Annotated in this window: 106 protein-coding genes (2 of these 106 running past the window's edge); 45 read left to right on the top strand and 61 right to left on the bottom strand. The window is 68.8% G+C overall.

All coding sequences use genetic code 11. The features are described from left to right. The 7 genes in view from WFH44_RS02285 to WFH44_RS02255 are tightly spaced (at most 53 nt apart) and all read left to right on the top strand, a layout consistent with a single transcriptional unit that may run on beyond the window. Positions 1-289 carry the 3' portion of a caspase family protein gene (locus tag WFH44_RS02285; RefSeq protein ID WP_336711414.1) on the top strand. 890 nt of this gene lie to the left of the window's left edge, so the window shows 289 of its 1,179 coding nt (coding positions 891-1,179); its start codon lies off the left edge, out of view; the stop codon is at positions 287-289. Then, complete coding sequence (locus tag WFH44_RS02280; RefSeq protein ID WP_336711413.1) at positions 286-1,587, top strand: hypothetical protein; 1,302 nt, start codon at positions 286-288, stop codon at positions 1,585-1,587. The genes WFH44_RS02285 and WFH44_RS02280 overlap by 4 nt, the downstream gene beginning before the upstream one ends. Beyond that, positions 1,580-2,617 carry a ComEC/Rec2 family competence protein gene (locus WFH44_RS02275; protein WP_336711411.1) on the top strand — a complete coding sequence of 346 codons (1,038 nt, stop codon included), beginning with the start codon at positions 1,580-1,582 and terminating at the stop codon, positions 2,615-2,617. The genes WFH44_RS02280 and WFH44_RS02275 overlap by 8 nt, the downstream gene beginning before the upstream one ends. A 53-nt stretch (positions 2,618-2,670) precedes the next feature. Further along, positions 2,671-3,360 (top strand): hypothetical protein, encoded by a 690-nt coding sequence (locus WFH44_RS02270; protein WP_336711410.1) that lies wholly within the window; start codon positions 2,671-2,673, stop codon positions 3,358-3,360. 34 nt (positions 3,361-3,394) lie between these two features. Then, positions 3,395-5,782 (top strand): caspase family protein, encoded by a 2,388-nt coding sequence (locus WFH44_RS02265; protein WP_336711409.1) that lies wholly within the window; start codon positions 3,395-3,397, stop codon positions 5,780-5,782. Continuing rightward, positions 5,775-6,320, top strand: coding sequence for a hypothetical protein (locus tag WFH44_RS02260; protein WP_336711407.1), 546 nt, complete (start codon positions 5,775-5,777; stop codon positions 6,318-6,320). Before WFH44_RS02265 ends, WFH44_RS02260 begins: the two co-directional genes overlap by 8 nt. A 34-nt stretch (positions 6,321-6,354) precedes the next feature. Continuing rightward, positions 6,355-6,804 carry an exodeoxyribonuclease VII small subunit gene (locus WFH44_RS02255; RefSeq protein ID WP_336711406.1) on the top strand — a complete coding sequence of 150 codons (450 nt, stop codon included), beginning with the start codon at positions 6,355-6,357 and terminating at the stop codon, positions 6,802-6,804. Here the strand turns inward: WFH44_RS02255 and WFH44_RS02250 are convergent. Then, complete coding sequence (locus WFH44_RS02250) at positions 6,794-7,924, bottom strand: PKD domain-containing protein (protein ID WP_336711405.1); 1,131 nt, start codon at positions 7,922-7,924, stop codon at positions 6,794-6,796. The two genes, WFH44_RS02255 and WFH44_RS02250, sit on opposite strands and share 11 nt — an antisense overlap. A 66-nt stretch (positions 7,925-7,990) precedes the next feature. Beyond that, positions 7,991-8,422: a hypothetical protein gene (locus tag WFH44_RS02245; RefSeq protein ID WP_336711403.1), complete on the bottom strand. Its 432-nt coding sequence runs from the start codon at positions 8,420-8,422 to the stop codon at positions 7,991-7,993. Positions 8,423-8,686: 264 nt separating this feature from the next. Between WFH44_RS02245 and WFH44_RS02240 the strand changes: the two genes are divergently transcribed. Then, on the top strand, positions 8,687-9,205 hold the full coding sequence (locus WFH44_RS02240) for a hypothetical protein (RefSeq protein ID WP_336711401.1): 519 nt from the start codon (positions 8,687-8,689) through the stop codon (positions 9,203-9,205). Between the two features lie 65 nt (positions 9,206-9,270). Here the strand turns inward: WFH44_RS02240 and WFH44_RS02235 are convergent, their stop codons facing one another. The 5 genes from WFH44_RS02235 to WFH44_RS02215 form a co-directional block, all read right to left on the bottom strand. Beyond that, on the bottom strand, positions 9,271-9,972 hold the full coding sequence (locus tag WFH44_RS02235) for a response regulator transcription factor (protein WP_336711399.1): 702 nt from the start codon (positions 9,970-9,972) through the stop codon (positions 9,271-9,273). Next, entirely contained in the window at positions 9,972-11,186 is a 1,215-nt protein-coding gene (locus tag WFH44_RS02230) for a sensor histidine kinase (protein WP_336711397.1), read from the bottom strand. Before WFH44_RS02230 ends, WFH44_RS02235 begins: the two co-directional genes overlap by 1 nt. A 6-nt stretch (positions 11,187-11,192) precedes the next feature. Beyond that, on the bottom strand, positions 11,193-11,912 hold the full coding sequence (locus WFH44_RS02225) for a hypothetical protein (protein ID WP_336711396.1): 720 nt from the start codon (positions 11,910-11,912) through the stop codon (positions 11,193-11,195). An 86-nt stretch (positions 11,913-11,998) separates the two neighbouring features. Next, positions 11,999-12,805: an alpha/beta fold hydrolase gene (locus WFH44_RS02220; RefSeq protein ID WP_336711395.1), complete on the bottom strand. Its 807-nt coding sequence runs from the start codon at positions 12,803-12,805 to the stop codon at positions 11,999-12,001. 123 nt (positions 12,806-12,928) lie between these two features. Beyond that, entirely contained in the window at positions 12,929-13,060 is a 132-nt protein-coding gene (locus tag WFH44_RS02215) for a hypothetical protein (protein ID WP_336711394.1), read from the bottom strand. A gap of 672 nt (positions 13,061-13,732) precedes the next feature. Between WFH44_RS02215 and WFH44_RS02210 the strand changes: the two genes are divergently transcribed. Beyond that, positions 13,733-14,923 carry an acyltransferase family protein gene (locus WFH44_RS02210; protein ID WP_336711392.1) on the top strand — a complete coding sequence of 397 codons (1,191 nt, stop codon included), beginning with the start codon at positions 13,733-13,735 and terminating at the stop codon, positions 14,921-14,923. Between the two features lie 44 nt (positions 14,924-14,967). On the opposite strand, the gene WFH44_RS02205 is transcribed toward WFH44_RS02210, so the two are convergent. Next, positions 14,968-16,086 carry a zinc-binding dehydrogenase gene (locus WFH44_RS02205; protein ID WP_336711390.1) on the bottom strand — a complete coding sequence of 373 codons (1,119 nt, stop codon included), beginning with the start codon at positions 16,084-16,086 and terminating at the stop codon, positions 14,968-14,970. 2 nt (positions 16,087-16,088) lie between these two features. Further along, on the bottom strand, positions 16,089-16,916 hold the full coding sequence (locus tag WFH44_RS02200; RefSeq protein WP_336711388.1) for an alpha/beta fold hydrolase: 828 nt from the start codon (positions 16,914-16,916) through the stop codon (positions 16,089-16,091). Positions 16,917-17,173: 257 nt separating this feature from the next. Between WFH44_RS02200 and WFH44_RS02195 the strand changes: the two genes are divergently transcribed. Both WFH44_RS02195 and WFH44_RS02190 read left to right on the top strand, forming a co-directional pair. Further along, a complete protein-coding gene (locus WFH44_RS02195; protein WP_336711386.1) occupies positions 17,174-18,148 on the top strand; it encodes a glycosyltransferase family 2 protein in 975 nt (324 codons plus the stop codon). Beyond that, on the top strand, positions 18,145-19,572 hold the full coding sequence (locus WFH44_RS02190; protein WP_336711385.1) for a polysialyltransferase family glycosyltransferase: 1,428 nt from the start codon (positions 18,145-18,147) through the stop codon (positions 19,570-19,572). The genes WFH44_RS02195 and WFH44_RS02190 overlap by 4 nt, the downstream gene beginning before the upstream one ends. Here the strand turns inward: WFH44_RS02190 and WFH44_RS02185 are convergent. Then, positions 19,569-20,861, bottom strand: coding sequence for an alanine racemase (locus WFH44_RS02185; protein WP_336711384.1), 1,293 nt, complete (start codon positions 20,859-20,861; stop codon positions 19,569-19,571). The genes WFH44_RS02190 and WFH44_RS02185 overlap by 4 nt on opposite strands. A gap of 8 nt (positions 20,862-20,869) precedes the next feature. Beyond that, complete coding sequence (locus WFH44_RS02180; RefSeq protein ID WP_336711383.1) at positions 20,870-21,589, bottom strand: hypothetical protein; 720 nt, start codon at positions 21,587-21,589, stop codon at positions 20,870-20,872. A 126-nt stretch (positions 21,590-21,715) separates the two neighbouring features. Between WFH44_RS02180 and WFH44_RS02175 the strand changes: the two genes are divergently transcribed. Beyond that, positions 21,716-21,952 carry a DUF6480 family protein gene (locus tag WFH44_RS02175; RefSeq protein ID WP_336711381.1) on the top strand — a complete coding sequence of 79 codons (237 nt, stop codon included), beginning with the start codon at positions 21,716-21,718 and terminating at the stop codon, positions 21,950-21,952. A 39-nt stretch (positions 21,953-21,991) separates the two neighbouring features. Here WFH44_RS02175 and WFH44_RS02170 read toward each other — a convergent pair whose 3' ends face one another. From WFH44_RS02170 to WFH44_RS02145, 6 genes are all read right to left on the bottom strand, one after another. After that, positions 21,992-23,620 (bottom strand): molybdopterin-dependent oxidoreductase, encoded by a 1,629-nt coding sequence (locus WFH44_RS02170; RefSeq protein WP_336711380.1) that lies wholly within the window; start codon positions 23,618-23,620, stop codon positions 21,992-21,994. A 189-nt stretch (positions 23,621-23,809) separates the two neighbouring features. Beyond that, on the bottom strand, positions 23,810-24,253 hold the full coding sequence (locus WFH44_RS02165; protein ID WP_336711378.1) for a DUF4383 domain-containing protein: 444 nt from the start codon (positions 24,251-24,253) through the stop codon (positions 23,810-23,812). Between the two features lie 365 nt (positions 24,254-24,618). Beyond that, complete coding sequence (locus WFH44_RS02160) at positions 24,619-25,587, bottom strand: anti-sigma factor domain-containing protein (RefSeq protein ID WP_336711377.1); 969 nt, start codon at positions 25,585-25,587, stop codon at positions 24,619-24,621. Then, a complete protein-coding gene (sigK, locus tag WFH44_RS02155) occupies positions 25,587-26,165 on the bottom strand; it encodes an ECF RNA polymerase sigma factor SigK (RefSeq protein WP_336711375.1) in 579 nt (192 codons plus the stop codon). Before sigK ends, WFH44_RS02160 begins: the two co-directional genes overlap by 1 nt. Before the next feature lie 176 nt (positions 26,166-26,341). Beyond that, positions 26,342-27,013, bottom strand: a complete 672-nt coding sequence (locus WFH44_RS02150) for a fasciclin domain-containing protein (RefSeq protein WP_336711373.1) — start codon at positions 27,011-27,013, stop codon at positions 26,342-26,344. Positions 27,014-27,113: 100 nt separating this feature from the next. Continuing rightward, entirely contained in the window at positions 27,114-28,142 is a 1,029-nt protein-coding gene (locus WFH44_RS02145; protein ID WP_336711371.1) for a LacI family DNA-binding transcriptional regulator, read from the bottom strand. Between the two features lie 218 nt (positions 28,143-28,360). On the opposite strand from WFH44_RS02145, the gene WFH44_RS02140 reads away from it, so the two are divergent. Further along, positions 28,361-29,464 carry a Gfo/Idh/MocA family oxidoreductase gene (locus tag WFH44_RS02140; protein WP_336711369.1) on the top strand — a complete coding sequence of 368 codons (1,104 nt, stop codon included), beginning with the start codon at positions 28,361-28,363 and terminating at the stop codon, positions 29,462-29,464. Beyond that, positions 29,461-30,255, top strand: coding sequence for a TIM barrel protein (locus WFH44_RS02135; protein WP_336711368.1), 795 nt, complete (start codon positions 29,461-29,463; stop codon positions 30,253-30,255). Before WFH44_RS02140 ends, WFH44_RS02135 begins: the two co-directional genes overlap by 4 nt. 4 nt (positions 30,256-30,259) lie before the next feature. Here the strand turns inward: WFH44_RS02135 and WFH44_RS02130 are convergent, their stop codons facing one another. The 6 genes from WFH44_RS02130 to WFH44_RS02105 all read right to left on the bottom strand — a co-directional run bounded on the left by WFH44_RS02130 (position 30,260) and on the right by WFH44_RS02105 (position 36,465). Continuing rightward, positions 30,260-31,282 (bottom strand): Gfo/Idh/MocA family oxidoreductase, encoded by a 1,023-nt coding sequence (locus tag WFH44_RS02130; protein ID WP_336711367.1) that lies wholly within the window; start codon positions 31,280-31,282, stop codon positions 30,260-30,262. An 8-nt stretch (positions 31,283-31,290) separates the two neighbouring features. Continuing rightward, on the bottom strand, positions 31,291-32,397 hold the full coding sequence (locus WFH44_RS02125; RefSeq protein WP_336711366.1) for a Gfo/Idh/MocA family protein: 1,107 nt from the start codon (positions 32,395-32,397) through the stop codon (positions 31,291-31,293). After that, positions 32,394-33,398, bottom strand: coding sequence for a Gfo/Idh/MocA family protein (locus WFH44_RS02120; protein WP_336711364.1), 1,005 nt, complete (start codon positions 33,396-33,398; stop codon positions 32,394-32,396). Before WFH44_RS02120 ends, WFH44_RS02125 begins: the two co-directional genes overlap by 4 nt. A 30-nt stretch (positions 33,399-33,428) precedes the next feature. After that, the gene (locus WFH44_RS02115) at positions 33,429-34,334 is read right to left on the bottom strand and encodes an ATP-binding cassette domain-containing protein (protein WP_336711803.1); all 906 of its coding nucleotides are present in this window, start codon (positions 34,332-34,334) and stop codon (positions 33,429-33,431) included. 29 nt (positions 34,335-34,363) lie between these two features. Continuing rightward, entirely contained in the window at positions 34,364-35,404 is a 1,041-nt protein-coding gene (locus WFH44_RS02110; RefSeq protein ID WP_336711363.1) for an ABC transporter permease, read from the bottom strand. Between the two features lie 62 nt (positions 35,405-35,466). Then, the gene (locus WFH44_RS02105; protein WP_336711362.1) at positions 35,467-36,465 is read right to left on the bottom strand and encodes a substrate-binding domain-containing protein; all 999 of its coding nucleotides are present in this window, start codon (positions 36,463-36,465) and stop codon (positions 35,467-35,469) included. 295 nt (positions 36,466-36,760) lie between these two features. On the opposite strand from WFH44_RS02105, the gene WFH44_RS02100 reads away from it, so the two are divergent. The 3 genes from WFH44_RS02100 to WFH44_RS02090 all read left to right on the top strand — a co-directional run bounded on the left by WFH44_RS02100 (position 36,761) and on the right by WFH44_RS02090 (position 40,994). Then, a complete protein-coding gene (locus WFH44_RS02100; RefSeq protein WP_336711361.1) occupies positions 36,761-37,501 on the top strand; it encodes a GntR family transcriptional regulator in 741 nt (246 codons plus the stop codon). Positions 37,502-37,521: 20 nt separating this feature from the next. Beyond that, positions 37,522-38,424 (top strand): 5-deoxy-glucuronate isomerase, encoded by a 903-nt coding sequence (gene iolB, locus WFH44_RS02095; protein ID WP_336711360.1) that lies wholly within the window; start codon positions 37,522-37,524, stop codon positions 38,422-38,424. 845 nt (positions 38,425-39,269) lie between these two features. Then, on the top strand, positions 39,270-40,994 hold the full coding sequence (locus WFH44_RS02090) for an HNH endonuclease signature motif containing protein (RefSeq protein WP_336711358.1): 1,725 nt from the start codon (positions 39,270-39,272) through the stop codon (positions 40,992-40,994). A 96-nt stretch (positions 40,995-41,090) separates the two neighbouring features. Here the strand turns inward: WFH44_RS02090 and WFH44_RS02085 are convergent, their stop codons facing one another. After that, positions 41,091-42,116: a LacI family DNA-binding transcriptional regulator gene (locus WFH44_RS02085; protein WP_336711357.1), complete on the bottom strand. Its 1,026-nt coding sequence runs from the start codon at positions 42,114-42,116 to the stop codon at positions 41,091-41,093. Between the two features lie 257 nt (positions 42,117-42,373). On the opposite strand from WFH44_RS02085, the gene WFH44_RS02080 reads away from it, so the two are divergent. Next, positions 42,374-43,579 (top strand): phytanoyl-CoA dioxygenase family protein, encoded by a 1,206-nt coding sequence (locus tag WFH44_RS02080; RefSeq protein WP_336711355.1) that lies wholly within the window; start codon positions 42,374-42,376, stop codon positions 43,577-43,579. 93 nt (positions 43,580-43,672) lie between these two features. Continuing rightward, positions 43,673-44,461: an SDR family oxidoreductase gene (locus WFH44_RS02075; RefSeq protein WP_336711353.1), complete on the top strand. Its 789-nt coding sequence runs from the start codon at positions 43,673-43,675 to the stop codon at positions 44,459-44,461. A 61-nt stretch (positions 44,462-44,522) separates the two neighbouring features. On the opposite strand, the gene WFH44_RS02070 is transcribed toward WFH44_RS02075, so the two are convergent. Genes WFH44_RS02070 through iolC form a run of 7 tightly spaced genes read right to left on the bottom strand, consistent with a single transcriptional unit; the run spans position 44,523 to position 52,811 of the window. Continuing rightward, a complete protein-coding gene (locus WFH44_RS02070) occupies positions 44,523-45,395 on the bottom strand; it encodes a sugar phosphate isomerase/epimerase family protein (RefSeq protein ID WP_336711352.1) in 873 nt (290 codons plus the stop codon). Positions 45,396-45,432: 37 nt separating this feature from the next. Beyond that, positions 45,433-46,446: a Gfo/Idh/MocA family protein gene (locus WFH44_RS02065; RefSeq protein ID WP_336711351.1), complete on the bottom strand. Its 1,014-nt coding sequence runs from the start codon at positions 46,444-46,446 to the stop codon at positions 45,433-45,435. Positions 46,447-46,459: 13 nt separating this feature from the next. After that, positions 46,460-47,380 carry a sugar phosphate isomerase/epimerase family protein gene (locus tag WFH44_RS02060; protein ID WP_336711350.1) on the bottom strand — a complete coding sequence of 307 codons (921 nt, stop codon included), beginning with the start codon at positions 47,378-47,380 and terminating at the stop codon, positions 46,460-46,462. A gap of 41 nt (positions 47,381-47,421) precedes the next feature. Next, positions 47,422-48,918 carry a CoA-acylating methylmalonate-semialdehyde dehydrogenase gene (locus tag WFH44_RS02055; protein ID WP_336711348.1) on the bottom strand — a complete coding sequence of 499 codons (1,497 nt, stop codon included), beginning with the start codon at positions 48,916-48,918 and terminating at the stop codon, positions 47,422-47,424. 25 nt (positions 48,919-48,943) lie between these two features. After that, the gene (iolD, locus tag WFH44_RS02050; RefSeq protein ID WP_336711801.1) at positions 48,944-50,890 is read right to left on the bottom strand and encodes a 3D-(3,5/4)-trihydroxycyclohexane-1,2-dione acylhydrolase (decyclizing); all 1,947 of its coding nucleotides are present in this window, start codon (positions 50,888-50,890) and stop codon (positions 48,944-48,946) included. A gap of 14 nt (positions 50,891-50,904) precedes the next feature. Next, the gene (locus WFH44_RS02045; RefSeq protein WP_264795932.1) at positions 50,905-51,822 is read right to left on the bottom strand and encodes a Cgl0159 family (beta/alpha)8-fold protein; all 918 of its coding nucleotides are present in this window, start codon (positions 51,820-51,822) and stop codon (positions 50,905-50,907) included. Continuing rightward, the gene (gene iolC, locus WFH44_RS02040) at positions 51,819-52,811 is read right to left on the bottom strand and encodes a 5-dehydro-2-deoxygluconokinase (protein ID WP_336711347.1); all 993 of its coding nucleotides are present in this window, start codon (positions 52,809-52,811) and stop codon (positions 51,819-51,821) included. Before iolC ends, WFH44_RS02045 begins: the two co-directional genes overlap by 4 nt. A 191-nt stretch (positions 52,812-53,002) precedes the next feature. Here iolC and WFH44_RS02035 point away from each other — a divergent pair, with 191 nt between their 5' ends. Together WFH44_RS02035 and WFH44_RS02030 are read left to right on the top strand one after the other, a co-directional pair. Next, positions 53,003-54,073 (top strand): ROK family glucokinase, encoded by a 1,071-nt coding sequence (locus tag WFH44_RS02035; protein WP_442892847.1) that lies wholly within the window; start codon positions 53,003-53,005, stop codon positions 54,071-54,073. A 104-nt stretch (positions 54,074-54,177) separates the two neighbouring features. After that, positions 54,178-54,933, top strand: coding sequence for a ZIP family metal transporter (locus WFH44_RS02030; RefSeq protein ID WP_336711346.1), 756 nt, complete (start codon positions 54,178-54,180; stop codon positions 54,931-54,933). A gap of 289 nt (positions 54,934-55,222) precedes the next feature. Here WFH44_RS02030 and WFH44_RS02025 read toward each other — a convergent pair whose 3' ends face one another. Next, a complete protein-coding gene (locus WFH44_RS02025; RefSeq protein WP_336711344.1) occupies positions 55,223-56,749 on the bottom strand; it encodes an HNH endonuclease signature motif containing protein in 1,527 nt (508 codons plus the stop codon). 401 nt (positions 56,750-57,150) lie between these two features. Between WFH44_RS02025 and WFH44_RS02020 the strand changes: the two genes are divergently transcribed. Together WFH44_RS02020 and WFH44_RS02015 are read left to right on the top strand one after the other, a co-directional pair. After that, on the top strand, positions 57,151-57,381 hold the full coding sequence (locus tag WFH44_RS02020; protein ID WP_336711342.1) for a four-helix bundle copper-binding protein: 231 nt from the start codon (positions 57,151-57,153) through the stop codon (positions 57,379-57,381). 92 nt (positions 57,382-57,473) lie between these two features. Further along, positions 57,474-58,661 carry an FAD-dependent monooxygenase gene (locus tag WFH44_RS02015; protein ID WP_336711340.1) on the top strand — a complete coding sequence of 396 codons (1,188 nt, stop codon included), beginning with the start codon at positions 57,474-57,476 and terminating at the stop codon, positions 58,659-58,661. Between the two features lie 13 nt (positions 58,662-58,674). Here WFH44_RS02015 and WFH44_RS02010 read toward each other — a convergent pair whose 3' ends face one another. Next, positions 58,675-60,132, bottom strand: a complete 1,458-nt coding sequence (locus WFH44_RS02010) for an FAD-dependent monooxygenase (RefSeq protein ID WP_336711339.1) — start codon at positions 60,130-60,132, stop codon at positions 58,675-58,677. 234 nt (positions 60,133-60,366) lie between these two features. On the opposite strand from WFH44_RS02010, the gene WFH44_RS02005 reads away from it, so the two are divergent. Then, positions 60,367-60,717, top strand: a complete 351-nt coding sequence (locus tag WFH44_RS02005) for a hypothetical protein (RefSeq protein WP_336711338.1) — start codon at positions 60,367-60,369, stop codon at positions 60,715-60,717. A 12-nt stretch (positions 60,718-60,729) separates the two neighbouring features. On the opposite strand, the gene WFH44_RS02000 is transcribed toward WFH44_RS02005, so the two are convergent. Further along, a complete protein-coding gene (locus WFH44_RS02000; protein WP_336711336.1) occupies positions 60,730-61,647 on the bottom strand; it encodes an alkaline phosphatase family protein in 918 nt (305 codons plus the stop codon). A gap of 250 nt (positions 61,648-61,897) precedes the next feature. Here WFH44_RS02000 and WFH44_RS01995 point away from each other — a divergent pair, with 250 nt between their 5' ends. The 4 genes from WFH44_RS01995 (at position 61,898) to WFH44_RS01980 (ending at position 66,419) form a co-directional block, all read left to right on the top strand. Next, positions 61,898-63,352: an FG-GAP-like repeat-containing protein gene (locus WFH44_RS01995; protein WP_336711335.1), complete on the top strand. Its 1,455-nt coding sequence runs from the start codon at positions 61,898-61,900 to the stop codon at positions 63,350-63,352. 75 nt (positions 63,353-63,427) lie between these two features. Then, positions 63,428-64,213, top strand: a complete 786-nt coding sequence (locus tag WFH44_RS01990; RefSeq protein WP_336711334.1) for a SurA N-terminal domain-containing protein — start codon at positions 63,428-63,430, stop codon at positions 64,211-64,213. A gap of 521 nt (positions 64,214-64,734) precedes the next feature. Continuing rightward, the gene (locus tag WFH44_RS01985; RefSeq protein ID WP_336711333.1) at positions 64,735-65,559 is read left to right on the top strand and encodes a hypothetical protein; all 825 of its coding nucleotides are present in this window, start codon (positions 64,735-64,737) and stop codon (positions 65,557-65,559) included. After that, entirely contained in the window at positions 65,556-66,419 is an 864-nt protein-coding gene (locus WFH44_RS01980; RefSeq protein WP_336711331.1) for a hypothetical protein, read from the top strand. The genes WFH44_RS01985 and WFH44_RS01980 overlap by 4 nt, the downstream gene beginning before the upstream one ends. A gap of 30 nt (positions 66,420-66,449) precedes the next feature. Here the strand turns inward: WFH44_RS01980 and WFH44_RS01975 are convergent, their stop codons facing one another. The 3 genes from WFH44_RS01975 to WFH44_RS01965 form a co-directional block, all read right to left on the bottom strand. Then, a complete protein-coding gene (locus WFH44_RS01975; RefSeq protein ID WP_336711330.1) occupies positions 66,450-67,496 on the bottom strand; it encodes a nuclease-related domain-containing protein in 1,047 nt (348 codons plus the stop codon). 35 nt (positions 67,497-67,531) lie between these two features. After that, positions 67,532-70,222 (bottom strand): hypothetical protein, encoded by a 2,691-nt coding sequence (locus tag WFH44_RS01970; RefSeq protein ID WP_336711328.1) that lies wholly within the window; start codon positions 70,220-70,222, stop codon positions 67,532-67,534. 191 nt (positions 70,223-70,413) lie between these two features. Beyond that, positions 70,414-72,615, bottom strand: a complete 2,202-nt coding sequence (locus WFH44_RS01965; protein ID WP_336711327.1) for a S8 family peptidase — start codon at positions 72,613-72,615, stop codon at positions 70,414-70,416. A 176-nt stretch (positions 72,616-72,791) separates the two neighbouring features. On the opposite strand from WFH44_RS01965, the gene WFH44_RS01960 reads away from it, so the two are divergent. The 3 genes from WFH44_RS01960 (at position 72,792) to WFH44_RS01950 (ending at position 74,386) form a co-directional block, all read left to right on the top strand. After that, positions 72,792-73,241, top strand: coding sequence for a MarR family winged helix-turn-helix transcriptional regulator (locus WFH44_RS01960; protein ID WP_336711325.1), 450 nt, complete (start codon positions 72,792-72,794; stop codon positions 73,239-73,241). Beyond that, positions 73,238-73,660 carry an organic hydroperoxide resistance protein gene (locus tag WFH44_RS01955; RefSeq protein WP_336711323.1) on the top strand — a complete coding sequence of 141 codons (423 nt, stop codon included), beginning with the start codon at positions 73,238-73,240 and terminating at the stop codon, positions 73,658-73,660. Before WFH44_RS01960 ends, WFH44_RS01955 begins: the two co-directional genes overlap by 4 nt. Positions 73,661-73,729: 69 nt before the next feature. Continuing rightward, the gene (locus WFH44_RS01950; protein WP_336711322.1) at positions 73,730-74,386 is read left to right on the top strand and encodes a hypothetical protein; all 657 of its coding nucleotides are present in this window, start codon (positions 73,730-73,732) and stop codon (positions 74,384-74,386) included. Here WFH44_RS01950 and WFH44_RS01945 read toward each other — a convergent pair. Together WFH44_RS01945 and WFH44_RS01940 are read right to left on the bottom strand one after the other, a co-directional pair. Continuing rightward, positions 74,359-75,036, bottom strand: coding sequence for a Rid family hydrolase (locus tag WFH44_RS01945; protein WP_336711320.1), 678 nt, complete (start codon positions 75,034-75,036; stop codon positions 74,359-74,361). The two genes, WFH44_RS01950 and WFH44_RS01945, sit on opposite strands and share 28 nt — an antisense overlap. 53 nt (positions 75,037-75,089) lie before the next feature. Continuing rightward, positions 75,090-76,688, bottom strand: a complete 1,599-nt coding sequence (locus WFH44_RS01940; protein WP_336711318.1) for a flavin monoamine oxidase family protein — start codon at positions 76,686-76,688, stop codon at positions 75,090-75,092. 360 nt (positions 76,689-77,048) lie between these two features. Here WFH44_RS01940 and WFH44_RS01935 point away from each other — a divergent pair, with 360 nt between their 5' ends. Then, a complete protein-coding gene (locus tag WFH44_RS01935; protein WP_336711316.1) occupies positions 77,049-78,455 on the top strand; it encodes an alpha/beta hydrolase family protein in 1,407 nt (468 codons plus the stop codon). 10 nt (positions 78,456-78,465) lie between these two features. Then, on the top strand, positions 78,466-79,050 hold the full coding sequence (locus WFH44_RS01930) for a DUF3237 domain-containing protein (protein ID WP_336711315.1): 585 nt from the start codon (positions 78,466-78,468) through the stop codon (positions 79,048-79,050). A gap of 135 nt (positions 79,051-79,185) precedes the next feature. On the opposite strand, the gene WFH44_RS01925 is transcribed toward WFH44_RS01930, so the two are convergent. Both WFH44_RS01925 and WFH44_RS01920 read right to left on the bottom strand, forming a co-directional pair. After that, positions 79,186-79,554 (bottom strand): DUF1048 domain-containing protein, encoded by a 369-nt coding sequence (locus tag WFH44_RS01925; protein WP_336711314.1) that lies wholly within the window; start codon positions 79,552-79,554, stop codon positions 79,186-79,188. 2 nt (positions 79,555-79,556) lie between these two features. After that, positions 79,557-79,907 (bottom strand): PadR family transcriptional regulator, encoded by a 351-nt coding sequence (locus WFH44_RS01920; protein WP_336711313.1) that lies wholly within the window; start codon positions 79,905-79,907, stop codon positions 79,557-79,559. A 265-nt stretch (positions 79,908-80,172) separates the two neighbouring features. On the opposite strand from WFH44_RS01920, the gene WFH44_RS01915 reads away from it, so the two are divergent. Together WFH44_RS01915 and WFH44_RS01910 are read left to right on the top strand one after the other, a co-directional pair. After that, positions 80,173-81,522 carry an MFS transporter gene (locus WFH44_RS01915; protein WP_336711311.1) on the top strand — a complete coding sequence of 450 codons (1,350 nt, stop codon included), beginning with the start codon at positions 80,173-80,175 and terminating at the stop codon, positions 81,520-81,522. Next, positions 81,519-82,322, top strand: a complete 804-nt coding sequence (locus WFH44_RS01910; protein ID WP_336711310.1) for a 1,6-dihydroxycyclohexa-2,4-diene-1-carboxylate dehydrogenase — start codon at positions 81,519-81,521, stop codon at positions 82,320-82,322. Before WFH44_RS01915 ends, WFH44_RS01910 begins: the two co-directional genes overlap by 4 nt. 95 nt (positions 82,323-82,417) lie before the next feature. On the opposite strand, the gene WFH44_RS01905 is transcribed toward WFH44_RS01910, so the two are convergent. The 3 genes from WFH44_RS01905 to WFH44_RS01895 all read right to left on the bottom strand — a co-directional run bounded on the left by WFH44_RS01905 (position 82,418) and on the right by WFH44_RS01895 (position 84,223). Then, positions 82,418-82,888 (bottom strand): universal stress protein, encoded by a 471-nt coding sequence (locus WFH44_RS01905; protein WP_336711308.1) that lies wholly within the window; start codon positions 82,886-82,888, stop codon positions 82,418-82,420. Positions 82,889-82,981: 93 nt separating this feature from the next. Beyond that, the gene (locus WFH44_RS01900) at positions 82,982-83,941 is read right to left on the bottom strand and encodes a 2-hydroxyacid dehydrogenase (RefSeq protein WP_336711307.1); all 960 of its coding nucleotides are present in this window, start codon (positions 83,939-83,941) and stop codon (positions 82,982-82,984) included. A gap of 54 nt (positions 83,942-83,995) precedes the next feature. Continuing rightward, the gene (locus WFH44_RS01895; RefSeq protein ID WP_336711306.1) at positions 83,996-84,223 is read right to left on the bottom strand and encodes a hypothetical protein; all 228 of its coding nucleotides are present in this window, start codon (positions 84,221-84,223) and stop codon (positions 83,996-83,998) included. 294 nt (positions 84,224-84,517) lie between these two features. Here WFH44_RS01895 and WFH44_RS01890 point away from each other — a divergent pair, with 294 nt between their 5' ends. After that, positions 84,518-86,293 carry a calcineurin-like phosphoesterase family protein gene (locus tag WFH44_RS01890; protein ID WP_336711305.1) on the top strand — a complete coding sequence of 592 codons (1,776 nt, stop codon included), beginning with the start codon at positions 84,518-84,520 and terminating at the stop codon, positions 86,291-86,293. 205 nt (positions 86,294-86,498) lie between these two features. Next, positions 86,499-87,047, top strand: a complete 549-nt coding sequence (locus WFH44_RS01885) for a hypothetical protein (protein ID WP_336711304.1) — start codon at positions 86,499-86,501, stop codon at positions 87,045-87,047. A gap of 128 nt (positions 87,048-87,175) precedes the next feature. Here the strand turns inward: WFH44_RS01885 and WFH44_RS01880 are convergent, their stop codons facing one another. The 3 genes from WFH44_RS01880 to WFH44_RS01870 all read right to left on the bottom strand — a co-directional run bounded on the left by WFH44_RS01880 (position 87,176) and on the right by WFH44_RS01870 (position 90,162). Next, complete coding sequence (locus tag WFH44_RS01880) at positions 87,176-87,472, bottom strand: hypothetical protein (protein WP_336711302.1); 297 nt, start codon at positions 87,470-87,472, stop codon at positions 87,176-87,178. 71 nt (positions 87,473-87,543) lie between these two features. Further along, entirely contained in the window at positions 87,544-87,864 is a 321-nt protein-coding gene (locus WFH44_RS01875; protein WP_336711300.1) for a hypothetical protein, read from the bottom strand. 165 nt (positions 87,865-88,029) lie between these two features. Then, positions 88,030-90,162, bottom strand: a complete 2,133-nt coding sequence (locus WFH44_RS01870) for a M1 family aminopeptidase (RefSeq protein ID WP_336711298.1) — start codon at positions 90,160-90,162, stop codon at positions 88,030-88,032. A 376-nt stretch (positions 90,163-90,538) separates the two neighbouring features. On the opposite strand from WFH44_RS01870, the gene WFH44_RS01865 reads away from it, so the two are divergent. Further along, positions 90,539-91,237, top strand: coding sequence for an AfsR/SARP family transcriptional regulator (locus WFH44_RS01865; RefSeq protein ID WP_336711297.1), 699 nt, complete (start codon positions 90,539-90,541; stop codon positions 91,235-91,237). A gap of 42 nt (positions 91,238-91,279) precedes the next feature. On the opposite strand, the gene WFH44_RS01860 is transcribed toward WFH44_RS01865, so the two are convergent. From WFH44_RS01860 to WFH44_RS01830, 7 genes are read right to left on the bottom strand one after another with little or no spacing between them, the layout of a single operon-like run. Then, entirely contained in the window at positions 91,280-92,245 is a 966-nt protein-coding gene (locus tag WFH44_RS01860) for a LysR family transcriptional regulator (protein ID WP_336711296.1), read from the bottom strand. Between the two features lie 52 nt (positions 92,246-92,297). Continuing rightward, complete coding sequence (locus tag WFH44_RS01855) at positions 92,298-92,954, bottom strand: aspartate/glutamate racemase family protein (protein ID WP_336711294.1); 657 nt, start codon at positions 92,952-92,954, stop codon at positions 92,298-92,300. 3 nt (positions 92,955-92,957) lie between these two features. Then, the gene (locus WFH44_RS01850; protein WP_336711293.1) at positions 92,958-94,469 is read right to left on the bottom strand and encodes a TRAP transporter large permease subunit; all 1,512 of its coding nucleotides are present in this window, start codon (positions 94,467-94,469) and stop codon (positions 92,958-92,960) included. A gap of 27 nt (positions 94,470-94,496) precedes the next feature. Next, a complete protein-coding gene (locus WFH44_RS01845; protein WP_336711291.1) occupies positions 94,497-95,669 on the bottom strand; it encodes an NAD(P)/FAD-dependent oxidoreductase in 1,173 nt (390 codons plus the stop codon). Beyond that, a complete protein-coding gene (locus WFH44_RS01840) occupies positions 95,660-96,880 on the bottom strand; it encodes an NAD(P)/FAD-dependent oxidoreductase (protein WP_336711289.1) in 1,221 nt (406 codons plus the stop codon). Before WFH44_RS01840 ends, WFH44_RS01845 begins: the two co-directional genes overlap by 10 nt. Further along, complete coding sequence (locus tag WFH44_RS01835) at positions 96,877-97,188, bottom strand: (2Fe-2S)-binding protein (protein WP_336711288.1); 312 nt, start codon at positions 97,186-97,188, stop codon at positions 96,877-96,879. The genes WFH44_RS01840 and WFH44_RS01835 overlap by 4 nt, the downstream gene beginning before the upstream one ends. Beyond that, complete coding sequence (locus WFH44_RS01830; RefSeq protein WP_336711287.1) at positions 97,176-97,478, bottom strand: (2Fe-2S)-binding protein; 303 nt, start codon at positions 97,476-97,478, stop codon at positions 97,176-97,178. Before WFH44_RS01830 ends, WFH44_RS01835 begins: the two co-directional genes overlap by 13 nt. Positions 97,479-97,742: 264 nt before the next feature. Here WFH44_RS01830 and WFH44_RS01825 point away from each other — a divergent pair, with 264 nt between their 5' ends. Then, a complete protein-coding gene (locus WFH44_RS01825; protein WP_336711285.1) occupies positions 97,743-98,264 on the top strand; it encodes a flavin reductase family protein in 522 nt (173 codons plus the stop codon). Positions 98,265-98,727: 463 nt separating this feature from the next. Further along, positions 98,728-99,423 carry a LamG domain-containing protein gene (locus WFH44_RS01820; RefSeq protein WP_336711284.1) on the top strand — a complete coding sequence of 232 codons (696 nt, stop codon included), beginning with the start codon at positions 98,728-98,730 and terminating at the stop codon, positions 99,421-99,423. Positions 99,424-99,540: 117 nt separating this feature from the next. On the opposite strand, the gene WFH44_RS01815 is transcribed toward WFH44_RS01820, so the two are convergent. Next, positions 99,541-101,070: an SLC13 family permease gene (locus tag WFH44_RS01815; protein ID WP_336711282.1), complete on the bottom strand. Its 1,530-nt coding sequence runs from the start codon at positions 101,068-101,070 to the stop codon at positions 99,541-99,543. 257 nt (positions 101,071-101,327) lie between these two features. Here WFH44_RS01815 and WFH44_RS01810 point away from each other — a divergent pair, with 257 nt between their 5' ends. After that, a complete protein-coding gene (locus WFH44_RS01810) occupies positions 101,328-101,516 on the top strand; it encodes a hypothetical protein (RefSeq protein WP_336711280.1) in 189 nt (62 codons plus the stop codon). 128 nt (positions 101,517-101,644) lie between these two features. On the opposite strand, the gene WFH44_RS01805 is transcribed toward WFH44_RS01810, so the two are convergent. The 5 genes from WFH44_RS01805 to WFH44_RS01785 all read right to left on the bottom strand — a co-directional run bounded on the left by WFH44_RS01805 (position 101,645) and on the right by WFH44_RS01785 (position 105,571). Further along, positions 101,645-101,851, bottom strand: a complete 207-nt coding sequence (locus tag WFH44_RS01805) for a helix-turn-helix domain-containing protein (protein WP_336711279.1) — start codon at positions 101,849-101,851, stop codon at positions 101,645-101,647. Positions 101,852-101,898: 47 nt separating this feature from the next. Beyond that, positions 101,899-102,858 carry an AfsR/SARP family transcriptional regulator gene (locus tag WFH44_RS01800; RefSeq protein ID WP_336711277.1) on the bottom strand — a complete coding sequence of 320 codons (960 nt, stop codon included), beginning with the start codon at positions 102,856-102,858 and terminating at the stop codon, positions 101,899-101,901. 133 nt (positions 102,859-102,991) lie between these two features. Then, entirely contained in the window at positions 102,992-103,507 is a 516-nt protein-coding gene (locus tag WFH44_RS01795; RefSeq protein ID WP_336711275.1) for a DUF2306 domain-containing protein, read from the bottom strand. A 78-nt stretch (positions 103,508-103,585) separates the two neighbouring features. After that, on the bottom strand, positions 103,586-104,902 hold the full coding sequence (locus WFH44_RS01790) for an ATP-binding protein (protein WP_336711274.1): 1,317 nt from the start codon (positions 104,900-104,902) through the stop codon (positions 103,586-103,588). A gap of 141 nt (positions 104,903-105,043) precedes the next feature. Beyond that, positions 105,044-105,571: a hypothetical protein gene (locus WFH44_RS01785; protein ID WP_336711273.1), complete on the bottom strand. Its 528-nt coding sequence runs from the start codon at positions 105,569-105,571 to the stop codon at positions 105,044-105,046. Between the two features lie 442 nt (positions 105,572-106,013). On the opposite strand from WFH44_RS01785, the gene WFH44_RS01780 reads away from it, so the two are divergent. The 4 genes from WFH44_RS01780 (at position 106,014) to WFH44_RS01765 (ending at position 109,224) form a co-directional block, all read left to right on the top strand. Beyond that, positions 106,014-106,697 carry a hypothetical protein gene (locus WFH44_RS01780; protein WP_336711271.1) on the top strand — a complete coding sequence of 228 codons (684 nt, stop codon included), beginning with the start codon at positions 106,014-106,016 and terminating at the stop codon, positions 106,695-106,697. Positions 106,698-106,830: 133 nt separating this feature from the next. Then, positions 106,831-107,574: a hypothetical protein gene (locus tag WFH44_RS01775; protein WP_336711270.1), complete on the top strand. Its 744-nt coding sequence runs from the start codon at positions 106,831-106,833 to the stop codon at positions 107,572-107,574. Between the two features lie 162 nt (positions 107,575-107,736). Further along, the gene (locus WFH44_RS01770; protein ID WP_336711268.1) at positions 107,737-108,651 is read left to right on the top strand and encodes an aldo/keto reductase; all 915 of its coding nucleotides are present in this window, start codon (positions 107,737-107,739) and stop codon (positions 108,649-108,651) included. Between the two features lie 156 nt (positions 108,652-108,807). After that, positions 108,808-109,224: an ester cyclase gene (locus WFH44_RS01765; RefSeq protein WP_336711267.1), complete on the top strand. Its 417-nt coding sequence runs from the start codon at positions 108,808-108,810 to the stop codon at positions 109,222-109,224. A 284-nt stretch (positions 109,225-109,508) separates the two neighbouring features. Here the strand turns inward: WFH44_RS01765 and WFH44_RS01760 are convergent, their stop codons facing one another. Beyond that, positions 109,509-112,632: the 3' portion of a S8 family serine peptidase gene (locus WFH44_RS01760; RefSeq protein WP_336711265.1), read on the bottom strand. The gene runs 2,624 nt beyond the window's last position; only the last 3,124 of its 5,748 coding nucleotides appear in the window; its start codon lies off the right edge, out of view; the stop codon is at positions 109,509-109,511.

Genomic DNA, 112,632 nt, shown 5'->3' with positions numbered 1-112,632 from the left:
CTTCGATCTCCACCGGCTGCCCGGCGACCCGCTCGTTCCGGTCTACGTCAGCTGCCAGCCGGCGGAGCAGAACGCCGCGGCCGAGTTCGTCTGCCGCCAGGGCAGCGAAGAATGCGGCCGCCGGCCGCGGTCCGAGGTCGACACCGAGGACCCATTCAGCGAGTGGTACCTCGAACTGTCCCTGGGCGACTACTTGTTCGAGGCAGAGGTGGACGGTTCCGTACCGCGCTCGCTCACCAGGGCCGTGCGTCCGCCCTACAGCCCTGTTCGACTGGCGGCCGTGCCATGAGCGGGCTGCTGCGGGTGCGCGTGAATGTTGCCGCGGGCGGCACAGGGCTGGACGAAGGCGTCAAGATTGTCGGCAATATCCACGCCACCGCACCCGGGAGCCGGGGGCTGCGTTCCGTCCTGTTCCCGCTCGGGACCCAGGCGCCGCCGGCCGAATTCAGCGTCGAGGCCGGCGGCTACCTCGTCGAAGCCACCCTGCCCTCCGGGGTACTGCTGGCCGAACAGGTCCACGTTGCCGAGGGCGCATCCGCGACCGTCGAACTGGAGGCGCCGGGCGAGCCGGATGAATCCCGGTCGCTGCAGTACGTCCTGGGCAACGTGCTGCCCGCACCGGCCCCGCCGGTCCGCATCGCGCCACCGCAGGAGGACCTCCCCGGCCGATACGGCATCCCGCTCCCGTCGCCGCGGACGGAACCTCCGAAGCTCGTGCGGCTCCGCACCGAGGCTTCCTCCGCCGCGTCCTACCGCAGTTTAAGCGGGCTGGCCGGCCTTCCGCCCGCCGATGCCGCGTCCGCCGTCCGGGCCGCCATGGCGCCTGCCGGCCCGCCGGAAGATCCGGTGTCCGCCCAGGGGGACGACGCCGTCGCCATCTACCGGGTCCGGGGAGGGGCCGCCCCCGCGAACGGCCCGGTTCCGTCACGGGACTTCCTGCTCGTGGAAGCCGCCGGGCATCGCCTGCTCGCCGTCCTGCCCATCCCGTGGCCGGATGCCCGCGGCCAGGACACCGCGGCCGAAGTCGTTGTCCACCTCCGGCCCCGGCCGGCAGCGAGCCGGGTCTCGGTGACCGTGCGGGACCCGGACCTGACCGCGGGTCTGGCGTACCTGGCCGCGGGCAATCTTGCGAAAGCGGCTGCCGTCTTCGCGGCCGTCGAAGGACTGCTGTACGCCCCGGGCACACCCGGCGCCGTCGCCAATCCCCTGGCAGCCGTTGCCGCCTGCTATCTCTTCCTCGGCACCGGCTCGCCGGGCACCTCGGCAGGCTGGACCGATCGGGTGCCGGACCTGTCCCGGCAGCTTCCGCTGTTCGGCGACGGGCCCATCCTGCAGGCCGCGCTGCGGCTCCGGGAGGCAACCACCGCCCGGGACGAGGAGGCCGCCAGGCAGCTGGCCAAGGCTGCCTTCCGCCGCGGACTGCCGGCGTTCACACTCGGCCTCTCCTGGCTGGTGGACCTGCTCGCGGAGTTCCCCGAAGACGCGGGGTGCGAGGCCATGCTGGCGCAGGTGCGCCGCCTCGCCTGGCGGGCAGAGATGCGGGAAGCGTTCGTTGTCCTCGAACTGGGAGGAAACCGCGATGATTGAGCTGACCATGCTGCCGGCCATGGACGGCGACGGCCTGCTGCTGTCCTACGCCGCGGGCGGCAGCTCCGCCCCGAAGCACCGCATCCTGATCGACGGCGGCCGCACCTCCTCCTATCAGCTGTACGCTCCGCTCCTCGGCCGGGAGGCGATCGATGTCCTGGTCGTCACGCACGTCGACCAGGACCACGTGCTCGGTGTGCTCGCCCTGCTCGACGATCCGGCGCACCCGCCGCTCGGCGATGTGTGGTTCAACGGCTATGACCACCTGGTGGGCGACGGCCTGGAGCACTTTGGTCCCCGCGACGGCGAGCTGCTCACCACTGCCCTGGCTGTGCAGGGCCTTGCCTGGAACGCGGCATTCGGGGGCAGGACCGTCCTCGCGGGCCGCCGCGCCGAGCTGGCGGGCGGGGCCGTGGTTTCCGTGCTCTCTCCGGACCGCACCCAGCTGGACCGGCTCCGTCCGCTCTGGGAAAAGGAATGTGCGCGGCACGGCCTCATCCCGGGCCGGGAGCCGGCGCCGCCGGAACTGCCCGGCCTCGAAAGCCTCGGAGCCGCGGCAGGCATCGAGGAACTGGCCGCCTCGCGGTTCGTCCCCGACGGATCGCTCACCAATGCCACCAGCATCGGCTTCCTCTTCGAGTTCGAAGGCAGGCGGCTGGTCTTCACCGGTGACGGGGCCGACGGCCGGCTGGTTGACTCGCTGCGGCCGCTCGCGGAACAGGAGGGCGGCCGGCTGGGCATCGACGCGCTCAAGGTCTCCCACCACGGCAGCGCCGCCAACCTCTCGAAGGACCTGCTGGCGCTGCTCGACTGCCCGCGCTACCTGTTTTCCACCAGCGGCGACCGGCACCACCATCCCGACGACGAGTGCATGGCACGGATCCTGAAGTTCGGCGGTCCCTCCAAGGACATCGTCTTCAACTATCGGGAGCGTGCCGCCCGGTGGCAGGACGCGGCCCTGCAGAAGGAATACCGCTACCGCGTCCTCGCCCCCGACGCGGCCGACGGCTTCATCACCCTCACGTGGTGAGCCCGGCGCAACCCTGAGGCAAAAGTCCGGCAGTTACCAAGGAAGGAAGACCAATGGCTGACAACACGAACAAGGACCGCTACTGCGTTATCCGGACGGCCACCGCAACGTCCGGCAACACCAAGGCGGCATTGCTCAACGAAGCGCGCTGGGACGTCTCCCGGCTGAAGGTCGGCTTCCTGGAGGGCGACCCCGGACTGCGGCAGCGCGTCCTCGCCGTCGCCCGGGAATGGACCGGCCCTAACATGGCGAACCTGCAGTTCGATGAGGCCGCGGATTCCGACGCAGACATCCGGGTCGCGTTCCAGCAGGGCAACGGCTCGTGGTCCTACCTCGGGACCCAGGCGCAGCATATCGGCGCCGGCGAACCCACCATGAACTACGGCTGGCTGACGCCGGATTCCCCGGACGACGAAGTCAGGCGGGTCGTGCTGCACGAATTCGGGCATGCGGTCGGACTGATCCACGAACACCAGAATCCGCAGAAACCGATCCAATGGAACCGGGCCGCTGTGATTGCCGACCTGTCCGGGCCGCCGAACAACTGGGACGAGGCCACGATCGAGAACAACATCTTCCGCAAGTACGATCCCCAGGACCTGACCGGCACGGACACGGACAGTTCATCCATCATGATGTACCCGATCCCCGCAGCCTGGACCCTGGACGGCTTCTCCGCGGACCTGAACAGCTCGCTCTCCGCAACGGACAAGGACTTCATCCGGTCCGCCTACCCCTGGTAGAACGCCCGGACCCCAGAGCAGGAGGATAAGGCACGTGGCTGACTACGCCGTCGTCGTCGGGATTTCCCGGTACCCGAAGCTCGCCGCACTTGGCGCGAACGCGGACCTGCAGGGGCCGGACACGGATGCGGCCGACATCCGCGACTGGCTCCTGGCGCCCGACGGCGGCGCGCTCAGCCCCGACAATGTCCGGATGGTCCGGTCGGCGGACTTCGATCCCCCGCTGCCGGAGGAACCCCAGCCGGAGGAAGGGAAAATCCGCAGGGTCCTGACCTGGATCGAGGAGGAAACGGCCGGGACGATGGGCGGCCGGCTCTACCTCTACTTCTCCGGCCACGGGTTCGCGCCGGTGCTGGAGGAAGGGGCGCTCTTCACCGCGGAGGCCACGCTGAGCGTCCCCTCGTATGTCTACGCCTACGACTGGATGCGGAATTTCCGGAAGGCCCTGCGGTTCCGCGAATATGTGCTGTGGATGGACTGCTGCATGACCAGCCAGCAGAGCATTCCGGTCAGCAGCGTGCCGATCCGCGCCGGCAGCGGCACCGGCGTGCCCGGCCCGGCGTTCGTCGCCGTGGCGGCGCAGACCAAGAGCGCCCTGGAGCACACCATGCCGGACGGCAAGATCCACGGGGTCTTCAGCTACACGCTGCTGCAGGGGCTGCGGGGCGGCGCGACCGACGAGCACGGCAGGATCACGGGCGAGAGCCTGAAGGCGTTCCTGCATGACACCATGCCGGAGTTCCTGCCCGAGCAGGTTCGCAGTTCCTCGGCGGTGGACCTCCATCCCTTCATCAGGGCCGACGCCGGCATCACGTTCCGGCGCCTGCACAGCCGCCCCACCTACCCCGTCCGCCTTGGCCTGCCGCCGGAAGCGGCCGGGCAGCCGCTGAAGCTCTGGACCGGCAGGCCGCACGCGGCGGTCGTGGACCAGAAAATCACCGGCAGCTTCTGGCAGGGACAGCTGGCCCGGGGACTCTACGTCGCGGAGATGCCCGACGCCGGCATCCGCCAGGGCTTCCAGGTCACCGGCGCCGGCCCCCTGGACGTGGCACTTGGGCGGACCGGCCGGCGGGTGCGGCCGCCGCATCCCACGAACCTGTACGGGATCGACGTCGAGGCTAACAACCCCGCCGCGACCGTCTCGGTGCTGGACCACAACCTGAACCGGATCTTCTCCGACACCGGCGCGCTGCACGAATTCGACGCTCCCGGGGTCTACAAGATCCGGATCGAGCTCGGGCGCGATATATCCTCGGTGACCGAAGACGTGATCCTTCTCGACGATCACCTGGCGGCGGCCTCTCCGGCTCCTGCCGTGCCGTCGCCTGCACCGATTCCGGGCAGCGCGATGGTGCACGAGAGCCATGTCGAACCGTTCGTGAAGGCGGTCGAACGCGCGGGACATGCGGCCGCCGGGCCGGTCGGCTCCACCCTGTCCGTCCTGGCGCGCTACTGGCTGGAGGCGGACAGGCTGCCCGGCCAGCCGGGCCATCCGATGGAAGGCCTGGAGCTCGTTTCCCCCTCCGGCGAGGTTGTCGCCGGCCTGCTGGAGCATTCGCAGCTGCAGCAGGGTTCGTCCGCCGAGCCGGTAGCGGTCTGGGAACGCGACCTGGAACCCGGACCGTACTACCTGCGCCACACCTTCCGCAGCGGCCGGATCGGCGAAGCGACCGTGATGGCCTGCGCCGGCTGGGTGACCCAGGTCGCCCTGCAGCGCTCCCCCGCGCTGCTCATTCCGGGCGTCGGGGAAGACGACATCGTTCCCATTGTCGACGCGGCGGTGTTCATGCGCCAGGCCGGAGGCAGCACCGGGGAGACGGACGCGGCGTCCGAAGCGGACCAGGTGCTGGAGACCGCGCGCCTGGCGCTGGCCCAGGGCCGCGACCTGCTGGGCAAGCCACACGGTTCGGGACTGCAGAAGCTGCTGCTGGAGGAATACGAAGACCCGATCGCCGCGATCATCGGTTCCTACCTGCTGCTGATCGCGATGGAGGGCGCCCAGGGCGGAACCCCGAGCCAGCACGAGCAGCTGGACGCGGCGGTGGTCCGGCTCAGGCAGAAGATCGCGGGCTTCCACCCGGACATCGCGGCCTTGTCGCTGCGCTGCACGGATCCCGCCCTCCGCTGGCGGGAACCGTTCCCCGTCCCGCCGATCTTCAAGTACGGGTGGAAGCTGCTGACGCAGGCGAGCTACGCCGATGCCCGGCTCATACCGGATGAGCTATGGCAGCGTGTGCACGCCGTAACGAACTTCGGCCCGTTCCTGACCTGGGCGGCGGATCCCGGCGCGAAGCTGCTGCATGCCCGCCAGCTCGCCCGCTGGGCCAAGGACAATGCCCCGCAGGACGACGAGGAGGCGACCCGCAGGCTGCTGATCCCGGCGTCCGCTGCCGCGACCATCCTCGGGAACGACAGTGTTTGAGCTGCCCCTGGCGGAGGGGCTGTCCGTCTCCTTCCAGCGCTATCCGCTGCCCGCCTCCGGCCTGATCTCCTCCCTCCCGGCCAGCGCCGGTGCGCTGCCCTGCTGTTCCACAGGGCCTGGCAGCTTCCTGGTCGTGCTGCCCGAGGGCGAGGGCTGCTGGATCGGCATCACGGCCTCCGGCGCCGCGGCGCCCGTGGACGTGGGCGTCCTGGTCCGCACCGCGGACCGCCGGACCCTGGATCCCCTCTCCGGAGGGGAAGCCGACCAGCCTCCCGGTCCGTTCCGTGTCCGGGTACCGCCCTCGGCGCAGGTTCCGGGAATCAGCAGGAACGACGGCGGGTGGTGGTGCCTGCGCCGTCCTCCCGCCCCTGCCGGGTTCCCCGCCGTCTGTTCGTTGGACGTCTATGCCGGCGGATGTGGCAGGGCCGCCTCACTGTGGGCCAGGTTCGTGCCGGCCCCGGTCTTCGAACGCCTCGGCGGCGGAAGCACGCCGCCCCTGCGCCCGAATGCCCGGTACGGAGGCTGGCGGCTGCCCTGAGCACAGCCCGCACACGATGGAAAGGGATGAGGAGATGGACAACGCGCAAGGCCGCCAGGACCTGAGCCGGCAAATCGACGAGCGCCGTGAAAGCATCCGGGCCTACCTGCGCCGGGCGCGGCCGAGACGCAACCTTCTGACCACCACCAGCCTCATCGCAAGCGCCGTGGCCGCCGCCTTGACCGCCGGTCCGGGCTTCGGCCGGGACGGCTTCAATAACGCCGTAGCGGAAATCTTCTCCCTCCCGGACAGCGCCATCGTCTGGCAGGTCATCTGCGCGCTGGCCTCGATCCTTTCGCTGGTTGCCGCCATCACCACCGGGCTGGCGAATTCCCGCAACACCAGCGAGCAGATCTCCACCGCCGAATCCGCCAGCGCGCAGCTCGAGGGCCTGCTGGCCGCGCTCAGGTACGGGCAGCTTCCCCTGGACGAGGCCGTGCGGCTCTACCAGGAGTACAGCTCCAAGGCCGCCTTCATCGACTAGGCGGTGCGGAGGTATTGGAGGCCGGGGCGTGCTTGGGCTTGTACCGCCGCCGTTGCCACCACGCATAGAGCACGCCGATCGCAGTGACCACCACGGGAACGCTCAGGCCGAGCGGCCCCGCCCATTCCTTGACCGCGTTGCCCACGACGTAGCCCAGCCGCACCTGCACGTCGATGGTTTCCCGGTACGTCTCGACCATGATGTTGCTGCCCTCCGGTCCCGGAGCCAGCAGCCGCAGCGTCATCTCCTTCTCCCCGGCTTCGCGCGGCGTGATGTCCCAGCTCCACTCGCCCACGCCTTCCGCGGGAAGCGAGATCAGTCCGTCGGCGCCGCTGGTCGCCGTGATGTCCATGCCGTCTCCGGTCAGTTCGGCCCGCATCAGCTCGCATAGCCGGGGCGTGCGGGTCTCCACGGGCCCTTGGCCCGGCAGGCCCTGTGACGGGTCCTCTTCCGAGCCGTGAAGCGCCACGCGGATCGACCAGGAGGTGGTTTCGCCCTGCTCCATTGGCGACGGCGGCCGGAACACGAGCGTGCCCTCGAAACAACGGTCCAGGATTTCCTGGGCGGCCTGTCCCGGAAGGGGCGGGCTGCTGCCTGCTCCCGGTTCCGTACCGGGGAGCGGCTCCTCGGAATAGGAGTACCAGGTTTCGGTCGGGGGCGGCGGGACAACGACGTCGGGCAACGTGCTTTGCGCAGGCGGGGAACCGGTGGGCAGCTGCAGCGTCACGGTCTGGCTGAAAGCCGAGGACATCCCGGACTGGTCGGTGACGGTCAGCACGATTGTGTAGGTCCCCGGCTCGCCGAATTTCTGTTCCAGCGCGATGCCTTGGCCGCGGGTTCCGTCCCCGAAGTCCCAGTCGTAGGTGGCGATGGTCCCGTCCGGATCGAGGGAAGCGGAGGCATCGAGGAAGCAGGTCAGGTCCTCGCACACGGCTTCGAAGACCGCGATCGGCGGCAGCGGCGGCTGGCCCCGGGTCCCGGCGGCGAGCGGGACCGGGCCGGCGACCCCGGGGAAAGCGCTCCCGGCCAGCCAGGACATGGCGGCCACGAGCACAAGCAGGACCCTGCGGAGCACACGTTGCACTCCGCCCGCCCCCGTCACGGCTGCTGCAGGGAACACGGATCCTCCGCCTGGCCCCGGTTTGCGGTATCCCTCCTCCTAATGTGGCCCCGGCCGGAGCAGCAGTCAACGCGCGGCGGCCCGGGCCCCGCTGGCCGCCACGCCGGCGCCTGCCTGGTCGAGCAGCCACTGGAGCCGCTCCAGCCACCAGCCGAGTTCGCTGCTGAGGTACTTGATGTAGTTCTGCCGGGCCGTCGCGAGGTCCGCGGCGACGAGGTCCGCCAGGCGGCGGACCGCCCCGAGCAGGTCCTCTTCGGTTCCCGCCGCGCCGTCCTGCAGCGCCGCGCGGTATCCCTCGGCGAGCGCGGCGAACGTGCATGCCTCCGCCACCTGGGCGTAGCGCGGCATGTAGACGATCGCTTCGTTCGGCGGCGGGGCGGGAGCCGCCTGCAGGTGCCTGAAACCGCAGCAGAACCGGACTGTGGCGGCGTAGGAATCACGCAGCAGCGCGGGCGATGGATCGTGGCTCCTGTCCGCGCAAAGGGCTTGGACGGACATGAAGGCGTCTATCCGTGAAACTGCTTGCTCGGCCATCCTAAGGTCCTCTCCCATATCGGTGCGATTGCCCTCAGTTTGCCCGCGGGGCCGCTGCGCCCGCGTCGGCCTGCCGCTGCAAATCTCCCGCCGCCGCTACAACCGGGGATGTACGCGCTAAATCAGACCCGGGGTGGACTCGCAGCCTGCCCCCGCGGGCCGAAGCTGTTGGTGTGTTCCCGACGGGAACGCGAACTTCAGCCAAGACCTCTCAGCAGGAGCAAGCACATGGTCACTAAGAAGACGGATTCCGTATCAGGACAGGCGACCCGCAGGTCCAGGTTCGGAAAGGCCGGAGCGGCGGCAGCCGCGCTGGCCCTGGCCGCCGGTGCCGTACCCATGGCGTTGGCCGGCCCGGCGCAGGCCAGCGACGATCACGGCGGGGACGATCACCACGGATGTGAAGTGTGGGCGCTCAAGCCCGTGGTCGACTACAACGACTATGGCACGCACGACGACTCCGTCGACTACCGGATCAAGGTCCATTGCGACGAGGGCTATGGCATCGAGTTGTACGACCAGCAATGGGAGCAGGACCACGGCCCGGACCAGTACCTGGGGGACTGGTCGGCGGACGACTACTTCGAGCACGAAGACACCCGGATCTACCACATCGAGCTGCAGGCTCCGGACACCGAACACGGTGACGAAGAGGTTTACCACCGCGTGACCTACCAGGTCTACGACGGACAATGGAGCGGCTGGCACGGCTGGCACTACAGCCATCTCGCGTACGTCCACCAGTAGGCCGGACGCCTAAACTAGTCCGGGCCGGAAGCCAGGGGACTTCCGGCCCGGACTGCCCGCCGCGGCTACAGCCGGTCCTCGGAACGCACGAGCCCGCTCTTGTAGGCGGCGGCCACTGCCTGCGCCCGGTCGGTGATGCCCAGCTTCAGGAAGATCCGGTGCATATGGGTCTTGACGGTCGCCTCGCTCAGGAAAAGGTGCGTGGCGATCTCGGCGTTGCTGAGCCCGTGCGCCGCCACCGTCAGCACATCCCGCTCCCGCTTGGTCAGCTGGGCCATTTCGACTGAACCCGGGTCCCGCCTGTCGGGCCTGCGCACGAAGTCGGCCAGCAGGCCGCGCGTGATCGCCGGATCAAGCCAGCCGCCCCCGGCCGCCAGCGCGCGGACGGCGTCGCCCAGGGCCCGCGGCGCCGAGCTCTTCAGGATGAAGCCGGAGGCACCCGAGCGCAGCGCGGTCCTGACCGCCTCGTCGTCTCCGAACGTGGTCAGCACCAGCACCGCGGGGACAGTGTCCACCTTGTCCAGGAACGCGTCCGAGCTCAGCTGCCGGGTCGCTTCAACGCCATCGGTTCCGGGCATGCGGATGTCCATCACGACGACGTCCGGCTGGATCCGGACCGCCTGCTCCACCGCTTCGGCCCCGTCGGCGGCCTCCCCGGCCACGGTGATGCCCTGCTCAGCCTCAAGCAGCATAGCCAGTCCTCCCCGGACCAGCGCCTCGTCGTCGGCCAGCAGGACCCGGATGCCTCGTGACTCCGGGGCTTCCATCAGGACCGGCCTCCCACCCGGGCCAGCCGCGGCCGCCAGTGGTGCCGCCGCCTGCGGCCCGCTGCCTGACCCGTCGCCTGGCCCGCCGCGGGGAACGAAGCGGACACCAGGAAGCCGCCGTCCGGCGTCGTACCCGCCTCCAGCGTGCCGCCGACCGATGCCGCCCGCTGCCGCATCCCGCCGATTCCGTGCCCGGTTCCCGCCGGCCGCCCGGTGCCGGCACGGCTGCCGTGGCTCCGCACGGTCAGCCCGAGTCCGCCGTCGCTCCAGGCGAGGCGGACTTCCACCGGACGCTGCGGATCCGCGTACTTCGCCGCATTCGTCAGCGCCTCCTGCGCCACGCGGAACGCGGCTGTGCCGGCGTCGGCCGGCAGCGCTGCCGGTTCGCCATCCACCTCCAGCACGACGTCCCGCCCCGCGGCCCGCAGCTGCTGCAGGAGATCCGGCAGCTCGTCCAGCCGTCGCGCCGCATCCGCCGTTCCTCCGGAATCCGAGGGAACCAGCAGGCCAAGCATCCGGCGCAGCTCCGCGATGGCCTGGCCGCCGAGCTCGTCGACATGGCCCAGCGCCGTCCGGGCGCGCTCCGGATCGCTTTGCAGGAGCCGCGCGGCCCCTGCGGCCTGCAGCAGCATCAGGCTGACCGAGTGCGCCACCACATCGTGGAGCTCGCGGGCAATGCGGCTGCGCTCGTCAGCCGCCGCGAGCTGGGCCTGGATGCGCCGCTGGCGCGCGGCGCTGCGTCCCCAGCGTCCGGCCGCGAAGGCCGCCACGGTCATCATCGTGCCCAGCAGCCCGCTGACCAGGATCAGCTGGCCGGCGTCCTGCGGCGCCACCAGCTCCAGCTGGGCCAGCACGTTCACCACCACCAGCACCAGGGCCATGCCCAGCCCCGCGTAGGCGGGCCGCAGCTTGGTGTACCGGGCCGCCGAATACAGCGCCACGAACGGTCCGAGCATCAGCACCGTGTGCGGAACCAGCAGCGAGACCCCGATGCTCGCCAGCACCGACAACGCCAGCACCAGCAGCGGCCGCTTCCGGCGCCAGAGCAGCGGCACGTAGACCGCCAGGCCCAGCAGGGGCACGGCGCGCGGATCAAGCCAGGCCGGCGTGCTGCTGTAATCCCAGGACACCGCCAGGTCCAGCGCGTACAGCAGCACCAGCCCCAGCACCTCCAGCGCCGGGGTCACCCCGGCCGGGAACCGCAGCGGGCGCATGGCGGCTTACCTGCACTTCTTGAAGAAGCACAGCAGGATCCGGTCAGGCGGTTTCGGCGGCTTCGGCGCCGAACCGGCTTCTCCCCCGGTTCCGGGACCTGCGTTTCCGCCCTGCGGCTCCCCGGGGCTAACGCCCTCGGTAGGCGCAGCGCCGCGCGCCTCCGCACCTTCCGCTTCCGCACTCTCCATCCCGGCGCCGCCCGCTTCGGCCAGCGGGGCGCGCGGATCGAAACTCCGGACGCGCAGCCCCCGGCGATCCGGCTGCCACTTGTCCACCGGTCCCAGCAGCTCGGTAACTGTCCCCTCCGGCCGCACCGCTGGCAGCACCCGCACCGCTTCCAGCGCGGCGCACACATTCCCCTCGGCGCCGAGTGCCCGGTAGAACTCCTCCTCGTCGAAATCATCGAGGACAACGTCGGTGCGCACCTCGTAAGCCGGGGCATGGGCGAGTTTCACCACGGCAACCGTGCCGGACCCACCCGGGCTGCCGAGCACATCGATCTCCCGCATCCGGATGTGCTCCGCCGTGCCCGAGCCGCCAGGCCGGGGCGCAGCCACCAGCACGTCCCACCAGCGGTCGGCCTCCTCCACCCAGCCGAGATCGCGGCAGACCACCATCGTGTCGCTGATCAGCACTCCCCAGCACACGTGGCCGGCATCCGCATCTGCCGCGCCCGGCCGCTGGATGGATACGAACCGCGCGCAGACCGCTTCGTCTGTAGTCATGGGAACACCCCTTCCCGCTACGCCTGATTATCCCGCCGCCGGTCCCCCGCGTCCACGCGTCCCGGGCCTGCGGTGCCGGGTGGCACTCAGGCGTTTTCGTAGCCCGGCTGGTCCCGCCCGTCCAGCAGACCGTCCAGGAATCCCAGCACTTCGGGCAGGGCCGGACCCGCCGGCCCGAGGACGACCTCGTGCACCGCCCCGGGAACCAGGTCCGCCAGCACCTCGTCCACGGCGCGGAAGACCGGCGGCGAATCGGCACTGGAAACGATCAGCACGGGCTTGTGCAGCTGTGCCAGCGCGCCCTCGTCCGGCCGCGAGGGGCCGCCCTTCAGCTCGGCCAGTACCGCGGGCGCGTTGCCCAGCATCGTGCTGCGCAGCTCCTCGGGCAGTTCGTCCCACTCCTCGTCCCGCAGCACCCGGCGGTAGTAGCTCTCGGCTCCCGCTGCGGGCCCGCCGGCCCCGGCCGCGAGAACCACGCCGTCCACCAGCGCGCCTTCCCACGAGTGGGCCTCAGCCGTGAGGGTGAGGATGGCCGGTTCCAGCAGGATCAGCGCGCGGACCAGCCCCGGATAGCGTTCCACCAGGTCGAGGGCGATTTCGGCGCCGTAGCCGCGGCCGATCACGACGGCGTGCGTCGCGTGAAGGCCGCGCAGCAGTCCGGCCGCGTCGTCGGCGTGCTCCTCGACCGAGGTCAGTTCGTACGGCTCGGGCCGCTCGCTGCGGCCGTGGCCGCGCCGGTCATATGCGATGGTCCGCCCGCGCGCGGCCAGCTCGTCCAGCGCGCCGCCCCACCCGCCGGCCGAGCCGCCGGTGCCGTGGATGCACAGGATCGGCGTGCCCGCCCCGTGCTCCTCGTAGTACAGGGTCACGTCCCTCACGCGCAGCTCGCTCATATTCCGACCCTACGCGCCGCGGTTTCGGCGGTCCACGCCAGGGCGTACGACGGCGGAACCGCGACCGGGTGCCGGCCGCCCGCCGTCGTCGTTTCCCCCTAAGGCCTGATGCCGTGCCCGGCGTTACAGCGCGAGGGAATAGGTCCCCGCCGCCAGGACCATGGCACCGAGCACAAACACGACCGCGTTGGCCATATGGCGCTTCTTATCCGGATTCAAACGGCGCCACTTGCGGCGCAGGTTTCGATAACTCATTGCAGTTTCCCCAACTGTTCAGCACTGACCCGATGGGGGCCGCAGCCCTGCTGGGCCGGGCACGTACTGACCCGATTTTTGGGGGATCTGGTACCACGTACGTGCCCGGCATTTCAGGACTGAGAGCCTCCCAGTTCCAGAGCGCACTGAGGCATGGATACAGGAAGAAATTACAACGTTCCCCAACGCCCCAACTTGCCCGCAGCCCGCAGTGGAAGAACGTTCCATTCCGTGCTGTATGCAAAAACATAACCCATCGGCGGCCGGTCTGGGAAGCGCGGCGCGGTGTGATTTTGCCGGGGAGGGCGGCGATGGCCGCTGCTCGCGGCGAATGCCCCTCAAATGCGGAAGACCCCCGCCAGTCTCGGAGCGGGGGTCTTCGCAACGGCACCTCAGCGGATGCAATGGGGGAACGCATCCGCCGGGCCAGGCCAGCGTCTTTGGGGGTAAATCGCGGCCGCTCGTGCCGTCCATCAGTGTGCCATTTATGCATGGACGTCCGAAATTCATTGTTACGAATCCGCGTAACGTACTGGCCGGTCACCTGCGGCCCTGATATCCGACGGGCCCGGGTGCCGAAGACTTCCCGCGTCGAGGTCACATGGCACGGGAATCAGTGCCTTCGGCTAGTAACATCGGACGGAATTCGCCCGCGATGCTTTGGAGACACGCTTGTCGCTGCCCGCCACCGAGCCCACCACGCCCAAACGCCCCGAGTTTCCGTACCTTGACGGCCTCCGCGGCCTCTCGGCGATCCTCGTCGTGCTCTACCACGCCTACCTCTTCACGGGCCTCAGCGGCGAGTCCAGGGCGGAGCTGCCGGCGCTCAAGGAGTTCCTGGGCTGGGGCTACCTCGGCGTCCCGGTGTTCATCGTGCTCTCGGGCTATGTGCTGATGCTGCCCGTCCTCTCGACACCGGGACTGAAGTTCCGGAACGGGGTGTGGTCCTTCATCAAGCGCCGCGGCAAACGCATCCTGCCGCCCTATTACGCCGCCCTCGTCTTCTCGCTCCTGCTGATCGCACTTTTCCCGGTCCTGCAGGAAAAGGGCGATACCCAGTGGGACTCGAAGATCCCCGTCACGTGGGGCAGCACCATCAGCCACTTCCTTTTGGTGCACGATTTCAACCACCAGTGGATCGGCAAGATCAACGGTCCGCTCTGGAGCGTCGCCGTCGAATGGCACATCTATTTCCTGATGCCGCTGCTGCTCCTGCCTCTGTGGCGGCGGATCCATCCGGCAATCATCGTCGGCGCCCTGACCGCGGCGAGCTTCTGGCTGCTGGCCGAGCGCGCCTTCGGCTTCGTGCATCCCTGGCTGGTAGCCCTCTTCGCCGCCGGGATGTGGGCCGCGCAGCTGACCATGCGGAAGAAGACGGTCCGGGCTGCCGGCCCCGTCTTTGTTCTCCTGGCCGCCGCTACCGTCGGCTGCGCCGTGTTCAGATCGGAGATCCCGCTGCCCACCCGCGGCCTGATGGAACTGATGACCGGCCTCGCCATCGCCGCCGGCCTCGTCTGGCTGGGCCGCCGGGCAGTGGCGGGAAGGGTCCCCCGCGGGGCAAGGCTGCTGCAGACGCGCCCGATGCTCTTCCTCGGCCTGATTTCCTACAGCGTCTATCTTTTCCACAGCCCTCTCCTCGGGCTGGCGAACCTGCTGCTGCTGCCGCTCGACCTGAGCCTGGCCACGCACTGGGCCGTCATGACCTTCGCCGTCGTGCCGGCCGTCCTGGTCCTTTGCTGGCTCTTCTTCCTGCTGGTCGAGCGGCACTTCCTCAATACCCGCCAGCGCCACACCGTCGAGGCGCATGCCCCGGCCGGACAGGAAAGCACGGGCCTTGACGAGGCGCCCGCCGTCCGGAACTAGCGGGGCACGGCTTCGGGCCCCGGGTTCCCGCCTTCCTGCTGCCGTCAGGGAGTGAAGAGCCTGCGCACCACGTCGCCGGCGGCCAGCGCATCGAGGCCTTCGTTAATCTCGGCGAGCGGCCGCGTGTCCGTATGCAGCAGCTCCACCGGCAGCCGCCCGGCCCGCCAGTGTTCCAGGTAGAGCGGGATGTCCCGGCCGGGCACCGCGTCGCCCATGTAGGAGCCAAGCAGCCGCTTCCCGGCGCCGGCGAACTGCAGCGCCGGAACCGTCAGTTCCTGGGACGGATGCGGGAGTCCGACGGCGACGGCGGCGCCGCCGCGGTTCGTCACCTCGAGGCAGGCGGCGAGCACGCGGGCGGAGCCGGCGGCCTCGATCGCGACATCGGCACCGTCCTCCCCCGTGGCCTGCCGGATCAGTGCTGCCGCCTCCTCCGGGACGCCCGCATGCGTGGCCCCGGCTTCCAACGCCAGCGGATGCTTCGCGGCATTGGGGTCGATGGCGACTACCGCGGAGGCGCCGGCCAGTTTCGCCGCCATCACGGCTGCCAGGCCGACGGCGCCGAGCCCGAAGACGGCGACCGACTGCCCGGCCTGCACCTGCGCCGTGTTGGCCACCGCGCCCATGCCGGTGAGCACGGCGCAACCGAACATTGCCGCCACCTCGTCGGGCACGTCGTCGTCAATCACCACCACGGACTCCCGCGCCACCACGGCATGGTCGGCGAAGGCCGAGACGCCCAGATGGTGGTTGATCCGCTCCCCCTGCCGCGTGCGCAGCAGCGCCGGCCCGTGCAGCAGGTCGCCGCTGCCGTTGGCCTCGGCGGCCTTGGGGCACAGCGCCGGCCGCCCGGCCCGGCACAGCTTGCAGGCGCCGCAGCTCGGCACGAACACCAGCACCACGTGGTCTCCCACCCGCACATCGGCCACACCCTCGCCGACGGCGGCCACCCGGCCCACGGCCTCGTGGCCCAGAGCCATCGGCAGCGGCCGCACGCGCACCCCGTCCACCACGGAAAGGTCCGAGTGGCACAGGCTCGAGTACGTGATGTCGACGGCGAGCTCGCCGGGCCGAGGGGCGGGTGCGTCCAGCTCCTCCAGCACCAGCGGCTTCGAGTCGGCGTAGGGCCGGGACAGGCCGGCCGAGTAAAGGACAGATGCGCGCATGTTCAGCTCCAAGTCGTACCCGAATGCTTCCTGTCCGCATCCTGCCAGAAGTCATGCACGCGCGCATTCCAGACATCGGGAATCTCCTGGAACGGCTGGTGCGATTCCCCAGCCATCACCTCGAACAGCGCCCCGGGGATCCCGTCCGCCACCGCCCTGCCCAGCTCCGGCCGGCTCATCGGATCGATGCCGCCGGCCAGCACCAGCGTCGGCACGTGGATGCTGCCCAGCCGGCCCGTTGTTTCGTGGCCGGTGAAGGCGTCCAGGAACTTCAGGAAGTCCTCGTCTGACTGCGGGTGCTCGAAGGCCAGGACCTCGTCGATGATCTGCTCCACCCTGCCGCTGTTGTAGGCCCGCGGCGTATAGACGAGCAGGAAGAAATAATCCAGGAACGAACGCGCATCCGGCGCTCGCTCCAGCTGCCAGTGCAGGGCGCCGGTCAACGCCTTCAGGTAGGGGTCCATCGCGGACCAGGTGCTCTGCAGCACCAGGCTGCGCACCTGGCCGGGGTGCCGCAGCGCCAGTTCCTGCGAGATGATGCTCCCGCCGGAAAACCCGGCCACGTGCGCCGACTCGATGCCCAGCGCCCCGAGCACTTCGGCAGCATCGTCGGCCATGGCCTCCACCGTCGGAGGTTCCGCCGGCATCGCCGTCCTGCCGGCGCCCCGGTTGTCGAATGCCGTTAGACGGTAGCGGTCCGCCAGCCCGTCCAGCTGGGGCTGCCATGACTCCACGGTGTCGCCCAGGCCGCCGATCAGCAGCACATCCGGACCCTCGCCAACCTGTTCCGTCCAGACCTGCAGCTGCCCGGCCTGCACATACTTACCCATTCCGACCTCCCCGGCGGCTGCCGTACCCGCCGAACACCCTGAGGGCAGCCCGGCCGGCCCGCCCCCGGCCGGCCGGGCCGCCCACCTCGAAAGCTACCCGGGATCCTTACGTCGCGGATAGGGCACCAAGGCCCGCGCGGAACGGCCCCGCCCCGATGGCGACGGCCGAAACAGCGGACGACGCGCCTGTGAAGCAACCTTTTGGAGCAGCTCCGGAGCGCACCTTAGACTGACCCGGTGACGAGGGGAAAAACGATTTGGTAAGCCAGCCTCTAATAAGTGTCATCGTTCCGGCAAAGGACCAGGCCCCCTTTATCCGTGATTCGATGACGAGCCTGACCCGCCAGTTCGAAGACTCTTCCGTGCTGGAAGTAGTGGTGGTCGACGACGGTTCCACGGACGGTACAGGAGAGCTTGCCCAGGCCTTCGCAAGCCAACTACCCGGACTCAAGATCCTGCGAAACGAGCGGCCCACGGGCCTCGCAGCAGCCCGCAACAAAGCGCTCGACGCGGCGGGCGGGCGCTTCATCACCTTCCTTGATCCGGACGACTGGTATGCGCAGGGCTATCTTCCGAAGATCACGGCCGAAATCGAACGGCTCGGTGTGGACTTCATCCGAACCGACCACATCCGTCATACCAAGGGAAGCCGCACCATCCACCGTGCCCCGCAGGCGCTTCGCGGCGTGGCATTGGATCCGCGCAACGACATCGGCCCGTATCAGGTCTCGACCATGATCGACTACCCATTCGCACCCTTCGGGATCTTCAATGGGTCGCTCAAAGATGACGGAATGCTCCACTTTGTCGACGGACTCCACACGGCCGAAGATCGTCCGTGGATTTGGCGGCTCCACCTCAAAGCCCAGTCTTATGCGGTCTCTGACGAGCTGGGGGCTTTCTACCGACGAGGCATCGCGAGTTCGCTGAGCCAGATCTTCGACCGGCGGCAGCTCGACTTCCTGCGCAGCTACAAAGAGGTCTTCGGATTGGTTGCCGCCGACCGTGAGCCGGAGCGCTTTTGGCCCAAGGCTACCCGGCAGTTTTTGGCCATCGCCTGCCATCACCTCAACCGCTCCGACCAGATGGCACCCGACGTCCTTTCAGACCTGCAGACCGGGATCGCCCAAACCTTCGGGACCCTACCGCCCGACATTGGGTACGAGAACCTTGCCATGCTCGATCCCAAGCGGCGTGCCCTGCTCGAGCCCGTCCTTCGGAGGCCCCTGTGAAAGAGCTTTTCGTCGTCTCTACCCTCTACCAGTGCGTCGCGCTGGCGGCCGCAATCGATGAGGGGGCCATTCCGCCGGCAGCCGGTGAACGGATCCTGGTCCTGTCGAACAACTCCCTGATTGCCGAGGTGTCGGTTCCATTCCACGAGGCACCCGGCTTTGCAGAAGCCGCCTCGCGCTTTGACCGCACCGTGGACCTTAACGCGCTGGTCTGGCCACGTCGTCCAGGGCAGTTCAATCCGCGCGCGGAGGAACTGTACATGTGGCAGCGTGTACTGCGGGCCTTGTGGGACCTCGGGGACGACCGCGTGGAGCTTTACGTCGAGTCGATCCAAGTCAATCCCGCCGTCGCGCTCTGCCGGATCTTCTCCAGCGCCCGTATCTCTGTGCACTCGGACGGCCTGATGAGCTACGGCCCGACGCGCAATCCCGTCTCCCGCGAGATGGCTCAGCGGCTCAAGTCGCTCATCTACGTCGATCTGGTCCCCAGCCTGGTGCCTCAGTTGCTGCGCGAGAACAGTCCCGCGCTGGTCCCCGTCGACCGGGCAGCCCTCCGGCGCGGCATGGAAGAACTGGCCAGGGCACTACCCGAGGAGCACACGACATTGTCGGCCTTCTCCGGGACCCCCGCCGCTGATCGGCAGAAGTCCGGGGCGCGGGCGGAAGCTGCGGGACAGCCGACCGCACTGGTGCTGGGCCAGTACCTGTCCGAGCTGAACATCCTCTCGTCCAACGAGGAAATCGAACTGCATCGGGCCATGCTGCAAAAGGCCCTGGACCGCGGCATCCGTTACTGCGTCTTCAAGCCGCACCCCAGTGCCGGCCCCGGCGCCGTGACCTCCATCCAGGCAGCCGCAGCCGAACTGGGGCTGGAACTTCATGTACTCACCTCCACCAGCCCGGCCGAGGTTGTCATGCAGCGGCTCAAGCCGGACCTGGTGGTCAGCTGCTTCTCCACCGCCCTGATGACGGCGAAGTACTTGTTCAATATCGACGTCGCAGCCGTCGGCACGGACGTTCTCCTGGAGCGGCTGACACCCTATGAAAACAGCAACCGCATCCCCGTCACCATCATCGACGCCCTCCTCGAGCGTAATTACGCTGCACCGGCAGAGATCCCGGGCGGCACCGGAACGGACGCGGCCGGAGCTACGGCTCCGCTGCAGCGACTGGTCGAGACGGTAGCCTATTGCATGCAGCCCAACATCCTGGCAGCGGTCCGGCCCTCCGCCGAGGCGTTCCTCGCGACCGCAGACGGCACGCCGGACATGCGGTACTTCAAGCGGCGCAGGCTTACGAAGCTGGAGCTCCCCGGAGCGCTGCCGCCCCGCGATCCCAAATCACCTAGGTCCCGCCACCCTCTGCACCGTGCCCGCCGCGTGGGGATCCGATGGGCCAAGCGGCTCGCCAGGCGTACCCCCTAGAAGCAGGTCTCGATCAGCCGGGTGATCACGGCGTCCTCGCCCGGAACCAGGTTCTGCACCGCGGGAATGAGCCGCCACTTGTCGAACGTGGTGCAGGGGTGGGACAGGCCGAGCGGGACCAGGTCGCCCACCGTGGGTTCCCACCCGGGGGCGGTCCGCATGAAGGAATGCTGGTCGTTCATGTCGCTGACGACGGCGCCGTGCAGCGCGGTCACTTGCCCGTCCGCGTTGGAGACCGCGAACTGCGGGACGGGCAGTCCGTCGTCGTACGGAAAGTCGCGTTTGCCTCCGTCGAGCAGGGCGAGGCCGGGTTCCGGCTGGGAGAGCACCCGCGCCAGACCGTGAGCGGCCGGCACCAGGCGGTGCTCCTCCCCCGCACGATCCCGGTCGAACGGTGACAGCGCGTGGTACGCGCCGTCGTCGTGCGTGATGTAGGCCCCGGACCGCAGCACGTAGCGCGCTGAATCCGCCTTCCGCGCCTCGGCGAACAGTTCGCCCACGAGTTCCGGGTAATTGCTGCCGCCGCAGGTGACCAGCACGTCCCCGTCGCCGTAGCGGCTGCCGAGCTTGCCGTGCAGTTCGAGCAGGTCCGCGACGTAGCGCCGGATCAGATCCACCGTCGGCTCCGTGCGGTCCTTGCCGAGCGCTCCCTCGTAGCCCGCCACGCCCGCCAGCCGCAGCACCGGCGATGCCGCTACAGCCTCGGCCACTTCCAAAGCCGCCGCGACGCCGCGGGCGCCGGTGCGCCTGCCCGGTACGCCGAGCTCCACCAGCACGGACAGCGGCCTGGCCGGGTAGAGCCCGCACAGCGCCTCTTCGGCGAGCCGCACGGCGTCGGCGCTGTCCACCCAGGACCAGATGGTGCAATTCGCATGCTCCAGCTCGCCTGCCACCCAGCGGATGGCGTTCTGGTCGACTAGCTGGTTCGCCAGCATGAGCGTGTCGAAGCCGTGCGCGCGGGCGACCTTGAGCTGGCTCGGATTCGCCACCGTGATGCCGGTGGCCCCGGCGTCCAGCTGCTGCTGCCAGAGCTGCGGCGCCATCGTGGTCTTGCCGTGCGGCATCAGCTCGAGCCCGCGCTCGCGCAGCCAGCCGGCCATGAACGCGATGTTGTTGGCCATGGCGTCCTCGCTGAGGACCAGCAGGGGCGTCCAGAACTCCGACAGTTCCGGCTTGCTGGCCAGGTACTCTCCTACGGTCAGACCGACGGCCTCGACCGGGAGGCCTTTGTCCTCGCCTCCGATCAGCCGTTCCAGCACGTTCGCTTCCCGTTCCTTGGCGGTGGTCATGGGCGTCCTCATTCCTGGTCGACGGGCCTCTGCGTTTCCTCCTTCACCGGCCTGCGCGCCACAGCGTACGAGGGCTCGCGCAGTGCCTGCGTCCAACTGTAGGTCCCTGCGCCGGGGAGCGGGTGCTGCATGGGGTCGAAGCGCATGGGAGTATCTGCCGCCTCCGCGGAAGGGAGGAGCGTCAGGGTCGCGAAGCGCTGCCAGGGCGCGTCCGGGCGGCCGTGGTACAGCCCCAGCACCCACTCGCGGCCGCCCAGCGCGTCGCGGAACCCGCGCGGATCCGCGGGCAGCCGGCCATGCGGTCGCAGGGTGCGGGCGGCCAGCTGCACCGGGCCGTCCGTTCCTCTGTACGGCATCATGGTGGTCATCGCCGCCGGGTCGACGCTGCGGCGCATGCGGAGCACGTAGCGGCCGGCCCTGGACATGCCGGTCGAGGCCAGCAGGATGTCGACCGGCGCCCCGTCCGCCGTGAGCCGCACGGCCAGGCCGATGATGTCCGGCCAGCCGGGCGGGAACCCGATGGAGCGGGACAGGCGGGCCTCCACCTCGTCATCCCCCGCCGTGTCCAGCCACGCAATCCCGCTTCGGAAGGGGCCGCCCTCGCGTTCCAGCCGGCCGCGCAGGTGCAGGCCAGCGGGATGGATCGGCCGGTCCGGGCGGAGCGTCTTGACCGCTGCGAATGCCCGCGCGAAGGCCCGGCCCGCTACCGCCGCCACGTCCTTCCCCATGCCGCTGCCATCCCTTCCTCGGCCTGCTCCTTAGCGTAGACAGCTTACTGAGCATCTGCCTACGCTTGTCGGGACCGGCTCCGCAAGGGTTGCCCGCAGGATGCCACGACCGTCAGGAGAGCGCGGATGAACAGCCAGAATCCCGATCCCGAGGAGCAGAAGATCACCGGGCTCGAACCGGGCGGCGGCGTCCCTCCGGGCGAGACCCCGCCGGGTGAGGCCTCGACCAGCATGACGCAGGGTCACGACGAGGGCGGCGGGAAGCGCTGGGTGCAGTGGGTCTGGCTGGTGATCATCCTGGGCGGAGCCCTCGTCATCGCCCTGCTGTTCCTCACCTACGCCGGAATCCTCGCCTTCGGCTGAGCCCGCGGCCCGCCAGAGCGCGGGGCGCCTGGGCACAGGTCACTCCACGGTGAACGTGATCGAATGCCAGCCGGTCGCGCCGTCCGGGGCCGGCGGCGCCTCGTCCTGCGTCTGCAGTTCGCCGGCCGTATCGTAGGCCCGCACCCGCACCTCGTGCCGTCCCGCCGGCGCGTCCTCCCAGCGGTAGGACCACTGCCGCCAGGTATCGATGGACGGCACCGCGGCGAGGTCCGCGTCCTGCCAGCCACCGCCGTCGAACTGCACCTGCACCCGTGAAATACCGCGGTGCTGCGCCCACGCCGTACCGCCCACCGCCACCGTCCCGGCGGAGACGCGGTCGAACGCCCGCGGCACATCGATCCGCGAGGCGGTCTTGATCGGGCCCCGTTCCGACCAGCCGCGCGTGGTCCAGTAGGCCGTCTTGTCGGCGAAGCGCGTGACCTCCAGATCCACCACCCACTTCGTCGCCGAGACGTACCCGTAGAGCCCGGGCACCACCATGCGCACGGGATAGCCGTGCTCCAACGGCAGCGGCTCGCCGTTCATTCCGACCGCCAGCAGCGCATCACGCCGGTCCTGCAGCACGGCCAGCGGGGTGGAGGCGGTGAACCCGTCGACGCTGCTGGACAGCACCATGTCCGCCCCGGCCTGCGGCCGCGCCCGCTCCAGCAGCTTGCGCACCGGATAGCCGAGCCACTTCGCGTTGCCGGCCAGGTCGCCACCGACCACGTTGGAGACGCAGGTCAGCGTCACATACGACTCCTCCAGGTCCAGTGCGAGCAGCTCATCGAAGCTGAGGGTGAACTCCTCCTCCACGAGCCCGTGCACCCGCAGGCTCCAGCCCGCCGGGTCGATCTCCGGGACCACCAAGGCGGTGTCGATCCGGTAGAAATCCGGGTTCGGCGTCACGTACGGCGGCATCCCCGGCACCGGCGCGGCGGTTCCCGCGGGCAGCGGCTTGGCCGGCGTCTTCGCGGCCGGCAGCTTCAGCGCCTGCCGGGCCATGCGCGCGGTGTTCCGGGCGGCGGAGAACGTCCGGCCGGCAAGTCCAACGACGACGGCGGCGGCCGCCGTGAGCCCGGCCGCGACCAGGAAACTCCGCCGGCTCCTGGCCTCCGCCGTGGCCGCAGAGCCGTCCTCCGCGACCACCGCTCCAGCCTCCGCTTCCGGCGCGCCGGCCCCCGCCTCCGCTTCCGGCGCGCCGGCCCCCGCCTCCACCGCTTTGCCCGTGAGCCAGCTCAGCGTCAGCAGCCCCGCCAAGGTCCCCAACGCCGTGGGCACCAAGTCCAGGATGCTGTTCACCGCCCGGGTCGCCACGCAAACTCCCATAACGACGGCGAGGGCCGCCACCAGGGACGCCCCGGCCGCGAACCTCCGCACGGCCAGCATCCCGGCAAGCGCTGCCAGCGCCGCGGTCACCAGCGCCATCGAGATGAACAGCACGGTCTTGTCGGCCGTGCCGAACACCGAGATGGCAAAGTCCTTGAGCCACGGCGGGGTGAAGTCGATGAACGCGGCCCCTACCGACACCAGCGGGGACGAGCCGGGTCCGAAGAACGCCGCCGCCAGCTCGGCCACCGCGAACAGCACGGCCGCGGATACGAGCCCGGCGAGCGCCCCGAGCCAGCGCCGCTTCCCGGGCCGCCGCGCACCCCGCCTCGCCGGCATGCCTGCTCCTTCCGGCGCACCCGGCCCGCCCGCTCCTTCCGGCACACCCTGCTTGCCCGACCCGCCCGACGCACCCGGCCCGCCCGCTTCTTCCGGCCGCCGGGGCGTCTCCGAGGACGCGGGCTCCTGCCGCTCATCCATCCGGACCACTTCCTTCCGCCGCGCCATCGCCGCCGCCCGCCCGGACCGCTACGCCGTCGTCCGGCGCCGGCCCAGCACCGTGCCGAGGCCGATCATCGCCACGCCCAGCACGAAGTGCAGCCAATTGTCGGCCGTGTTAACAGGAACGAAGTTCGCGGGAGTACCGTGCCCGATGAGCAGCCCGTACAGCCACAGCACCAGGTACACCGCGCCGCCCCAGACGAGGTAGGACCTGGCAGCCGCGCGGCTCCGGGAGAGCGCAAGCCCGCCCACGCCGAAGAGCAGATGGACGATGTTGTGCAGCACGGACACCTGGAAGAGCCCGAGCAGCAGTGCGCCGGAGTGGTGCCCCGCAAAGCTGAGCTCCGAGAAGTTGGAAGTGACGCCCGGGACGAAGCCGAGCACCCCGACCAGCAGGAACGCAGCGCCGACAACCAGCGCCGCGGCCTGGACAGCGGTACGGCTGTCGGTTCGAGTGGCTGAAACAGACATGGTGTTCCTCCTTGGATCCGTCCGGGCCCGCCGGCTGGCCGGCCCGGTACTCGTCATTCGGAGCGGAGGGGGCCTGCGGATCGGATCCCGGCCCCTGTTGCCTAAACGATTGGCCTGAAACGGCTCGTATAGAGGACCTAAACGTGTCGTTTCGGGCCAATCGTTTCGGATGGAGACCGTCGGCTGGTCAACCGCCGGGCGCGCCCATCAGCGGCGGGCAGGAACAGTGCCGGGGGTCGGCCAGCGGACAAGCGGCAGCCAGGCTACAGCTCCCGCACCATGATCAACCCGGCCGGGCTACAGCTCCCGCACCATGATCAACCCGGCCGGGCTACAGCTCCCGCACCATGATCAACCCGGCCGGGCTACAGCTCCCGCACCATAATCGGCTCGGTGGTCGGCGCCGGGGATCCGCCTTCGGGCTCCACCGTGATGCCAACGGCCGTGGCTCCCGAGAGCTGCCCCTCGAGCAGCGTCATCATGGGCGACCCGGCGGAGGCACCGGACATCAGGCCGGCGGGGACCATGACGTCGTCGTGCTGGAGCCACAGCTCGTAGGTCTTGCCGGCCGGCAGCTCCGGCAGGCCGTGCGCCGTGACCGCGCCCTGGTTCAGCGAGGGCGCGTAGGCAACGGTAACGACGGCGCCGTCCGCCATCCGCGCGGTGGCCACCTTCGCGTCCTCGGACGTGAGGATCCCGAGCATCGCGCCCTGGGTCTGCTGGGCCTGCGCCAACTGCTGTTCGAGCCGGCTGTTTTCGGCCGACTGCCCGAGCGCCCAGCCGGCCAGCCCCGCGCCGGCCAGCAGCAGCAATGCCGCCGCGGCGGCCAGCGCCCGCACCGTGCCCCGCCTCGGTCCGCCCGGCCTCGTCCCGCCCGACCTGGACCCGCCCGAACCGCCGCTTCCGGCCGAACGGCGGCCCCGCCGCCCCGCCAGCTCGTCAGTCCCCGACCCCGCGCCGGCGGCCGGTTGCGCACCGCCCCGCTCCGGGCCGGAGCCCTCCCCCGGCCCGAGCCGAAGGTCCGCCCCGGCACCCGGCCGGACGCCGCCGTCGTACCCCCGCTCCGCGCGATCCGCCGCGCCGTCGGTCGCCACGGCCTCCGCCGGCAGCTGGCGGGTGTTGCGGATAGCGGCCATCACGTTGTCCTTCACGCGCTGCGGCGGACGCACCGGCTCCACGCCGTAGGCGAGCATCGCCGCCGCCGCGCTCAGCCCGCGGACTTCCTCGCGGGTCTGCTCGGCAGCCAGCGCGTGCTGCTCGAAGGACGTGCGCTCGTCTCCCTCCAAGGCGTTCAACGCATAGGAGCCGGTCAGGATGTGCAGCTGCTCGTCCATCACGCCACCCCCAACTTGTCCCTGAGCCTGATCATGCCGTCGCGGATCCGCGTCTTCACCGTGCCCACCGGCACTTTGAGCAGGTTGGCTACTTCCTGCTGCGTGTAACCGCCATAGTAGGCCAGCCGGATTGCCTCCTGCTGCGCCTGGGTGAGGCTCTCGAGCGCCTTGAGCACCCGTTCGCCCTCGATCTTCGCCTCGACGATGTCCTGCACGTCGTCGTAACTCTCCTGGAATTCCTTAATGCCCTGCCGCAGGTCCCGGTCCGCGCTGGCCTGCGCCGCCCGGATCCGGTCCACGGCCCGCCGGTGCGCAATCACGAGGATCCACGAGACGGCCCGGCCCCGGTCGGCGTCGAAACGCGCCGCCTGCTGCCAGACCTCCACGAAGACTTCCTGCGTGACTTCCTCGCTCTGCGCCGGGTCGCGGACCACCCGGCGGATCAGCCCGAACACCTGGGGCGACACCGCGTCGTACAGCTCCTCGAACGCCGCCTCGTCGCCCAGCGCGACCCGGCGGACCAGGTCCTCATGGGTCGGCGGGGAAGGCTCGGCGGAGCGAAGCCACGGCAGTCGCATGGGCTCTAGACTCTCACGCCGGTCGGGCACAGGGCACCTTTCGCAACGATGGGGATTGGTGGTGGAGCGGCCGGATGCGGATGGGCTCCTTGATCCCGCATCCGGCCGCAGTCTCGGGCCGTGGCCTCCGGGCCCGGCTTTGGAGCCGTGGCCTCCGGGCCGCTGCCAAGCCGCCGCTACTTGGCCGGAGGCATCAGCACGGTGTCGACCAGGTAGACCGTGGCGTTGGCCGTCTGGACGCCGCCGCACACTACGCTCGCGTCGTTGACCTTCAGCTCGTCCCCGCTGCCCGCGATCTCGACCGGCTCGCCCTGCACCGTCTCCAGCTCGCCGGTGAGCTCGTCCGGCGCGATCCGGCCGGGCACCACATGGTAGGTGAGGACGCCGGTCAGCGCGTCGGCGTCCGTCTTCAGCGCGTCGATGCTCTTGGCCGGCACCTTCTCGAACGCCGAGTCCACCGGCGCGAACACGGTGAACTCGCCTCCGTTGAGCGTGTCCACCAGGTCGACGTCGGGATTCAGCTTGCCGGACACGGCTGCGGTCAGCGTGGTCAGCAGCGGGTTGTTCGACGCCGCCGTCGCCACCGGATCCTGCGCCATGCCCTCCACGGACCCGGCGCCGTCCGGCACCTGGGCGGCGTAGTCGGCGCAGCCCAGGCCCACAAGGCTTGACGCCGGGTCCATCTCCCCGGCCGCGGGCGCCGACGACTCCATCGGCGTCCCGGTGCTCATATTGTCCTCGGCCGCCTCGCCGCCCGAGCTGCCGGATCCGCCGCCGCACGCGGTCAGTCCCAGGGCCGCCGCAGCCGCCAGACCGACCAGCCCGCTCATCCTCGTGTATGTAGCCATGATGGATCTCCTTCGTCCGGGCAGCCGTGCCACCCTGGGGTCCCGCACTCCGGTGCAGGCTGTCGGGAGGAATTCGGAGCGGCCGGGCGGACGGATTGGATCAGCGCGGAGGAATTTCCGGGGCCGGGCCGGTGGTCGACCGGACGACGAGGGCCGGCTGGAGGACCAGGCCGACGGGCTCCTCCGAGCGGAGCCGCGCCGCCGCGCAGGCAACGGCGGCCTCGGCAAGCCCCGCGGCGTCCTGGCTGACCGAGGTCAGCCGGACGTGGTCGAGCCGCGCGAGCTGGCTGTCGTCATAGCCGACCACGGACAGGTCGTCCGGCACGGTCAACCCGGCCCGCCAGGCAGCCTCGAGGATGCCGAGGGCGCAGCGGTCATTGAAGGCCACGACGGCGGTGGGCGGGCGGCCGGCGAGAAGTTCGCCGGCGGCGGCAATGCCGTCGGCTTCGTGCGCCCCACCGCGGAGGATCCGGATGCACTCTCCGAGCCCGGCCTCCCGCATGCTTCCCTCGTAGGCGGCGCGCCGCTCGGCCGAGGCGACGGCGTCCCCGCCGTCGACGTGCGCGATGTCCCGATGCCCCAGCGAGGCCAGGTGCTGCACGGCTGCCCGTATGCCGGCCGCATCGTCGCTGCGCACGGCGTCGATCCCGGGGGCGGCGGCGCTGAGGAGGCTGATCACCGGCACCTGCCTGGCCAGCGCGGCGAGGTCTGCCTCGCCGGAGGAGGGCGAAATCATCAGCGCCGCCTCCACCCCGGCATCAAGCAGGGTCTCCACCGCCCGGCCCTCGGGCCGCCGCGCGCCGACGGCGCTGAGCAGCACCTCGAAGCCCGCGGCCTCGGCGGCGGCGTAGATGGATTCAACGATCTCCCCGTGGAAGGGCTCCGACACCGTGAACGTGATTCCGAGCAGGCGGGTCCGTCTGCTGCGCAGGAGCCGCGCGCGGGAGTCCGGGCGGTACCCCAGCTGGCGGGCGGTTTCGAGCACCCGTTCCCGCGTTGCCTCGCCGGCACCCTCCGCGCCGCGCATCACGATGGACGCGAGGGCGCGCGAGACCCCGGCCGCCGCCGCCACGTCGGCCAGCGTCGGCCTGCGTCCCGGCCGGCTGTCCGGCTGCTGGCCACGCTCCACGTTCTTCCTCCGCCTCTGCCCCGGATCTGTCGGGCACCCTGCCCGCCTGTCCCGTCTGCCGGCGTCTCCGGCGGCGCCCAAAGGAGCTGCTACTGAGGACGATACTAGATCGATCTAGACAGCGCCGTCCAGCTGTGCCACAGTTATGCCATCCAATCTACTAGATCGATCTAGAACCGCGGCGGCGACGCCCTGCCGCCCTACCGAGGAGACAACCCATGGCATATCTCGAGCGGACTCCTGCCCGGCCGGCACCGGTCCGGCTGGCCCTCATCGGCTCCGGCTGGATCGGGGCCTTCCATGCCGAAAGCGCCGCGACCCGCATCGCCGGCACCCGTCTTGAAGCCATCGCCGATCCGGCCCTCGACGCGGCCACGGTCCTCGCCGACCGGCTCGGAGTGGCCAAGGTGACCGCGGACGCCTCCGACCTATGGAACGATCCGGACATCGACGGCGTCATCATCGCCGCGCCGGCCCGCTTCCATTCGTCCCTGATTGCCCAGGCGGCTGCCGCCGGGAAGCACGTCTTCTGCGAGAAGCCCGCGGCAAGGACCGTAGAAGAACTCGACGCCGCCGTGGCCGCAGCGGAATCGGCCGGCGTCGAACTCCAGATCGGTTTCAACCGCCGCTTCGCCGCCGACTTCGCCTCCGCCAAGCGCGCGGTGGACGCCGGCACCATCGGCGAACCGCGGCTGCTGCGGTCCCTGACCCGCGATCCCGGAACCGCGGAAGGCATCCCGAATGCGGGCCGGATCCCGGCCGGGACGATCTTCCTCGAAACCCTGATCCACGATTTCGACACACTGAACTGGTTCAACCAGGGTGCCGTGCCGGAGCAGGTCCATGTCATGGCGGACGCGCTGGTCGAGCCCGGGCTGAAGGACCAGGGCTTCCTCGACACCGCCGTCGTGACGATCCGGTACAGCAACGGCGCGATCGCCGTCGCCGAGGCCAACTTCAGCGCCCTCTACGGCTACGACGTCCGGGGCGAGGTCTTCGGCTCGGCCGGCATGGTCACCGCGGGATCGCTGCAGGAGACGGCCGCCACGGCCTATACCGAGCAGGGCTTCAGCGGCGGCACGCCCCGGCTGAACGTGGAACTCTTCCACGACGCCTACACCGCCGAGCTCGCGCATTTCGCCGAGCTGGTCCGCAGCCGCCGCGACGGCACGCCGCGGCCACCTGCCGCCGCACCCGGGGGCGCCGACGCACGGGCGGCCCTCGCCGTCGCCCTGGCCTGCATCAAGTCCGTGGAAACCGGCAGCACGGTCAACGTCAGCGACGTTGCCGCCCTCTCGTCCTTTCCGGCGGCCACCCGATGAGCGCCTCGCAGGGCGGCGTCCGCCTGGCGGTCTGCGCGGAGATGGTCTACCTGGACCTGCCCATCGAGGAGCGGGTCCGCCGCATCGCCGACCGCGGCTTCGACGTCGAACTCTGGGACACCCGCCGGCACGACACCGGCAAGCTGGCCGCCACGGGAGCCACGTTCTCCTCGATGACCGGCTACTCCGCCGGCAGCGTGATCGATCCCAATTCGGCCGCCGAGGTCCTGCGGACCGCCGCCGAGCTCATCCCGACGGCGCTCGAGCTCGGCCTAAGCCGCATGGTGGTCCACCCGGCGGAGCTGATCGATGGGCAGGCCGCCCGTCCGGCCTACCGCTCCGACGGCCGGATGTGGCTGACCGGCCTGCGGACCCTCGAGAAGCTCGGCGCGCTCGGCGAGCAGCACGGCATCACCTTCGTCCTGGAGAACCTCAACACGATCGTTGACCATCCCGGCATTCCGCTCGCCCGGGCCAAGGACACGCTGGACCTGGTCGAGGGCGCCGGGCATCCCAACGTCAAGATGATGCTGGATCTCTACCACGCGCAGATCGGCGAGGGGAACCTGATCGAGCTGCTCCGGCGGGCGCGGCCGCATATCGGCGAAGTCCAGGTGGCGGACGTGCCCGGCCGGTGCGAGCCGGGCACCGGGGAGATCAACTATCCGGCTGTGGCCCGCGCCCTGGCGGACATCGGCTACGAAGGCACCGTTGGCCTGGAGGCCTGGGCCGAATCGGACAGCGACCTGGCCCTGGACCGCTTCCGGGCGGCCTTCACCGTCGAGGCCTGAGGGCTCAGACCTCGACTTTGACCGGCACGCCCGTCTCGAGGGAGAGCTGGGCCGCGTCGGCAACCTTCGACGCGGCCACGGCGTCCTCGGGGGTGCACGGATTCCCGCGCTGCCCCTGGACCAGCTCGAGGAAGGCCAGCATTTCGGCCCGGTACGCCGCCTCGAACCGCTCAGCGAACGTGCGGTGCGGCTCCCCCAGCGGGAAGCCGGTATCCGGCTCCGTGGACCGCAGGGCGGTTCTGTCGTCCAGCCCCACCATGACCGAGGCCTTCGAGCCCTGGATTTCCAGCCGCACGTCGTGGCCTGCGCCGTTGTACCGGGTGGCCGAAACCGTCCCCACCGTGCCGTCGTCGAGGGTAACGACGGCGAGCGCCGTGTCCACGTCGCCGACCTGGCCGATCGCGGGGTCGCCGTTGTTGGAGCCGCGCGCGTAGACCTCCACGATCTCCCTGCCGGTCAGCCAGCGCAGGATATCGAAGTCGTGCACGGAGCAGTCGCGGAAGAGCCCGCCCGAGGTCGCCAGGAATTCGACCGGCGGCGGGAACATGTCCCCGGTGACGGCGCGGAGGGAATGGATCCAGCCCAGCTCGCCCGCCCGGTACCTGCGCCTGGCTTCCAGATAGCCGGTGTCGAAGCGGCGCTGGTGCCCGATCTGGACCACGCCGCCGTGCTCGCGGACATGGTCCAGGACGGGCAGCGAGTCGGCCACGTTCCCGGCGACGGGCTTCTCGCAGAAGACCGGCACACCCGCGTCGACGCCGGCCCGGATCAGCTCCGGGTGCGTCGCGGTGCCGGTGGCGACGACCAGGCCGTCGACTCCCCCGTCCAGCATCACGTCCGCCGACGGCACGGCCTCCGCCCCGAGGGCCTCGGCCGCGGAGCGGGCATAGTCGGCGGCCACGTCAGTGACGAGCAGGCGCAGGCGGACCCCGCGTTCCTCCAGCACGGGGCGCAGGCCCATGATGTTGTGCGCGTGCATGCTGCCGATCCGGCCGACGCCGGCCAGCCCGAGGGTCAGGTGCTTCATGGTTTCCTTTACTGGTTGGGCAGGTTCGCGGCCGGAGCCTGGCGTGCTTCATCCGGGAAACGGATTCCCAGCTGCCGGCGCAGCTCGTCGGCCAGCCGCAGGAACCGGATCGAGTCGGCCATCGGCCGCTCCTCGACCTCCCGCCGCCCGGCCGCGATGGCGCGGGCCACGGCGGCCGCCTGGTAGTGCAGCCCTTCGAGATGGCCGCCGGGCTCGCCGTCGTAGCGCAGCTCGCCGCCGTCGTGGCCCTTCACCGTGAATCCGCCGGGGCAGTTGAATGGCCCGTCAATGGTCAACGTGGCCCGGGTTCCGACGACGGTGGCCGCGGTCGGGGTAAAGCCGTACAGGTTCGTGTTGGTCACGGCGTGGGCCCCGCCGGGGAACTGCATCACCGCCGAGATCTGCCCGTTCACGCCCTCCGGGTGCGGAGTCCCGAGCGCGCGGACTTCCTCCGGGTCGCCGAGCAGCGCGGTGATGAACGCGAGCGGATAGGTGCCGAGGTCCAGCAGCGGCCCGCCGGCGAGGTCGGCGTCAAAGATCCGGTGCCCGGGCTCGAAGTGCTCGCCGTACTCCGCCATCACGGACACCACCTGCCCCAGGTGGCTGCCGTCCAGCAGCTGCCGGACGACGTCGAACTTTGGCAGGAAGAACGTCCAGAGCGCCTCGGCGGCGAGCAGTCCCCGTGACCGGGCCAGCGCGGCGACCTCTTCGGCCTGGGCGGCATTGGTGCCGATGGGCTTCTCCACCAGCACGTGCTTGCCGGCGTCGAGCGCCTCCATCGCCACCCGGTAATGGTGGTTGTGCGGCGTTGCCACATAGACGATGTCGACGTCCGGCGCCTGGGCAAGTTCACGGTAGCTGCCGTAGGCCGCCGGGATGCCGAAGCGCTCGGCGAATCCGGCGGAGCGTTCCAGCGACCGCGAGCCCACGGCCGAAAGCTGCTGCCGCGTGTGCTGCTGCAGGGAGGCCGCGAACCGCTCGGCGATCCAGCCGGGTCCGGCGATTCCCCAGCGCAGCGGCGGCGCCTCGCGCGAATCGGGCACCCGGCTCTCGGGCAGGCGGTCAGGCAGACGGTCGGGCACCCTGTCGGGACGGGCGTTGGCCGCGGCGCTCATGCCGCCGCCACCGGAGTGAAGGCGCCGCCGTCGTGCATTGACCGCACCATCGCGTCCGCGGCGAGGGTGGCGCGCAGCCCGTCCTCCGCCGTGGCCAGCGGCGACGGCGTTCCCTCCAGCAGGTGCCGGACCCAGGCTTGCAGCTCGCGGCGGTAGGCCTCGGCGAAGCGCGGCCGCCAGTCCGCCGGGTACTCCACGTAGTTCTTCCTCTCCAGGTTGTAGGCCGCAACCGCTGGCTCCACGACCCGGGCCGTGCCGCGTTCGCCGACCACCTCGCACTGGGTGGAGTAGCCGTGCCCGGCGTTGAGGAACAGCTCCAGCGTCGCCAGCACCCCGGAGCGGAGGCGGACCAGCATAAAGGCCGGGTCCTGCAGGCCGCCGGCGGCCTCGGACGAAGCGAGGAGGCCGGGCACCCAGGACACCTCGGCGATCGGGCTGTCCAGCAGCCAGGGGAACGCGTCCAGCTCGTGGATCGCGGAATTCGTGACGGCGGACTCGCTGGTCGCCCCGGGAGCGGCGGAGACATTGCGGCTGATGCCGTGCAGCAGCAGCGGCCGCCCGAGTTCACCCTCGGCCAGGGCCTGCCGCAGTTCCACATGGCCGGGGTCGAAGCGGCGCATGAAGCCCACGCTGACCAGGGAAACGCCGCGCTCGTCGCGCACCGCGCGCTCGGCTTCGACGATGCGCCGGGCCTCGTCCGCCGTCGAGGCCAGCGGCTTCTCGCAGAGCACCGGCTTGCCGGCGTCCAGGCAGGCCTGCACCAGCTCCGGATGGGTCGAATCGTGCGAGGCGATCACCACCGCGTCCACGCCGTCGTCGTGGATGAGCTCCAGCGGGTCCGTCACGGCCCGCGCCCCTAGGGCCGATGCCGCTGCCTTGGCGCGTTCGCCGTCGATGTCCGCCACGCACGCCAGCGTGCTGCCGCCGATGTTCCTGGCAAGGTTCTCCGCGTGGTCGGCACCCATGATTCCCGCGCCGACCACTCCCGTCCGAATGGTCACATGCCCTCCCTTGCTTGTTCCGCCGGCGGCCTAGGCGCGCCGGCCTTCCGTAGCTTCGACTTCCGCTGCCACTTCCGCCACGACGTCGTTGTGGCCGCCGAGGGCCTCCAGCTCGTGGGCCAGCTCCGCGAGTTCCGCGCCGCCGGCCATCTGCGCGGTGAGCTCCTCGAGCGTGATGTCCTTCTTGTTGTAGTAGCCGATGGACTTGCCGCGCTTCAGCAGCAGGAACCGGTCCCCCACAGGGAAGGCGTGGTGCGGGTTGTGCGTGATGAAGATGACGCCGAGGCCGCGGTCGCGGGCCTGCAGGATGTAGCGCAGCACGACGCCGGACTGCTTGACGCCCAGGGCCGCCGTCGGCTCGTCGAGGATCAGGACCTTGGCGCCGAAGTGCACGGCGCGGGCGATCGCCACGCACTGGCGCTCACCGCCCGAGAGCTGTCCGATCGGCTGCTCCACGTCGCGCAGGTCGATCCCCATGTCCTGCAGTTCCTTCTTGGTGATCTGCTTCATGCGCTCGACATCGAGCCGCTTGAAGGGGCCGAAACCGGTGGTCAGTTCCGAGCCCAGGAAGAAGTTGCGCCAGATCGGCATGAGCGACACGACCGCCAGGTCCTGGTACACGGCGGCGATGCCGGCGTCCAGTGCCTCGCGCGGCGACGACAGCTTGCGGTCCTCGCCGAGGATGGTGAAGGTTCCCTCGTCGTGCTGGTGCAGGCCGGCGATGATCTTGATCAGCGTCGACTTGCCCGCGCCGTTGTCCCCGAGCACGCAGGTCACGCGTCCGGCGTCGACCGCCATGGTGACGTCGCGCAGGGCGATGATGTTGCCGTAGTGCTTGCCCACCTTGTCCAGGTTCAGCAGGTGCACCGGGGTGGAGGTCAGCGGATCGGTTTCGCCCTTGAGCAGCGTGTCCTGGGTGATCTTCTTGTTGTCCATGGTGGTCATTTCCTTGTGCTCCTTGTCCGTTACTTCTGCTCGGCCCGGCGCTTGACCACGAGGTTGACGATCGTGGCCAGCAGGAGCATCAGGCCCAGGAAGAACTTGAACCAGTCCGGGTTCCACTCGGCGTAGACGATGCCCTTGTTGGCCATGCCGAAGATGAAGGCGCCGATCGCGCCGCCGATGGCGGAGCCGTAGCCGCCGGTCAGGAGGCAACCGCCGATCACCGCGGCGATGATGTAGAGGAACTCGTTGCCGATGCCTTCACCGGACTGTACGGTCGCGAAGGCGAAGAGGTTGTGCATGCCGAGCACCCAGGCGCAGAAGCCCACGGCCATGAACAGGCCGATCTTCGTCTTGACGACCGGGACGCCCACGGCGCGGGCAGCGTTGGAGTCGCCGCCGGAAGCGAAGATCCAGTTGCCGACCCGGGTCCGCAGCAGGATCCACGAAGCCACCGCGACCATGGCGATCCAGATGAAGACGGTGATCTTCACGTCGACGCCGGCAATGTTGACCGACGAGGCGAAGATCGCCTTGGCGGAGTCGAAGCCGTCCATGTTGGAGATCGACGGCGTGGAGACGCTGCCGCCGATGGCGCGGGTCAGGCCGAGGTTCAGGCCGGTCAGCATCAGGAAGGTCGCCAGCGTCACGATGAAGGACGGGAGCTGGGTCTTGATCAGGATCCAGCCGTTGATGAAGCCGATGCCGAGCGACATGACCAGGGCCAGGCCCACCCCGACCCAGACGTTCATCGAGAAGTACCAGCTGAAGAGCGACGCCATCAGCGCCGAGCTGATCACGGCAACACCGGTGGAGAGGTCGAATTCGCCGCCGATCATCAGGAGCGAGACGCCCACGGCCATGATGCCGATGGTCGACGCGCCGTAGAGCACGGTGGCAATGGACGCCGGCTGCAGGAAGACAGGCGCGACGGCTGCGAAGAAGATGAAGAGGGCGACCGCCCCCACCAGCGCGCCGATTTCCGGGCGGCCCAGGATCTTGCTCAGAGTACTTTTCTTGCCGACCCGTTCATCGGTCACGGGCGCTGTTGCTGTCATGGTCATGTCATTTGCTCCTTGGAGGCCGTGGCGGAGCCGGAACCGGCCCCGCTACGGCTTTCGTCTGTTTAGCGGACGCCCTGTTCGGCGAACTGGAGGACCTGTTCAGCGCTCTTCTGGTCCACGATGGTCGGTCCGGTCAGCACCGGCTGGCCGCCGCCGATCTCGAACCCGCCGCGCTTGTTCAGCCACAGCGCGTCCACCGCACCGTAGCCCTGCAGCCACGGCTGCTGGTCGACGGTGAAGAGGATGTCGCCGTCGACGATCTTCTGTGCCAGTTCGGCGTTCATGTCGAAGGACGCGACCTTCGCGTCGCTGCTCGAACCCGAGATGGCCTTGAGGATGGTCAGGGTGAAGGGTGCACCCAGGCCAATCACGACGTCGGCGTCCTTGGTGGCCTGCAGCTTCGCCGTCACGGTGGACTCGACCTGCGTCATGTCCGTGCCCTGGACGTACAGGACCTCGGTGTCCGGCACCTTCGCCTTCACGCCCGCACACCGGTTCTCGAGGCCCACGTGGCCCTGCTCCTGGATGACGCAGATGGGGTGCTTGTAGCCCTCCGTGGCGAGGCGGTCGCCGACGGCCTCGCCGGCGAGCTTCTCGTTGGAACCGAAGTGCGTGATGGCGCCCAGTTCGGCCGAGCGGTCCTCGCCGGCGTTGAGGCTCACCACCGGAATGCCGGCATCCTCGGCCTTCTTGAGCGCCCCGGCCAGCGCGTCGGGCTTGGCCAGGGTGACGGCGATGCCGTCGACGCCCTGGTCGACGGCCTGCTCGATCAGCTGCGCCTGCCGGCCGCCCTCGGGATCCGAAAGGTACTGCAGCTCGACGTTGTCCTTGGCCGATGCCTCTTCCGCACCCTTGCGGACGATGTCCCAGAACGTGTCGCCGGGAGCGGCGTGGGTAATCAGGGCGACGTTGATCCGCTCGGTGCTGGCGACGGCACCGCCGCCGCCCTCACTGGCCGCTTCCGGCGCGCGCCCGCCGGAACTGGAGCACGCCGTGAGAGCAAGGGCCGGAACCACGACCGCTGCGGCCGCGAGTTTCCGCCAGGAAAGCTTGTGTGACACGAGAATCTCCTTCGTCTGTGGTCCGGCCTTCCCCGAAGGCCGGCGGCCGCCCGGCTGCAGTTGCCTGCCGCCCGGCTCAGCGCCTTGAACACAAGAATGGGTGACACGCATCACAAAAGTCAATAGAATGTCAGGACATATTCACATTAGGTCGCCAAGGGCGCCGCGCCCGCCGCTTGAAGAGAAGCCCGGGACCCGCGGAACCTCTGGACACGACTGGTACGCTCGTTGAAAGATTTGTCCTGTCAATAGGTCAACGGCGAACGATGAACAGGAAGCAGGTGAACGAGGGATTATGAACACCGAACTCAACATCCCGATCGACCGGTCATCCCCGGTCCCCCTCTACCACCAGGTCGTCCAGGGGATTGAAGCGGCGATCCACAGCGGCGCACTGGAGTCCGGTTCCCGCCTCGACAACGAGATCGAACTTGCCAGCAAGCTGAAGCTCTCCCGGCCCACCATGCGCAAGGCCATGGACGAACTGGTACGGTCCGGCCTGCTGGTGCGCAAGCGGGGCGTCGGGACGCAGGTGGTTTCCAGCCAGGTCCGCCGGCATCTGGAGCTCTCCAGCCTGTTCGATGACCTCAAGCGCACCGGGCAGAAGCCGACCACGGACGTGCTGGAGTTCCGCCACGGCGCCGCCGATCCGGATATCGCCGAGGCCCTGGACCTGCCCGCGGGCGTCAACGTCTACCACTTCACCCGGCTCCGCTGCGTCGGCGGGAAGCCGCTCGCGCTCATGGAGAACTGGGTCCGGGACGACATCACGGAAATCACGGAAGACGGCCTGCGGAAGCTGGGCCTCTACCAGATCCTGCGGGACGCCGGGGTGAACTTCCGCCTGGCCACCCAGCGGATCGGCGCGACCGTCGCGGACAAGCGGCAGGCGGGCCTGCTGGAAACCACTCCGGGCTCCGCGCTGGTCACCATGGAGCGCACGGCCGTGGATGACGCGGGCCGCAACGTGGAAACCGGCCGGCACGTCTACCGCGCCGACTCCTACAGCTTCGAGATGACCCTGGTCCAGCGCTAAACCAAACGAAAGGCCATTCCATGCCCGGGACAACGCAATGGTTCTATCCGCTCGGTTCCGCCAACGACGGCGCCTGGCAAGTATCGCTGGGAGCCTCCGACAGTGCCACCAGGGTCGAGGGCTGGGCCCACACCGGCCTCAAGGTCGCGCGGCTCGGCCCCGGCGAAGCGGTCAAGCTGGGCGCCGAGGCGGAGGAACGCATCGTGGTTCCGCTGGAGGGTGCCTTCACCGCCACGGTGGACGGGACGGACTACGAGCTCCGCGGCCGCGGCTCCGTCTTCGCCGGCCCCTCGGACGTGCTCTACACCGGGATCGAAACCGCCGTCGCCATCTCGTCGAAGGAGGGCGGGCGCGTCGCGGTCGCCCTGGCGCCGGCGAAGGCCAGCTACCCGGTGCGGCTGATCACCGCGGAGGAGACGCCGGTGGAACTGCGCGGTGCGGGCGTCTGCTCCCGCCAGGTGCACAATTTCGGCACGCCCGCCGCGCTGGAGGCGGACCGCTTCATCGTCTGCGAGGTCATCACGCCGGCCGGGAACTGGTCCTCCTATCCCCCGCACAAGCACGATGAGGAGAAGGACGGCGAGACCAGCCTCGAGGAGATCTACTACTTCGAGACCCGGCTGGCGCGAAACGCGCCGGCACCGGCCGCCGCCGACCCGATCGGGTACGCGCGGGTCTACGCCTCGGACGAGCGGCCCATCGATGTCAACGCCGAGGTCCGCAGCGGCGACGTGGTCCTGGTCCCCTACGGCTGGCACGGTCCGGCTATGGCCGCACCGGGTTACGACCTCTACTACCTCAACGTGATGGCCGGTCCCGGCCGGGTCCGCGAGTGGCTGATCAGCGACGACCCGCACCACGGCTGGATCCGCCGGACGTGGGACGGCCAGCAGGTCGACCCGAGGCTGCCCTTCACGGACTGACCAGCGGCGGGCATCTCCTAGCTGCCTTCACCGCACTGGCTGGCCCCGCCGCCGCGCCTCCCCGGGCTGCCCTTCACTGCACGGGCTGGCCCCGCCGCCGCGCCGCTCTCGTCCTCCGGCCTGTTGTCTGTAGCTGTCGTGGGCCATTTTGCACAAGGCGGCAGCCTGCCATCCATTTCCCGAAGGGTACTTCGAATACTGTCGGTGGCGGCTTGTAGCGTGGGGTCATGGAGTTCAAGGAGGAAGGCTCAGCGGAGTGGCGGGACGTTTCGTTCCCATCCGGTCGTAGCCTGTCCCTGCTTGAGTATCGCCTCTATCAGGCGATCGCTGAGGAGTACGGCCGGCTGATGCGCGAGGACGGACGGTCCGGTCCGGCTCCGGGTCTTCGCGGTCAGCGTGCACGCAGAGGCCTCGGTCTCGTGCACTTTGCACCGCCTCCCGTAGACGCTGTTGTCATGGCTCCAGAGCTCCTGTTTTCCGCACTGGCCGCCAGAGAGGATGCTGCATCTGCCGCTGCCCCCGCTCCCGCGGATCCGAAGACTCCTGCTGCTCCCGCACCGGAGAAGGCGCAGGCTGAGCCTGAGGATGCCGGCCCTGCTGCGCCTCAGGCTCTCAAGGGAGCTGACTCCTCGCCACTCCCCGTTCCCTTTCCGCCCCGCGAACAAACCGAAACCCCGGGCCCACAAGTCGCGGAAGAAGCTCCCCATTCTGCGTTCAATACAGCGGAGCCGGTCGCGACTGATCCCGAAGCTGCTTCCGGGCCTGAGGAGCCGGTTTCGGCTGATCCCGAGGCCGTCTTCGGGCCGCCGGCGGATGAGGGCGAGGATGGGATACCGGATTGGGCGTTGTCGCCGGCGCAGCGGGCCAAGCGGGAGCAGGCCAGGGAAGCCGCTAAACCGAAGCCGCCGGCGCTGGTGGAGCACGGGCCGGTGGAATGGTTCCAAGCCTGGCGGGACATCACACCGGCGGACCTGGCCGCCGTGCTCGCCCGGCAGGACCCGGCGAGGTTGGCGGACGGGGTGCTGCTGGAGTACCTGGCCGCGGTGGAGAAGGTGACCGCGTCCTGGCAGGGGCTGCGTGTCCGGGGTTTGGGCGAGTTCGCGTCCCGCCGCACCGAGCCCGGGTCCCCGCTGATGGGTGCGGAGGGCTATGACCGGGGCACGGTGCGGGAACTGGCCGCGCACCTGCACCAGTCGCAGAAATCCCTGGTCCCGGAACTGGCCGACGCGGTCCAGCTCTGCGCGCACTTCCCGGGCACGGTGGCGGCGTTGGGTGAGGGGCGGGTGGACCTGGGCCGGGCGACCGTGATCGTGCGCGGCTCCCGCGACCTGCCCGCCGCGGTATTGGGCGAGTATGAGCAGGCGGTGCTGCCCGGGGCGGAGACCGTGGTGAGGGAGACCGTGCAGGACCGGGCGAGGGCGGCCCGGCACCGGCTGCACCCGCAGACCCTTCAGGAGCGGCATGCGAGGGCGATGGAGCACCGCGGGGTGTGGTTCCGGCCGCAGGAGGACGGGATGGCCGAACTGTGCGTGCAGACCGGTGCGGATACCGCGATGAGTGTCTATAGCCTGGTGCAGGAGCACGCGAAACACCTCAAAACCCTCGACGGGGAAACCCGCACCCTGGCCCAGCTGCGCGCCGACGTCTTCACCGACCTCTGCCTCCAACCCCCGGCCACCGCCGCCACCGGCGGTCCTGCCTTTGGGCCGGCGGCCGGCGGTAGCGCCCGTGGCGGGAACCAGCTGCGTGGTCAGGAAGCCGGCGGGGCCGCCCCGGCAGGCGAAAGCAACCTCGGCGCCCCTGCCGACACCGCCTTTGGGCCCGCCGCCGGCCCTGCCGCCGACGGCGTGAGCCAGCTTGTCGGGCCCATGGCCACCGGAACGGGCGCGGATGGCGACGGGCAGGGCGGGCTCTACGGTCCGGCGGCCGCCGCGAACGGGTCCGCCACCAGCGGTACCGCCGGCACGGCCGACGGGTCCGCCGGAGCGGCCGTGGAACGCAGTGCCGGTGAAGCGTGGGGCGGCGGGAACGTGAAGGCGTTCGTCGCGGTGACGATTCCGCTGGCCACCGCGGCCGGCGGGGACGAGCCGGGCGAGCTGGCCGGGTACGGGCCGATCCCGCCCGGCATGGCCCGCCGGCTGGCCGGCCTGGCGAAATCCTGGCTGCCGGTCATCACCGACAAACACGACCAGGCCGTCATCGTGGCCCGCGAGATGCGCCACCCGCCCGAATGGCTCAAACGCCAAGTCCGGTTACGCGACGAAACCTGCCGCGGGCTCGGCTGCCGCACCCACTGGAAGCACTGCGAACTCGACCACACCCAGGCGTGGGAACACGGCGGCAAAACCGAACTCGATAACCTCGTCCTGCGCTGCAAACCCGACCACCTGGCCAAACACAACGACGGCTGGCACACCACCCAACAGCCCCACGGCATCATCCGCCACCAAACCAAAACCGGGCAGACCTACACCAGCTACCCCGACGGCTCCTGGATCAGCCACGGCATCACCCCGCCGCCACCACCGCCACCAGACCCCTTCAACGACACCACACCACCACCTTTCTAGGCGTGGGCGCCGTTGGAAATCTTAGGACCGGGGGCCCTGCTCACGTGAGGGTGCGTGCACCTGCTGCGTACTTCAGCCCAAATGGGACTTACTCATTCACGGCCCGGCCGGGATGTTGTGCGGCGTGATGATGTCGATCTTCGAGGCCTCTCCGGCGGGATCTTCGGGCAGCGCCCCGTGGTGGTGCAGCAGGATGCGGCAGCAGCGGTTCAGGTCCAGCCGCAGGTCGTGGTGCAGCAAAGCACTGATCCTGCCGGCCCGCAGCAGCTCAAGGTTGTCCGCGTTCAGGTCGTGCCCGATGAACACCTCGGGCTCCCGGCCGGCCGCGTCGAAAGCGGCCAGCAGCCCGCGGTTGCCTCCGCCGGACGAATACACCCCGGCCAGCGTCTTCCCGCCTGCGAGCGCGCGCCCCATGATCTCCCGGGCGCTGTCGTCGAGCCCGTCCGATCCGTCCAGGTAGTGCACCGGCCGCCCAGGGTCCAGCCTGCGCATCGCCGCGCGGAATCCCATCTCCCGTTCCTCCTCGCCGCGGAACGCGTCATTGCTCACCGTCACCGCGATGCCGCCCGGCCGCCCGCGCAGCCACTGCGAGACGAGGTAGGCGGCCGTCGCCCCGGCCGAGCGGTTGTCGATCCCGACATAAGCCAGCCTGCGGCTGAGCGGCACGTCCGTGACCAGCGTGACCACCGGAATGCCGAGGGCCAGCAGGCGGTCGACGGCGGCCGCGACCTCGGGCACGTCGGGCGCCTTGAGCACGACGCCGTGGCTGCCCTGCGAGCCGATGCGGTCCAGCTGGGCGACGCAGGCGGCGGCGTTCCAGAGTTCGTGGAGGTGGAAGCGCGCCCGGAAGACGGCCGGCCGGAGCAGCGGCAGCTCGGCTTCCAGCGCCGTCCGCACGGCGAGGTGGAACCGGGCGGGCGCGTCCGCGACGACGTCGATCATGAACCGGCGGCCGGTCAGTTCCAGCTGCTGCCGCTGCGCCTCGAGCTCCTGGATGGCCTGCTTCACCTGTCCGGCCGTCGCGGCGCGCACGCCCGGGCGGTTGTGCAGCACCCGATCCACCGTCGCGTCGCTGACGCCGGCCTGGCGGGCGATCTCCCGCACGGTAAACGAATGGGCCACGCTTCCTCCGGTGGTCTGGGACTGACGGAATCGTGATGGACCCGGATTGGCTTCGGATTGGACGCGACCAGCATGGCATGGCCTGGAAGGGCACAGCAAGACTGCCAGCATCAGCCACGCGGGCCTCGGGACTGATGGGTTTTTGAGGTACTTGCCCCCTTGCCGCCCCTTCGGCGTGGCGGAAGACTGGTTCCAGTGCAGCCGGCCTGCACGCCGCGGCTTCCCTTACCCCGTCTTCCTCGACAAAGGAGCCCCCTATGTCCACAACAGCCCAGCCCGGAAGCGTCGGCCTCCGCCATGACACCCAGTGGTTCAGCGCGGCCGACTGCCGGCTCGACGACTTCGTGCGCCTCGTTGAGGCGGAAACCCGGCGCGAGGACTACCCCTTCGCCGCGGCGGTCGAGCAGAACGTCCTCGTCTACGGGCCGGACCTGCAGCAGCGGGCCGCGGATCCGGTTGTCCGCCGCGACATCCAGGCGGAGCTGGTGCGGGCCCTGACCGAAGGCCCGGGCATCGTGGTCTTCAAGCGCGCCTTCGCGGACACCGCCGTCGTCGACCGCGCCACGGACGCCTTCAACCGGCTGATCGAGGACCAGCGGGCCGCGGGCACGGCCGGCGGGGACCACTTCGCCAAGCCCGGAGCCAACGACCGGGTCTGGGGCGCCCTGGACAAGCTGGCCGTCGCGGCGCCCGATGTCTTCGCGGACTACTACGCCAACGACGCCCTCGCGCTCATCTCCCAGGCCTGGCTCGGTCCCAACTACCAGGTCACCTCGCAGGTCAACGTGGTCAATCCCGGCGGCGCCGCGCAGACCGCCCACCGCGACTACCACCTCGGCTTCATGGGGCTGGAGGAAGCCCAGTCCTATCCGGCGCACGTGCACCTGCTCTCCCCCGCCCTGACCCTGCAGGGAGCGGTGGCACACTGCGACATGCCGGTCGAGTCCGGGCCGACGCTGTACCTGCCGCACTCCCACAAGTACCCGGCCGGCTACGTCGCCTTCCACCAGCCGGAGTTCACCGAATACTTCGAGCAGCACTACGTCCAGCTGCCGCTGGAGAAGGGCGACGCCGCCTTCTTTAACCCGGCCCTCTTCCACGGCGCCGGCCACAACCGCAGCGCCGGCATCCGGCGGATGGCCAACCTCCTGCAGGTCTCCTCCGCCTTCGGCCGCGCGATGGAAACGGTGGACCGGACCGGCATGTGCAGGGCGCTCTACCCCGTCCTGCGGGAACGCCTCGCCGCCGGGTCCGGCCGGGAGTGGATCCGCAACGTCGTCGCCGCGGCCGCCGAGGGCTACGCGTTCCCGACCAACCTCGACCGGGACCAGCCGATCGGCGGCATCGCCCCGGAGAGCCAGGCCGCGCTGGTCCTGCGCGCGCTGGAAACCGGACTCGACGACGCGGCGTTCGAGACCGAACTGTCGGCCCAGCAGCAGCGCCGCGGCAGCGGAGCCGCCTGACATGGCAGCGGACCGCGCCTGCGCAGCCCGGAAGGAGTGCCGGCTCCACGCCGGGGCCTCCGGGCCCGGTGCCGCACCGGAAGGAGTGCCGGCATGGCCCTCGATCACCTGATGCGGGGAAAGGTCCTGCTGGTCAGCGGCGGCACGCAAGGGGTCGGCGCCGGCATCGCCCTCGCGGCCGCGCAGCAGGGCGCGGAGGCAGTCGCCGTCGTCGGCCGCAGCGAAGACACGGGCCGGCGCTCCGTGGACGCCCTCGAGGCGGCCGGAACCGCCGCGTGCTTCATCCGGGCCGACCTGGCGGACCACGCCCAGGCCGGCACCGTGGTGGACACCGCCGTCGAACGTTTTGGCCGGGTGGATGCGCTGGTCAACGCCGCCGGCCTGACCACGCGCGGGACCCTGCTGGACACCACCGGGGAACTCTTCGACGCGCACATCGCGGTGAACCTGAAGGCGCCGTTCTTCCTCATGCAGCAGGCCATCGCCCACCTGCGCGGCCGCGGCGCACCCGGCGCCATCGCCAATATCATCACCATGAGTTCGCACGGCGGCCAGCCCTACCTGACGCCGTACGTCGCGGCCAAGGCCGGGCTCGCCGGGCTGACGAAGAACGCCGCCCACGCGCACCGCTGGGACCGGATCCGGATCAACGGCATCAACATCGGCTGGACCGCGACGGAAGGCGAGGATGGCATCCAGCGCCGCTTCCACGGGGCCGGCGACGACTGGCTCGAGCGGGCCAGCGCATCACAGCCGCTGGGCAAGCTCGGCCAGGTCGACGAGATCGCCGACTTCGTCGTGTTCCTGCTCTCCGAGCGCTCCGGGGTGGTCACCGGCTCCGTGATCGACTGGGACCAGCAGGTTCCCGGCGCCTACGACTGAGGCCGCACGCGCCGGACCCGCCCTGCCCGGCTGTGCGGGAAGGGCAGGTCCGGTGCCGACGTCACTGGAAGCCGCCGACAAATTCCTTCATCGTCTCCAGCTGGTAGCGCGCGACCTCGCAGGCGTGCTCGTTCTCGGCGAAGACGCTGGAGACCATCACGGTCTCCGGCCGGTCCAGGAAGCCGTTCTCGGCCAGCGAGCCGAAGAATTCCTGCCAGTCCACATCGCCGTCGCCGATCTTCAGGTGCTGGTGCACGCGCACCGGGTTGCCCGGCGGGTTGGTGATGTAGCGCAGCCCGTGGGAGGCGTGGTGGTCCATGGTGTCGGCCACGTGGACCACCCGCAGCCGGTCCCCCGCGGCCTCCATGATCTGTGCCGGCTCGTCCTTCATGTGGAAGGTGTGCGCCGCGACGTACACGAACCCGAGGTTGGGCGAATTGACGCCGCGGATGACGCGCCATGCGGCCAGGCCCTCCTCGACGAAGTCGTCCGGGTGCGGGTCGATGGCCACGTGGACTCCCTCGCGTTCGAAGAGCGGCACGAGCTCCTCCATCGAGCGGTAGAACGCGGCCTCGGACTCTTCCGGCAGCTCCGGCCGGCCGCTGAACTCGGTGTTCATCTGGGTCACGCCGAGGTCGACGGCGATCTGCACCGCGCGCTTCCAGTAGCGCACGGCGGCCTGTCGGAGGTTTTCGTCCGGCGACGACCAGCGCAGCACCGGCAGCACCGAGGCGATTTCGACCTCCGCCTCAGCGCAGGCCTTCTTCAGGTCGGCGACCAACGCGTCGTCGGCCTTCGGGTGGGTGAAGAACGGCAGGACGTCCTGGTGCGGCGTGAGCTGAAGGTACTTGTAGCCCAGCTCCGCGGCCAGCTTCGGGAACTCCAGCAGCGAGTGCGTGTGGTGGAACGGGGTGGGATCAAGCGCGATCTTCATCGTTGGCGCCCTTCCTTGGCTCGATTGTCTGCCGGCCCTAGCTGTACAGCGCGGGCTTGTCGTTCAGCTGGACCTGGACCTTGGCGCCGGTCTTCTGGGCCTCGACCCCCGCCTCGCAGCAGGCCGCGGTGGCATAGCCGTCCCAGGCGCTCGGGCCGCCGATCCGGTCCTCCAAAGCCGCGTCGACCCAGGCCTGCAGCTCCACGTCGTAGGCCGTGGCGAAGCGCTCCACGAAGCCCGGCGTCACCTGCCCGCCCCAGCGCCCCTGGGTGCGGACGTAGGGTCCGGAGTCGCTGCCGATGCTGACCACGCCCTGCTCGAAGGAGGCCTGGGTGGCCACCTCGTAGCCGAACTGCGCGTTGACGTAGATTTCCACGTCGGCCAGCACCCCGGAGGCGGTCTCCAGCAGCACGTGCTGCGGATCGTGCTGGCCCTCGGGCGCGTTGCGGGTGCGCTTGCCCAGCCGCACCTGCACGGAGGTGATCTCCTCGCCGGTGAAGAAGCGCACGGCGTCGAACTCGTGGACCACCGAGTCGTTGATCAGCATCTCGTTGGTGAAGCCGGGCGGCGTCGTCGGGTTGCGGTGCTGGTGGTGCAGGACCAGCAGCTCCCCCAGCTCGCCGCTGCGGATGATCCGGCCCAGCTGCGCGTACTCCGCGTCGTAGCGGCGCATGAAGCCGACCTGGATCCGCTGGCGGCCCAGCTTCTCCTCGGCCTGGACCACCCGCCAGGAGGACTCGGCGTCCGGGGTCAGCGGCTTCTCGCACAGGATCGGGATGTCCCTTTCGAGCGCGGCGTGCAGGATCTCCTCGTGCAGGAAACCCGGCGTGGCGATCAGCACGGCGTTGATGTCCGGACGCTCCAGGGCCGACGGCCCGTCGGTCAGCGCCAGCGCGCCGGGGACGTCCGCGACGGCGGCGCGGGCGCGGTCCTCGTCAATGTCGACGACGGCGGCCACTTCCGCACCGTGGATGCGGCGGTGCAGCCGCTGGATGTGGTCGATGCCCATGCGGCCCGCTCCGATGACGGCCACGCGGAGGTTCTGGTTCATAGCGGTTCGTTCCTTACTGGACGCGGGTGCGGGAGCCGCACGAGAGCAGGTACTTGCAGGTGCGCTGGGCGATCGGCATCGGCACCCTGAAGTCGGCCACCGGGTACATGTCCTGCTCCACGATGCCGAAGATCGGCTTGTCCAGCCTTTCGACGGCGTCGATCACTTTGGACAGGTCGGGCAGCCCGTGGGGCGGTTCGATCATGACGCCGGCGGTGTTGGCCGCGGCGAAGGTCAGGTTCTGTTCGCGCACGGTCTTGAGCACCTCGGGGTCGACCTGCTTCAGGTGCAGGTAGCCGATCCGCTCCGGGTACTTCTCGATCAGGTCCACGCTGCTGGCCCCGCCGTACTCCGCGTGCCCGGTGTCCAGGCAGAGCGTGACCAGCTCCGGGTCCGTGTGCTGCAGGAACCGCTCGATGTCCGCCTGCACGCAGACGTGTGAGTCCGCGTGGGAATGGAACTGCTGCGCCAGCCCGTACTCCTCGGCCAGCACCTTGCCCAGCCGGTTGTGCCCGTTGAACAGGTCGTCCCACTGCTGCACCGTCAGCTCGCCGTTCTCCACCGCCTCGCCGGTGACGTCGTCGCGCCACATCGCCGGGATGACTACGATGTGCTTGCCGCCCATCGCCGCCGTCAGCTCCGCGACCCGGCGGGCCGGTTCCCAGGCTTCGTCCCACTGGCCGACGCCGCGGTGGAAGGCGGTGAACACCGTGCCGGCGGAGACCTTCAGGTCCCGCTGGGCCAGCTCGTCGGCCAGCTTGGCCGGGTCCGTGGGCAGGTACCCGTACGGCCCGAGCTCGATCCATTTGTAGCCGGATTCGGCCACCTCGTCGAGGAACCGCTGCCACGGCGTCTGCTTCGGGTCGTCGGCGAACCAGACTCCCCACGAATCGGGGGCCGTGCCAATAATCAGCTTGTTCTCAACTTCGGACATTCCTTGAGGTCCTTTCAGTGCGAGTGGTCCGGCGGGACGGGTCAGTTGGACGGGAAGGCGAAGGACGCGCCGGAGGCCTGCTTCGGTTCCGGCCAGCGCTGGGTGACGACCTTGCCGCGGGTGTAGAAGCGGATGCCGTCCGGGCCGTAGATGTGGTGGTCGCCGAACAGCGAGTCCTTCCAGCCGCCGAAGGAGTGCCAGGCCACCGGCACCGGCAGCGGGATGTTCACGCCGACCATACCGACCTTGACGCCGCGGGTGAACGCGCGGGCGTACGCGCCGGACGAGGTGAAGATGGCGGTGCCGTTGCCGTACGGGTTCGAGTTGATGATCTCCAGCGCCTCGTCGATGCTGTCCACCCGCACCACGGCGAGCACCGGGCCGAAGATCTCCTCGCGGTAGGCGCTCATCTCGCGGCGGACGTGGTCGATCACCGTCGGGCCGACGAAGAAACCGTTCTCGTGGTCCTTGACCACCAGGTCCCGTCCGTCGACCACCAGCGCGGCGCCGTCGTCCTGGGCCTCGCCGACGATCTTCTGCAGCCGGGCCTTGGACTGCGGGGTGATGACCGGGCCCATGTCGGCGTCCGGCTCCATCCCGTTGGCGACCTTGACCGCCTCGGCCCGTTCCTTGAGCTTGGCGACCAGGCCCTCGGCGGCGTCACCGACGGCAACCGCGACCGAGATGGCCATGCAGCGCTGCCCGGCGGAGCCGAAGGCGGCGGCGTTGATGTGGTCCGCGGCCAGGTCCATGTCGGCGTCCGGCATCACCACGGCGTGGTTCTTCGCCCCGCCGAGCGCCTGCACGCGCTTGCCGTGCTGGGTGCCGGTCTCGTACACGTACCGGGCGATCGGGGTGGAACCGACGAAAGAGATGCCGTCCACGTCCGGGTGGGTCAGCAGGCCGTCCACGGCCTCCTTGTCGCCCTGCAGGACGTTGAACACGCCGTCCGGCAGGCCGGCCTCCTTCCACAGCCGGGCCAGGAACAGGCTCGCCGAGGGGTCCCGCTCGGAGGGCTTGAGGATGAAGGCGTTGCCCGTCACGATGGCCACCGGGGCCATCCACAGCGGCACCATGACCGGGAAGTTGAACGGGGTGATGCCGGCGACCACGCCGAGCGGCTGGCGGAACGAGAACACGTCAATGCCGCCGGAGACCTGGTCCGAGTATTCGCCCTTCAGCGACTGCGCGGCGCCGCAGGCATATTCCACGACCTCCAGCCCGCGGCCCACCTCGCCGGCCGCGTCGGAGACGACCTTGCCGTGCTCGCTGGTGACGACCTTCGCCAGCTCCTGCACGTTCTCCGCGAGCAGTTCGCGGAACTTGAACAGCACCGCCACGCGCTTGGTCAGCGACGTCTCGGCCCAGGTCTCGGAGGCGGCCTTGGCGGCGGCGACGACGTCGTCGATGTCCGCCCGGTTGGCCAGCCGCAGCTCGCCCGTGGCCTCGCCGGTCGCCGGGTTGTAGACGGGCTGGGTCCGGTCCCCCGACCCGACGGTTTCCGCGCCGTTGATGAAGTGGGTGATGGTCGTGCTCATGTGTGCTCCTTGAAATTCGTGCAGTCTAGCCGAGGAGCGGCTTCTGCCGGGACTTGTGGTCGGTGTAGGTGCGGTAGGCGTGCTGCGTGGACTCGAGCTCGGAGGCGCCGGAGACCGGCACGTCCCACCAGGACTCGGAATCCGGCGCGTCGAGCAGCGGATCGGACTCGATGTAGATGAGCACCGGGCCGCCGCCCTCGGGCTCGGCCTTCGCCTTGGCCACGGCGGCCTCCAGGTCGGCGATGACGTCCTCGCCCGGCTCCACGCGGATGACCCGGACGCCGAGGGATTCGGCGTTGGCGGCGAGGTCGATCGGCAGCTTCTCGCCGTCGTCGAAGGTGTGGTGCTTGCGGTCCAGGGTCCGGTACTTCGTGCCGAAGCGCTGCGAGCCGAGCGATTCGGAGAGCGCCCCGATGGAGGCGTAGCCGTGGTTCTGGATGAGCACGGTGATCAGCTTGAGGCCCTCGGCCACGGCGGTAACCAGTTCGGTGTGCATCATCAGGTAGGAGCCGTCGCCGACCATAACGACGACGTCGCGCGGCCGGGCGTCGGCGGAGCCTTCGGCCGCGCGGTCCGCCTCGTCGACGGCCGCCCGCTTGACGCCCAGGCCGCCGGGGATCTCGTAGCCCATGCAGGAGTAGGCGTACTCCACGTGGTAGCCGAACGGGTCCCGGACCCGCCACATCTTGTGCAGGTCGCCGGGCAGCGAGCCCGCGGCGCAGATCACGACGTCGCGTGCGTCCATCGCGCGGTTCACGGCACCGATGATCTCGTTCTGGCTCGGCAGCGGCGTGTGCCGGGTGTCGAAGGCCTCGTCCACGGTCCGGTTCCAGCGGTCCTTCTCCGCCGCCGCGAGCTGCGCCAGGTCGGCGCCGACGCGGTAGCCCGAGAGCCCCGAGGCCAGCTTCGCCAGCGTCTTCCGGGCGTCGGCGACGATCGGCAGGCTGGTGCCGTGCTTGTAGGCGTCGATCGGGGCGACGTTGATGTTGACGAACCGGACGTCCGGATTCTGGAACGCCGTGCGCGACGCCGTCGTGAAGTCCTCGTAGCGCGTCCCGATCCCGATGATCAGGTCCGCTTCACGGGCGACGGCGTTCGCCGCCGTCGTTCCCGTGGAACCGATGGCGCCGAGGCAGTAAGGCGCGTCCCACGGCAGGACGCCCACGCCCGCCTGGGTGTAGGCCACGGGAATGCCGGTCAGTTCGGCGAGCTCGGCCAGCTGCTCGGTGGCAAAGGCGTAGAGGACGCCGCCGCCGGCGATGATCAGCGGGCGCTTGGCCGAGCGGATCAGCTCCACCGCGCGGCGGATGTCCTGCTCCTCGGGTTCGGGGCGGCGGATCCGCCAGTCCCGCTCGGCGAGGAACTCCTCCGGGACGTCGAAGACCTCGGCCTGCACGTCCTGCGGCAGCGAGATGGTCACGGCACCGGTCTCGGCCGGGTCGGTCAGCACGCGCAGGCCGTGGTGCAGGGCGGAAAACAGCTGCTCGGGGCGGGAGACCCGGTCGAAGTACTTGGACAGCGGGCGGAAGGCGTCGTTGACCGTGATGTCGTAGGCTTCGGGCCGCTCCAGCTGCTGCAGCACCGGATCCGCGGCGCGGGTGGCGAAGGTGTCCGAGGGCAGCAGCAGGACCGGCAGGCGGTTGGCCGTGGCCAGTGCCGCGCCCGTGAGCAGGTTGGACGAGCCCGGGCCGATCGAGGTGGAGACCGCGAAGGTGGCGCGGCGGCGGTTGTGCCGGGCGTAGCCGACGGCCTGGTGCGACTGCGCCTGCTCGTTGCGGCCCTGGTAGTAGGGCATCAGCGCAGGATCCTTGACCTGCCACTGCTTCAGTGCCTGGCCCACGCCGGCGACGTTGCCGTGGCCGAAGATGCCGAACATGCCCGGAATCAGCCGGCCGCGGTAGTCCTCCCCGCCGACGCTGTCCACCAGGTACTGCCTGCCCAGGAACTCTACGACCGCCTGGGCGACGGTCATTCTGCGGGTAGCCATCAGCTGGCGACCTCCTGTCCGGTGTGTGCGTTCAGCAACGATGCGGCGGCGGCGACGGCCTCCTCGACCGTCCCCTCCTTCGGGTAGAGCAGGGCCCGTCCGACCGTCAGGCCCTGGACGCCGGGCAGCTTGAGGGCGGCGCCCCAGCTGGCGAACACCTCTTCCGGCGAACCCGACGGGTCTCCGCCCAGGAGCACGGTGGGCAGCGTGGTCGCGGCCATGACGCGCTCCATCTCCGCCACCACCGGCAGCTTCATCCAGGTGTAGGCGCTGGTGGAGCCGAGGCCGGAGGCGATGGCGACGGACTTGATCACGGCGTCGGCGCTGAGGTCGTTGCGCACCCGGCCGTTGTCCCAGACCGAGATGAACGGCTCGACCATGGCGACCAGCCGGCGCTCGGCGAGGCTGTCGATCGCCTTCGCGGTCGATTCGAGCGTGGCCACCGTGGCCGGGTCGCCCAGGCAGATGCGGGTGAGCATCTTGCCGCCGTTGGCGCCCAGCGCCTCCAGGGCCTCGGCGGTGTGGCCGGTGAACCGGTCGTCCATCTCGTTGACGAAGCCGGACAGGCCGCCGCGGTTCATCGAGCCGAAGAGGAGCTTGCCGTCCAGCGCGCCGAGCAGCAGCAGATCGTCCATGATGTCCGGGCTGGCCAGCACGCCGTCCACCGCGGGGTTCGCGAGGGCGGCCTGCAGCCGGTCGAGCAGGTCGCGCCGGTCCGCCATCGCCGTCTTGTTGTCCCCGACGGCGAGCGCGCCGCGGGCGGGATGGTCGGCGGCGACGATGAAGTTCTGCTCGCCGAGCTTCAGCCCGGGGTGCGGCCGGCGGACCGCGGCGGCCCGCGAGACCGCGTCCGGGTCCTCCAGCCGGATCCGCGACAGGTGTTCGTAGCGGCGCGGGTTGTCGTCGAAGCGGCTCATCGGACGGCCTCCACGGTCTCGGGCAGGGCGCGCCCGCGTTCGGCCAGCAGCGCGTTGACTTCTTCCGGTGTCGGCATCGCATCGGCGCACGAGAGCCGCGATGCCACCAGCGCTCCGGAGGCGTTGGCGTAGTCGAGCACGGCGGCCAGCGGCCAGCCGGCCAGCAGGCCGTGGCAGAAGGCCCCGCCGAAGGCGTCCCCGGCGCCCAGCCCGTTGAGCGTCTCCACGGGAACGGGGGCGGAGACCACCCGCTCGGTGCGGGTCTTGGCCATGACGCCGTCCGGCCCCAGCTTTACGACGGCGATTTCCACTCCCGCGTCCAGCAGGCGGTCCGCCTGTTCGTCCGGGGTCCCCTCGCCGACGGCGACCGCGCACTCCTTGTCGTTGCCGATGGCGACGGTGACGTGCGGCAGGATCACAGAAACCTGTTCGCGGGCTTCCTCCTCCGATGCCCAGAACATCGGCCGGTAGTCGAGGTCCAGGACCGTGTACTGCCCCGGACGCAGGCCCTCGCGCGGCCGCGCCTCATGCGCCGCCAGGTGGGCCGAGCGGCTCGGCTCCTGGCTGAGGCCCGTCACCGTCGACCAGAAGATCCCGGCATCGCGGATGGCCGCCCGGTCCAGCTCGCCGGCGGCGATCTGCAGGTCCGGCGCCGTCGGAAAACGGCCGTAGAAATAGAGGGGAAAATCGTCCGGCGGGAGAATCGCGCAGAAGGTCGCGGGGGTCTGCAGGCCCGGCACCGCCGTCACGAAACCGTCGTCCACCCCGAACTTGCGCAGTTCGCGGTGCAGGTACTCCCCGAACGGGTCCTCGCCGGTGCGGGTGATGACCGCCGACCGGCGGCCGTGCCGGGCCGCCGCGACTGCGACGTTGGAGGGCGAACCGCCCAAGTATTTGCCGAAGCTATTGACATCCGCCAGCCCGACTCCGATGTCATTCGGATAGATGTCGACGCTGATCCGTCCCATGGTAAGCAAGTCGTGAGCCACTAGAGATCATCGGCCTTTCTGTTCGGGGCGAGCCGCCTGGCCGCCTGCCTGGCAGGCTGTGAGCCGAGCCACATTCATACTTTGCCTGAAGGACTTTGTCCTGTCAAACCTTTGTACTGACATATTTACAAGATTGGTCATGCAGGCTTCGGTGCAGGCTGCGGTCCTGTCCGGCCCCTACTATGGAACCGATGAGAATCTACGACCCCTCCCAACCGCGCGCGGCCGGGGGCAGGGCACCCGCCTTCCGCAATGTCCGGAGCAGCCTGCTGCGCCCGGGCGTGCGGCTGCCGGTCCGGCTCGCCCGGCGCGGGCTGGCCATCGGCATCGACATCGGCGGCACCAAGGTTGCCGCGGGTGTGGTCGACGGCGAGGGACGGATCCTGGCCGAGCGGTACCGGGACACCCCGGGACACGACCCCCGCGAGGTGGAGCAGGTCATCGTCTCGCTGGTGCGCGAGCTGTCCGCCGAGTTCAGGGTGCTGTCCGTCGGCATCGGAGCCGCCGGGTGGATGGACCGCAGCGGCAGCACCGTCCTCTTCAGCCCGCATCTGGCCTGGCGGAACGAGCCCGTGCGGATGAACCTGGAGAAGCTCCTCCACCGGCGCGTGGCCGTGTCCAACGACGCCGATGCGGCCGCCTGGGCGGAGTTCCGCTTCGGTGCGGGCATGGGACAGGACCGGCTCGTCTGCATCACCCTCGGCACGGGCATCGGCGGCGGCATCGTCATCGACGGGCGGATCGAACGCGGCAACTGGGGCGTGGCGGGCGAATTCGGCCACCAGATCATCGTGCCGCAGGGCCACCGCTGCGAATGCGGCAACCGGGGCTGCTGGGAGCAGTACGCCTCGGGCAACGCCGTCGGCCGCGAAGCCCGCGAACTCGCCGCAGCCAATTCTCCGGTTGCCCAGGAGTGGCTGCGCGCCGCCGGCGGAGACGCGGACCGGATCACCGGGGCCATCGTCACCGCCCTGGCCCGCGAGGGCGACACCGCCAGCATCAACCTGCTCGAGGACATCGGCGAATGGCTCGGCCTCGGCCTGGCCAACCTCGCGGCGGCACTGGATCCCGGGATGTTCGTAATCGGCGGAGGGCTATCCGAGGCCGGCGACCTCCTGCTCGGCCCCGCCCGCAGCGCCTTCAACCGCAACCTCACCGGGCGGGGCTTCAGGCCCGCCGCGCCAATTGAACGGGCCGCCTTGGGTCCGAAGGCCGGCCTCATCGGTGCCGCCGACCTGTCCCGCGTGATCGCCTGGCGCTGACCCCGGGCGAAAGAGTACTTCCCCGGCTTCCGCCGCGCGCACCGCCGTCGTCAGTATGCTGGCCCTGAGCCGGCGCTCCGAGCCCGGCCGGAGCGGAGGAATACATGCCGATGTGGCTGCAGGCGCTGCTGTGGGGAACCCTCGCCGGAGCCGCGCTGGTCCTCGGCTCCGCGATCTCCTGGCGCTGGCGCATCCACGCCAAGACCGTCTCGACCATCATGGCCTTCGGCGCCGGAGTCCTGATCTCGGCGTTGGCCTTCGAGCTGGTCGACGAGGCCGAGACCAACGGCGGCCTCGTGGCCACCGTCGCCGGCTTCCTCGTGGGGGCCGGCATCTTCGTCGCCGCCAACTTCGCACTCGCCCGCCGCGGGGCGAAGCACCGCAAGCGTTCCGGCTCCCAGCAGCCCAGCGAGCAGGAGTCTCCGGGCAGCGGGACGGCGATCGCCGTCGGCGCCCTGCTCGACGGCATTCCCGAATCCCTCGTCCTCGGCCTGGGCCTGATCAGCGCGGGCACCGTCAGCCCGGCCATGCTGGCCGCCGTCTTCATCTCCAACGTCCCCGAGGGACTCTCCAGCTCCGCCGGCATGAAGAAGGCAGGCCGCAGCGCCGCCTACGTCTTCACTGTCTGGGGCACCATTGCCATCCTCAGCGGCGTCGCCGCCTGCCTCGGCTTCCTCGCGCTGGACCAGGCCCCCGCCGAACTCGTCGCCTTCATCACCGCACTGGCGGCCGGCGCGATCCTCGCAATGCTGGCCGACACCATGATCCCGGAGGCGTTCGAAGAGCATCACCTGCTCACGGGCCTCACCGCGTCCGTCGGATTCGTGACCGCGTTCGCGATCCACATCGCCGGCGGCTGATCGCCCTGCCTGAAGGTCTGACCGGCCGGCGGCTGATCGCCCTGCCGGAAGGTCTGACCGGCCGGCGGCTCCCGCCGCAACGTCTGGTACCGGCCCCGCCGCCGGCTGATCACCCTGCCGGAAGGTGTGACGGGCCGGATGCTCCCGCTGCAACGTCTGGTACCGGCCCCGCCGCCGGCTGCGGTTGCGGTCAGCGCAGGGGATGCAGCGACGGCGGTCAGTGCCGGGAGAGCCGCAGCGGCAGCGCATCTTTCGGCCGGGCTCCGAGCGCGGCGCTACGCGGGAGCTGTCAACTTGTCAGCTGGTTGGCGTTTTTGAGGGTGGGTGGGGAGCGGTAGTGGTTGCGGCGTGGGATTTGGGAGGGGTCGGTGTAGGCGGGCGGGATGAACCAGGGGATGCCGTCGATGGTTTCGATGGTCCAGTCGCCGGTGTGGATGAGGTGGTGGTGGAAGGAGCACAGGAGCACGCCGTTGGCGACGGAGGTGCGGCCTTTGTGTTTCTTCCAGTAGCGGATGTGGTGGGCTTCGGTCCAGTGCGCGGGCATGGTGCAGCCGGGGAAGGCGCAGCCTTTGTCGCGGGCGACGAGGGCGCGGCGCTGGGCGGGGGTGAAGAGGCGTTGGGCGCGTCCGACGTCGAGGACTTCGCCTTTGCCGCCGAGGACGATGGGGATGAGGTCGGCGTCGCAGGCCATTTTGCGAACGGTGCGGGGTGTGATGAGGCCGCCGAACACGGCCTGGCCGGAGGTGCCGATCTGCTTGACCAAATCCTGGTAGTCGATGGTGACCATGACCTGCGGCCGGTGGCCCCCGGCACGGGGGAGCTTGTCCGTGGTCAGGGCGATCCGGCAGGAGCCGACCAGGCCTTCGAGCAGCTGCTGCGGGCGGGTGGGCATCGGCCAGCCCGGGAACGCCCGCCCGTCCTCGTCCGTGCCGGCCGCGACCCCGGCCGCTGCGGAGTCGCCGTCGGCGCGGTCGCCGTGCCCTGTGGCGGCTTCGCTGTTGTCGGTGCCGGCGGTCTTACCGCCTTCACTCGTGTCACCGGGATCGCCGAAGGTGGTCTGCAGGCGGGGGTTGGTGGCGGTGTTCATGGCGGTGATGAGGTGTTCGTATTGTTCGTCGGTCGCGGCGATTTCGAAGCGGTGCAGGCCGCGGCGTTTGCCTTTGAGGAAGACGCCCTGCCGGGCGGCGAGTTGTTCGTCGCTGGGTTCGGCCCCGTCCGGGTCGATCGCGGCTTCCCAGGACCGGGCGATGACGCGCAGGGTGTCGGGGTCGGTTTCGGTGGCCTGCCGGGTCAGCTGGTGTTCCATGGCGGCCAGGTCCTCCGGGGCCGCTGCCGGGCGGACGCGTTCGAGGGTGTCGTGGATCAGGGTGGCGGCGGTGCCGCCGAGCCCGGATCCGGCCAGCGCTTCGGCGAGGTGTTCGTATGCCGGCGGGGCCTGGCCGCCGGAGATCAGGGTCTGCGGCAGGGTGCCGGCCCCGATGCGCAGGCGGCGCCGGGCCTCGCTGCGGCTGATCCGCAGCCTCGTGCGGAGGTAGTCCGCGGTGTCCCGGAACCCGGACCTTGCGTCGGGGCTGGCCGGGTCCCGGCCGGTCATGCCGGCGACGCCGTGCCGGTCGACGGCGTGCGCCCCGGCGACCTGGAGCTGTTCGAGCGTCCGGGAGAGGTCTTCGAAGAGGCCGACGCACTGGGCCACCGTTTGCGGGCTCTGCAGGCCGGCTTCCCGGCGGAAGGCGGCGGCGAAGTCCTGCAGTTCGTCGCGCATCGAAGCGAGGAAGCCGGGGGCTTCCTGAACCGCTTCGAAGGGTGCGATCGCCATGCCTCATTCTATCGAAGATACGTTCTGATAGCACGATAAATCTTCGTAGTGTAGGACGAGTGAAACGGCCGAAACCGGGTAAGAGGCCGACGGGCGAGGAGGTGGTTCACCCGGCATCCGGCGCCCTCGAAGGCACCAAAAGACCGACTGTATGCGGGAGAAAACAGGCGACAGAATCAGTGGCCCGAAGCAGCGGAACAATGGGCTGCCGCTCGGCGCGCGAGCTCGGGAAAGCCGCTAGGCACGCGAACACGCGGCAAGCCGCGAGGCCGCTGCTCGCAGCCCTCAGAAAGAATCCAGCCGATCGGCTTACCGTTTACCAAGCCTGCTTATGATGAAGACCGGCGGCAGGTCCGCCGCACCGTTCGGATCAAGAATCACTGCGATTGGAGACGAGAACCATGAGCCATGTTCAGTCAATGCTGGATGCTTACCCCAAGGACCTCGGCGGCATCGACAAGGGTAAGCTCGCCGCCTGCGTCGCGGCATGCTTCGAGTGTGCCCAAACCTGTACGGCCTGCGCGGAGGACTGTGAGAGCCACGCGTCCATGCATGGGCACTGCCGCCTCTGCGCAGAGGCCTGCCGGCGCTGCGAGCAGGCCTGCAGCGATCTGCTCGCAGCGCTGGGATGAGTCCCAGCGAGCGCCGGGTGCTGGCTTCGGGAGACATGCTGCCGCGCGCGGTTCCCGAGGGCACCAGCTCCCGCCAGTGCTAGAGGACTCTCATGAAGGCGATCGTCGTGGGTGCAGGTATCGCCGGCCTGGTGACTGCGCGCCAGCTTGGCCTCGCCGGTTGGGAAGTCGATCTGGTGGAGAAGTCCGGTGGTCCCCGCCGGGACGGCTACATGATGGACTTCTTCGGCCCGGGCGTGGACGCGTCCGAGCGGATCGGGCTGTATCCGCGCCTGGCCCGGGTGGCCTACCACGTGAATGGGGTTGAATATCTTGACGCCGAAGAACGGGTCAGGGCCCGCCTCGACTACGACCGGTTCTCCCGGCTCGCGGGCGGCAAAGTCCTCAGCCTGCTGCGTCCGGATATGGAACGCGCTGCCCTGGCTGCCCTCGAGGACGTCCCCGCCGGCCGCGTCCGCCTTCACTATGGAAGCCGTGTCACCGGGGTGTCGGTGCGTGGCGACGGGGTGCGGGTCGCAGTCGACGTCCCTGCGGCACAGCTGCCCGCAGCGGACATTGTCGTCGGCGCCGACGGAGTCCATTCCGAAGTCCGCGCCCGGGTCTTCGGCCCGGAGACGGACTACCTGCGCCCGCTGGGCATGCGGGCGGCCGCCTTCATCGTTCCGGACGCCGAGCTGAATGCCCGCTTCCGGGACCGCTTCGTGCTCACCGACAGTCTCGATCGGACGGCGGGGCTCTACAGCCTTCGCACGGATGAGGTTGCGGCATTCCTCGTGTACCGCGACCCTCCTGTCGGGGCCGGACGGGACGCTCCCGCCTCTCCCCGGGACAGGCTGCGGAACGAGTTCGCCGGTCTCACGCCCGCGGTCGACCGGCTGCTGGACCTCTGCCCCGCCGACCCGTACGACGACGTCGTGGCGCAGGTCGTGCTGCCGCACTGGTGGAAGGGTCGCGCCGTACTCGTCGGCGACGCCTGCGGCGCAGTCTCCCTCCTGGCCGGGCAAGGCGGTTCACTGGCGATCGCGGGCGCCGCGCTGCTGGGCGACGCACTCGGGAGGGTCACATCGGCCGACGGGATCGCGCCGGCCCTCATGGAGTTCGAGCAGGCATGGCAACCGGTCGTGGCGCAGGCCCAGGCATCCGGGAGGCGGGCAGCGTCGTCGTTCCTGCCCGCGAATCGGACCCAGCGCCTGCTGAGGCGCTGGGTCATCCGGGCCACGAAACTGCCGGGAATCGACCGCCTCGTGACCCGGCAGCTCCTGCGGAGCATCGCGAAATAGACAGCACCCGAGGCTAGCGCCGGGCGGGACCGAACCAGCGGGCCAACGCGTCCTCCAGTCCCGCCATCGTCCCGTCCCCAACCCAGGCGACGTGGCCGTCGGGCCGGATCAGCACGGCCGCCGGAGCGCTGACCGGACCCAGCACCGGAAGCTCCCACCCGCCGTCGTACGTGGCGTCCACGGTCCGCACCCGGTCCGCCCAGGGCCCGGCGTCGATGCTGCCCGGCGCGCCGAGGTTGAGCAGCGCGGGGCGGGCGCGGTGCAGGAGGGTGGACACGCGCAGCGGGCCGTCGGCGGTGACGACGTCGGGATCCGGCATGCGGCGTCCCAGCAGCGGGTGCCCCTCGCCGAGGTCGTAGCGGACGTCCAGGCCGGAGATGAGCCCGGCCACCCGCTTGTGCGCCTCGTCGATGGTGAGCAGGTCGGTCACGGTGTCCGCCAGCGCGCCGATGCGCGGATCGGCCTTCTGCATGACCGACTGCGCCATCGTGTGCTTCAGCGCGCGGGCCCCGGCGGGATGCCGCTCGTCGTGGTAGGTGTCCAGCAGACCGTCCGGCGCGCTGCCCTTGACCACCTGGGCGAGCTTCCAGCCGAGGTTGACGGCGTCCTGGATGCCGAGCCCGATCCCCTGCCCGCCGGAGGGCGCGTGGATGTGCGCGGCGTCCCCGGCAAGCAGCACGCGGCCGCTGCGGTAGGCCGCAGCCTGCCGGGTGGCGTCCGTGAACCGCGAGATCCAGGTGGGATTGCGGACGCCGAAGTCGGTGCCGAAGACCTCCGTCAGCGCCTTGCCGAGGTCGGCGAGGGTCGGCTCGGCGGCCGGTCCGAGCTCCTTCTCGGTCACGACCACGCGGGTGGTCCGGCCGTCCTCCATCAGGTGCAGCCCGTGGATCCCGACCTCGTCGATGCGGATTCCCGCCGGCGTCTCTTCGGTCACCTCCACCTCGGCGATCAGGCTGCTCCTCGTCGCGTCCCAGCCGGGGAAATCGATGCCCGCCGCCTTGCGGATGGTGCTCCTGCCCCCGTCGGCACCCACCAGGTACAGCGCGCGCAGCTGCCGGCCGCCGGCGAGCAACACGTCGACGCCGCCCGCGTCCTGGGCGAAGCCGGCCACCTCGAGTCCGCGGTGGACCGGCACCCCCAGCTCCTCGATCCAGCCGGCCAGGATCCGCTCGATGTGGTTCTGCCACAAGCCCAGCGTGTAGGGATGCCGCGTCGGGAAGTCGCCCACGTCCAGCATCGTGTTCCCGAAAAACGCCGCCTGAACCGGCTTTCCCTCGGCGAGGAACCGGTCGGCTATCCCGCGCTGGTCGAGGATCTCGATCGTGCGCGAATGGAACCCGCCCGCCCGCGAGCCGACCAGCTCCGGCGTCGGGCGGCGCTCCACAATCGCCACGTCCACCCCGGCCAGCCTCAGTTCGCCGGCCAGCATCATCCCGGTCGGACCTCCGCCGGCAACAATCACCTCAACCATTACGGCCCCCGCCTCTCCACGCCTTCGAGCAGCTTCGTCATCGCACGTCCGAGCCAGTTTGAGGCCTGACGGGGGCCTTGCCGCAAGCCCCCATGGCCGCGATACATTGGAACTGGCGGGACGGCACCGCTCCGATCCCGGCCGAGCCCTTCTACCAGCCCGGCCCCGGCACTAGCGTGGAGATAGCCGGGCACCCCCCGCAGCCCGGCAGCCGACCAGGCAAAGGAGATTTCCATGGGACTCGGAGACAAAATCAAGCACGCCGCGGACGAGCTGCTCCACGGCCACGGCAAGCCCCGGCAGGACGACGAGGACACCCGCGATCCCTCGGAGTTCCCCGAAGCCGAGCCCCTCGGCGCCCGGCAGACGGACCCGGACGTCGACCCGCTCGAGGACCCTGACGTCGACCCGGACTCGGACGAACCGCCGAGCAGGGAGCCGGACCTCGACCCCGACGAGCCGCCCCTGGACGATCCGTATGACCCCGACGGCGAAACGACCGGCGGCTCCTTCAGCGGCCCCGTCCCGGACGACCCGGTCGAGCGCATCGCCAGCCCCCGCGAGGACAAGCCTCCGGCCCTCTGACGGGGCCTCCCGCTAGCGCAGCAGCTCGTCCATCATCGGCGCCTGCCGGACCTCGCCGGTGAGCGGCGCCAGCCCCCACGCGCGCTGGATGGTGTGCAGGAGCGAGTAGTGGCTGAACGCGGTCCCGGACCGGTAACCCCGGCGGGCCGCAGGGCCGGCGAAGATCGCCGCCACCTTGTTGCTGGAGCCCTGGCCCTCGTCCCACACCACCACGAGCAGCGACCGACCGCGGGCGAAGGCCGGCGCGGCCAGGATCCTTGGCACCCATTCGGAGAGCCAGTCGTCTCCGGTCCGGACCGGACAATCATGCATGTCATGGCAGAGATCGGGGCTGATGAAGGCGAAATCCGGGAGGTCCGACCCGGACGCCAGGTCCCCGCTAAGCTCCGTGAGCGGCACCACGTGCCCCGCACAGTACGCCGCGTCGTCCGTGACTTCCGGGTAGTACGCAAACGGGTTGTGCCGGACCGCGTACCGGCCCGAGTCCTCCCGGCCGCAGGGCGCCGGTATGCCCTCGGCGTACATCTTCCAGGTCCGCCCCGACCGGTCGATCGCACCGGCGATGCTCGGCACGGCCGCCCGGCAATGCGGGGACGGCCGGCAGTCTCGCGTGATGCCGGCCGTCGTACCGCTGCTGAGCGCGAGGTAGTTGGGCAGGCTCGGACGTGCCACCGCCGAGTAGTCCGTGGCCAGCGCGTAGTCCGAGGCCAGCCGGTTGATGAAGGGGGCTTCGCTGCTGCCCAGGATGGCGTCCGCGGCCTTGTTTTCCTCGACAATAACGACGACGTGGTGCAGGCTGTCCTGCCCGCTGGCCCGCGGAGAACCCGCCTCCGGCGGGAGCCCGCCCGGCCCGGGCGGGATGCACCCTGCCAGCAGCACGGCGAAGGCGCCGGCAACCAGTCTGAGCAGACGGAACCCGGGAAATTCCATGGCTGGCTCCCTCGTCAACGGGACCGGCGGGGCGTTGGAACGGTGCCCCGCTTCACAGTAAAGACCGGGCTCGGTAGCCGCGCAACAAACCCCGTGCCATTTTCCCGGCCCCGGCTTCGGCCGGATCCCGCCCGCGTCTTCCGGCAGCCGGGGTTTATCCATTATCCTGTTGGCGGTCTCTTGGCTCCGCCGAACCGGAAAGCGAGCCGACTCCCCGGGGGAAACACCAATGCCAGTCTGCAGCCGTCCTGTGTTTGAAACCGCCGTCCGCGTCGCCAAGCGGGCCTCGGCCGCCGCCCTCGCCGCCGCTGTGCTCTCCGGCTCCGCGGCCCTCGCCACGCCGGCCCTCGCCACGCCGGCCCTCGCCACGCCGGCCCTCGCCGCGCCGGTCCAGCCGGCCGCCGCCGCCAGCAATGTCCTCAACGACAGCAACCGCGCGCAGGTCCAGCAGGTCTTCGACGGAATCAATGCCTTCCGCAAGTCGAAGGGCCTGAAACCGGTGCGGTTCTACGTGAACGCCGCCAAGGTCTCGCAGGGCTGGTCCACCACGATGGCCAACACCGGCGTCTTTAAGCACAACCCCGGCTACACCAAGGACCCGCGCATCACCGGCTGGAACGGGGCCGGCGAGATCATCGCCGCCCGATCCGACCGCAACGGCCAGGGCCTCGTGGACCAGTGGATCAAGTCCCCGGGCCACAACGCCATCATGTCCGACCCGAACTACACCGTCATCGGCGTCGGCATCGCCTTCTCCGACGAGCGCGGCGGCCGCTACGAGATGTACGGCACGGCCAACTTCTTCCGCTACTCGTCCGAGCCCGCGGGCACGTATTCCTCGCCCAGCGCCTACTACGCCGGCCTCGCCGCACCGGCTCCGGCGCCCGCGCCCTCGGTCCAGCCCATCGCCCAGTGCACCCCCGTCGCCGGCGCGCCCGCGGCCGGCAGGGATCTCTCCCGCGCCAGCATCAAGAGCGCCGCGGACTACGTCGCCGCCGACTCCGCCGGCCGGCTCTGGCGCTACCCGGAGAAGTCCGGCCGCGCGCTCGGCAGCCGGGTCCTGATCGGCAGCAGCGGCTGGCAGCACGCCCGCTCCACCTCGGTGACCGACTGGAACAACGACGGCTACCTCGACATCGTCGCCCACTGGTCGGACGGCAAGGTCCGTGTCTACAAGGGCAAGGCCACCGGCGGCTTCTCCACCTGGTTCAGCGCCGGCAGCATCGCCGCCTCCTCCACCGTCATCGCCGACCGCCTCTGCGCCAACAACCCGTTCCCCGGCCTGGTCGCCAAGGACGCCGGCGGGAGCCTCTCGCTCTACCAGAACCTCAAGGGCGCCGCCTTCCACGCCGCCCCCAACAAGTTCAACACTGGCTGGGGCAACTACGGCATCGCCCTGACCGACTTCGACCAGGACGGCCGCAAGGACATCCTCGGCGCCAACAGGACCAGCGGCGTCCTCAAGCTCTACCGCACCAACGGCAAGGGCGCCCTGATTCCGGAAACCCGCCCGACCATCGGCCGCTCCGGCTGGTCCACCGCCGCCACCTTCACCGACGCCCCCGGCTTCGGCACCGGCAGCGCCAACGGCATGACCGTCAAATTCCGCAACGGCATCGTCCGCTACTACGAGCTCCCCGGTGGCCAGGTCGGCACCGCCAAGCAGATCGGCACCGGCTTCGGCACCTACAACACCTTCTCCTAGCCGGCGTCACCCGGTGTGACCTCACCCCGCCCGACCTGCTAGCCTCGGGAACTCAGCCGGAAACGGAAGGACTTTATGTCGAGCAACAAATGGCTAGTGGCAATAGCTATCGCCGGAGCCGTGACCCTCACGGCCTGCGGCGGAGCAACCGAAGCCGGCAGCGCAGGCCAGACGCAGCAGGCGTCGCCCAGTGCAAGCGGCCAAGCACAGGACCCCGCAGCCGGCCAGCAGGAAATGCCGAAGCCGGACCTGAACGGAATCCCCGACGTCGTTGCTGAAGTCAACGGCACCAAGATTTCCAAGGAAGACTTCACCACCGCCTACGAGGCGCAGTTCCAGCAGATGGCGATGCAGTCCCAGATGACGGGCCAGGAAGTCGACCAGGCCAAGCTCAAGAAGCAGACCGCCGAAGGCATCGTCGGCACCGAGCTGCTGATCCAGGAAGCCGGCAAGCGCGGGCTGACCGCCTCCGCGAAGGAGACGGACAAGGCCCTCGACGAGATCGTCAAGTCCAACCAGCTCAAGTCCAAGGACGAGTTCATGGCCGAGATGAAGAAGCAGGGCATGGACGAGGCCAAGGTGACGGAAGAGCTCAAGAACCAGGTCATGGTCGAGAAGCTGATCGCCGAGGAAGCCGGCGACAGCAAGCCGACCGACAAGGAGCTCAAGGCCGCCTACGACGAGGCCAAGAAGCAGCAGGAGGCCATGGCCAAGCAGGGCGGCCAGGGAGCCGAGATGCCATCCTTCGAGGAGGCCAAGCCGCAGCTCGAGGAGCAGGTCAAGTCGCAGAAGGAAGGCGAGATCGTGCAGAAGCTCGCCAAGGACCTTCGCGCCAAGGCGGACGTCAAGATCAACGTCTAGGCAGCGGTATCCAGGAACGACGGCGGGTGGCCGGCTTTGCAGCCGGCCACCCGTTGTGGTGTCCAGACCAGCCGCACGAATAGGGGGCGGTGGCATCTGTACGCCTTCGGGGGCCGGGCGTAACCTTTAGTCGAGTCGAACTTCGCATGTTCAGCGGGCGCGACCGCAGATAGCTCAGGCGCGAGATGCATCCACATGGCCATCATCCTCTTGCCGCTGTCGTTGCGGCGGCAAGCCTTTCCCTCATCGCGGGCTGCGGGATTTTCGCCCGGGAGGGCACACCTGCCACGACAGGTACAGCCCAGGGCCCGGGCGGCTCCGCAAATCCTACGGCGACGGCCGGGACACCGGGCGGCCCGGGCGCCGGTGACAGTACCGGTTCCGGCACCGACCCGGGGTCCCCGGTACCGACGCAGGGCGGGCCCGACGACGGCCAGTTCGTACCGCCGGGACCGGCGGCTCCGGGCGGTCCGCCGGCGGGCGCCGGGGCCCCGGTCATCAGCTGGCTGCCGGTCGGACCGGTGGGCCGGGGCGATCCGACCTGGTACCTGTACCTCAAGAGCGGGAACTGCGACCAGCTCGCGGAACCGGGCGAGCAGCCCCAGACGGTGCAGGACGTGGCGAAAGTGTTCTGCCTTGCCGTCGCCGGCGACGAGGCGGCCTGGACCCAAGGAGCGGAGCTTTTGGCAGGACTTCCCGTCACGGACACGGACTGCTGGTCGAGCACCGCCAATTCGGTGCTCCGGTCGGTGGTGGATTTCCGGCAGCGGAACCCGGGCGTGGCCTACCAACTTGTCGAGGGCAGCGGCCTGGCCTGCGATCCGACGTTCTACGAGCTGGACAATGACGGAAGCGACAACAACGGGAGAAACCCGGAGGCCTCTGTGTGCGGCGGCACCCAGATGCACATGATCGGCACCTTGGGAGGCCTCCCCGCCGGAAGCATCCGCAGCGTCGTCGTCGGTGCACAGCCGGCGCCGGTAACCGTGCCGGTCGAACCGCTTGGGCCGGACTTCGTCTTCGTGGCCCCGCCGTCCGCCCAGGCAGGTTCGACGACGGTGAGCGTCGCCGACGGCGATTTCCTCGTCACCGAATCAGTCGACATGGAGTATGTCGGCGACCCGAGCGCCTGTCCGGGCGTCGAGCCTCCCCCGGACAACGGCCCCTCCGTCAATCCCGGCGAGCCCGGTCCGGCCCCCGGCGAACCCGGCCCCGTCGAACCCGCCCCAAACCCTGGCGAGTCCGTCCCCATCGAACCGGAACCGGGTCCCAGCGGCCTGCCGCCGTCGGCCGCTGCCCGTGCTGACCGGGCACCGGCCGGTGTCCCTGCGGGCCTGTTCCGGTGACCGACTCGCCTGACGAAGGACGCTCGCTCTGGTCGCGTGTGCTCGGCGTCATCTCGGCCATTGGCCCGCCCATCACCGTGGTGACCGCGCTGCTGTTCTATTTCGGCTGGGCACGTGCGGATGCCCAGGCCAGCAGCATGGGGCTGGACGAGAGCCTCTTTGGCTACGCCGCCCAGGACTACATCCTGATCAGCATCAGCGCCCTGTATCTGCCGTTAGTGCTGCTCCTGATCGTCGGTATCATCTGGCTCGCCCTCGACAGGTGGCTGCGCCGGCAGATCGACGAAGACCGCCACCGGACCCTGGCGGCCAAGGTCGCCGGTAGCGCGGCGGTAGTCGCCGTCGTTATCGCCGCCGTCGGCCTGCTGGTGGCCTTCCTCCAGCCCACCAGGACAGCGATCTTTGCCCCGTATGTCATGGCAGGCGGCGTCCTGGTCGCCGCCTGGGGCCTCCGGCTGAGGCGCCACGCCCGGGCCGGACATGCTCCGGTCCTCAGGGCGGAAGAGCGCGCCGTCGAAGCGACGCTCGTCCTGAGCATCGTGACCCTGCTGCTGTTCTGGGGCACCGCTGACTATGCGCAGGCGGTCGGACGCGGACTCGCCGCCAATTTCGAACATAACGTCCAGTCCCTGCCCCGCGCGGAGGTCTACAGCCCGAAGCCGCTCGGGATAGGAGCCGACGCGGTCACGGTGAGCGACGTGGGCACCAAGGAGCAGCCCCTGTACCGGTATGACGGGCTGCGCTTCCTGGTACTGAGCGGCGGCCGTTTCTTCTTCCTGCACGACGGCTGGACTACGGAGAACGGCACCGTCGTGGTGCTCCCGGACGACAATTCGATCCGCGTCGAGTTCAGCAGGTGACTGGACGACGGCTGGCGCCGGCTTTGTCTCCTACGGCGATGTATCCACGGTCTGGGACACAGCCGGCGGCTGGGGCTGCTCCGGGGCTGCGTTCCGCTGATCGAGGCTTCCCGAAATGTTCCAGGCTGTGACGGCGATGACCGCGAACACAATCAGGCGGACTACATCGGCGCGCCGGTTCCTCGCAGCGCGCCGGCGTCCCCCGCTTCCCTTGCGCCGCCTGCCGGCGGGCGCCGCGTATTCGCCGGGCTGCTGCCGCCGGCGGCCCTTGGCAGACCGACGCCCCTTCGCCGCCGCGGTGGGCCGACGTCCGGCAGGTGCAGCCGGAGTAGGTGAATCGGAAGCCGGTGCGGTGGCCGGCAGGCCTGATGGTCCCTCAGCCTGCAGGTTCCTATGCAGTGCTTGGTCCGGCAAAGAGATCTGGACCGGTTCCGGCGAATAATCCGGCCGTGGACCGGGCACGCCGGCGGCGCCGCTGTTCAGCAGCTGCGGGCTGCTGGGTCCGAGCAGCAGCTGCCGCAGGTGGTGGAAGACGATCTCGATTTCAGCCTGCTCGAGAACCGGGGGCAGGACGCTGACCGCGGACTGGAGCGATGCGAGCCCCACTACCCTCACGCCGTCGGCGGATTCCGCCCGCAGCTCGGGCTGGTTGACGAGGCAGATCCAGCCCTGGACGAGCCGCCGGTGGCGGGGTTCCAGGACAGCGGCGACGGCCGCGCCCTGCTCCAGCACACCCGTGGTCTCCCGGAGCCGCGAGTAGCCGTTCTGCATCAGCCGCCCGTTGCGCAGCTCGACCCGGCCGGTCCAGTTCTTCGCGTCGACCACCAGGATCCCGCCCGGTCCCACCAGCACGTGGTCCAGGTTGGCCTTCGGCCGTCCCGGCCAGTGGGCGTCGTTGAGCAGCCGCCAGCCTCGGGCCTCGAGCTCCCTGAGCTCGGCCGCCACCCGGACTTCCCCGGCGGCGCCGGCCGCCCAGGACCTCGCGCTCCGCTCAGCCTGCTCGGCCTGCCGCCGCAGCTTGGCCGCCCGTTCGCCAGCCAGCCGGGATTGTTCCGCGGCCCTCTCCCCTGCCATCATGTTTCCCCCGCTTGCTCTATGCAGTTATCGAAAAATCAGGACCCGAGCCGGAGCGACTCCCAGCCGCCGACGCCGATGACGGTGCGCTTCAGGATCCGGTTGGTGCCGACGCCGTAGTGGTACAGGTTGCCGTTCCGGTCGCCCGCGAGGATGCCCGGTTCGCCGGCGGCCACGTGGTCGGAGATGCCCGAGAGGTGCGTCATCGCGTTCCAGCCGGAGCTGCCGACAACCCGGCGGTCCTCGGCGACAAAGCGGCCGGCGCCGTTGGAGCGGTAGAGCTTCAGCTGCCCCGCAGTGGTCCTGGCCACGAGGTCCATCTTGCGGTCGCGGTCGTAGTCCATCGCCATGACCTTCAGGTCGCGCCAGCCTGAGGAGCCGATCAGCGTGCGGGCCCCGTGCCCGGCGCCCGCCGGATTGGTGTAGGCGTAGAGCTTGCCCTCGGCGAGGTTCTTGGCGACGATGCCCGGGAACTGGTCCGACTGGCGCCAGTTGGTCACGAGGATCTCGTAGCCCTGCCACCCGGAGCGGCCGATCTCCGTGCGCTTGAACCCGCCGGCAGCCTGCCCGAAGTCCACGGTCAGCTTGCCGGACTTCCAGTTGGCCACGAGGTCCTGGATGCCGTCCCTGTTCCAGTCTGCGACGTCCACGGAGACGGCGGACTGCCAGCCGCCGGAGACGAAGGTCCGCCGGGCCAGGTCCCCGCCCTTCGCGGACGGGTAGACGTAGAGCGAGCCGCCAGCCTCGACCGCCGCGATGTCGCCGGCGAGCACCTTGGCGGACGTGTTGGCCGGCAGCACCTTGTCCGGCAGCACCCGCAGGTCACGGGCCAGCAGCGCGGGCATGTCGTAGGTGTAGTGGGTGACGCCGGGCAGCACCGTCATCGTGGTCTTCGTGAAGCCGAGGCCCGCGTACATGGTCCGGGAGTTCTTCGCGGTGTCCAGCGCCGACCAGGTGGCCAGCGTCGTGCCGCCGAGTCCGTCGAGGCTGCCGGAGATCCAGTTGAGGTTCATCGCCTTGACCGCCGCGGTCGGCGCAGTCGGCACGCCGCGCCATCCGCCGCCGCCCACGATCGTCGCGCCGCCGCCCTTGATCCAGCCCTGCCGGTCGGCCAGCACCTCGAACGTGATGAACTCGGCCCCGCCGGAGTAGCCATGCAGCCAGACCCGGCTCGCGTCCACGCCGTACTTGGAAATGACCATCGCGGCCAGGGAGCGGAAGTAGTCGCCGTTCTTGTCCACGTCCTCCCACCAGGTGATGCCGCCCTTCTTGTCGGGCGTGATCACCGGGACCATGATCATGTTCTTCTTGGCGGCCTCGGCCGCCATCGCCTTCATCACGGCGCCGTTGGGCTGGTGCACGTAGGACTGCGCCGCGTAGCTGTAGTCGCCGTGGAAGACGAACAGCACGCCGACCTTCTGCGAGCGGTCCACGTTGTTGCCGTAGACGTGGTACTGGCCGGTCAGCCCGTTGGGCGCGGTGAAGGACTGGTAGGTGGCGTCCGACGGCGCCGGCGCGTACGCGGCGGCCACGGTCTGGGCGGTGGTCACCGTGGCGGCCAGGTAGTTGGCCTTCGTGGCCGTGATCTTCACCGACAGCCTGAGCCCGAGGTCGGCGGTAGTCACCTTGTAGGTGGCCAGGGTCGCCCCGGTGATGGCCTTGCCGCCGCGCAGCCACTGGTACTTCAGCGTGGCGCCGGACGTCCAGCTGCCCTTGGCGGTGAGGGTGCTGCCCACATATGCGCTGCCGCCGACGCTCGCGGCGACGGTGTTGGCCACCGTGCCGAGGACGGCCTTCGCCGTCGCGGCCGACGTCGCCGTCGCGGAGGTCATGCCGGCCTTGGTCCCCGTGACGCGCACGCTCAGCCGCTTGCCCGCGTCCGCGGTGGCGACGGTGTAGGTGGCGGCCGTCGCGGCGCTGATCGGCTGGCCGTCGCGCAGCCACTGGTAGGTCAGCGTCGCGCCGGTGGTCCAGGTGCCGGGAGCTGCGGTGAGCTTCTGGCCCAGCACGGCGCTGCCCGAAATCGTCGGGACGGCAGTGTTCCGGACCGGCTGCGGCTCGGCCTGTGCCGTTACCGGCGCCTCGGTCGGGGCGGGCTTCGGCGTGGACGACGTAGTCGGTGCAGGAGTCGGCGTGGACGACGCCGTCGGTGCAGGAGTCGGCGTGGCGGATACCGTCGGGGCGGGAGTCTTCGTCGGCGACGGGGTGGGCGTCGGTGTCGCCGATGCGGCCGGGGCCGTCGCGGCCGTCGCGCGGGCCAGGTCGGCCTCTACCGCTTCGGAGACGGCGGTGGTGCCAACGACGGCGGCGCGGTACTTCTGCGTGCCGGTCGCCGTGAGCTTCTGGGTGTGCTTGAAGTCGGCGTCGCCGGAGGCCAGCGCGTCCGAGGCCCACAGTTCCTGCCACTTCGCGTCCCGGTAGACCTCCAGCCGGACCGTCTTCCCCGCCGCGTTGACCGCCCGGCCCTCGAACCTGAGCTCGGGGTCGCCGGCCTCGCGCGCGAGGAGGTCCAGCTCCACGGCGGGTGCCGTCGCGGACGCGGTCGCCAGCGCGGACGCGGTGGCGAGGGACGGCGTCGGAGCAGTCCCCGCCGAAGGAGCCCCGCCGGGCGAGGCCTGCCCCGCCGTCGTCGTTGTTTCCTCGGCAGCAGCGGCGGGCCCGGCGACGGGCATGATGCTCCCGGCCGCCAGGATTCCGGCGGCCATCAGCGCAGCAAGACGTTGTTTCACGGTTCCCCCAAAATCAGCGGAACCGCGAACCGGCTCCGAGCCACAGGACTATGCCCGGCAAGCCGAGGCCATTCCCCCGCGAAAAGAGTAATCGGTTAAGTGAAAGCTTTCATACCCCAGTACGACCCTAGTTTTTCCTTGGGGTCCGACGGCGGGCGGTTGACAAAGTGCCGGGCCGCCGCGATTGTGCCCTACTGCTCCGCGACGAGGTAGCCGCCCCAGCCGGTGCCGATCAGGCGCGGCACGGCCCAGCGCTTCCGGTCCGCCTGGTAGTACCAGAGCTTGCCGGCGGCGTCGCGGGCGATCAGGCCGCTGGTGCCCGCTCCCCCGAATCCGTTGGAGCTGACGATGTTGCCCATCTTGTCCCAGCCGGATCGGCCGATGATCAGCCGGAACTCGCTGATGAAGCCGCCCTCGCCGTCGCCCCGGAAGAGTTTCAGCTGGCCGGCCGGTGTCCGTGCCACGAGGTCCTTGCACCCGTCCTTGTCCCAGTCGAGGGCGGCCAGCGCGTACTGCGCCCAGCCCCTGCTGCCCAGCAGGTAGCGCGGCGAGGGGCGCGAACCGGCAGTGTTGCCGTACACGTAGAGTTTTCCGGTCCTGCGGTCCTTCGCGATGATCGACGGGTAGTCGTCCCCGCTCTTCCACCGCGCCAGGGTCAGGTCCAGCGGCCCCCACCCGCTGCTGCCGATCGTCGAGCGGGAGAAGCCGCCGGCGGGCCGTGCGGTGTAGAGGTAGAGCCGTCCGGCCTTCGACTTGGCGACGATGTCGATGTAGCCGTCGTCGTTCCAGTCCGCCGTGTGGAGCTCGTCCATCGTGGTCCACCCGGACGCGCCGATCAGCTTCCGGGTGGCGGACGACCCGCTCTTGCCGTAGTTCCAGAGCCGCCCGCGGGCGTCGTAGGCCACGAGGTCCCCGGGCCGGATCGACGGCGTGGCCCGCGGCGCCGACGGTGCCACGCCGGTGAGCGCCGCAGCCGCGTCCACCAGCCCCGCGCCGCAGCCCACGGAACATCCCGAGGCCAGCGGCCGCGCCGTCGACTTCAGGCGCTTCTCCACCGCCGCGGGCGACAGGCCTCCGCCGGCGGGCGACATCAGCAGCGCCGCTACCGCGGACACGTGAGGTGCCGCCATCGAGGTCCCCTCCAAGTACGCATAGGACTCGGCTCCCGCCGCCCTCGCCCCTCCGTTGGAGGTGGACAGAATTCCGTTCGCTTCGGCCGCGGCCATGTCCCCGCCCGGCGCTGTCACGTCTAGCAGGGATCCGTAGTTCGAATAGGCCGCCCGGCGCCCGTCGCGCCCGCTGGCCCCGACCGTGATGACGTTCCGGCAGTTGCCCGGGCTCGCATGCGCCGCGTCCACATGCTCGTTACCCGCCGCCACCACCACGGCGGTCCCGGCGCCGTAGGCATAGTTGATCGCCTCCTGCGTGGTCGGCGAGCACAGCCCCAGGTTGCCCAGCGACAGGTTGACAACCTGCGCCGGATTCGCGTTCAGCGGCGCGCCGTCCACAGCCCCGCCGGCGGCCCAGACGATCGCGTCGGCGATGTCGGACATGAAGCCGCCGCAGGCCCCGAGCACCCGCACCGGCAGGATCTTCGCGCCCGGCGCCGCGCCCGCCACGCCCTTCGCGTTGCCGGCCACCGCGGCCACCGTCCCCGCCACGTGCGTGCCGTGCCAGGACGAGCCCTCCCCGGCCTGGTTGTCGCCGCACTCGAACGCCCCGAACCAGTCGCCTTCGTCCCGCGGATCCGCGTCCCGGCCGTCGCCGTCGCGCGCCATCTGCGCATCGGACACCATGTCGTAACCCGGCAGCACACGCCCGGCCAGGTCACTGTGCGCAGTGATGCCGGTATCAACGACGGCGACCACCGCGCCTTCCCCTGTGCTCGCGTCCCACGCCGCCGGCACGCGCAGGCCGGCCCGGTCCTCCCACAGGTTCCACTGCAGGCGGTACAGCTCGTCGTTGGGCGCGGCGGCCAGCGGCCGCATCAGCCGGTCCGGTTCCACGTAGGCGACGTCGGGGTTCGCGTCCAGCGCTGACACCAGGTCTGCGGCCTGGGCGCTGCCGAGCGGCTCCTCCGCCACCACCACCCGGGCACCCGTCGCCGTCGTCCTGACCTCCTCGACCGCGACGCCGAGCGCCTTCGCCGCCCGCCCGTACGCCTTGCTCCGGCCGACCGAACTGCGCCCGGCCCGCTCCTTGAACTTCACGATAAAACGCCCCGCCGCCGGCCCGCCGCCGCCGGTTTCGAGCTGGTCCCCCGGCTGGGCCGATACCGCCGGCCGGCCCGGCTGCTCCGCCGCCCCCGCCGGCGCGGCGGCGAAACTGCCGGCCAGCAGGACTGAACAAAGAACCGCGCCGAACACGGCTCGGGAGGGGCGGAACACGGGCATGGAAATCCTTGGGAGAGGCGCGAGACTGAACGGGCGCTATACGGAAACCCATCCTTCGCGCCCCGGTCTGATCATAACGGTTAACCATGCGTGCGGCTCGGGTTTTCCACAGGCGGCTCGGCAGGGTGGCCATCCAATTAGTTGTGCACAATTGAATTGCCCGCTACTGTAGACGGATGCCGGACTCCCCGACCCTCAGCCAGCAGGTGTGCTTCGCCCTGTACTCGGCCTCCCGGGCCACCACCGGCCTCTACCGGTCGGTGCTGAAGGAGCTCAACCTGACGTATCCGCAGTACCTGGCGATGCTCGTCCTCTGGGACGGCGACGGGCTGGAGGTCCGCGAGCTGGGCCGGGAACTCCAGCTGGACAGCGGCACGCTCTCCCCGCTGCTGAAGCGGCTGGAACATCTCGGCCTCGTCGAGCGCAGCCGTCTTCCCGAGGACGAACGCCGTGTCCTGGTCCGGCTCACCCCGGCCGGCCGCGAACTCCAGGCCAAGGCCGTGGATGTTCCGGGCCGGATCGCCGCAGCCACCGGCCTGGACCAGGACGAACTGCTCGCCCTGCGCGAGACCCTGCACCGCATTTCCACCACCCTGCAGACGACCGAAAGCGAGACCCCCTCATGACTGCTCTCTACACCGCCGAGGCGCTGGCCACCGGCGACGGACGCAACGGACGCACCCGCTCCGCCAACGGCCGCCTCGACTTCAAGCTGGACGCCCCCGTCGAACTCGGCGGCAGCGGCGTCGGCACCAACCCGGAAGAGCTCTTCGCCGCCGGCTACGCGGCCTGCTTCCACTCCGCCCTGCAGCTCGTGGCCCGCCAGGCCAAGGCCGACCTCACCGACTCGGCGGTCGGCGCGCAGGTCAGCCTGGGCCGGTTGGACGGCGGCGGCTTCGGCCTCGCGGTCGTCCTGGAAGCCTCGCTCCCCAACGTGCCCGCCGAGCACGCGCAGGCCCTGCTCGAACAGGCGCACCAGGTGTGCCCGTACTCCACCGCCACCCGCGGCAACATCAACGTCGAGCTCCGACTCGCCGACGACTGATCCGCGCCCGCCGGCCCCTCGGCGCAACCCCGCCCGGTAGAATCCGAAAACCGGCAGGAAGGCACCGACGTGATCGATATGCTGCTCCGCCGCCCGGACGGACCCTCAGCCCGCCTCGCCGACGGCCTGCGCGTGCTCGGACTGCTCAGCGTCCTCGCCGCGCTCGTCGGCTGGGGCCTGGTCGAAGTCCTGCTGTTCCTGCTGGTCCTGTTGGGCCAGCTGCTCACCCGGGCCGCCGGAACGCAGCCCGTCCTCGACGGCGCCACCAGCGCCGTGCTGCTGCTGGCCTCGTGGAGCACCGTCCTCGACTGGTACACGGCCGTCCCGGCGCTGGACCTGGCGGTGCACTTCGCCGCTACCGGGGTCCTGGCCGCCCTGGCCTTCCGCCTCTGGCAGCGCTGGCTCGAGCCCGCGCCGCAGCCTCCCCCCGCCGGAGCGCGGACCATCCTGCACGTCCTGTCCCTCGGTGCCCTGCTGAGCGTCCTGTGGGAATTCGGCGAATGGTTCGGCTACTACCTGGTCAGCAGCGACATCAACGTGGGCTACGACGACACGGTGGGCGACCTCGCCGCGGGCCTGCTCGGCTCGCTCGCCGCCGGGACTTTACTCGCCAGGCGGCGTCCCGCTGCGGACATAGCCGGAGGCGCCGGCCCCCATGCCGGCGCCTCCGGCGGCTCTCCGGGCCGCCCGGGCGGCTCCTACTTCCCGCCCGCGGACGAGGGGTAGGCCGCGTCGACCTCCACCTCGACCAGCCAGCCGTCCACCGGCAGGTTTTCGATCTCCAGCGCGAACCGGGACGGACGCGCCGGATTGACCACCAGCGGCTCGGCCGGCTCCGCGGTGCCCAGCCGCACCGGCACCGGTTTCCCGGTCGCCAGGCTGGTGTTCGCGAAGTACTGCCGGTAGGCCCGGTTCCAGCCGGCGAAATCCATCTGCTCCTCGCCGTCCGGATTCTGGAGGAACACGCGCATGGTGATGACGTCGTCGTACGACAGCCCCGCGCGCTCAAGGTTCTCCCCGATGCGCGCCAGCACGTTGATCCCCTGGGCCTCGGTGATGGTCACGCCCGCCGGCAGCTCCCCGCCGGGGAAGATGTCCGTGTCGATGTAGCGTTCCTCGCTGCCGGCCGGTGCCGCCGCATTCTTCGTCGCCGGACCGAGCCCGCTGCTCTTGTAGATGGCGGTATTGGCCCCGATCGCCACGCCCTCGGCGATCATCGGGTTGTCCTGCCCCTGGGGCAGCATGGACACCGTCTCGGTGGGCTTGGGCCCGCCGAACTTCTTTGCGATTTCCGGCGCGGCCACCGCGGCGGTGGCGGAGAGGGACACAACGACGACGGCGGCGGCGGCCATCGCCGGCAGCTTGCGGCGGGTCATGGGGTTCCTTTCGGGGACGTGCGGATGGGTACGGCCGGACCGGATGCGGCGCATCATGCGGCCATCACCCGGCTGTGCAGCGCGGTCACGCTGGCGCGCGCCGAGACCATGGCGCCGTGCTGCCAGGCAATGGCGTGGCTGAGGTGGTCGCCGGCGAAGTAGATGTTGCCGTCCGGTTCCAGCAGCCTCTTGTACTTGTCGTCGGTCTGCGACGGCCAGCCCACCCAGGCGCCCTCGGAGTGCTCCACGTTCTTCCAGTCCACCGAGAAGGACGAGGCAACGTCCTGGCCGTAGACGGGGCCGTGGATCTGTGCGCCCTTTTCGAGTGCCGAGGCCAGCCGGCCGGCCGGCTTCATGGCGCCGTAGGTCCGGGCGCTGGCGCCGGTGTTGTAGTAGCCGATCATCGTTCCGCGTTCGCCGTGGAAGCCGCTGGAGGGGTACCACATGTTGCCCAGTCCGGTGCTGGTGTTGGTGATGCCGCCGTAGATCCGGTGGTCCAGTTCCCACCAGCGCCGGCTGTATTCGATGCCGATCTTGCCCGCGTCGGCCGGCTGCGCATAGGCGAGGGCCGCGACGGCCTCGGCCGACAGGTTGCCCGGGACCTTGGCGGCGATGTGCGGCGGCAGCGCGCAGATCGCGAAGTCCGCCTCGAGCACCTTGGACTGCCCGCCCGGATTCGTGTAGGCAACCTCGACGCCGGCCGGGGTGTTGCGCAGATCGAGCACCTTGGCGCCGTACTTGATCTTGTCCAGCCCGATGGCCTTCTCGAACGCGTAGGGAATCCGGTCCATGCCGCCGACCGGCTGGAACATCATCATGGCCTGGTCCCAGCCGAACTCGAAGGAGAAGTAGTTGCCCACGCCGCTGGCCAGCACGTCGCTCAGCGGGTAGGGCGGCAGCGGGGTTCCGGCTTCCAGCCCGGCGCCGGGCTCAACCTCGTATCCGCGGCGCCCCGTGCCGGTGTACTTGTAGCTGGCCGCGGCGTCACCGGCGACCTTCGGGCCGATCGCGCCGAAGCCGCCCAGGAAGGACATCAGCGCCTCCTTGTCGGCGGCAGTGAGGTAGCCGTCCAGCGAGCCCTGGTCGGTCGCCTTGGCCAGCAGCTCCGACACGTAGCCGTAGACGTCCGCCTTCGCGGCCCGGTGCCGGACCGCCGTGTTGGACAGCGCCGTGCTCCCCTCGCGGTAGAGGTAGGCGTCGGCGTTCTGGTTCACGAACGGCTCGATCGCCACCCCGAGTTCGCGGCAGTAGTCCAGCGTCACGTGGTGCTGCGGAATGCGGCCCGGCCCGGCGTTCATGTACTCGCCCTTGGTGAACTTCGCCGTCTGGGCGATGCCCTTCAGGTCCGTCTCGCTGGTTCCCCCGCGGACCGTCCAGTTCCGCCCGCCGGGCCGGTTGCGTGCCTCCAGCACGGTCACCTTGTAGCCGGCCTTGCCGAGTTCGTAGGCCGCGGTCAGGCCGGCGATGCCGCCCCCGAGCACGGCCACGGTCTTCCGGCCGCGGCCCCGAAGATCTCCCGCGTTGGGAGCCGTATACGCCGGCGTTTCCGCCGCTGCCGGAGCCAGGCCCATCGCGCTCATCGTGCCGTACATGACGCCGGCTCCCCCGGCGATGCCTACATATCTCAGAAAATCCCTGCGGGTGTTGGGCAACTTCGTCTCCTCATCAATGCCGTCCGCTGAACTGACACAGGTGAAACTATTCAGTTCTCGTTTCCGGGGGTGGCCGGGAAGATTCCGGCGGCGTTAAGCCAAAAACCGCGCACGTAAACTCCGTGTCCGCGCGGTAAACCGGCACCCGGACCCTCGACAGTCCGGCCGCTGCCGCCTAGGATGCCCCGCCGCCGTCGGGCTTTGCAGCTGCGGCCGCCCGCGCCATCACACGGAGCTGCATCACACGGAACTGCCGGCCAGCAGACCGGCAAAACAAATCGCCCTGTGACCATTGACACTTTCAATCGTTCAGATAAGCATTAGTTGTCCGATTAAACGATCTAACAGTCAGGTTCCCCAATGACCCGTACTTTGCGTCAAAGCTGCCGCACGATTGTTTCCGCCACCGCCCTCTCGGCCGTCCTCGCGGCCGCCGCGCTCCCCGCCGCGGTTGCCGCTCCCCCGGCCGCCAACGGCTCTTCCCCCGCGGCCGCCAGCCAAGCCGCCCCCTCCGTCGCCACCGGCACTCTCGCCAACGGCGCCACCTGGCGTGCCGAGGTCCCCGCCGGCTGGAACGGCAAGCTGGTCCTGTTCGCCCATGGATTCCGCGCCGGCCCCGCCAACCCGGCCTGGGACAACAGCTTCGCGCCCACCGCGAGCGAACTGGTCAAGCGCGGCTACGCCGTGGCCTCGTCGTCGTACGCCGCAACCGGCTGGGCGCTGGAAACCGCCGCGCAGGACCAGCTGGACACCCTCGCCGCCTTCGAGGAGCAGTTCGGCGAGGCGGACCGCGTCATCGCCATGGGCCGCTCCATGGGCGGACTGGTGACCAGCATGATGGCCGAGATTCCGGACGCCGGCATCGACGGCGCCGTCAGCACCTGCGGCCTGGTCGGCGGCGGCGTCGCCCTGAACAACTACCAGCTGGACGCCGCCTACGCCGCGGCCGAACTGCTGCTGCCAGGCCAGGACGTCCGACTCACCGGCTTCACCACCCCCGAGCAGTCGAACGCCACCATTGCCAGCCTCAAGGCTGCGCTGCAGCAGGCCACGGAATCGGCGGAAGGCCGGGCCCGGATCGCCCTCGTCGCGGCGCTGCTGAACACCCCCACGGAACTGCACGGCGTCGACGTCGACAATCCCGATGCCCTTGCCGCCGCCCAAGCACAGCTGGTGCTCAACACCCTGCCCACCGTGATCGAGCGGCGCCACACCATCGTCAACGCGGCCGGCGGCGACAGCGGCTGGACCGCCGGCGTGGACTACGCCAAGATCCTGCGCTCCTCCGCCCAGCGCCCGCAGGTCGAGCACATGTACCGGCTCGCCGGCCTGGACCTCCCCAAGGACCTGCGTACGCTGACCGCCAACGCCGACATCGCCCCGGACGAGGCCGGCCTCGCCTGGATGCAGCGCACCTCCACCCCCACCGGCGAGCTGCAGATCCCGCTGCTGGCCACGCACACGCTCGTCGACCTGCTCGCGCCCGTCGAATACCAGGAAGAGTATGCGGAGACCGTCCGCCGGGCCGGCGAAAACCCGCTCTTCCGCCAGGCCTTCGTGGACCGCGAGGGGCACTGCAGCTTCACCGTGGCGGAGAACGTCGCGTCGGTCCAGGCCATGGACCAGCGCCTGGACACCGGCCGCTGGGCCGACGCCGCCAAGACCTCGGTCCTGCAGCGAAGCGCCGAATCACTCGGCCTGGACGGCGCCGCCTTCGTGGATTTCCGTCCGGCGGAATTCATCAACGACCGCGTGTGGAACGGCTAAAGGAGTGGACATGACCAACACCATCCAGCGACGCGCCATGCTCGGCGCGGGCCTCGCCGCCGCTGCCGGGCTCGCCACCGCCGGCTCGGCCGCGGCCGCCGACAGCAAGGGCACCCAGCCGACGCTCACCGACAAGAAGTTCGGCGACCTGCTCGCCAGCATCCCGATGGACCAGGTCGGCACCGAGCTCGCCTTCGAGGCCGTCGTCGACATCGCGCCCAGCGAAGACCTCGGCGCCGGCCCGCTCGGCGGCCGCCGCATCGTCCCCATCACCGGCGGCCGGTTCCGCGGCCCGAGGATCAGCGGCACCATCGAGGCCGGCGGCGCGGACCGCCAGCTCATCCGCGGGGACGGCATCCGCATGCTCGAAGCCACCTACGAGCTGCGCGCCGACGACGGCACAGTCCTCAACGTGGTCAACAACGTCCTGATCGACCAGCCCACCCCGGACAACCGCTACGCCCGCTCGTTCCTGACGGTCACCGCGCCGAGCGGCCCGCACGACTGGCTGAACCGGCGCATCCTCGTGGGCACGCTGAACTCCCTGAAGCCGGCCCGGGACGCCGTCCTCGTGCGCGTCTTCGTCCTCACCTAGGTCGTCGCGGCCGGGGCAATAACGACGGCGGTGCCCGCCTTTGAGCTGCTCCCCGGGAGTCATAACTGATCATTCAGTCAACCTCCCGGGGAGCAGTTCCTCATCCGGCCACGGCACGGACAGCGGGCTCCGCCATCAGCTCCCCTCTTCCCGCTCGGCGTCATCGATAACCGCAGCCAGGCGCGCACGCTCCTTTTCGATCCACTGCTTACCGCCGTAGGCCTGGGCAAAACTTTCAGCGAAGTCGGCCGGATCATCACCGACGATCTGCCGCACAGGGATACCGTCGGCGGCGGCACGCTCCCACAAATCGGCCAGGTCACCGAACATCAAGAGGAGTGTCTCGCCGTCGGTAGCGCCGCCGTAGTACATGAGGTACCGGTGCATTGCCCGCGCCGCACGTCCGTACGGTTCGGGGAGGGAATCGATGCGGGCCATGTCCTGTTTGTATTGCTTCTTCTGCTCGAGCGACCCGGCGAGGGCCTCGATCCATTTTGCTGCCACAATTATTCCCCTTCACCCTGCGGCTGTTCCCTATGATGGTGGAGCCGTTCGATCCGTTCCGCGAGGAAGCTCCAAGCCCCCCAGAACTCTTCGAGGTATTCGCCGCCCAGCGAGTTGATCGAGTAGACCTTTCGCGGCGGCCCCTTTTCGGACGGCACCTTTTCCACATCCACGAATCCGCGCCGTTCAATCCTGATCAACAACGCGTAAACGGTGCCCTCGGCAATGTCGGAAAAGCCCTGTTCCCGCAGCCGCGCCGTGATTTCGTATCCATACGCCGGCCGCATGGCCAGAATCGCGAGAACGATGCCCTCGAGCGTGCCCTTGAGCATCTCTGTCATCTGCTTGGCCACGAGCCCCCTTCCCGCTACCTAGTAGTACTTGATACTGATACATAGTAACACTGAGTAGTGAACGGCGGTGGCCGGCTTTTCTGCCGACCACCCCCTCCACCGCCGGGGCCACCGTCGATTAGGACCATTGGGGTATCAATCCGGCCCCAAATCTTATTTGTCTGTACATGATCGCGTCGGGGACTATATGGACGGCTAGTGACTCGCACCACTATTCGAAATGCGGGTCCACTCCCTTTTTTAGCCCTCCCCGAATTGAGGAACCGTGACAACTTCCACTTTCAATGTCCAGCGTGCGCTGGACAACGCGCCGATGGGCGCCAGGCGCTGGCTGGTCATCGGCCTGTGCTTTTCCATCGCCCTTTTGGACGGGTTCGACACGCAGTCCATTGCGTTCATCGGCCCCGCCATTGCCGAGGACTTCGGGCTCCTGGCAACCGACATGACGTGGGTCATCACCGCCAGCACCATCGGCATGGCGATCGGCGCCATGAGCCTGGGCACCTTCGGCGACCGGATCGGGCGGAAGAAGACCATCTTGCTGGCGCTGCTGATCTTCGGCCTGTTCTCGCTGGCCGGCGCCTTCGCCACCTCGCTGGGGCAGATCATCGCGCTCCGCTTCCTGATCGGGCTGGGCATGGGCGGCGCCACGCCGGCCCTCCTGGCGCTGACTGCGGAGTACAGCCCGAAGAAGCGCCGCGGCACCTTCATGACCCTCGTGATCCTCGGCCTGCCCGGCGGCGCCATGATCGGCGGACTGGTGGCCGCGGCCTGGCTGCCCCTGGTGGGCTGGCGCGGAATCTTCCTCATCGGCGGCGCCCTGCCGCTCGCCCTCCTGCTCCTTTGCTTCAAGGCCCTGCCGGAATCTCCCGTCTACCTGGCGACCAGGCCCGCTCCGGCCGCGCACGCGCAGGCCCGCAAGATCCTGGCCTGGGTCACCGGCAGCCCGGTCGGCCCGGAGAGCGTCCTCGTCACCGAAGACAACAAGGAAGAGCGCAGCTCGGTATCTGCCCTTTTCTCCGCCAAGTACCGTGCCGTGACGGTCGCCGTCTGGGCCACGTACCTCTTCAACTGGATCGCCTGGTTCCTGCTGCTGCTGTGGATGCCCACCGCCCTGAAGACCCTGGGCCTCGACGGCGCCACCGCCGCCATGGGCACCGTGACCGTCAACGGCGCCTTCATCCTGTTCGCCATCCCGCTCTCGATCATCCTGCCCAAGGTCGACGCCCGGAAACTGCTCCTGGCGATGTTCGCCACGGGCATCCTGATCGCGCTCGGCCTCGGCCTCAGCGGCAGCAACTGGACCCTGGTCTTCATCCTGATTGCGCTGGCCGGGTTCGGCATCGGCGGCCAGCAGCTGGCCCTGAACTACCTCATTGCCAACGCCTACCCGACTCAGCTGCGCGCCACCGCCACCGGCTGGGGCATCGGCATCGGCCGCCTCGGCTCCATCGTCGGATCGGCCCTCGGCGGGCTGATCCTGACCGGCTTCGGCGTCTCGGGCTACTTCATGATCCTGGCGCTGCCGCTGGCCATCGCCGCCGTCGCCACGCTGCTCGTGCGGTCCCGCGCATCGCAGCCCGCCGCCGAGGCCGAACTGGCTGAAGCCAAGTGAGCGCGCCCGAACCGGCCGCCGTTCGCCGGCGCTTCCGGGACAAGGTCGTCGTGGTTACGGGCGCGGCCCAAGGCATCGGCTCCGTTGTCGCCCGGCAGGTGGCAGCCGAAGGCGGAGCGACCGTGCTGGCAGACCGCTCGGACCTGGTCTTCGATGTCGCCGCCGGAATCCGGGACGCTGGAGGGACGGCACACCCTTTCACCTGCGACCTGGAGACGTACGCCGGGGCGGCCAGCCTGATGTCCGAAGCCGTCGCCCAATTCGGCCGCATCGACGTCCTGGTCAACAATGTCGGGGGCACCATCTGGGCGAAGCCCTTCGAGCACTATGAAGAGGAGCAGATCGAAGCGGAGATCCGCCGCTCCCTGTTCCCGACGCTCTGGTGCTGCCGCGCCGCCCTGCCCCACATGGCGGAGCGGGGCAACGGCGTCATCGTCAACGTTTCGTCGATCGCCACGCGCAGCATCAATCGGGTCCCGTACGCGGCGGCCAAGGGCGGAGTGAACGCCCTGACGGCCTCGCTTGCCTTTGAGGCTGCCGGCAAGGGCATCCGGGTCGTGGCCACGGCTCCGGGCGGGACCGAAGCCCCGCCGCGGAAGATCCCGCGGAATCCGGATCAGCAAAGCGAGCAGGAAAGCGAGTGGTACCAGCAGATCGTAGACCAGACCGTCGCCAGCACGCACGTGCAGCGCTACGGCACGCTGGCGGAGCAGGCTGCACCCATCCTGTTCCTGGCCTCCGACGAGGCGTCCTACATCACCGGCTCGGTGCTGCCCGTGGGCGGCGGAGACCAGGGGTAAGGCCACCGGGCCTTTCCGGTCCCTTAATAACGACGGCGGTGGCCGGCTTTTCTGCCGGCCACCGCATTTGTTTGAGCTGCTTGTGCCTGGGCGGCCTAGGGTTCGGCGTGCTCGCGGCCGCCCCGGGTGCGGACCTTGCCGCTCTCGTGCAGCACCAGGACGGGGCAGGCGGCATGGGCCACGCAGGCCGAGCTCACCGACCCGAGGTGCATGCCGCGGAATCCGCCGTGGCCCCGCCGGCCGACCACCAGGAGTGCGGCCTCTTCGCCGGCCTGCACCAGCAGTTCGGGCGCCGGGCCGCGCAGCAGTTCCGTGGTCAGGCCCGCCGGCTGGTCGTCGCCGAAGGCGTTCTGCAGCGCGGCCTCCAGCTTCTCCTTGGCCGAGGCCTCAAAGGCTTCGAAATCCGGCGGCACGTAGCCCTCGTAAATGCGCGGGAAATGCCAGCACGCTATCGCGTGGATCCCGGTATCAAGAGCAGGGACCAGCCTCGCCGCCATCTTCAGCGCCTCCACCGAGGAGTCGGAACCGTCCACGCCTACAACGATTTTGCCGCTCGACAAAGCCATGCTGCCCTCCAAGTGTTCGCCCGCAGGGCCCCACCATGGCACGTCATCGGGCGAGGGCGTAAGGGAACAAAGCCCCGGATCAGGACACTTCGGTCAGGACCAGGCCCCGCCGCGCTGCACCAGGTTCTCCGGCTCGGAGCCGCTGCCCAATGCAGCCAGCTGCCGCTTCAGCAGCCGCACGATCCGCGGCTGGAATGCCGAAGTGTCGCCTCCGATGTGCGGCGTGATCAGGGCGTTGTCCGCCTGCCACAGGGGATGGTCTTCCGGGATCGGCTCGGGATCGAAGACGTCGATCGCGCAGCTGATCCGGCCCGAGACCACCTCCCGGGTCAGGGCGTCGGAGTCGACCACGGCGCCGCGCGCCACGTTGACCACCAGCGCCCCGTCCGGCAGGGCCGCCAGCACCTGCGCGTCGATCAGGCCGCGCGTCGCCTCCGTCAGCGGCGTGATGACGATCAGGATCTCGGCCTCCCGCGCCAGCTCGACCAGTTCGTCGCTGCCGTGCACGTGGCCGTGCTCGTCCTCCCGGGCCTTGCTGCCGACGCGCGTCAGCTCCACCTCGAACGGCAGCAGTCGCTTCGAAATCTCAGCGCCGATGCCGCCGACGCCGACCAGCAGGACCTTCCGGTCAGCCAGGGACAGCCTGCGCTCGTGGCGCCACCGGGCGTCACGCTGGTCCCGCGCCGCCGCATCGATGCCCCGCAGCGAGGCAAGCGCCAAGCCAACGGCAAGCTCCGCCGTCGACGCCGCATGCACTCCCGCCGCACTCGCAATGGCAACATCGCCGCCCACGGCCTCGGCCACGCCGTCGACCCCGGTGGTCTGTGCCTGCACCAGCTTCAGGTTGGTGGCCCGGGAGAGCGCGCCCAGGATGTCCTGCGCGTTCAGGTACGGCAGCACCACGGCGTCGATATCGGCCACATCCACGTCCACCGGATCGCCCCGGAAGTCCCACACGGTCCCTCGCAACCCGTCCGGCAGCGGCTGCACCGCCTCCAGCAGGTCCTGGTCGGGAAAGCTGATCGTCTTGATGGCAGCTGCAGAGTCGCTCACGAAACCTCCGGGTTCGTCTTCTAATACGGACATGTCTTGGCTTTCAGTCGCGGGCTACCGGCCGGGGCCGTCGTCGGCGAAGCCCAGCCCGTGCTGCTCAAGCGCGGCCTCAAGGATGCGCATCGCTTTCGGGCCGACGCCGTGCATGGCGAGCAGCTCGCCGCGCGTGCGCTCGGCGACTCCGGACAGCGTGGTGACGCCGGCTTGGAGCAGGGCGCTGTTCGCGGGCCGGCCGATCGGGGGAAGGTCGCCGATCTGCGCGGGAACATCGCGGGTAGTCATGCCGCCATGCTAACTGGGCGGGACGCTGCAATGGCGAAGCGCCGGACCGACACCGTCACATGAAGGGCAGCGGTCGCCGTGGGGCTCCTTAGATAAAACAGTTAACAACCGGAGGGCGACGCGTTACGAACGGGTGGCAGGGCGGGCATCCGGGCGTCGGTTCTCGTTCATCCGGCTGGGCAACAGTTGGTGGTGCCGGCCCACCCCAACTGGCCGGCGATCACTCGACCGGAGGTTCCATTCGTGCACCTGTCCACGTCCACCCAACACCGATCAACCTGGCTATCCCGCCCCTTGCGCCTGACCGCGGGTGCCCTGGCCGTGCTGGCCGCCGCCGCGCTGGCCGGCCCCGCTGCCAACGCCGCGCCTGCCCAGCCCGAATCCGACTGGGCCGCCAGCGCCTACCGGGGAGGTGTCGACGTCGTTAAGTCCGCGGACGCGGACCAGCAGACCCTTGACGGCACCGTCTTCGACGACAAGAACAAGAACTCCAAGCAGGAGTCCGGCGAGCCCGGCCTGCCCGGCGTGAAGGTCTCCAACGGCCGCGACGTCGTGACCACCGACGGCCAGGGCCGCTACGAGCTGCCGGCCTTCGACAACATGACCGTGTTCGTCACCCAGCCGCGCGGCTACCAGGTCCCCGTGGACGAGCACAACGTGGCCCAGTTCTTCTACAACCACCTGCCCGAGGGCTCCCCCGAGCTGAAGTTCGGCGGCCTCGAGCCGACCGGCGCGCTGCCCGACAAGGTGAACTTCCCGCTGGCGCAGAGCCGGCTGACGCAGTCGCCGGAGCAGCACTGCGCCGTGGGCGCCGACGTCCAGACCTACAACCAGAAGGAGGTCGGCTTCGCGCAGAACGGCGCCTTCGCCGACCTGGCCGCGCGCACCGACTATGCCGGCTGCGGCGCCCTCTTCATCGGGGACATCGTCGGCGATGACCTCTCGCTGTACCCGCAGACCCGCGAGCTGACCTCGATGCTCAACGGCCCGGCCCGCTTCCTGCCCGGCAACCACGACCTCGACTTCGACGCGCTCGACGGCGAGCACGAGTTCGACACCTTCCGCGCCCAGTTCGGCCCCGAGTACTACTCCTACGACGCCGGCAAGACCCACGTCGTAGCGCTGAGCAACATCACCTACCCCACCCAGATCCCGGCGAAGAAGGGCAGCTACGCCTACGGCCTCGGCGAGCGCCAGCTCGAATGGCTCCGCCAGGACATCGCGTCCGTGCCCAAGGACCGGGCCATCGTCGTCGCCTCGCACGCGCCGCTGACCGAGTTCTACTACTCGGACACCTACTCCCACGCCCAGATCCAGGAAATCTACGAGATCCTCGAGGGCCGCGAGGTTGTCTCGGTCGCCGGGCACACCCACATGTCCGAGAACCTCCGCGAGGGCGACCTGATGGCGGGCTGGACCGACACGTTCGGCGCGGACGGCCTGCCGTTCACCCACCTGACCGCCCCGGCGGTCTCCGGCCAGTGGTACAACGGCCGGGTCCTCGAGCAGGGCTTCCCCACCGCCATCCAGCGTGACGGCACCCCGCCCGGCGTGCTGACCCTGGACATCAAGAACACCAAGATCAGCGAGCGCTTCACAGCCACCGGCGACGACGGCTCGGACCAGATGGCACTCGGCATCAACTCCCCCGCCTACCGGGCATGGTTCGACGAGTACAAGAACCAGCGCGGCAAGGCTCCTGCCCCGGAGAACCCGAACGCCGTGGCCAAGGGCGAACTCGGCGGGACCTGGCTGACCACCAACTTCTGGATGGGCGCCACCGGCTCCACCGTGAAGGTGTCCATCGACGGCGGCGCGGCCACCGAGGCCACGCGCACCCAGTCGATGACCGCCGACGACGTCCCGCGGATCGGCGCGGAGTACACCGATCCGTCCGCCACGCTTGAGCAGCTGGTGCACGGCGGCGGCCTCCACGACCGGACGTCGCACCTGTGGCGCCTGCAGCTGCCGGCCGGTCTGGCCGTCGGCGAGCACACCGCCACGGTCACGGCCACCGACGTGCACGGCCGCGAGTTTACCGAAACCCTGACCTTCGAGGTCACCGGGTAACCACCCCGGTACGACGGCGGGTGGCTGCGCTGGGATCCCGGCGCAGCCACCCGTCGTCGTACTTCCATCTGCCCCGCGCCGGACAGGTCAGGATCGCAGCCAAACTCAATGTTTGCAAGGGGGTTCCACTGCCCCACGCGGCGCCTGTAGCGTCCCTTACGTGGCTGCCGGACGGCAGCCACCCTGAGGAAAGGAGAGAACGCCCATGCGCAAAACCATCTTTGCTGTCGGAATGTCTGCGGCGTTCGTCGCCCTGTCGGCGGGACCTGCGTCGTCAGCAAGCTTCGACTCGGTCGAGACCAACGATGCCGTCATCCGCCTGGCCCACGTCAGCGACGGTGTGCCCACCATGGGTCCCGCCGCGTTCGCCATTGATGCCAAGGACCCGAGCCAGGCAGCGAACGACGACGCGGAGGGGACCATCACCTACGACCTCCTCGACGCCAATGGCGGGAAGACCGGAGCCGGCGGGACCGCCGACGTCATTTGCGTCGCGGCGGAGGACTCCGGCTCCGTCCGGAATGCGACGGTCTGGGGCTGGCTGGATAAGCCCGAAGGCGCCGCCACGGCCGTCGCCATCACCGTCTCGGACCTCGACAAGGACGGTGTCTATGACCGGGCGACGGCGGGCGAAGTTGCCGGGGCACCGTCACGCGAGGCCATCTCGGCAGCCTGCGCCCACTCCAGTGCGACGGGCACCCCGCTCATCAGCGGAAGCGTGGCAGTCGTCGACGGCGTAACGCCCGCGCCCTGATCCGCCAGGTAGCGGCTGCCGGCGGCTCCCGCGGCTCTGGCAGCCCGCCGAGTAACCCATAACGCCCGACGGCGGGTGGCTGCGTTGCGCAACCACCCGCCGTCGTCCGCGTCCCGCATTGCGCAGCCCTACTGCATGAGGTTGTAGACCTCCATCTCCGTTGCCTCGGGCATCGTGGTGAAGCCGCCGTCGACCCCGGCCTGCAGCTTCGGCAACAGCGTCCCGTCGCGGAAGGCCTCCCAGCTTTCCTTCGAGTCATGGACGGCGATGACCCGCCAGCCGCCGTCGGAGGGACCGGCGGCGTGGAAGATCTGGCCGGGCGGACGCTGGCCGGGTCCGGGATGGACGGCCGCCACGGAGGCCTCGTACTGCTCCTTGGTGCCGCCGGGGAAGAAGTGCACGATAGCATAGGCCGAGTTGTTCATGATGGGCTCCTTCGAAGATCGAACACCATCATGGTGGCCCTGGGTCCCGGGCGGGACTAGAGGCTTTCCGCTCAGTCTTCCTCGTCCCGGATGTCGTACGGGTCCTGCCAGGCCGACTCGTCCCGCCGGATCCGCCGCACCCAGGCCGCGGGGACCCAGCGGGTGTGCATCCGGTAGTCGGCGTCCTGCCACTTCAGGTGGACGTGCTCGCGGGTCCAGCCGATCGCCTTGGCGTCCACGGTCGCGGCGCCCTCCGCGTCGAGCCGGGCACGCACGTACGGCTCCCGGCCGTAGGGCGCGCGCGTCGGCGGAAACCGCTTGAAATCGGGGTGCCCCGAACTCTCCTGCTGCAGCAGCCCGCGGGCCTTGGTGGGATCCACCTTATAGAACATGTGCTCTATTATCAGGCATCTTATACGAACACATGCGCGGGTCTTTTGGCCCTATGGCCGACCGCTGCTTAATCGTTACTGTGATGTATCGCACCAGCGGCGCCGCCGGATGGGGAGGCTGCGGCGGCGCTGGTGCCGGGTTGGGGGTACTGGTGTGGAGCCCGGTCAGGGGAACGACGGGCTCCACACAGCCCCCGGTTTCGGTGCCACGCCGGCCAGCACGCTCGGCTTCGCCGGCGTATACAGCCACATGTCGAACAGAGTGCCCAGGTCCTTGCCGGACACCTCCTCGGCGAGCGCGATGAACTCCCCGATCGTGGCTTTGCCGCCGGCATGCTCTTCCGGCCACCGCCGCAGGATCGTGAAGAAGTCGTCGTCGCCCACCGCCTGGCGCAGCGCGTGCACCGCCATCGCCCCGCGTTCGTAGACCGCGGGGTCAAAGAGCGCGGCCGCCCCCGGGTCCCCGATCACCACGCTCCAGAACGGGTCCGACGCCGGAATCGCCGCCCGCGCGTCGAAGAGCTCCTGCGCGGTATCGAGGCCTTCCTCCTCGCTCCACAGCCACTCGGCATAGGAGGCGAAGCCCTCGTTCAGCCAGATCTCCCGCCAGTCGGCCACCCTCACGCTGTCGCCGTACCACTGGTGCGCCAGCTCGTGCACCACCACTCCGTCCGCAAACGGCTGGGCGTAGAAGAAGTCTTTCGAGTAGATCGGCCGCGTCTGGTTTTCCAGCGCGAATCCGAGCCCGGGCAGGTCGTCGACGATCCCGCCCGCATCCCTGAACGGATAGTCGCCGAAGTAGCCTTCGAGGAACCTGATGATCTCGGGCTCCCGGGCCAGCGACGCCTCGGTACGCGCACCCAAGGTGGGCGGCGGTTCCTCGGTCGCGGTCCAGCTCTCCCCGATTGCGGGACTGCCCGCGGGCGGAGGTGCGGCCATCCACCCGTCCCAGGTGTCGCCGTCGTCCTCGAAGGACGTGCCGCCCTCGCCCGTGGAGACGGCGACATCATCGATGAACAGCCCGTTGTTGGCGACCTTCGCGTCGGAGGCATAGGTGATGGAAAGTTCGACGTCGGTGCCCGCGTAGGCGGAGAGGTCCACCTTCCACTGTTCCCACGTGCCGCTGACGGCGGTCGCGGCGTTCCATGTGCCGGAGGATCCCTTGGGCGCACACGTGCCGTCCGGCTTCGCCGACAGGTAGTGCTTCAGGAAGGGATGCAGCTTCAGCCAGTCCCCGCAGGCCCTGCCGGCCGCGGCGGAGGTATGCCCGTTCAGGTCCGGCAAGGTCGTCCAGTCCCCGCGCCCCGCCGTCCGGGCCTCGACGAACGCGAAATCCCGGCCGCGCTGCAGCTCCCGGTTCACCCAGAAGGAGAACTCCGCGCCGCCGGCCGGCACGGCAATGGTCCGGGTCAGCCGCTTGTACGCCGCATCGCCGGCCTGCGCGGTGGCGAACTGCCAGCCGCCGTGGGCTGCGAGCGGCGTGAACAGGTCCGGATCGTACGCGTCGACGAACTGCAGCCCGTCCGCACGGTACTCGTCCAGGTCGAAGTGGCCGACGTTGAACGTGGCCAGGTAGGACGCCATCGGCTCCTCGGCCTCCCACACCCACCGGCTTTTGCCGCCGACGGTCTCCTCATCCGCGAGCCGGCCGTTGGCCACCACCTGCAGCCCCTCCGGCACGGTCACCTCGAAGGTGTATGCGGCAGGGTCGGACGGGTGGTCGTTTACCGGGAACCAGGTTGCTGCGACGTGCGGCTCGCCGATCACCAGCGCGCCGTCGTCCGTGTGGAAGAACCCGGACAGCCCGAAGGCATCCTTGATGGTCTTGGGCACGCCGTGGTACGTGACGACGCTTTCGAAGCCCTCGCCGTCGTCAATCCCCGCCGCCGGAATGACCGTGAGTTCGCCGCCTGCCCGCTTGAACGCGGCCTTCTGCCCGTCCACCTCCACCGAGTCGACCGTCAACCCGTCCAGGTCCAGGTTGAACGAGCTGAGGTTCTGCGTCGCCTCCGCACGCATCTCCGCCCGGCCCGTCAGCACGTCGGTAGCCGGCTCGTAGTCCACCTCCAGCGCATAGTGGAGCGCGTCGTAGCCGCCATTGCCGTCCTTGGGGTAATACGGATCCCCCAGTCCCGGCGCCCCCGGGGTGTACGACGGCGGGGCCTCGCCCGGGTTTCGCGCGTTGACTGAGCCGGTGGCCAGCAAGGCGACTGAGCACGCCAGCGCGCATGTCCCCAACACCGCCCCGCGCGAAGGCAGCGATCCCGAACGGTCAACCCGGCTGAACATCTTCGTCATGACGGTTCCTGCATCGAACGTCTGGTCTGTCCTCGGCGTGCCCGCGAAAGGAACACGCGGTCAGGAGCGGCATCGCTCCCCTCGGGATACCCGGCCCGTCGGCACCTCGAAAGCACCCCGGCAGCCGGGCCTGTGGGACATTACGCTCCTCTCGAAGCAGGCAACCGTCAAGGCGGAAGACAAAGGCTTGGTAGCGCAGCCCGCGTAACAGGCCGGCATGGCACCAACCATCCTGCCGATGCTGTAGGCCCCCGACCTCCGGAAACCCTGAAAGGCAGCTGAGCGTCTTCCCAAGGTTCTTTAATCATTCTCCTCGTACTTTTTCCATGGTAGTTCCAGGCTGGAACGGGCACTCGAGGGGGAGGCGGTTCAGGAAATGGCAGCGAACACATGGCAGTTGCAGCTCATCGACGGTTGGCGTCTGCGCTCCGGCGGCATGGACGTGAAGGTAGGCCTGCGCCAGCAGCGGCTGATTGCAGCCCTGGCGCTGCTGGGGAGCCAGCCGCGCTCCTTCCTGTCCGGGTTGCTGTGGCCGGACAGCACCGAGAAGCAGGCATCGGGCAGCCTGCGCGCGGCAGTTTGGACAATCTCGCAGCAGCTCCCCGGCCTGTTGGTCACCGACAACAACCGACTGGAGCTGGCGGAATCAGTGCATGTCGACCTCTCCGATTTCCTCCGCGAAACCCCGGGCCCGGCGGCTAGGGTATTGGGAAACCGGCTGGACGTGCTGGCCCGGGCCGAGCTGCTACCCGGATGGTACGACGACTGGGTCCTAGAAGAACAGGAGCAGTTCCAGCGGCGCCGGCTGACGCTCCTGGAGACCATAGCCGAGAACATGCTGGCCCTCGGGGAATCGGCCGGTGCGCTGGAAGCGGCGTGGGCCGCGCTGCGGATCGACCCGCTGCACGGCACCGCCATGCGCCTGCTCCTGCGCGCGCAGCTCCAGGAAGGAAACCACGCCGGCGTCCTCTCCGCCTATCGGGACTTCAGCTCCCGCATGCGCACCGAGTTCGGGGCCCGCCTCCCCGCAGACATTGTCGCGATCGTCTCCCCGCTGCTCACCGGCGCCGTCTGAAAGCAACCTCGCTAGCTCGTCGTCCACCTCCAGCGCATCCGGTCAGCTCCTGATGCTGGCCAGCGGCGAGGTCAAGCGGGTCAGGAACGCTGTGGCGGTCCAGTCCAGGAAGTTGGAGGCGGCTGTATCAAGGGCTTCGAGCATGTCAGGAAGCAGGGGGTTCGGATCGGTGCAGCGCCGGACGGCGTAAATCCGGCGTCGTGGCGGAGCGCCGGCCAGCCGCTGCATTTTGATGTTCCGGTCGATGCCGAGGGCGAGGGCCGGAACGAGCGCCACGCCGAGCTGTTCACTCACGAGGCCGCGGATGACGTCGAAGTCGTTGCTGTTGAACCGGATCCGCGGGCTGAAACCCGCCTCGGCGCACAGCACTTGCAGCACCTGCTCGCTGTCCGAGCCGCCCGCATTCGTCGCCCATACTTCCTCGGCGAGGACTTCCAGGCGGACCCGCTCGTCCCGTTCCGTGTTGGGGCCGCCTCTGAGGATCACGAGCTCCTCGTCCAGCACTAGTCTGTATTTCAGGTCCGGATGCCGCTTCGCAGGGAGCAGCGGGTACTCGTAAACGATCCCGAAGTCGACTTCGCCGCTGAGGACCGCATCCGGCAGGTCGGCTGACTGGATGTCTTCCACGCGCAGATCGGCTTCCGGACGCCTGTCCAGGATGCGTGCCATCGCCTTCGGAAGAAGCTGCGCGGCTACGGTTCCGGATGCACCGACCTTCAGCCGGCCCCGGTCTCCGTGGGCGTAAGAGGACATTTCGTCTTCCGCTTGGGCCAACTGGGTAAGGAGGGTGCGGGCGTGCCCTGCCATCGCCATGCCGGCAGGCGTCGGCCACAGGTTCCGGGCACCGCGTTCAAAGAGGGCCACGCCCAGGGCCTTTTCCAGTGCGGCGATCTGCTGGGAGACGGCGGAGGTCGTGTAACCGAGCTCCTTCGCGGCGGCGCTGTGGGAGCCGGCTTCGAGCACGGCCAGCAAGGTCCGCAGGTGCACGAAGCTATTGGTACTGCTCATGTTCTGCATTCTGCCTGCATTCGTCGGGCGGCCGGTGCTTGGCGACAGCTCGTTACGACGCTGCCTTGAGCAGGTCCAGGCAGAGGGTTGTCGAGTCGAAGACCGGCAGGCCCGACACCCTACGCACCGTGTCGGCGTAGGGCGGCAGGTTCGTGCATTCCAGCACGATGGCGCCCAAGCCTCGGTGGCCGCGCAGCAGCGATGCCGTCACCTCCGCGACTTCCCGCTCCACCGCCTGCTCGTCCAGGTCGGCGGCGCGTTCGACAATCGCGGAGGTGAAGGCCGGACTCGCGTCCATGCCCGCGACGGCAGCTGGCAGGCCCTCGCAACCGGCGCCGAGGAAGTGGGCCTCGGTGAGGCTCGCCCTGCGGGCCGTCAGCACCCCGACCTGGCCGTGCCGCCGCTCAGCCTCGGGGACTTGCAGAAGGCTCGACGCGGCAAAGGGAACCGAGAGCTGCTCCTGGATCTGGGACTGGAACAGCGCCAGGAAGCCGCAGCTGGTGGAGATCGCCTTCGCGCCGCGGCCCTCCAAAAGGCGGCCCGCGGCCACAAACTCGTTGATGAGCAGTCGGTCGGGTTCCTTGACGACCCTGTGCACCGAGGCTCCGGGCACTGCTTCATAGAGGACGGGAAACGGAAAGGTCAGCGGGTTGCCGATATCCCCCACCGGGCGCCGGAACGAGGTAGCCAGCATGAGTACGCCGAGCATGGGTCAGATAAACCAGACCAGCAGACCAACGGCGAGGAAGTACAGCGAGTTCGGCAAGGCCAAGATCATCACCCTGACCGGATCCACCTTGGTGTTCAGGGCGGAACCGACGAGACCGCAGACCACGAACGCGGTCAACCCGACGGGCGGCATGTTCTGGCCGGCCGCCGCAATGTGAGACGCGCCCAAGGCAGCATTGACCGGATCCATGCCGAGATTGACCAGGATCGGTCCAAGGAAGGTCACCAGGACGGTCTGTGCCGCGGTCTGGGATCCGGTCAGCATGCCGATCGCGACGATGCCGGCTGCTCCACCGAGCTTTAGCCCAGGACCTGCCAGTGACTCCGCGGCAGCCGCCACGATGTCGATCGCCCCGACCGCGTAGAAGATGCCGATCATGGCTGCAGCGCAAAGCTGGATCTGGATGGTTCCACTGACCTTGCCCAGTCCCGCACCGATCGTTCCCAAGGAATCCCGCCTGACGCTCTTGAAGCAGAAACTCACCAGGATGGCGACGATGATCGCCAGCACCACCGGGAAAGCGATGCCTTTGAGCACCGGAATGGATCCCATCCAGGCTACGGCGGAGCCGAGCACGGGAGTTTCCGTGAAGACGTCGAAGCCGAACCCGGTCTTCGCGATCACGATGGCCACAAGTACCGCGAGCGGAATCAGGGTCTTCCACCGCTCGCGCATGAGTCCGGCGAAGGCCTTGAATCCCGTGGCGTCCAGCGGCGCGGCACCCGGATCCGTCGATCCGCCTCCGGATCCGGCCTCGCCGACCGCATCCCCGGCAAGGCCGGAAGGACTGCCTGCTCCCCCGGCGCGCTCAGCCGCTGCTCCCGACGGAATTCCGCCGGCCGTCTGGACGGCTGGAACCAGGCTGCTGCCGAGGCCTCGCTTGGCCCGGACAAACCGGAAGGATTCCAGGATCGCGAAGACTGCCCCGACACCCACGGTCAGGTAGGCGAGGTTGGTGACCGGCGTCGGGTCGATCCCTATCAGGGACGCCGACAGGAAAACGCCCTGCGAGATGGGCGGCATGATCGAGCCGATCGACGCGCCGAGGAGGATCATCATGCCGATCTGGACCGGCTTGATCCGCAGTTCGCTCAGCGCATGGATCACCAGGAAGCCAATGACCGTTGCGGCGGCGATGGCATCACCGAGCAGCGACCCTGCAAGGATCAGCGTCACGAAGACGGCGGCAATCAAGCCTTTCGGCGACTTGCCGAACAGCGCACGCAGTCCGAAGAGTGTCGTTTCCATGGCGCCCAGGCGGACCTGCGCTTCGGCGTAGATACTGCCGAACAGCGATAGGGCAATGACCCAGGCCAGGCGGTCCACGCCGTCGACAATTGCCAGTGCCCACTCCGCCGGAGCCAGACCGCCGATCAGGCCGGCGGAGACGGCGGCCGCCAGCAGCGCGGCGCGGATGTCGCCGCCGATCCATGGGATCTTCTTGATGAGTGCGATGGCGAACAGCAGCACCAGGGGGACGATAACTACCAGCATGGGTTGGACTCCTCGGCCTGAGTGATCTTACGCGGGGATGGGCGCGGCAAAGCGGTTGACAGTCAGCGCGTGCAGGAATGGGCTGGCCTTTCCCTCCAGCAGGTCGCGGACCAGTATGCCGGTGATGGGAGCCAGCGCGATCCCGTCTCCTTCATGTCCCGCCGCAATGACGTAGCCGTCGAGCTCCGGCGCACGGTCAATGATGGGCAGGCCGTCACCGGTGTCCGGGCGGAAGCCGGTCATGGAACGGATGATCCGTATCTTGGCCAGCGTCGGCACGATGCGAATGGCGTGCCGGGCAATCGCGGCCATGATGTCCGGTCCGGAAGCCTTGTCGAAGCCGACGAACTCCCTGCTGCCGCCGATCAGCAGGTTGCCAGAGTCGGTCTGCCCCAGTGACAGGCCGATTCCGTACGGCGGCACGTTCCCGGATCCGACGGCGGCAAGATGCTTGGCGGCGATGTACTGGGCGCACAGCATGCTCCCGTTGACCATCGGCTCAACGGCCTCGGAAATCAGGATGGTGCCCCGCCGCGGCCTGACCGGAACCTGCACTCCGGCCAGCTGGCCGACCGGTCCTGCGAAGGGACCGGCGGCGTTGACCACCAGCGGCGTGGAGATGCTGCCGCGCCGCGTTTCCACGGCGGTGACCCGCCCGGCGGCGGCGCGGATGCCCGTGACCTCGCAATGGGTCATGGTCTCGGCTCCGTGCCGCGCCGCCGCCCGGAACAGGGCGGTGTTGAGGGCCAGCGGGTTGACCTCGGCATCGTCGGGGCTGAAGGAAGCGCCGAGGATGTGCGGGGACAGGCATGGCTGGCGCCTTCTGGCCTCGTTCCCGTCGAGCAGCTCAACCGAGATGCCGGCATCCTGCTGCTTGCGGACGAATTCCCGCATGAAGTTCATGTGTTCTGGCGTCTCGATGGCGACCATTCCGCCGTCGTTCTTGAGTTCCAGGTCCGCGTCCAGTTCCGCCTCGAGCGAGTCGTACATGCGCCGGCTGGCGAGCGCCAGCTCCATGTGGATGCCGGGACGTTTCGACTGCAGGAAGATTGCCTTGTCGCACGAGCCGGAGGCACCTGCCCCGGGACCGGACTTCTCGACGAGGACGACTTTCCGCCCTTCCTCGGCCAGCCGGAAGGCGATCGATGAGCCGATCACGCCGGCGCCGATAATCACCGCGTCTGCTGTTCTCACGCCCATGCCCGTGCCTCCGTCTGCTGGTGCGCGCCCGTCGCGGCCCACAGCTCCCCTGCCTTTCGCCGGCCTTCGCCGACGTCGGGCAGGAAGGTAATGGGGCTGGTCCGGCGCACCTCGTCGACGGAGGCGATGGCCTGCCTGAGCTGCGCCGGATCGGCCAGGCCGAGACGTACCGCGCCGGCCAACCCGGCGACCCTCCCCTGCGCCATGGCGACCTTAGCCCCCTCGATGCCGGTGACGTTTCCGGCCACGAACACGTTCTCCAGGGTGGTTTCCATTTCCACGCTGTGCAGCGGCACCCGTCCCCCAAGCTCGTCGATCCGGGCCGCAGCGCATCCGCCCGTCAGTTCCTGCACCGGATAGAGACCGCCGGAGAGGCAAACGCAATCCACATCCAGGGAGCGGGTACGGCCCTTCGGCCGGCCCTGCGCGTCGATGTCGGCCACTTCGACGGCCCGAACCCGCTCACTACCGTCGATGGCGGTGATGCTCTGCTTCAGTCTGAGCGGGACGCCGAGCACGGGAACGCCCGCTGCCGGGTACAGGCGAGCCGCCACCTGGCGGGCAACGGAGTGGCGGACGAGGCCGGCCGCCGCGCGCAGGAACGCATTGGGTGCCAGGCCGGACAGGCCCGACAGATAGCCAAGGTTGTGGACGGGATGGCCGCCTTGCCCGCTGAATTTACCGAGGGGCGGCAGGAAAATACCCACCACCTCCGCGCCTGCCATCTTCAGCTCATGCGCGACGGTGAGCGACAGCGGGTCCACCCCGACGACGGCGATCCGCTGACCGGGGCGCACCCGGTAGAAATTCGTGAGGGTCTGCGCAGCACCAACGGTCATCACGCCGGGGAGCGTCCAGCCCGGAATGGGCACGGCCCGCTCGGCAGCGCCGGACGCCAGCACCACATGCGGCGCAGAGAGGGTGTCTCCGCCGTCGAGCGCCAGGGACCACCCTGGGTGCATACCCCACACTTCCCGCCCGCAGAAAAGTTCTACTCCGGCATCGGCAGCCCGCTCCGCCAACCCGGCGGCGACCTTTTGGCCGATCCACCAGCTGTCCTTGGATTCCTGGTGCAGCTGGCCGAGGAGCCTGCCTCCTGGCACAGTGTTCTCATCAACGACGGCGACGCGTCCGCCGGCTTCTGCCGCCGCGATCGCCGCGGACAAACCCGCCGGCCCGGCCCCGACGATCGCAACGTCGAACGCCTTCACGGGCGCGTCTCCGCCGGGGACGGCCCCAGTTCTACGACCATGCCGTCCGCCACCGGCGTGATGCAGGCGCGGACGCTGGCCTTCCCATCCACGGTGACCCGGCATTCATAGCAGTGGCCGATGCCGCAGTAGATGCCCCGGCGTTCGTCTGCCCTCTTGGAGCGGCGCAGCGTCCGGACACCTGAAGCGAGCAGGGCGGAGGCCACGGAGTCACCTTCGAGGGCAGGGTAGACGATACCGTCGAACTCAAAGGAGATCGGCTGCCCGCCACGCGGACCCAGTACGGGATGATCCGTCAGTCGCTGCATCGGGTTGCCTCCCCTCCGCCATTGGACGCGAAGCGGGCCAGATCTGCCAGGGCAAGGGGACGGACCGGTTGGTTCCGCGCGAGGCCGGCGTCTTCCGGCAGCCCGCGGCCGGTGGAATCGACGAGGGCGGCGAGCAGGGGCAGGCACGTACGGCCCTGGCAGATTCCCATCCCGGCACGCGTCTGCAGTTTCACTTCCCGCAAGGACACAGCGGTGCCGCCGGCCGCGAGGCAGTCTTCGAGCTGGCGGAGGGTGACGTCCTCGCACCTGCAGATCGTCGGATCATTCATTCGGGTCTACCGTTCCAAGAAGTTGAATTGCTCCAACACATTTCCAGCATTCAACATGTGCGGACAATAGCCCGAGTTACAGAAGCCGTTCACGACCGGTCCAGCAAAACTATCGCTCGGCTGCTTTGGCCTGACCATGTTTGATGGTGCGCTATAACCATGTCCTGTCCAGCAACGCCGAACGCGGAGGTACCTCCGGGCAGATCCGGCGAGCGCGTGGAGCTCGGTCCCGGTGACTGGCACGCTGTAAGCAGGCCGACGTCTGTGCTTTCCATCGTCACAACTGTCGACGTCGATGCCCGTGCCAACGCCGCGCCCTTCGCTACCGTCGTCCGCGTCAGCCAAGAGCCTCTGCAGCTTGCCTTCACCTGCGCCGAGGGCAGCGACACCTGCGCCAACGTCCAAGCGACCGGACAGTTCACGCTGAATTTCGTGTCGCACAACGAGGACTTGCTTCGTCGCGTCGTCGCTACCGCAAAGCCCTTGCCCTCCGGAATCGACGAATCCGCCCACGCCGGGCTGACGTCCTTGCCCGCGATCAGGATCCGGCCGCCACGCTTGCTCGAGTGCTATGCGCATCTGGAGCTGGAAACTGAGTGGCTCAAGTCCTGGTCCGGCCGCTGCATGGTCGTCGGCCGGGTCGTCGCTGCCTCCGCCCGCCGTGACTGCCTCGGCCCGGACGGCGACCTCGTCTGGAAACAGGCCAGGCCGGTGCACTACTGGGGCGGCGCCGGGGGCCATTCCTTCACCCCGTTGGGCGCACCGATGCCCAGCGTTGCGGATTGACCGGACGCTCTCCCGGCCTCGATGCCCCCGGCAACCGGCCGGGCACAGCCGCCTGGACACACGCGTATCTGCTGTCAACGCCTAGATTGGGGCGTTGGTGCCGTTTTTTGCTCGTCATTAAAATGTCGTTACGGCATCATGATCTTTGGTGCGTGGGGCGAGCTTGGGGAAGCTAAATCCAGAAAACTGGAATCAATTCAACGTTCATAGTTCACGCTGTTGAACTATCTCATCTGGTTCTTTTGGTTCCCTAGGGATGACTGAAATGACACGTCGTCAAGGCAGTAAGCAATCGGCGCTCCTCAAGGGAACGGAGGCACTGCTCGTATCCGCCCTCGCGCTGGGCCTCGTAGGGTTTCCCGCAACGGCACAGTCCGGTAGTCAACAAGCTGATAGGGCCGCCGTCCCCAACGCAACCTATGACAGCGCCGTTCTAACCGACAAACCGTCTGCGTATTGGACCATGGGCAGCCCGCTTCAAACCACCGAAAAGGATCGGACCGGCCATAAGCACACGGGAACCTATTTCGGGCGCCCGAGTGCAGCAACGCTGCCCAACGGCGACACCGCAGCCGACTTCGACGGCGGCCGGGAGTACCTGCAGGTCGCTGACGCCGCCGCCCTCAGCCCGGCCACCAGGGGCCTGTTCACTATCGAAGCCTGGATGCGGCCGGACAGCGTGACCTTCCCCGGCGAGGGCGGCAGCAGCCACTACGTGCACTGGCTGGGAAAAGGCGAGCCCGGCAACCACGAGTATGTTGCCAGGTTCTACTCGAAGGACGATCCGGACCGTCCAAACCGCATCTCCGGGTATCTGTTCAACTCCTCCGGAGGCAAGGGTGCGGGGGCCTATTTCCAGGAGAAGGTCAGTGCCGGCAAGTGGATCCATTACGCCTTCGTGATCAACGCAAACGCGAAGTCCGACACATATCCGAACGGCTACAGCAAGATCTACCGGGACGGAGTACTCAAGAAGACCGTGGATCTCAGTTACCGCGGCAGCGCGGTGGTCCCGACGAGAGGCAACGCGCCGCTTCGGGTAGCCACCCGGGACGGCGGTTCGTTCTTTGACGGAGCAATCGGAAAGGTCGCCGTCTATACCAAGGAACTTACGGGTAAGCGCATAGCCGCCCACTTCAACGCGATGACCCAGAAATAAGGACTCGGGCGGCTCCCCCTGCCCGTACCTATACGGATGGAGAGCCAGACAGCGACGGAGGGTGACCGCCTTACGCAGCCACCCGCCGTCGTCGTTCTGCTCCCTGAGATCAGCCGGCTACAGCCCCACGCCGAAGACCAGCGGCACCAGCGTCGTCAGGACCACCGGAATGGTGACGACGCTGATGATGTTCAGCCACAGGCCGCCGCGCATCATGTTCCGCATCGAGACGTCGCCCACCGCGAAGGCCACCGCGTTCGACGGCGTGCCCACCGGCAGCATGTAGGACCCGGAGACCGCCAGCGTCACGGCGATGGCCATGACCAGCGGGTCGATGCCCAGGCCCACGCCCACCGCGGTCATGATCGGCAGGAACGCCGCCGCCGTCGCGGTGTTGCTGGTGAGTTCGGTCAGGATGACCAGCAGGATGACCGCGATGACCATCAGCAGCAGGGTCGGGACGCCGGCGAGGCCGCCGACGCTGTCGCCGATCCATTCGCTCAGTCCGGTGGAGGTGAACTGGTCGGACAGCGAGAGGCCGCCGCCGAAGAGGATGAGCAGGCCCCAGGGGACCTCCTTGGTCGCGCTCCACTCGAGCAGCGGCCCGTTGGAGACCTTGTCGCCCGGGACGATGAAGCAGAGCAGCGCCGCGGTGATGGCGATGGACGTGTCGTTGAAGTTGGCCAGGAACGGCGCGGCCGAGGCCACGGCCGGAATCTCCGCGATGAACGGCATGAAGATCCAGCAGAACGCCGCGCCAAGGAAGATCGCGATGACCCGCTTCTCCTGCGTGGTCAGCCGGCCCAGCTTGGCCAGCTCCGCGCGCATGATCTCCTTGCCGCCCGGAATCTCCTCGACCTCGGAGCGGAAGACCAGCTTGGTCAGCACCAGCCAGCTGGCGAACATCATGAACGCGGCGAACGGAACGCCCACCAGCATCCACTGGCCGAACCCGATCTCGATGTTGTAGTTGTCGCCCAGGTAAGCCTTCATCAGGGCCATCGGAGGCTGTCCGATCAGCGTCGCCATCGAGCCGATCGTCACCGAGTAGGCGATGCCCAGCAGCATCGAGGCCGCCAGCTTCGGCGTGACCTTGCTGCCCTCGAGCGAGTTGATCAGAGCGAGGATGGCGCCGCCGATCGGCACCATGATGACGGCCGTTGCCGTGTTGCTGACCCACATGGTGATGAACGCGCTGGCCAGCATCAGCCCGAAGACAATCTGGCTCGGCTTGGTGCCGACCGCCAGGATGATCAGCAGCGCCACCCGCCGGTGCAGGTTCCACCGCTGCGTCGCCAGCCCGAGGACGATGCCGCCGAGCACCAGGTAGATCACCGAGTTGGCGTACGGCGCGGCCGCCTCGCTGATCGGAGCGATCCCCGTGACCGGGAACAGGATCAGCGGCAGCAGCGAGGTGGCCTCGATCGGCACGGCCTCCGTCATCCACCAGAACGCCATAACGACGCCGATGCCGACTACTCCGCGGCCCTCCAACGAGAGCGAATCCGGGAACAGGAAGAAGGCGGCCAGCCCCAGGATGATGCCTGCGGCGACCATGGACCACTTGATCCTGGTGACCTTGGCGGCTTTCTCCTGCGGCTGCACCTCCATCGGGGCAGCAGTCTGGGCACGGTTTTCCACCGTCATGAAATCTCCTTTGGGACCCCGCGGCACGGGGTGCGCGCGGGCTGCAACTCATCAAAGGCCCGCGAGTGATGGGGCGAGCCGAGTCACCACGGTATGTAATTTGAGCCACCCGTGGGAAATACAGACCGGCCGTTCATTTATATGCGCTCGATATGGAATGTGCCGCGATCGGATCCCGCCGCTGCCGTAGACAGCCCTCCGGAGGAGGTGTTTAGCTGAACGAATCCGGCTCTGCTGCCCCATTGAAGGAGACCATCATGAGCACCGGCAACGACTACACCGACCCGTCCGAAGAGGAATCGGTCCATCCCCGGGAACCGGAACCGGCCGAGGAGCCGAAGGCGGAAAACCCGATTCCGTCCGGCGCCGACGGCCCCGACTCGGAGAACGTGAAGGGCGAGGCCGAAGCGGAGAATGCCAAGGAAACCGGCGGCTACGGCTACTGATCCGGTTTCCCTCTTAACCGCCTCAATCAACGACGGCGGTGGCCAGCTGAGTGCCGGCCCCCGCCGCGCTGCTTCTGGTCACCGCGCGTTATATCCGGCGCCATGCGTCGGGCGTCCGAATGCGGCCGCTATTGGGCATCTGCCTGGACTGTCCCTTCTTCCAGGTACCGGGTCATGGCGTCTTCGGCCACCCGGTATGTGTGCCCGATCCGTACGCACGGCAGCTGCCCCGTGTGGACCAGGCGGTAGATGGTCATTTTCGATACGTTCAGATGCTCGGCGACCTGTGCGACAGACAGAAATGCGTGGTCCCGGTCGGTGCGGTTCTCCTCCATGAGAATCGTCCTCCTGTGCCTTGGTTCGAGAAGTGTCCGGTTGCGGATCAGGCGACAGTCAGCGCCTTGTCGAGGAAGGAATGGATGACCCGGCGTGCCGTGGTTGTCCGTGACGCCGAAGCCTGCGGCCGCTTGCCCGGCGCGTGGATGCCCGGGTGCCGCGACTGGCCGCGCAAACGGTCGTTCAGGTAGAACAGCGCCTCCAGGACGTCGTACAGCTCGCCGTCGTCCTGTGCGGTCTTCTGCAGCAGCCGCAGGTGGGCCGCCCGCAGGTCCGGAGCCGGAGCACAGCCCAGTTCGCGGTCCAGCACGCGCCGGCACTTGTCGTAGGACTGCAGCGCCTCCACGTAGCGGCCCGCGGACTCCAATGCGAGGACCTGGGTGCACCAGGCCCGGTCGCTCAAGGGTGCGGACGTCACGGCCTGCCCGGCCCAGTCGATCGCCTCCTGCGTCCGGCCCAGCTGCTCCGCGGTTTCGGCCGCCCGGATCTGCACCGACGTGACCGTGGACGAGTGCTGCGCACGCGCCTCCTCGGCCCAGGCGGAATCCAGTTCCTCCCCCAGCAGCGGCGCCGAACCCAGCTTCAGCGCGTCCACCAGCAGCGGGTAGGCCTCCTCCGGAGCGGCCCCTTCGGACTGGCCGACGAGGTCGTTGAAGCGGACCAGGTCCACCTTCACCAGGTCAGGATCGAGCAGGTAGCTTCCGGTGGCGGTCCGCAGCGGGCCCGTCTTGGCGACCCCCGGCTGGAGGCTGCGGCGCAGCACGCTGACGTAGCTTTCCAGCGTGGCCTGCGCCTTCAGCGGCGGCCTGCCGTCCCAGAGCAGCTCGATGAGCTCGCTCTTGGAGACCCGCGCGCCCAACCTCAGCAGCAGGATCCCGAAGATCTGCCTGACCTTCGGGCTTCCCAAGGTTTCCGAGGTCATGACGGTATCCCCTCGACGCACTTCGAGGTTGCCGATCATCCGAACGGAAATAGGCTCGGCGTACCCGGCTGTTAATTGCTTCATACATCCCCCTTGCATCTCACGTTCCCCAAATGGCATCCCCCATAAATGCTTCCTTTCATCATGAGGGGTCACTGCCGGGTTTCGTGGCGGCGGGATGGCATGTCGGCTCCCCCAAACTTGGGGGTTGCCGCGTTCACACTACAGGCGTAGAGGTGTCTGTTGCCGCCGCTTCGAGGGGCTTTCGCGCCCGTCGGAGAAGCACTGTTCCGGCGACCGCGAACCCCGCGGTCAGCAGAATGCAACCCACCCAAAGGGCCAGCCCCGGCAGATCGTTCACGGCCATCTGCGGGATCCTCCGGTCCCGCACCGCGACGACGCCGACGAACGCGCCTAGGACACCGAAGTAGCTGCCGGCCATGTAGGACCGGTGCGCGGGAATCCGCCCGGTGCGGGCGGCCCAGAGCCCGATGCTGACGGTGAAGAACGTGAAGACGGAGAGGGCATGCAGCCAGGTGAAGCCGCCGTTGAGAGTGCGGATTCCGAAAGAGGTCAGGATGACCACGTACATCGCCGCAACCCAGATCCGCCCGACCACCCGGTGGAGGGGCCCGCCCTTCGTCCGCCGAAGCAGCTGGAAGGCGCCGAAGAGGATCGAGTACGCCGCGGCCACGGCGTGCACGGCGATGAGGACCGGCCAGTCAGGATGCACGAAAGCATCCTAACCCGCAGGTCAGGAGCATTTGGGCCAATCCCGACGGCGGCCGCCGGGGCGGGCTTTATGCGGCGCCTACACGCGGCCCAGCACGTCGATGTCGTCGAGGAACTCCCGGTGCACGTCCTCGCTGACCGTGGTCCGGGTGTCGCCGATCGCGTCGAGGTAGTCCTGGGTGGACGGACCCCGGCGCTCCCCCGCACCGAAGATGCCGGCGTCCGCGTGGCCCGTCCCGCCGCCGTCGTACACCGCCTTCTCCAGCGCCCGCTGGGACGCGCTCCGCGCCGCGAACTCGATGTCCGCCGGGGAGAAGCCTTCGGTGCGCTCCACCAGCAGCACGACGTCGACGTTCCCGGCCACGGCCTCCGGGATGAAGCGCCGCCACATCGCCTCGCGCGCCTCGCGGTCCGGCAGGCCGATCGGGATGACGTAGTCGAACCGGCCGTGCCGCAGGAACGCCGAGTCCAGGGCGCGGATGAAGTTGGTGGCGCAGACCAGCAGCCGACCGGGCTGCTCGCGGAAGGCGGGGATGATCTTGAGCAGCTCGTTGGTCACGCCCTGCAGCGGCGACGGCGGATCCCCGGCCCGCTGCGAGGCGATCTCCTCCACCTCGTCGATGAACACCACGGCGTGTTCCAGCTCAGCGATCTCCAGGAAGGTCTCGCGCAGCGCGCCGGCCAGCCCCTTCGGGTCCGAGGCCAAGCGCGAAGGGAAGACCTCCACGAACGGCCACTCCAGCCGGGACGCGATCGCCTTCGCGAACGTGGTCTTGCCGGTGCCGGGAGGCCCGAACAGCACGACGGCGCGCGGCGGCACCACGCCGTATTCGTCCGCGAGGTCGGACTCGGCCAGCGGCAGGACCAGGCGCCGCTCCAGCAGCTCCTTCTCGCGCCGCATGCCCGCCACGTTCTCCCACAGGTCGCGGGCCAGGATCCGTCCGCCGAGCAGGCCCAGCGGCTCCAGCTCCTGGCGCTGGATCGGGATGGTCCGCTCGAAGTAGCGCAAGTTCTTCTTCAGCACGAAGCCGCGGTCCAGGAAGGCGTCCATCCGCGTCTCGGACTCGGGCATCAGCGCGGACAGCTTGTTCAGCCCGTGCGGCGCCATGCGGTTTTCGACGGCGGCGAGCAGCGAGGTGCCGATCCCCCGGTTCCTGTACTCGGGCAGCGTGGCCAGGAAGACGATCCAGCCCTGGTCATGCGCGGCCCGGCCGACGGCGGCGCCCACCACCTGGTCGCCGACCACGGCCACCACGGCATGGTCCTTCTCGCAGGAGGCCATCACCTCCGAGAGCGCATAGACGGGCTCGACGTTGGTGGCCTTCAGCGACTCCCAGAGGTGCAGGATGCCGTCCAGATCGGTCGAGTGGAAATCGCGGATCCGCCAGTGCGTCACGAACTGCCTCCTGTGGTCTGGGCCACGCGTCTGCGCCGCCTGCTCCCAAGATAGCGGCATCCACTTTCCTTGCTGCCTTCATGACTCGCGAAGCGGATGGAGGGGCCCGGCAACCCGGGCCCCTCCATCACAGAATTTACGTCAGTTCGAGATGTCCAGGATGCCGCTCGTCATCCAGCCGCTCCAGGGCGACCAGATGTCGGACAGGCCCTCTTGGAACGCCACGATCTGGTAGACCTCCTCATTGCCGACCTCGCCATCGACCAGGGTGCGCTTGTTGCTGTAAACGTAGGACTCCCCGGCGACAAAGTGCTCATTCTCCCAGTTGGATTTCCCCAAGTAGTCGTCGTCATTGGGCCAATCATCCTCTTCCCAACGCTGTTGTTCGATATTCAGGTAGCGTTCTTTCGCGCAGTGCACCGAAACCTTATAGTCGATTACCTTCACCCCCTTGGCATTGGTGTGCGAGTACTCCGGGGTGAGAGGCGTGACAGTGCATGCGTACGCTGTCGGCGCCGGCGTCGCGCCAAGGAGCAGCCCGGGCACCACCAAGGCACCTGCGGCCAGCGAGCCGGCCATCCGGTCGCGCCAACCGCGGCCGGTTCTCCCAGTCACGCGCGAAAACGCTTCACTGGGAGCGGATGAGTTGAGGACATGTGTGTTTTTCATGACGAATCCTCGTCGTGCAGCGCTGAACTTGAGGGGCACAAAGGCTCCACATTCAGCAGAAAGGTCCCTGGATCAAAGAGTTATAAGTAACCCTTTATTGGCCCTGATGGGTCGTCGCCCCACCGCAAGGTGGCGGCGAACTGGACGCGGAAGATCGGTTCCGAGAGTGCACGCCCTTGCGACACCAAGCCCCGTCATGATGGGGCTCTTCTAGCAAGCTAGATGTTTTTGAGATTAGAGCTCGCCGCCCCATCAGGCAACGGGTACGTTACGGTAACTTGACCGATTTGATATCCGAGGTAACAGCGCTGCACGCGGGCAAGTCCACACAAATCATCTGCCTTTTTGGGCGGCTCTTTCGGAGGCGAAGCCGACGGTAACGGGCGGGTAACGCCGTTGGGTCTCTAATAAAACCGGACCATCTTCTCATTGGGCAGGGAAAATGGAAGGTGAAGCAGCAGGCTACCTGTTCCTCGTCTTAGGCGCCGTCAGCATAATTGCCGCGATTATCGGCGGCGGGGTGAAGCTTCCGGGCGGGATCGACGTCCCTAAGATGCACTCGAAGCTGCTCCGTGGGCTACTCGCGTTCAGCGGCATCGCCTTCCTGTTCATAGGACTGGGCATCGTTGCGCTCCAGCTCAACCAAACCGTTTCCCCCGACACGTCGACCACTCCGCAGACCTATACTCAGCCTGCCGTGGATCCCGAGCCCTACACGCCACAGACGCCGGCCGCCACGACACCCCCAGACCCTTCAGTCGAATGGACCTCTTACATAGCTGCACTCGATTCCGCCTGTTCTGGGTGGGTCCCGCAGCTGGACAGCACCTTGTACAACCTCAACGCCTACCCTCAGTACCTGCAGCAAGGGCTATATGACGCGGCAGCAGTCGTCAGCAGCGGGAGGGAACGGATGCTTCAGGTGCCTCCGCCATCGTCAGGTAACAGCGCGCAGGAGCTGTTCAGCGCAATGGAGCGGATCAATTCGCTGCTCTCAGCGATGGCACAACAAGCCGGGGTCAACAATGAAAGCTACAACGAGTATTTGCGCCAATATTATGAAGCAAGGAACTCCTTCAACGCCTCGGCTGTATCGTACGGGCTCACGATCTGTGCGGTGCATTAGTGCGGCACGCGCTGTCCAACTGTGTTGAGACCTTCAGCCCTTAGCTGCCGGAGCTCGCCACGAGTAGTCTGTGGCGGAGATCAACCACCTCGTCCCCGCGCGGGATCGCGCCTTCGCAAGGTTGGGAGCCAGGATGTCGCCGACCGAGTACCCCGTGGAAAGCAAAGTGAACGTGGCAGGGCACCCGGAGGACGCCTTGTCGGCGCTAGGGCTCAACGGCGGATCGAAGCGCCGCATCTGGTTCTTCGAGGACCTGACCCCGGGCCTCGAGCCGGCCCTGCCGCTGCTTTCGGGCGGGGTTGTGCTCAGGGCACGCAACGGAAAATCCGGTGACTTTACCGTCAAGCTGCGGCCCTGCCGGCGCACGCAGCTGACCCCCGAGTGGGCCGGGGGATTCACGGACGGCAACGGCTTCGAGTACCGCGTGGAGCAAGACTGGACCGGGCAACGGCGGTCCCTGGCCGCCTCGTCAGTTGTTGAAGTGGATCCCGATCTGATTGACAGCGTGGTCTCGGAGGGGGCCGACGCCGACACTCTCCTGGACGGGAAACAGCGGGAATTCCTTCGTGATTGCGGCACTCTTCGGATAGCTTTCGCCGGGCTGACCCCACTGGGTCCCGTCCTGGCAACCAAATGGAAGAACGTCCCGGTCGGAAAATTCGACACCAACATCGAGCGATGGGAGGCCGGCGATTTAGACTTCCTCGAAGTGTCCATACGTTCCGACACCGACGCCGAACGCCGGCAACAGGGCCTCGAGGCCGCGATCCGTGCCTTGGGACTCCCGATCGATGACGACCGCGAATCTAAGACGCGCCGGGTCCTGACCAAACTGGCACGCTTGGCCTCAGAGGTTGCCGCGCAGGGTAGTTCCTAGTCTTCCGCAGCTCAGCGCCGGCCGGTGGGAGCCGATTCTCATTGGAATGAGGTTATCTTCACGATGGCATCGGCCTGCCGTGCTCTTCCTGCTGACGCGGAACCGCAGGTGCCATATTCTGACTGGGGCCCATCATGTGGGGTGATGGCCTGAGGGGGAGTTATGAAGAAGCGGACGCTTGGAAAATCCGGCCTGTCAGTATCCGAGATCAGCTTCGGCGCCGGGGGATACTGGGGCATGAAGGCCTTCGACGAACGCCAGGCTGCGCGGCTGGTGGAACAGGCGCTCGACGGCGGAATCAACCTTTTGGACACCGGCCCCAATTACAGCCGTGGCCACGCCGAAGTGCGGCTGGGCCGGATCCTCCGCGGCCGCGCCAGGCACCTGGTCATTTCCACCAAGGTCGGCTCGCTCTGGTCCGAAGGGCGGAATACGAAGGACTTTTCGCCAGCTGCGGTCGAACAAAGCCTGCTGGAAAGCCTGAAGCGGCTGCACCTTGACCATTTGCCGCTGCTGCACTTTCATGGCTATCCCAACCCTGCCGACCCGGCGGTTGAGACCGTGCTCAGGCTCAAGGACAAGGGAATGGTCGGCGCGCTGGGCGTATCGACCGGGCCGGGCGGCGCGAAGCGCGCCCTGAAGCTAGGGATTTTCGACTCCCTGATGGTCGAGTACAACCTGGTGGACCGCTCGCTGGCACCGGTCATCGCGGCCGCAGGGAAGACCGGGACCGGCATCCTGATCAAATCGCCGCTCGCCCAGACCCTCTACTCGCGCGACATCTTCAAAATCTCCGCTCCAAGCGACGTCTGGTACCTGCTACGCGCGCTGAAGAACCACCGGCACAAGTTCATCCAGGGCCGGAAATTCCGTTTCATCAACGACGTCGAAGGGCTCAAGGCCAGCCAGGTCGCCCTTGCCTACGTGCTCAACAACCCGCACGTCACCAGTGCCGTGGTCGGCACTGTGCGGCCGGAGCACTTGCAGACGAACCTCGAAACGTCTGCCATCAAGCTGCCGGCAGACCTGCTGCATCGCATCGAGCAGGCCGGAGCCGCAACAAAGACAGCCGTCTGAGCATGCCGGGCCAGCGGCGCCCACCGCGTGAGGCAGGAGCGTAGCCCCAAAGCGGTTGGCTAAATGGCGGTGTCGATCTTCGAGAGGCGGCGTGTCGCAACACCTGCGGTGGGAGCATCGACAGTGGGGGCATCCATGCAGGAGAAGGAGCCAGAGATGACTGGTGGAGTGGGAATCATCGAGCGGTTCTACCGGGAAGTCATGGAGGGAGGCAACCTCGACCTGATCAACGAGCTGGGCAGCGAAAACTACGCGGAACACGAGGAGCCCATGCCCGGGCAGCCACCCGGCCTGAACGGAATCCGGTTCTACGTCAACACGTTCAGATCAGCGTTCCCCGACATTAGGGCGAAGGCAATCGAGCCGGTTATCAGCGCCGGGGACATGGAAACGACCCGAGTCGTCCTCACAGGTACGCACGATGGTGAATTCCTGGGTGTCGCACCTACCGGAAAGACGGTCGAGTTCAACACGATGGACATGATCCGCGTAGAGGACGGGAAGGTGGTCGAACACTGGGGCGTGACCGACATGCTGAAGTTGATGCAGCAGATTGGCGCCGTTCCAACCTGAGTCACATAGACCGGCGCCCGTCCAGCGCCGAACGGGGCGCCTGCCCGCCTCGCACTAGTCGTCAGGAGTCCGGCGGGCATTTGACCGTCAACGGGCACTTCACGGGAACCTGACCAATTTCTTATGGCGGCCATTGGCGCGCACCCGGTGCTCGGACTCCGGCTACGAATTCACGACGGCGGTGCCGCACACCGCTGGTTAGAAGCAAATCGCCACGGTTGTCTCAAACGCGGACGGCGGCGGCTGGCATTTGTGCCAGCCACCGCCGTCCAATTCTGCCGAGGCTACTGTCCCGCGATGTTGTAGCTCGACCAGCCCGAGCCGATCGATATCCGCGGAATCCAGCGGCTCTTATCGGCTTGGTAGTACCAGAGCCGGCCGGAGGTATCCCGGGCGAACATACCGGTCGTCCCTGCCCCACCGAAACCATTCGCAGCGACCAGATGGCTCATCGCATTCCAGCCGGAGCTGCCGATCGTAGCCCGAGACTCGCTGACGAATTTCCCCGAACCGTTTCCGCGGTAGAGCTTCAGCTGCCCGGCCGACGTCCTGGCGACAAGGTCCTTACGTCCGTCCTTGTCCCAGTCCATGGCTACCAGCGTGTACTTCGACCACCCGCTGCTTCCCAGCGTGTAACGCGCGGAAAGCCGGTAACCGGACGGATTGCCGTACACGAAGAGCCTTCCGGCCTTCGTGTCCTTGGCAATGATGGACGGGTATTTGTCTCCCGACTTCCACTTCGTCACGGACAGGTCGAACGGCGTCCAGCCGCTGCCGCCCAATGTAAGCCGGGAGAACCCGCCGGTCCGTGAGGCCTTGTAGAAGTACAGCTGACCGGACTTCGTCTTGGCGATGATGTCGACATAGCCGTCGGCATTCCAGTCCACGCTGTGGATCTCGTCCATGGTTGACCAGCCGGACCGCCCGATCATCACGCGTTTCGAACCGCTCTTGCCGTAATTCCAGAGCCGGCCCTGCGAATCGATGGCCACCATATCGCCTTCGATTATCGACGGGCTCGCCTTCGGCTGGAACGTATGCGACCAGGACACGGTCCCCGTGAGTACGTAGTCAGTCTCCGCCTTGGCCTCCACTGTCACCGTGCCGGTCGGAGCAGTGTGCGTTCCCGCCTCTTTGACAAGGCCGTTCACCGCATACCGGACGCCCTTCACCGACGGAAGCGTGTACGTCGCTCCCCCATCGTCGAAGGTCACCGGCTTCGGCACCACCGTGTATGGAGTCTCGAGGAACGTGTGGCTCCACGCCGCAGTTGCTCCGGCCTCCAGCAGATAGTCCTTCTGTGCCGTAGCCGTCACCGTAACGACGCCGGAGCCTGGGTAAGTGCCTGCACTGACTTTCGCGTCGTTGATCCGGTACTCCACGCCCTCGGCCGCAGGAACCGTGAACGTGTCCTTCGCCGTCCCGTCCTCGTCTGAGAACACCACCGGTTTAGGCACCGTACGATAAGGCGTCGCAGCGAACTCGTGGGACCACTCGGTTATGGCTGCTTGCACCCAGCCGAAGCCCTCGAGCGCGCGGGCAGTCACGGTCACCTTTCCGGATGCCGGATAGGTTCCGGGCGCCACTAGGGTACCGTCGACGAGGTATTCCACACCTTCAGAGGAGGGAATCATATAGGCGTCGTCCGCCGTGCCATCCCAATCTGTGAAGATGACTGGAAGCGGCGAGACCTGCTGCGGCTGGACCGCGAACACGTGCGTCCATTCAGCCACGGCGTTCTCCGCCAGCACATAGTCGGTCATGGCTTCAGCAGAAACTGTCACGGCCCCGGTGCCCGGGTAGGTTCCTGCCGCGACCGGTTCCCCGGCGACGATATAGGTCACGCCCTTCGCTTCCGGAATCGTGAAGGTATCGCGCTTCGACCCTACTTCGTCCGTAAACACGACAGCCTTGGGTACGACGACGTAAGGAGTCACCTTGAATTCATGCGACCATTCCGCGACAACCCCTGCCGCGAACACATAGTCCGTCTTGGGCTGCGCCGTAACGGTTACGATGCCGGATCCCTGGTGCGTGCCGGGCGTCATCTTGTCGCCGTTGGCCAGATAGTCAACTCCAGCGACGTCGGGAACGGTATAGGAATCGTTCGCGGTCCCGTCCTCATCAAGGAACACCACTGGCTCAGGGACCACCACGTACGGGGTCGCCTTGAACACGTGGGACCACTCGGCAGCAGTGCCGTCCTTCAGCACGTAGTCCGTCTGCGGTTTCGCGGTCACCGTCACCGTGCCCGTAGCCGGATGCGTCCCGGCAGCCACGACCTCGTTGCCGACCAAGTAGTCGACGCCTTTCACCTCAGGAACCGTGAACGTGTCCTTCGCGGTCCCGTCCAGATCGGTGAACACCACCGGCTCCGGAACCACCACGTACGGGGTCGCCTTGAACACGTGCGACCACTCCGCCGTCGCCCCGTCCTTCAGCACGTAGTCCGTCTGCGCCCTCGCGGTCACGGTGACCGTGCCCGTGCCCGGATGCGTCCCGGCAGCCACGACCTCATCATCGACCAGGTAGTCGACACCCTTGGTTCCCGGGACCGTGTACGTGTCCTTTGCGGGCCCGTCCTCATCGGCGAACACCACCGGCTCCGGAACCACTACGTACGGGGTCACCTTGAACACGTGCGACCACTCCGCGACCGCACCGTCCTTCAGCACGTAGTTAGTCTGCGGTTTCGCGGTCACCGCCACCTTGCCCGCGCCCGAATGGGTGCCGGCCTCGACCTTCTCGTCACCAAGGTAGTAATCCACACCCTTGGTTTCGGGGACGGTGAACGTATCCTTCGCGGTCCCGTCCTCATCGGCGAACACCACCGGCTCCGGAACCACCACGTACGGGGTCGCCTTGAACACGTGCGACCACTCCGCGACCGCGCCGTCCTTCAGAACATAGTCCGCCTGCGGTTTCGCGGTCACCGTCACCGTGCCCGCGCCCGAATGGGAGCCGGCCTCGACCTTCTCGTCACCAAGGTAGTAATCCACACCCTTGGTTTCGGGGACGGTGAACGTATCCTTCGCGGTCCCGTTCTCATCGGCGAACACCACCGGCTCCGGCACCACCACGTACGGGGTCGCCTTGAACACGTGCGACCACTCCGCGACCGCGCCGTCCTTCAGCACGTAGTTAGTCTGCGGTTTCGCGGTCACCGTCACCGTGCCCGCGCCCGGATGCGTCCCGGCAGTCACGACCTCGTTGCCGGCCAAGTAGTCGACGCCTTTCACCTCAGGAACCGTGAACGTATCGTTCGCGGTCCCGTCCTCATCGGCGAACACCACCGGCTCCGGAACCACCGTTACACGAGACGTAACCACGACTTCATCCAAGATGCGAAAGCCATCGGTTGAATTCCCGAGGGTGTCATCAAGCGGGAACAGAGAAACCTCCCACTTT

Source organism: Arthrobacter sp. USHLN218 (assembly GCF_037144715.1).
In the GTDB taxonomy this organism is placed as follows: domain Bacteria; phylum Actinomycetota; class Actinomycetes; order Actinomycetales; family Micrococcaceae; genus Crystallibacter.
Note: the sequence above shows the minus strand (reverse complement) of the source record. Positions and strands in the feature narration are given on the sequence as shown.

Bases quoted from the DNA above. Each gene is read 5' to 3' on its own strand.
- WFH44_RS02280 (WP_336711413.1), top strand. From the start codon at position 286: ATGAGCGGGCTGCTGCGGGTGCGCGTGAATGTTGCCGCGGGCGGCACA.
- WFH44_RS02275 (WP_336711411.1), top strand. From the start codon at position 1,580: ATGATTGAGCTGACCATGCTGCCGGCCATGGACGGCGACGGCCTGCTG.
- WFH44_RS02270 (WP_336711410.1), top strand. From the start codon at position 2,671: ATGGCTGACAACACGAACAAGGACCGCTACTGCGTTATCCGGACGGCC.
- WFH44_RS02255 (WP_336711406.1), top strand. From the start codon at position 6,355: ATGGACAACGCGCAAGGCCGCCAGGACCTGAGCCGGCAAATCGACGAG.
- WFH44_RS02245 (WP_336711403.1), bottom strand. From the start codon at position 8,422: ATGTCCGTCCAAGCCCTTTGCGCGGACAGGAGCCACGATCCATCGCCC.
- WFH44_RS02240 (WP_336711401.1), top strand. From the start codon at position 8,687: ATGGTCACTAAGAAGACGGATTCCGTATCAGGACAGGCGACCCGCAGG.
- WFH44_RS02235 (WP_336711399.1), bottom strand. From the start codon at position 9,972: ATGGAAGCCCCGGAGTCACGAGGCATCCGGGTCCTGCTGGCCGACGAC.
- WFH44_RS02230 (WP_336711397.1), bottom strand. From the start codon at position 11,186: ATGCGCCCGCTGCGGTTCCCGGCCGGGGTGACCCCGGCGCTGGAGGTG.
- WFH44_RS02225 (WP_336711396.1), bottom strand. From the start codon at position 11,912: ATGACTACAGACGAAGCGGTCTGCGCGCGGTTCGTATCCATCCAGCGG.
- WFH44_RS02220 (WP_336711395.1), bottom strand. From the start codon at position 12,805: ATGAGCGAGCTGCGCGTGAGGGACGTGACCCTGTACTACGAGGAGCAC.
- WFH44_RS02215 (WP_336711394.1), bottom strand. From the start codon at position 13,060: ATGAGTTATCGAAACCTGCGCCGCAAGTGGCGCCGTTTGAATCCGGAT.
- WFH44_RS02205 (WP_336711390.1), bottom strand. From the start codon at position 16,086: ATGCGCGCATCTGTCCTTTACTCGGCCGGCCTGTCCCGGCCCTACGCC.
- WFH44_RS02200 (WP_336711388.1), bottom strand. From the start codon at position 16,916: ATGGGTAAGTATGTGCAGGCCGGGCAGCTGCAGGTCTGGACGGAACAG.
- WFH44_RS02185 (WP_336711384.1), bottom strand. From the start codon at position 20,861: ATGACCACCGCCAAGGAACGGGAAGCGAACGTGCTGGAACGGCTGATC.
- WFH44_RS02180 (WP_336711383.1), bottom strand. From the start codon at position 21,589: ATGGGGAAGGACGTGGCGGCGGTAGCGGGCCGGGCCTTCGCGCGGGCA.
- WFH44_RS02175 (WP_336711381.1), top strand. From the start codon at position 21,716: ATGAACAGCCAGAATCCCGATCCCGAGGAGCAGAAGATCACCGGGCTC.
- WFH44_RS02170 (WP_336711380.1), bottom strand. From the start codon at position 23,620: ATGCCGGCGAGGCGGGGTGCGCGGCGGCCCGGGAAGCGGCGCTGGCTC.
- WFH44_RS02165 (WP_336711378.1), bottom strand. From the start codon at position 24,253: ATGTCTGTTTCAGCCACTCGAACCGACAGCCGTACCGCTGTCCAGGCC.
- WFH44_RS02160 (WP_336711377.1), bottom strand. From the start codon at position 25,587: ATGGACGAGCAGCTGCACATCCTGACCGGCTCCTATGCGTTGAACGCC.
- sigK (WP_336711375.1), bottom strand. From the start codon at position 26,165: ATGCGACTGCCGTGGCTTCGCTCCGCCGAGCCTTCCCCGCCGACCCAT.
- WFH44_RS02150 (WP_336711373.1), bottom strand. From the start codon at position 27,013: ATGGCTACATACACGAGGATGAGCGGGCTGGTCGGTCTGGCGGCTGCG.
- WFH44_RS02140 (WP_336711369.1), top strand. From the start codon at position 28,361: ATGGCATATCTCGAGCGGACTCCTGCCCGGCCGGCACCGGTCCGGCTG.
- WFH44_RS02135 (WP_336711368.1), top strand. From the start codon at position 29,461: ATGAGCGCCTCGCAGGGCGGCGTCCGCCTGGCGGTCTGCGCGGAGATG.
- WFH44_RS02130 (WP_336711367.1), bottom strand. From the start codon at position 31,282: ATGAAGCACCTGACCCTCGGGCTGGCCGGCGTCGGCCGGATCGGCAGC.
- WFH44_RS02125 (WP_336711366.1), bottom strand. From the start codon at position 32,397: ATGAGCGCCGCGGCCAACGCCCGTCCCGACAGGGTGCCCGACCGTCTG.
- WFH44_RS02115 (WP_336711803.1), bottom strand. From the start codon at position 34,334: ATGGACAACAAGAAGATCACCCAGGACACGCTGCTCAAGGGCGAAACC.
- WFH44_RS02110 (WP_336711363.1), bottom strand. From the start codon at position 35,404: ATGACCATGACAGCAACAGCGCCCGTGACCGATGAACGGGTCGGCAAG.
- WFH44_RS02100 (WP_336711361.1), top strand. From the start codon at position 36,761: ATGAACACCGAACTCAACATCCCGATCGACCGGTCATCCCCGGTCCCC.
- iolB (WP_336711360.1), top strand. From the start codon at position 37,522: ATGCCCGGGACAACGCAATGGTTCTATCCGCTCGGTTCCGCCAACGAC.
- WFH44_RS02080 (WP_336711355.1), top strand. From the start codon at position 42,374: ATGTCCACAACAGCCCAGCCCGGAAGCGTCGGCCTCCGCCATGACACC.
- WFH44_RS02075 (WP_336711353.1), top strand. From the start codon at position 43,673: ATGGCCCTCGATCACCTGATGCGGGGAAAGGTCCTGCTGGTCAGCGGC.
- WFH44_RS02070 (WP_336711352.1), bottom strand. From the start codon at position 45,395: ATGAAGATCGCGCTTGATCCCACCCCGTTCCACCACACGCACTCGCTG.
- WFH44_RS02065 (WP_336711351.1), bottom strand. From the start codon at position 46,446: ATGAACCAGAACCTCCGCGTGGCCGTCATCGGAGCGGGCCGCATGGGC.
- WFH44_RS02060 (WP_336711350.1), bottom strand. From the start codon at position 47,380: ATGTCCGAAGTTGAGAACAAGCTGATTATTGGCACGGCCCCCGATTCG.
- WFH44_RS02055 (WP_336711348.1), bottom strand. From the start codon at position 48,918: ATGAGCACGACCATCACCCACTTCATCAACGGCGCGGAAACCGTCGGG.
- iolD (WP_336711801.1), bottom strand. From the start codon at position 50,890: ATGACCGTCGCCCAGGCGGTCGTAGAGTTCCTGGGCAGGCAGTACCTG.
- WFH44_RS02045 (WP_264795932.1), bottom strand. From the start codon at position 51,822: ATGAGCCGCTTCGACGACAACCCGCGCCGCTACGAACACCTGTCGCGG.
- WFH44_RS02035 (WP_442892847.1), top strand. From the start codon at position 53,003: ATGAGAATCTACGACCCCTCCCAACCGCGCGCGGCCGGGGGCAGGGCA.
- WFH44_RS02030 (WP_336711346.1), top strand. From the start codon at position 54,178: ATGCCGATGTGGCTGCAGGCGCTGCTGTGGGGAACCCTCGCCGGAGCC.
- WFH44_RS02025 (WP_336711344.1), bottom strand. From the start codon at position 56,749: ATGGCGATCGCACCCTTCGAAGCGGTTCAGGAAGCCCCCGGCTTCCTC.
- WFH44_RS02020 (WP_336711342.1), top strand. From the start codon at position 57,151: ATGAGCCATGTTCAGTCAATGCTGGATGCTTACCCCAAGGACCTCGGC.
- WFH44_RS02015 (WP_336711340.1), top strand. From the start codon at position 57,474: ATGAAGGCGATCGTCGTGGGTGCAGGTATCGCCGGCCTGGTGACTGCG.
- WFH44_RS02010 (WP_336711339.1), bottom strand. From the start codon at position 60,132: ATGGTTGAGGTGATTGTTGCCGGCGGAGGTCCGACCGGGATGATGCTG.
- WFH44_RS02005 (WP_336711338.1), top strand. From the start codon at position 60,367: ATGGGACTCGGAGACAAAATCAAGCACGCCGCGGACGAGCTGCTCCAC.
- WFH44_RS02000 (WP_336711336.1), bottom strand. From the start codon at position 61,647: ATGGAATTTCCCGGGTTCCGTCTGCTCAGACTGGTTGCCGGCGCCTTC.
- WFH44_RS01990 (WP_336711334.1), top strand. From the start codon at position 63,428: ATGTCGAGCAACAAATGGCTAGTGGCAATAGCTATCGCCGGAGCCGTG.
- WFH44_RS01975 (WP_336711330.1), bottom strand. From the start codon at position 67,496: ATGATGGCAGGGGAGAGGGCCGCGGAACAATCCCGGCTGGCTGGCGAA.
- WFH44_RS01965 (WP_336711327.1), bottom strand. From the start codon at position 72,615: ATGCCCGTGTTCCGCCCCTCCCGAGCCGTGTTCGGCGCGGTTCTTTGT.
- WFH44_RS01960 (WP_336711325.1), top strand. From the start codon at position 72,792: ATGCCGGACTCCCCGACCCTCAGCCAGCAGGTGTGCTTCGCCCTGTAC.
- WFH44_RS01955 (WP_336711323.1), top strand. From the start codon at position 73,238: ATGACTGCTCTCTACACCGCCGAGGCGCTGGCCACCGGCGACGGACGC.
- WFH44_RS01945 (WP_336711320.1), bottom strand. From the start codon at position 75,036: ATGACCCGCCGCAAGCTGCCGGCGATGGCCGCCGCCGCCGTCGTCGTT.
- WFH44_RS01935 (WP_336711316.1), top strand. From the start codon at position 77,049: ATGACCCGTACTTTGCGTCAAAGCTGCCGCACGATTGTTTCCGCCACC.
- WFH44_RS01930 (WP_336711315.1), top strand. From the start codon at position 78,466: ATGACCAACACCATCCAGCGACGCGCCATGCTCGGCGCGGGCCTCGCC.
- WFH44_RS01905 (WP_336711308.1), bottom strand. From the start codon at position 82,888: ATGGCTTTGTCGAGCGGCAAAATCGTTGTAGGCGTGGACGGTTCCGAC.
- WFH44_RS01895 (WP_336711306.1), bottom strand. From the start codon at position 84,223: ATGACTACCCGCGATGTTCCCGCGCAGATCGGCGACCTTCCCCCGATC.
- WFH44_RS01885 (WP_336711304.1), top strand. From the start codon at position 86,499: ATGCGCAAAACCATCTTTGCTGTCGGAATGTCTGCGGCGTTCGTCGCC.
- WFH44_RS01880 (WP_336711302.1), bottom strand. From the start codon at position 87,472: ATGAACAACTCGGCCTATGCTATCGTGCACTTCTTCCCCGGCGGCACC.
- WFH44_RS01875 (WP_336711300.1), bottom strand. From the start codon at position 87,864: ATGTTCTATAAGGTGGATCCCACCAAGGCCCGCGGGCTGCTGCAGCAG.
- WFH44_RS01870 (WP_336711298.1), bottom strand. From the start codon at position 90,162: ATGACGAAGATGTTCAGCCGGGTTGACCGTTCGGGATCGCTGCCTTCG.
- WFH44_RS01865 (WP_336711297.1), top strand. From the start codon at position 90,539: ATGGCAGCGAACACATGGCAGTTGCAGCTCATCGACGGTTGGCGTCTG.
- WFH44_RS01860 (WP_336711296.1), bottom strand. From the start codon at position 92,245: ATGAGCAGTACCAATAGCTTCGTGCACCTGCGGACCTTGCTGGCCGTG.
- WFH44_RS01855 (WP_336711294.1), bottom strand. From the start codon at position 92,954: ATGCTCGGCGTACTCATGCTGGCTACCTCGTTCCGGCGCCCGGTGGGG.
- WFH44_RS01850 (WP_336711293.1), bottom strand. From the start codon at position 94,469: ATGCTGGTAGTTATCGTCCCCCTGGTGCTGCTGTTCGCCATCGCACTC.
- WFH44_RS01845 (WP_336711291.1), bottom strand. From the start codon at position 95,669: ATGGGCGTGAGAACAGCAGACGCGGTGATTATCGGCGCCGGCGTGATC.
- WFH44_RS01835 (WP_336711288.1), bottom strand. From the start codon at position 97,188: ATGCAGCGACTGACGGATCATCCCGTACTGGGTCCGCGTGGCGGGCAG.
- WFH44_RS01830 (WP_336711287.1), bottom strand. From the start codon at position 97,478: ATGAATGATCCGACGATCTGCAGGTGCGAGGACGTCACCCTCCGCCAG.
- WFH44_RS01820 (WP_336711284.1), top strand. From the start codon at position 98,728: ATGGGCAGCCCGCTTCAAACCACCGAAAAGGATCGGACCGGCCATAAG.
- WFH44_RS01815 (WP_336711282.1), bottom strand. From the start codon at position 101,070: ATGACGGTGGAAAACCGTGCCCAGACTGCTGCCCCGATGGAGGTGCAG.
- WFH44_RS01810 (WP_336711280.1), top strand. From the start codon at position 101,328: ATGAGCACCGGCAACGACTACACCGACCCGTCCGAAGAGGAATCGGTC.
- WFH44_RS01805 (WP_336711279.1), bottom strand. From the start codon at position 101,851: ATGGAGGAGAACCGCACCGACCGGGACCACGCATTTCTGTCTGTCGCA.
- WFH44_RS01800 (WP_336711277.1), bottom strand. From the start codon at position 102,858: ATGAAGCAATTAACAGCCGGGTACGCCGAGCCTATTTCCGTTCGGATG.
- WFH44_RS01785 (WP_336711273.1), bottom strand. From the start codon at position 105,571: ATGAAAAACACACATGTCCTCAACTCATCCGCTCCCAGTGAAGCGTTT.
- WFH44_RS01780 (WP_336711271.1), top strand. From the start codon at position 106,014: ATGGAAGGTGAAGCAGCAGGCTACCTGTTCCTCGTCTTAGGCGCCGTC.
- WFH44_RS01775 (WP_336711270.1), top strand. From the start codon at position 106,831: ATGTCGCCGACCGAGTACCCCGTGGAAAGCAAAGTGAACGTGGCAGGG.
- WFH44_RS01770 (WP_336711268.1), top strand. From the start codon at position 107,737: ATGAAGAAGCGGACGCTTGGAAAATCCGGCCTGTCAGTATCCGAGATC.
- WFH44_RS01765 (WP_336711267.1), top strand. From the start codon at position 108,808: ATGACTGGTGGAGTGGGAATCATCGAGCGGTTCTACCGGGAAGTCATG.